The organism is Edaphobacter sp., assembly GCF_028283685.1.
Taxonomy (GTDB): Bacteria; Acidobacteriota; Terriglobia; order Terriglobales; family Acidobacteriaceae; genus Edaphobacter.
On record NZ_JAPWKF010000004.1, the window covers coordinates 340,190 to 455,532 of the forward strand.

101 protein-coding genes and 3 tRNA genes (1 of these 104 cut by a window edge) are annotated in these 115,343 nt (G+C 59.9%); 52 read left to right on the forward strand and 52 right to left on the reverse strand.

What is annotated here, in order from left to right; genetic code table 11:
* Positions 1–162: 162 nt before the first annotated feature.
* Complete coding sequence (locus tag PW789_RS06490; protein WP_299373177.1) at positions 163–381, reverse strand: cold-shock protein; 219 nt, start codon at positions 379–381, stop codon at positions 163–165.
* 277 nt (positions 382–658) lie between these two features.
* Entirely contained in the window at positions 659–1,303 is a 645-nt protein-coding gene (locus tag PW789_RS06495; protein WP_299373180.1) for an NUDIX hydrolase, read from the reverse strand.
* Between the two features lie 194 nt (positions 1,304–1,497).
* Here PW789_RS06495 and bshC point away from each other — a divergent pair, with 194 nt between their 5' ends.
* The 4 genes from bshC (at position 1,498) to PW789_RS06515 (ending at position 6,522) form a co-directional block, all read left to right on the forward strand.
* The gene (gene bshC / locus PW789_RS06500; protein ID WP_299373183.1) at positions 1,498–3,171 is read left to right on the forward strand and encodes a bacillithiol biosynthesis cysteine-adding enzyme BshC; all 1,674 of its coding nucleotides are present in this window, start codon (positions 1,498–1,500) and stop codon (positions 3,169–3,171) included.
* Positions 3,172–3,744: 573 nt separating this feature from the next.
* Entirely contained in the window at positions 3,745–4,302 is a 558-nt protein-coding gene (locus PW789_RS06505) for an RNA polymerase sigma factor (protein ID WP_299373186.1), read from the forward strand.
* Between the two features lie 53 nt (positions 4,303–4,355).
* A complete protein-coding gene (locus PW789_RS06510; RefSeq protein WP_299373189.1) occupies positions 4,356–4,664 on the forward strand; it encodes a hypothetical protein in 309 nt (102 codons plus the stop codon).
* A gap of 43 nt (positions 4,665–4,707) precedes the next feature.
* Entirely contained in the window at positions 4,708–6,522 is a 1,815-nt protein-coding gene (locus tag PW789_RS06515) for an ABC-F family ATP-binding cassette domain-containing protein (RefSeq protein WP_299373192.1), read from the forward strand.
* A 126-nt stretch (positions 6,523–6,648) separates the two neighbouring features.
* On the opposite strand, the gene PW789_RS06520 is transcribed toward PW789_RS06515, so the two are convergent.
* The gene (locus tag PW789_RS06520) at positions 6,649–7,416 is read right to left on the reverse strand and encodes an enoyl-ACP reductase (RefSeq protein ID WP_299373195.1); all 768 of its coding nucleotides are present in this window, start codon (positions 7,414–7,416) and stop codon (positions 6,649–6,651) included.
* Positions 7,417–7,632: 216 nt separating this feature from the next.
* Here PW789_RS06520 and PW789_RS06525 point away from each other — a divergent pair, with 216 nt between their 5' ends.
* The 4 genes from PW789_RS06525 (at position 7,633) to PW789_RS06540 (ending at position 10,998) form a co-directional block, all read left to right on the forward strand.
* On the forward strand, positions 7,633–8,049 hold the full coding sequence (locus PW789_RS06525; protein WP_299373198.1) for a Fur family transcriptional regulator: 417 nt from the start codon (positions 7,633–7,635) through the stop codon (positions 8,047–8,049).
* Positions 8,050–8,092: 43 nt separating this feature from the next.
* On the forward strand, positions 8,093–9,586 hold the full coding sequence (locus PW789_RS06530) for a catalase (RefSeq protein ID WP_299373201.1): 1,494 nt from the start codon (positions 8,093–8,095) through the stop codon (positions 9,584–9,586).
* Positions 9,587–9,814: 228 nt separating this feature from the next.
* A complete protein-coding gene (locus PW789_RS06535; RefSeq protein WP_299373204.1) occupies positions 9,815–10,354 on the forward strand; it encodes a peroxiredoxin in 540 nt (179 codons plus the stop codon).
* A gap of 86 nt (positions 10,355–10,440) precedes the next feature.
* A complete protein-coding gene (locus PW789_RS06540; RefSeq protein WP_299373207.1) occupies positions 10,441–10,998 on the forward strand; it encodes a carboxymuconolactone decarboxylase family protein in 558 nt (185 codons plus the stop codon).
* Between the two features lie 69 nt (positions 10,999–11,067).
* Here the strand turns inward: PW789_RS06540 and PW789_RS06545 are convergent, their stop codons facing one another.
* Complete coding sequence (locus tag PW789_RS06545) at positions 11,068–12,006, reverse strand: M28 family peptidase (protein ID WP_299373210.1); 939 nt, start codon at positions 12,004–12,006, stop codon at positions 11,068–11,070.
* A gap of 242 nt (positions 12,007–12,248) precedes the next feature.
* On the opposite strand from PW789_RS06545, the gene PW789_RS06550 reads away from it, so the two are divergent.
* Together PW789_RS06550 and PW789_RS06555 are read left to right on the forward strand one after the other, a co-directional pair.
* Positions 12,249–13,373 (forward strand): beta-propeller fold lactonase family protein, encoded by a 1,125-nt coding sequence (locus PW789_RS06550; RefSeq protein WP_299373213.1) that lies wholly within the window; start codon positions 12,249–12,251, stop codon positions 13,371–13,373.
* A 161-nt stretch (positions 13,374–13,534) separates the two neighbouring features.
* Positions 13,535–14,752 carry an SH3 domain-containing protein gene (locus PW789_RS06555; RefSeq protein ID WP_299373216.1) on the forward strand — a complete coding sequence of 406 codons (1,218 nt, stop codon included), beginning with the start codon at positions 13,535–13,537 and terminating at the stop codon, positions 14,750–14,752.
* 42 nt (positions 14,753–14,794) lie between these two features.
* On the opposite strand, the gene PW789_RS06560 is transcribed toward PW789_RS06555, so the two are convergent.
* On the reverse strand, positions 14,795–15,922 hold the full coding sequence (locus tag PW789_RS06560) for a DegT/DnrJ/EryC1/StrS aminotransferase family protein (protein WP_299373219.1): 1,128 nt from the start codon (positions 15,920–15,922) through the stop codon (positions 14,795–14,797).
* Between the two features lie 277 nt (positions 15,923–16,199).
* On the opposite strand from PW789_RS06560, the gene hfq reads away from it, so the two are divergent.
* The 8 genes from hfq to atpC all read left to right on the forward strand — a co-directional run bounded on the left by hfq (position 16,200) and on the right by atpC (position 23,492).
* A complete protein-coding gene (gene hfq / locus PW789_RS06565; RefSeq protein ID WP_299373222.1) occupies positions 16,200–16,523 on the forward strand; it encodes an RNA chaperone Hfq in 324 nt (107 codons plus the stop codon).
* Between the two features lie 630 nt (positions 16,524–17,153).
* On the forward strand, positions 17,154–17,621 hold the full coding sequence (locus PW789_RS06570) for a hypothetical protein (RefSeq protein WP_299373225.1): 468 nt from the start codon (positions 17,154–17,156) through the stop codon (positions 17,619–17,621).
* Complete coding sequence (locus tag PW789_RS06575; protein ID WP_299373228.1) at positions 17,618–18,343, forward strand: ATP synthase F0 subunit B; 726 nt, start codon at positions 17,618–17,620, stop codon at positions 18,341–18,343. The genes PW789_RS06570 and PW789_RS06575 overlap by 4 nt, the downstream gene beginning before the upstream one ends.
* Positions 18,344–18,883, forward strand: coding sequence for an ATP synthase F1 subunit delta (gene atpH / locus PW789_RS06580; protein WP_299373232.1), 540 nt, complete (start codon positions 18,344–18,346; stop codon positions 18,881–18,883). It begins immediately after the preceding gene.
* Between the two features lie 58 nt (positions 18,884–18,941).
* A complete protein-coding gene (gene atpA / locus PW789_RS06585; protein ID WP_299373235.1) occupies positions 18,942–20,483 on the forward strand; it encodes a F0F1 ATP synthase subunit alpha in 1,542 nt (513 codons plus the stop codon).
* Positions 20,484–20,486: 3 nt separating this feature from the next.
* Complete coding sequence (locus tag PW789_RS06590; RefSeq protein ID WP_299373238.1) at positions 20,487–21,578, forward strand: F0F1 ATP synthase subunit gamma; 1,092 nt, start codon at positions 20,487–20,489, stop codon at positions 21,576–21,578.
* Positions 21,579–21,610: 32 nt separating this feature from the next.
* Entirely contained in the window at positions 21,611–23,053 is a 1,443-nt protein-coding gene (gene atpD, locus PW789_RS06595; protein ID WP_299373240.1) for a F0F1 ATP synthase subunit beta, read from the forward strand.
* Positions 23,054–23,057: 4 nt separating this feature from the next.
* Positions 23,058–23,492, forward strand: a complete 435-nt coding sequence (gene atpC, locus PW789_RS06600) for an ATP synthase F1 subunit epsilon (RefSeq protein WP_299373242.1) — start codon at positions 23,058–23,060, stop codon at positions 23,490–23,492.
* A gap of 123 nt (positions 23,493–23,615) precedes the next feature.
* On the opposite strand, the gene aroE is transcribed toward atpC, so the two are convergent.
* Positions 23,616–25,238 (reverse strand): shikimate dehydrogenase, encoded by a 1,623-nt coding sequence (aroE, locus tag PW789_RS06605; RefSeq protein ID WP_299373243.1) that lies wholly within the window; start codon positions 25,236–25,238, stop codon positions 23,616–23,618.
* A gap of 180 nt (positions 25,239–25,418) precedes the next feature.
* Here aroE and pgeF point away from each other — a divergent pair, with 180 nt between their 5' ends.
* The 3 genes from pgeF to PW789_RS06620 all read left to right on the forward strand — a co-directional run bounded on the left by pgeF (position 25,419) and on the right by PW789_RS06620 (position 28,627).
* Positions 25,419–26,261 carry a peptidoglycan editing factor PgeF gene (gene pgeF / locus PW789_RS06610; RefSeq protein WP_299373245.1) on the forward strand — a complete coding sequence of 281 codons (843 nt, stop codon included), beginning with the start codon at positions 25,419–25,421 and terminating at the stop codon, positions 26,259–26,261.
* 45 nt (positions 26,262–26,306) lie between these two features.
* On the forward strand, positions 26,307–26,900 hold the full coding sequence (locus tag PW789_RS06615) for a TetR/AcrR family transcriptional regulator (protein WP_299373248.1): 594 nt from the start codon (positions 26,307–26,309) through the stop codon (positions 26,898–26,900).
* Between the two features lie 113 nt (positions 26,901–27,013).
* Positions 27,014–28,627 (forward strand): DHA2 family efflux MFS transporter permease subunit, encoded by a 1,614-nt coding sequence (locus PW789_RS06620; RefSeq protein WP_299373251.1) that lies wholly within the window; start codon positions 27,014–27,016, stop codon positions 28,625–28,627.
* 17 nt (positions 28,628–28,644) lie between these two features.
* Here the strand turns inward: PW789_RS06620 and PW789_RS06625 are convergent, their stop codons facing one another.
* From PW789_RS06625 to sppA, 6 genes are all read right to left on the reverse strand, one after another.
* Positions 28,645–31,728, reverse strand: a complete 3,084-nt coding sequence (locus tag PW789_RS06625; RefSeq protein ID WP_299373254.1) for a CusA/CzcA family heavy metal efflux RND transporter — start codon at positions 31,726–31,728, stop codon at positions 28,645–28,647.
* Between the two features lie 4 nt (positions 31,729–31,732).
* Complete coding sequence (locus PW789_RS06630; protein ID WP_299373256.1) at positions 31,733–32,839, reverse strand: efflux RND transporter periplasmic adaptor subunit; 1,107 nt, start codon at positions 32,837–32,839, stop codon at positions 31,733–31,735.
* 8 nt (positions 32,840–32,847) lie between these two features.
* Complete coding sequence (locus PW789_RS06635) at positions 32,848–34,152, reverse strand: TolC family protein (protein ID WP_299373258.1); 1,305 nt, start codon at positions 34,150–34,152, stop codon at positions 32,848–32,850.
* Positions 34,153–34,220: 68 nt separating this feature from the next.
* The gene (locus PW789_RS06640) at positions 34,221–34,655 is read right to left on the reverse strand and encodes a hypothetical protein (protein WP_299373260.1); all 435 of its coding nucleotides are present in this window, start codon (positions 34,653–34,655) and stop codon (positions 34,221–34,223) included.
* Positions 34,656–34,733: 78 nt separating this feature from the next.
* Positions 34,734–35,078 (reverse strand): HU family DNA-binding protein, encoded by a 345-nt coding sequence (locus tag PW789_RS06645; protein ID WP_299373262.1) that lies wholly within the window; start codon positions 35,076–35,078, stop codon positions 34,734–34,736.
* Positions 35,079–35,319: 241 nt separating this feature from the next.
* Positions 35,320–36,450, reverse strand: a complete 1,131-nt coding sequence (gene sppA, locus PW789_RS06650) for a signal peptide peptidase SppA (protein WP_299373264.1) — start codon at positions 36,448–36,450, stop codon at positions 35,320–35,322.
* 115 nt (positions 36,451–36,565) lie between these two features.
* Here sppA and PW789_RS06655 point away from each other — a divergent pair, with 115 nt between their 5' ends.
* Together PW789_RS06655 and PW789_RS06660 are read left to right on the forward strand one after the other, a co-directional pair.
* Positions 36,566–37,384 (forward strand): dolichyl-phosphate beta-glucosyltransferase, encoded by an 819-nt coding sequence (locus PW789_RS06655; protein WP_299373267.1) that lies wholly within the window; start codon positions 36,566–36,568, stop codon positions 37,382–37,384.
* 134 nt (positions 37,385–37,518) lie between these two features.
* Positions 37,519–38,439 (forward strand): proline dehydrogenase family protein, encoded by a 921-nt coding sequence (locus tag PW789_RS06660; RefSeq protein ID WP_299373269.1) that lies wholly within the window; start codon positions 37,519–37,521, stop codon positions 38,437–38,439.
* 61 nt (positions 38,440–38,500) lie between these two features.
* Here the strand turns inward: PW789_RS06660 and PW789_RS06665 are convergent.
* From PW789_RS06665 to PW789_RS06675, 3 genes are all read right to left on the reverse strand, one after another.
* Positions 38,501–38,576, reverse strand: a tRNA-Lys gene (locus PW789_RS06665).
* A 129-nt stretch (positions 38,577–38,705) separates the two neighbouring features.
* Positions 38,706–39,560 (reverse strand): MqnA/MqnD/SBP family protein, encoded by an 855-nt coding sequence (locus PW789_RS06670; RefSeq protein WP_299373272.1) that lies wholly within the window; start codon positions 39,558–39,560, stop codon positions 38,706–38,708.
* Between the two features lie 143 nt (positions 39,561–39,703).
* Positions 39,704–40,228 (reverse strand): hypothetical protein, encoded by a 525-nt coding sequence (locus PW789_RS06675; protein ID WP_299373274.1) that lies wholly within the window; start codon positions 40,226–40,228, stop codon positions 39,704–39,706.
* Between the two features lie 104 nt (positions 40,229–40,332).
* On the opposite strand from PW789_RS06675, the gene PW789_RS06680 reads away from it, so the two are divergent.
* A complete protein-coding gene (locus PW789_RS06680) occupies positions 40,333–40,716 on the forward strand; it encodes a septum formation initiator family protein (protein ID WP_299373276.1) in 384 nt (127 codons plus the stop codon).
* A gap of 88 nt (positions 40,717–40,804) precedes the next feature.
* The gene (locus PW789_RS06685) at positions 40,805–41,443 is read left to right on the forward strand and encodes a flavin reductase family protein (RefSeq protein ID WP_299373278.1); all 639 of its coding nucleotides are present in this window, start codon (positions 40,805–40,807) and stop codon (positions 41,441–41,443) included.
* Between the two features lie 20 nt (positions 41,444–41,463).
* On the opposite strand, the gene PW789_RS06690 is transcribed toward PW789_RS06685, so the two are convergent.
* Together PW789_RS06690 and PW789_RS06695 are read right to left on the reverse strand one after the other, a co-directional pair.
* On the reverse strand, positions 41,464–42,306 hold the full coding sequence (locus PW789_RS06690; RefSeq protein WP_299373280.1) for an ABC transporter ATP-binding protein: 843 nt from the start codon (positions 42,304–42,306) through the stop codon (positions 41,464–41,466).
* Positions 42,307–42,309: 3 nt separating this feature from the next.
* Positions 42,310–43,089: an ABC transporter permease gene (locus tag PW789_RS06695; RefSeq protein ID WP_299373282.1), complete on the reverse strand. Its 780-nt coding sequence runs from the start codon at positions 43,087–43,089 to the stop codon at positions 42,310–42,312.
* Between the two features lie 116 nt (positions 43,090–43,205).
* On the opposite strand from PW789_RS06695, the gene PW789_RS06700 reads away from it, so the two are divergent.
* From PW789_RS06700 to hpnE, 4 genes are read left to right on the forward strand one after another with little or no spacing between them, the layout of a single operon-like run.
* Positions 43,206–44,273 (forward strand): alcohol dehydrogenase catalytic domain-containing protein, encoded by a 1,068-nt coding sequence (locus PW789_RS06700; protein WP_299373284.1) that lies wholly within the window; start codon positions 43,206–43,208, stop codon positions 44,271–44,273.
* Positions 44,270–45,238, forward strand: a complete 969-nt coding sequence (gene hpnC, locus PW789_RS06705; protein ID WP_299373287.1) for a squalene synthase HpnC — start codon at positions 44,270–44,272, stop codon at positions 45,236–45,238. Before PW789_RS06700 ends, hpnC begins: the two co-directional genes overlap by 4 nt.
* On the forward strand, positions 45,235–46,131 hold the full coding sequence (locus PW789_RS06710) for a phytoene/squalene synthase family protein (RefSeq protein WP_299373290.1): 897 nt from the start codon (positions 45,235–45,237) through the stop codon (positions 46,129–46,131). Before hpnC ends, PW789_RS06710 begins: the two co-directional genes overlap by 4 nt.
* On the forward strand, positions 46,128–47,513 hold the full coding sequence (gene hpnE, locus PW789_RS06715) for a hydroxysqualene dehydroxylase HpnE (RefSeq protein ID WP_299373293.1): 1,386 nt from the start codon (positions 46,128–46,130) through the stop codon (positions 47,511–47,513). The genes PW789_RS06710 and hpnE overlap by 4 nt, the downstream gene beginning before the upstream one ends.
* 46 nt (positions 47,514–47,559) lie before the next feature.
* Here hpnE and PW789_RS06720 read toward each other — a convergent pair whose 3' ends face one another.
* The 10 genes from PW789_RS06720 to PW789_RS06765 all read right to left on the reverse strand — a co-directional run bounded on the left by PW789_RS06720 (position 47,560) and on the right by PW789_RS06765 (position 57,252).
* A complete protein-coding gene (locus PW789_RS06720; protein ID WP_299373296.1) occupies positions 47,560–47,967 on the reverse strand; it encodes an EamA family transporter in 408 nt (135 codons plus the stop codon).
* A complete protein-coding gene (locus PW789_RS06725; RefSeq protein WP_299373299.1) occupies positions 47,964–48,407 on the reverse strand; it encodes an EamA family transporter in 444 nt (147 codons plus the stop codon). The genes PW789_RS06720 and PW789_RS06725 overlap by 4 nt, the downstream gene beginning before the upstream one ends.
* A 103-nt stretch (positions 48,408–48,510) precedes the next feature.
* Positions 48,511–49,221 (reverse strand): hypothetical protein, encoded by a 711-nt coding sequence (locus tag PW789_RS06730; protein ID WP_299373303.1) that lies wholly within the window; start codon positions 49,219–49,221, stop codon positions 48,511–48,513.
* 219 nt (positions 49,222–49,440) lie between these two features.
* Positions 49,441–50,919, reverse strand: a complete 1,479-nt coding sequence (gene hpnJ / locus PW789_RS06735) for a hopanoid biosynthesis associated radical SAM protein HpnJ (RefSeq protein ID WP_299373306.1) — start codon at positions 50,917–50,919, stop codon at positions 49,441–49,443.
* A 60-nt stretch (positions 50,920–50,979) separates the two neighbouring features.
* On the reverse strand, positions 50,980–51,300 hold the full coding sequence (locus PW789_RS06740; protein WP_299373309.1) for a hypothetical protein: 321 nt from the start codon (positions 51,298–51,300) through the stop codon (positions 50,980–50,982).
* Positions 51,297–52,622, reverse strand: coding sequence for a TolC family protein (locus PW789_RS06745; RefSeq protein ID WP_299373312.1), 1,326 nt, complete (start codon positions 52,620–52,622; stop codon positions 51,297–51,299). Before PW789_RS06745 ends, PW789_RS06740 begins: the two co-directional genes overlap by 4 nt.
* A gap of 56 nt (positions 52,623–52,678) precedes the next feature.
* Positions 52,679–53,614, reverse strand: a complete 936-nt coding sequence (locus PW789_RS06750; protein WP_299373315.1) for a tetratricopeptide repeat protein — start codon at positions 53,612–53,614, stop codon at positions 52,679–52,681.
* Between the two features lie 45 nt (positions 53,615–53,659).
* Entirely contained in the window at positions 53,660–54,901 is a 1,242-nt protein-coding gene (locus PW789_RS06755; RefSeq protein WP_299373318.1) for an efflux RND transporter periplasmic adaptor subunit, read from the reverse strand.
* Between the two features lie 94 nt (positions 54,902–54,995).
* Positions 54,996–56,813: a single-stranded-DNA-specific exonuclease RecJ gene (gene recJ / locus PW789_RS06760; protein WP_299373321.1), complete on the reverse strand. Its 1,818-nt coding sequence runs from the start codon at positions 56,811–56,813 to the stop codon at positions 54,996–54,998.
* A 10-nt stretch (positions 56,814–56,823) separates the two neighbouring features.
* A complete protein-coding gene (locus PW789_RS06765; RefSeq protein WP_367182486.1) occupies positions 56,824–57,252 on the reverse strand; it encodes a hypothetical protein in 429 nt (142 codons plus the stop codon).
* A 131-nt stretch (positions 57,253–57,383) separates the two neighbouring features.
* Between PW789_RS06765 and PW789_RS06770 the strand changes: the two genes are divergently transcribed.
* The 7 genes from PW789_RS06770 to PW789_RS06800 all read left to right on the forward strand — a co-directional run bounded on the left by PW789_RS06770 (position 57,384) and on the right by PW789_RS06800 (position 60,659).
* Positions 57,384–57,746 carry a ferredoxin gene (locus PW789_RS06770; RefSeq protein ID WP_299373327.1) on the forward strand — a complete coding sequence of 121 codons (363 nt, stop codon included), beginning with the start codon at positions 57,384–57,386 and terminating at the stop codon, positions 57,744–57,746.
* Positions 57,747–57,819: 73 nt separating this feature from the next.
* Positions 57,820–58,098 carry a DUF507 family protein gene (locus PW789_RS06775; protein WP_299373330.1) on the forward strand — a complete coding sequence of 93 codons (279 nt, stop codon included), beginning with the start codon at positions 57,820–57,822 and terminating at the stop codon, positions 58,096–58,098.
* Positions 58,095–58,370 carry a DUF507 family protein gene (locus PW789_RS06780; RefSeq protein WP_299373333.1) on the forward strand — a complete coding sequence of 92 codons (276 nt, stop codon included), beginning with the start codon at positions 58,095–58,097 and terminating at the stop codon, positions 58,368–58,370. Before PW789_RS06775 ends, PW789_RS06780 begins: the two co-directional genes overlap by 4 nt.
* Before the next feature lie 156 nt (positions 58,371–58,526).
* Positions 58,527–58,603: transfer RNA gene (locus tag PW789_RS06785), tRNA-Glu, on the forward strand.
* Between the two features lie 25 nt (positions 58,604–58,628).
* Positions 58,629–58,705: transfer RNA gene (locus PW789_RS06790), tRNA-Glu, on the forward strand.
* 44 nt (positions 58,706–58,749) lie between these two features.
* Positions 58,750–60,129 (forward strand): tRNA (N6-isopentenyl adenosine(37)-C2)-methylthiotransferase MiaB, encoded by a 1,380-nt coding sequence (miaB, locus tag PW789_RS06795; RefSeq protein ID WP_299373337.1) that lies wholly within the window; start codon positions 58,750–58,752, stop codon positions 60,127–60,129.
* A gap of 2 nt (positions 60,130–60,131) precedes the next feature.
* Positions 60,132–60,659, forward strand: a complete 528-nt coding sequence (locus PW789_RS06800; RefSeq protein WP_299373338.1) for a bifunctional nuclease family protein — start codon at positions 60,132–60,134, stop codon at positions 60,657–60,659.
* A gap of 99 nt (positions 60,660–60,758) precedes the next feature.
* Here the strand turns inward: PW789_RS06800 and aroA are convergent, their stop codons facing one another.
* From aroA to deoC, 3 genes are all read right to left on the reverse strand, one after another.
* A complete protein-coding gene (gene aroA, locus PW789_RS06805; RefSeq protein ID WP_299373340.1) occupies positions 60,759–62,066 on the reverse strand; it encodes a 3-phosphoshikimate 1-carboxyvinyltransferase in 1,308 nt (435 codons plus the stop codon).
* A 63-nt stretch (positions 62,067–62,129) separates the two neighbouring features.
* Positions 62,130–63,887 carry a SpoIIE family protein phosphatase gene (locus tag PW789_RS06810; protein WP_299373553.1) on the reverse strand — a complete coding sequence of 586 codons (1,758 nt, stop codon included), beginning with the start codon at positions 63,885–63,887 and terminating at the stop codon, positions 62,130–62,132.
* 233 nt (positions 63,888–64,120) lie between these two features.
* Entirely contained in the window at positions 64,121–64,894 is a 774-nt protein-coding gene (gene deoC / locus PW789_RS06815; protein WP_299373342.1) for a deoxyribose-phosphate aldolase, read from the reverse strand.
* 108 nt (positions 64,895–65,002) lie between these two features.
* On the opposite strand from deoC, the gene PW789_RS06820 reads away from it, so the two are divergent.
* The 3 genes from PW789_RS06820 (at position 65,003) to PW789_RS06830 (ending at position 66,991) form a co-directional block, all read left to right on the forward strand.
* On the forward strand, positions 65,003–65,302 hold the full coding sequence (locus PW789_RS06820; protein ID WP_299373344.1) for a hypothetical protein: 300 nt from the start codon (positions 65,003–65,005) through the stop codon (positions 65,300–65,302).
* A 77-nt stretch (positions 65,303–65,379) separates the two neighbouring features.
* Positions 65,380–66,420: an LLM class flavin-dependent oxidoreductase gene (locus PW789_RS06825; protein WP_299373346.1), complete on the forward strand. Its 1,041-nt coding sequence runs from the start codon at positions 65,380–65,382 to the stop codon at positions 66,418–66,420.
* A 133-nt stretch (positions 66,421–66,553) separates the two neighbouring features.
* The gene (locus PW789_RS06830; RefSeq protein WP_299373348.1) at positions 66,554–66,991 is read left to right on the forward strand and encodes a RidA family protein; all 438 of its coding nucleotides are present in this window, start codon (positions 66,554–66,556) and stop codon (positions 66,989–66,991) included.
* Positions 66,992–67,086: 95 nt separating this feature from the next.
* On the opposite strand, the gene PW789_RS06835 is transcribed toward PW789_RS06830, so the two are convergent.
* Entirely contained in the window at positions 67,087–67,665 is a 579-nt protein-coding gene (locus PW789_RS06835; RefSeq protein WP_299373350.1) for a hypothetical protein, read from the reverse strand.
* Positions 67,666–67,736: 71 nt separating this feature from the next.
* The gene (gene hpt / locus PW789_RS06840; protein ID WP_299373352.1) at positions 67,737–68,312 is read right to left on the reverse strand and encodes a hypoxanthine phosphoribosyltransferase; all 576 of its coding nucleotides are present in this window, start codon (positions 68,310–68,312) and stop codon (positions 67,737–67,739) included.
* A 70-nt stretch (positions 68,313–68,382) separates the two neighbouring features.
* Between hpt and PW789_RS06845 the strand changes: the two genes are divergently transcribed.
* On the forward strand, positions 68,383–69,234 hold the full coding sequence (locus PW789_RS06845) for a prolipoprotein diacylglyceryl transferase (protein ID WP_299373354.1): 852 nt from the start codon (positions 68,383–68,385) through the stop codon (positions 69,232–69,234).
* Between the two features lie 149 nt (positions 69,235–69,383).
* Here PW789_RS06845 and aqpZ read toward each other — a convergent pair whose 3' ends face one another.
* The 5 genes from aqpZ to PW789_RS06870 all read right to left on the reverse strand — a co-directional run bounded on the left by aqpZ (position 69,384) and on the right by PW789_RS06870 (position 73,708).
* Complete coding sequence (aqpZ, locus tag PW789_RS06850; RefSeq protein WP_299373357.1) at positions 69,384–70,106, reverse strand: aquaporin Z; 723 nt, start codon at positions 70,104–70,106, stop codon at positions 69,384–69,386.
* A 358-nt stretch (positions 70,107–70,464) separates the two neighbouring features.
* Positions 70,465–71,088 carry a M48 family peptidase gene (locus PW789_RS06855; protein ID WP_299373556.1) on the reverse strand — a complete coding sequence of 208 codons (624 nt, stop codon included), beginning with the start codon at positions 71,086–71,088 and terminating at the stop codon, positions 70,465–70,467.
* Positions 71,089–71,208: 120 nt separating this feature from the next.
* On the reverse strand, positions 71,209–71,751 hold the full coding sequence (locus tag PW789_RS06860; protein WP_299373359.1) for a hypothetical protein: 543 nt from the start codon (positions 71,749–71,751) through the stop codon (positions 71,209–71,211).
* A 36-nt stretch (positions 71,752–71,787) separates the two neighbouring features.
* Positions 71,788–72,255 (reverse strand): hypothetical protein, encoded by a 468-nt coding sequence (locus PW789_RS06865; RefSeq protein WP_299373361.1) that lies wholly within the window; start codon positions 72,253–72,255, stop codon positions 71,788–71,790.
* A gap of 112 nt (positions 72,256–72,367) precedes the next feature.
* Entirely contained in the window at positions 72,368–73,708 is a 1,341-nt protein-coding gene (locus PW789_RS06870) for a tetratricopeptide repeat protein (protein ID WP_299373363.1), read from the reverse strand.
* Between the two features lie 128 nt (positions 73,709–73,836).
* Here PW789_RS06870 and PW789_RS06875 point away from each other — a divergent pair, with 128 nt between their 5' ends.
* Positions 73,837–75,609: a mechanosensitive ion channel domain-containing protein gene (locus PW789_RS06875; RefSeq protein WP_299373365.1), complete on the forward strand. Its 1,773-nt coding sequence runs from the start codon at positions 73,837–73,839 to the stop codon at positions 75,607–75,609.
* A 3-nt stretch (positions 75,610–75,612) separates the two neighbouring features.
* Here the strand turns inward: PW789_RS06875 and PW789_RS06880 are convergent, their stop codons facing one another.
* From PW789_RS06880 to ileS, 5 genes are all read right to left on the reverse strand, one after another.
* Entirely contained in the window at positions 75,613–76,734 is a 1,122-nt protein-coding gene (locus tag PW789_RS06880; RefSeq protein WP_299373367.1) for a sensor domain-containing diguanylate cyclase, read from the reverse strand.
* 106 nt (positions 76,735–76,840) lie between these two features.
* Positions 76,841–79,873, reverse strand: coding sequence for an excinuclease ABC subunit UvrA (uvrA, locus tag PW789_RS06885; protein WP_299373369.1), 3,033 nt, complete (start codon positions 79,871–79,873; stop codon positions 76,841–76,843).
* A gap of 42 nt (positions 79,874–79,915) precedes the next feature.
* Positions 79,916–80,779, reverse strand: a complete 864-nt coding sequence (locus PW789_RS06890) for an alpha/beta hydrolase (protein WP_299373371.1) — start codon at positions 80,777–80,779, stop codon at positions 79,916–79,918.
* 15 nt (positions 80,780–80,794) lie between these two features.
* The gene (gene lspA, locus PW789_RS06895) at positions 80,795–81,352 is read right to left on the reverse strand and encodes a signal peptidase II (protein ID WP_299373374.1); all 558 of its coding nucleotides are present in this window, start codon (positions 81,350–81,352) and stop codon (positions 80,795–80,797) included.
* Between the two features lie 3 nt (positions 81,353–81,355).
* Positions 81,356–84,250: an isoleucine--tRNA ligase gene (ileS, locus tag PW789_RS06900; protein ID WP_299373376.1), complete on the reverse strand. Its 2,895-nt coding sequence runs from the start codon at positions 84,248–84,250 to the stop codon at positions 81,356–81,358.
* A 315-nt stretch (positions 84,251–84,565) separates the two neighbouring features.
* Here ileS and PW789_RS06905 point away from each other — a divergent pair, with 315 nt between their 5' ends.
* Positions 84,566–85,642 carry an energy transducer TonB gene (locus PW789_RS06905; RefSeq protein WP_299373380.1) on the forward strand — a complete coding sequence of 359 codons (1,077 nt, stop codon included), beginning with the start codon at positions 84,566–84,568 and terminating at the stop codon, positions 85,640–85,642.
* Between the two features lie 85 nt (positions 85,643–85,727).
* On the opposite strand, the gene PW789_RS06910 is transcribed toward PW789_RS06905, so the two are convergent.
* The 3 genes from PW789_RS06910 to PW789_RS06920 all read right to left on the reverse strand — a co-directional run bounded on the left by PW789_RS06910 (position 85,728) and on the right by PW789_RS06920 (position 88,557).
* Positions 85,728–87,446 (reverse strand): methyl-accepting chemotaxis protein, encoded by a 1,719-nt coding sequence (locus tag PW789_RS06910; protein WP_299373383.1) that lies wholly within the window; start codon positions 87,444–87,446, stop codon positions 85,728–85,730.
* Positions 87,447–87,521: 75 nt separating this feature from the next.
* Positions 87,522–87,848, reverse strand: coding sequence for an energy transducer TonB (locus PW789_RS06915; RefSeq protein WP_299373386.1), 327 nt, complete (start codon positions 87,846–87,848; stop codon positions 87,522–87,524).
* Between the two features lie 88 nt (positions 87,849–87,936).
* Positions 87,937–88,557, reverse strand: a complete 621-nt coding sequence (locus PW789_RS06920; protein WP_299373388.1) for a class IV adenylate cyclase — start codon at positions 88,555–88,557, stop codon at positions 87,937–87,939.
* Positions 88,558–88,606: 49 nt separating this feature from the next.
* Between PW789_RS06920 and PW789_RS06925 the strand changes: the two genes are divergently transcribed.
* Positions 88,607–89,650 carry an L-threonylcarbamoyladenylate synthase gene (locus PW789_RS06925; protein WP_299373391.1) on the forward strand — a complete coding sequence of 348 codons (1,044 nt, stop codon included), beginning with the start codon at positions 88,607–88,609 and terminating at the stop codon, positions 89,648–89,650.
* Between the two features lie 6 nt (positions 89,651–89,656).
* On the opposite strand, the gene PW789_RS06930 is transcribed toward PW789_RS06925, so the two are convergent.
* A complete protein-coding gene (locus PW789_RS06930) occupies positions 89,657–90,139 on the reverse strand; it encodes a hypothetical protein (protein WP_299373394.1) in 483 nt (160 codons plus the stop codon).
* 35 nt (positions 90,140–90,174) lie between these two features.
* The gene (locus PW789_RS06935) at positions 90,175–91,326 is read right to left on the reverse strand and encodes a DNA polymerase III subunit delta' (RefSeq protein ID WP_299373397.1); all 1,152 of its coding nucleotides are present in this window, start codon (positions 91,324–91,326) and stop codon (positions 90,175–90,177) included.
* Positions 91,327–91,619: 293 nt separating this feature from the next.
* Here PW789_RS06935 and PW789_RS06940 point away from each other — a divergent pair, with 293 nt between their 5' ends.
* From PW789_RS06940 to PW789_RS06955, 4 genes are all read left to right on the forward strand, one after another.
* Positions 91,620–92,054 carry a hypothetical protein gene (locus tag PW789_RS06940; protein WP_299373399.1) on the forward strand — a complete coding sequence of 145 codons (435 nt, stop codon included), beginning with the start codon at positions 91,620–91,622 and terminating at the stop codon, positions 92,052–92,054.
* 111 nt (positions 92,055–92,165) lie between these two features.
* The gene (locus PW789_RS06945; protein ID WP_299373402.1) at positions 92,166–92,561 is read left to right on the forward strand and encodes an RNA-binding S4 domain-containing protein; all 396 of its coding nucleotides are present in this window, start codon (positions 92,166–92,168) and stop codon (positions 92,559–92,561) included.
* Between the two features lie 325 nt (positions 92,562–92,886).
* Entirely contained in the window at positions 92,887–93,858 is a 972-nt protein-coding gene (locus tag PW789_RS06950; RefSeq protein WP_299373404.1) for a substrate-binding domain-containing protein, read from the forward strand.
* A complete protein-coding gene (locus tag PW789_RS06955) occupies positions 93,855–95,990 on the forward strand; it encodes an ATP-binding protein (RefSeq protein WP_299373407.1) in 2,136 nt (711 codons plus the stop codon). Before PW789_RS06950 ends, PW789_RS06955 begins: the two co-directional genes overlap by 4 nt.
* 1 nt (position 95,991) lies before the next feature.
* Here PW789_RS06955 and PW789_RS06960 read toward each other — a convergent pair whose 3' ends face one another.
* Complete coding sequence (locus PW789_RS06960; protein WP_299373410.1) at positions 95,992–96,630, reverse strand: response regulator transcription factor; 639 nt, start codon at positions 96,628–96,630, stop codon at positions 95,992–95,994.
* A gap of 396 nt (positions 96,631–97,026) precedes the next feature.
* Between PW789_RS06960 and PW789_RS06965 the strand changes: the two genes are divergently transcribed.
* From PW789_RS06965 to PW789_RS06975, 3 genes are all read left to right on the forward strand, one after another.
* On the forward strand, positions 97,027–100,482 hold the full coding sequence (locus PW789_RS06965; RefSeq protein WP_299373415.1) for a carboxypeptidase regulatory-like domain-containing protein: 3,456 nt from the start codon (positions 97,027–97,029) through the stop codon (positions 100,480–100,482).
* 18 nt (positions 100,483–100,500) lie between these two features.
* On the forward strand, positions 100,501–102,060 hold the full coding sequence (locus tag PW789_RS06970) for a sulfatase-like hydrolase/transferase (RefSeq protein ID WP_299373418.1): 1,560 nt from the start codon (positions 100,501–100,503) through the stop codon (positions 102,058–102,060).
* A gap of 79 nt (positions 102,061–102,139) precedes the next feature.
* Positions 102,140–104,164: a glutaminase family protein gene (locus PW789_RS06975; protein WP_299373559.1), complete on the forward strand. Its 2,025-nt coding sequence runs from the start codon at positions 102,140–102,142 to the stop codon at positions 104,162–104,164.
* 107 nt (positions 104,165–104,271) lie between these two features.
* Here the strand turns inward: PW789_RS06975 and PW789_RS06980 are convergent, their stop codons facing one another.
* The 4 genes from PW789_RS06980 to PW789_RS06995 form a co-directional block, all read right to left on the reverse strand.
* Positions 104,272–105,708, reverse strand: a complete 1,437-nt coding sequence (locus tag PW789_RS06980) for an efflux transporter outer membrane subunit (protein ID WP_299373421.1) — start codon at positions 105,706–105,708, stop codon at positions 104,272–104,274.
* Positions 105,709–105,818: 110 nt separating this feature from the next.
* A complete protein-coding gene (locus tag PW789_RS06985) occupies positions 105,819–108,923 on the reverse strand; it encodes an efflux RND transporter permease subunit (protein ID WP_299373424.1) in 3,105 nt (1,034 codons plus the stop codon).
* Positions 108,920–112,372, reverse strand: a complete 3,453-nt coding sequence (locus PW789_RS06990; protein WP_299373427.1) for an efflux RND transporter permease subunit — start codon at positions 112,370–112,372, stop codon at positions 108,920–108,922. Before PW789_RS06990 ends, PW789_RS06985 begins: the two co-directional genes overlap by 4 nt.
* The gene (locus PW789_RS06995; RefSeq protein WP_299373430.1) at positions 112,369–113,445 is read right to left on the reverse strand and encodes an efflux RND transporter periplasmic adaptor subunit; all 1,077 of its coding nucleotides are present in this window, start codon (positions 113,443–113,445) and stop codon (positions 112,369–112,371) included. Before PW789_RS06995 ends, PW789_RS06990 begins: the two co-directional genes overlap by 4 nt.
* Positions 113,446–113,659: 214 nt before the next feature.
* Between PW789_RS06995 and PW789_RS07000 the strand changes: the two genes are divergently transcribed.
* Together PW789_RS07000 and PW789_RS07005 are read left to right on the forward strand one after the other, a co-directional pair.
* Complete coding sequence (locus PW789_RS07000) at positions 113,660–114,466, forward strand: response regulator transcription factor (RefSeq protein WP_299373433.1); 807 nt, start codon at positions 113,660–113,662, stop codon at positions 114,464–114,466.
* 482 nt (positions 114,467–114,948) lie between these two features.
* Positions 114,949–115,343 carry the 5' portion of an ATP-binding protein gene (locus PW789_RS07005; RefSeq protein WP_367182495.1) on the forward strand. The gene runs 517 nt beyond the window's last position, so 395 of the gene's 912 nt are visible here — the first part of the coding sequence; it begins with the start codon at positions 114,949–114,951; its stop codon lies off the right edge, out of view.

A 115,343-nucleotide genomic window follows, 5' to 3' on the forward strand; every position in this document is an offset into this window, starting at 1 on the left:
GGGCAGGAACCAGCGGCGGACGTGCCGCCTGCTGGTGCAAGTATGCAGCAAGGAGCAGCTGTTGTGCAGCATCCCGAATTGAATGACATTCGTTCGTGGATCGGATTGCGACTCTACCCAGAGTCGCGGAACTTATCGTTCCTGCGACTTCAGGAGGTGAAGTTAGTTAATTTCTTTGACGCGAAAGACTTGATCAGCCTGTGGTCCTTTTGAACCCTGGATGATATCGAACTCGACTTCGTCGCCTTCCTTGAGGCTCTTGTACCCCTCACGCTGAATTGAGGTGTAATGCACAAAAACATCCGCGCCACCGTCACGGCCGAGGAAGCCGTAACCCTTTGCGTTGTTAAACCACTTAACGGTTCCTTTGAACTGTGCCAAGACCCTTGCTCCTTGCAGTTGATTCAATCCGATCCACACCCCTGTTGCGTTGCGGAGAGGTGAAGATCGGGCTCTAGGAGTGTGACGCGAACAACCCGGACTGGGTTTCCTCATCCTGCCTGTTATGAGGGGTATCTAAATGTCGCTCCTGCAAGGGTAACCAGTGCGGCCTGTGAACGGCGCGAGTGCGGCCACGACGATAAGGCGAATGTTTTCAAGAGCCAAAGAAGTAAGCCGCCGATATCGGCGGCCTGGGTATGAAAAATATTGGCGATGGTTATCGCGCGGAGGTCTTGCGCCATTGGTCATAGAGCAAAAGCCCTATGAGGGTCTTGCCATCGTGAATCTTGTTGGCCGCTACCAGGGCAAGAGCCTCGGAGAGAGGCATGCGAATGACCTCAATCTTTTCATCTTCCTCCGGCTGGGCTATGCCCTCGCGAATGTCGCGGGCAAGGTAGATCTGCATCCATTCGCCGAGAAAGCCAGGGCTGGCGAAGTATTTCGTCAGCAGCGTCCACTTTTTTGCACGATAGCCGGTTTCCTCGATCATCTCGCGCTTGGCTGCGGCAAGCGTCTTTTCGCCCGGCTCTACACGGCCTGCGGGCAACTCAAGCAAAAACTGGCCTGCCGCGTGACGGTACTGGCGCTCGAGAATCACGTCGGGATCGGAGGGATTCTTCGACTCGTCGACGGCGAGCACAACGACCGAGCCGTTGTGGCGAATCACTTCGCGAACATTCTTATGGCCGCCCGGCTCGATCACCTCGTCGCGGTTGACGGAGAAGACCATACCCTTGAATACGACCTTTGAGGAGAGCAGCCTGGTCTTCTTCGAGGGCTTCGCTTTGGGGGCGGCGACCGCTTTTTGGGGCTTCGGAGCAGCCTTCGTCTTTTTCGCAGAGCTTTTCGACTTCTGTACCATAGAGCTACGGTATCATCCTGCATCGAGGGCGCTTGTTTCTGCATCCAAGTTTCGGAAGCAGATCAGCAATAAGCGGAACACCGCCGAACTCGATCACGGAGCTAGCCGGGAATTGAAGGATCGATAAACGGCGATCAGTTCGCGGATTCGGCTTCTGAGTCTGCGCAGAAAAGGCTTGAGGACGAAGGACCGCAATGAGCGTTGAGTGTTACCCGATCACGATTTTGCCCCATGTATCGCAGCTGTATCGCGACTACCTGGGGATGGGCGACAGTGCGGCGGACGCTCCTGTGCGCCAGTGGTTCGGTTTCGGAGATTCAGGCGGTCCCTTTGCCGGTGGATGGATGCGGGGCGTCCTTCCTCCTGTAGCGTCGGCTGATCGGCTTGCTGACGAATTGCTGCGGCAGAACCGTCTCTTCGGTGCCGGCGAGCAAGCGCTGGCCAATATTGAAAAGATTCGCGGCGGGGCACGGACGGTCATCACCGGTCAGCAGGTGGTGCTCTTTGGTGGCCCGTTGCTCACTCTGCTGAAGGCGGCGACTGCCATCTCGCGGGCCAGCGAGGCGACTCGCATCAGCGGTGTGACCCATGTCCCCGTCTTCTGGATGGCGACGGAAGATCACGATCTGGCTGAAGTCGACCAGGCTGCCCTGCTGACCAAGACGGACGTGGAGACACTGCGCGCCGGGCTGCGTGTCTCGCATCCTGTCGAGGTAGGTGGCGTGAGGCTGGATGAAGAGTCTGCTCCGCTGCTGGAACAGATAATAGAGCGTGCCACCGAGCTGCTGGAGTATGCGCCGGTCGCAGAATGGATTCGCGAGGCCTATCTCGATCAGGATGCCGACGGTGCACGCCCCACGCTGGCGATGGCATTCGGCAGGCTGATCGCGCGGATCTTCGCTCCCCAGGGATTGATCGTGGTCGATGCCTCCTCGCACGAGTTTCATGCGATGGGCAGCACAACGTTACGCTACGCGATTGAGAACGCCGACATTCTCCACCAGGCGTTGCTTCAACGCAGCGAGGAGCTAACCGCGCGGCAGTATCACGCGCAGGTTCTGGTGGGCGAGGCGTCATCGCTGCTATTCCTGGTCGATGAGACGACAGGAGAGAGGCTTGCACTGCGTCGTGTCGTGGAACCGACGAGCGGGGAGACCCAGTGGCGTGCCGGTTCACGAATCATCTCGACCGACGAATTGCTCGAGATTCTTGAGAAGACCCCGGAGCGGCTGAGCCCTAATGCTCTGCTGCGTCCTGTCTTCCAGGACACCGTGTTTCCTACCGCTGCGTATATCGGGGGCCCTGCGGAGATTGCTTACTTTGCGCAGAGCGCTGTCCTTTACCAGGCGATTCTTGGACGCCTGACTCCGGTTCTGCCGCGACTCTCTGCCACTCTGATCGAACCGGCGATTGCGACGGTGATGGACAAGGACGAGGTGCAGCTGCCGGATGCCATGACGACCGCGGCCGAACTGGGACAGCGTCTGGGCGCACGTGCCATGCCGATCCCGCTCAAGCGGAAGCTGGCTGCGGTGGGCAATGCACTTGAGACCGAGCTGGATGCGCTGACCGAATATCTGCGGGGCATCGATGCTTCGCTGGGAACTACGGCGGAGACCTCTGGATCGAAGATGCGTTACCAGATGAATCGTCTGCGGCGCATGGCGGCGACCTTCGAGTTGCAGAAGGAGACCTCGCTGTCGAAGCACGCTGCAGCGATCACGCTGAACCTGTTTCCCGATGGCCACCCGCAGGAAAGGCTTCTTGCCGGTGTTTGGTTTATGGCTCGTTATGGTGAGGGTTTGATCGAGCGTATTGTTCAGGTTGCAGGTAATCAGTGTCCCGGCCATGTTGTGATTCGTCTCTAACGATCTGCAGAGGCTGATATCCTTCATGCATCGGGTTACGTCTTTACGATTTAGGAAGACGATACGGGATCAGATTTGCGACTCAAGATCACAAAACGGAAGATGCACTGGCTGTTTGCCACGATTCTGATGTTCTTCGGCATCTTCGCGGCTAGTGCGGCCGGTCCGATCCCTTCACATATTCCGCAATGCGTGGGAGCGCGGGCTGTTGGAGCCTGCACGAATCTCGCAATGGTAAAGCGCGAATCCAGCAACAAGCCGCTGGTAGTGAAGATCGCTTTGCCTCTGATAATGATTCTCGCTACAAGGATGCGTGTTGGAGTGCATTGGCGGCGCACGCGTGCCGCGGCACCTTCGATCCTTCTGCTCGTTCGGCACCAAACGGCACGGCCGTCCCTTCTTTTTCGACCACCTCCCACACCCTGCTTCGCTTAGTCGTGTCTTTTGTCCTGCGTTGAGTGGGGCAGAAGGCTGCACTTTGTGGATTCCAACATTTGGAATAGTTCAGGGAGATTGGTTATGTCGTCCTCAGCAGAGTCTTCAGGCTCGGCGTGCTTGCCAGCAGCAACACAGATGACACAGCGTCAAGAACTGACGCAGCTTTTCCTGCAGGAGAAGAGATATTTCCTGCGCGTCGCAGATCGGATTGTCCACAACCTGGATGATGCGGAGGATGCTGTTCAGACAGCCTTCTGCTCTGCATGGAACGCAGTCGATTCGTTTCGTGGAGACTCCGCACTCAAGACCTGGTTCACGCGAATCGTCCAGAATGCGGCTTTGAACATCATCCGCAAGGGAAGGGGTGGCCGGACGGTATCGTTTGAAGAGTATCCGGAGCATCTCGAAGGCTTTGAGCTGCGGTGGAGCGCGTCCGTAGAAGACCCGGAGCGCATCACGGCGCGTCGGGAGGAGTCTCGCATCCTGCATGAGCAGCTTCATGCACTGCCCGAAGAGACCAGGATGGTCTTTAAGCTGCACCTTTCGGGAGACTGCTCGATCGACACGATTGCCAAGATGAGGCATAAATCGCGTCCTTCGGTGGTCGCCCACCTTCAACGCGGCAAGGCGATTCTGCGCAAACAGGTACTTCGTTCTGTACGCGGCAGGGCCGTCGCGCAGACGGCTGTGTAGGTGCTGCCGGAGAGTGGCACGCGATACAATGGCTGGTCGAGGAGCTTGTTCGTATGGGACTCAGCGATCAGCCATTTGAAGTGATGTGCCCCGACTGCGGAGCGATGTTGAAGATTGACCCCGTGAGCCGGGCGATCATCTCACATAAGTCGGCGCCAAAGAAGAAGATGTTTGAAGACTTCGGTGAGGCGGCACGGGCGCTGCGCGAGGCGGATGCCCGCCGCGACTCGCTCTTCCAGCAGTCCGTCGAGGCTCAGAAGAACAAGGACGACGTGTTGGCGAAGAAGTTCGCCGAGGCCGTGAAGAAGGCCAAGGAGACGCCGCTAGGCGATCGTCCGCTGCGCGATTTCGATCTCGATTAGGCGCGATCAGGCACAGGTGTCTCTGTCGGTTTAAACTGGTGTCATGCCTCCGATTCTGAATGCGCAAGGCCTTTCGAAGAGCTTTGGCGCGACCCCGCTGTTTCGTGACATCGCCTTCACCGTCTCAGACGGCGATCGCATCGGCCTGATTGGCCCTAACGGCGCGGGAAAGAGCACGCTGCTGAAGGTGCTCGCTGGTGACGAAGACGCAGATGCAGGTGATGTTGCGATGCGCAAGCGCGCGCGCATCGGCTATGTCCGCCAGGAGTCGCACTTTGCGCCGGGCGTAACCGTGCGGCAGGTGCTGGAGGCGGCTCTGAAGGCCGGACATGTAGCAGAGGCCGAGCGCGAAGGAAAGCTGCGCGAGACCAGCGGACGTATCGGGTTGACTGATCTCGATGCGGAGGCGGCGAAGCTAAGCGGCGGCTGGCGCAAGCGGCTGGCGATTGCAGAGGCAGTGGTTGCGGCACCGGATGTTCTTCTGCTCGACGAGCCGACCAATCATCTTGATCTGGCTGGAATCACGTGGCTGGAGGAGCTTCTCAACACAGGGTCGTTTGCCGCGGTGATCATCACGCACGATCGCTACTTCCTCGAGAATACGGCGACCGTGATCGTTGAATTGAATCGGATCTACGCCGATGGGCTGCTGCGCGTGCAGGGAAGCTATTCGAAGTTCATTGAGGCAAGACAGGCGTATCTGGAGTCGCAGTCTCGCCTGGAGGATTCGCTGCGGAACCGCGTTCGTACCGAGATTGAATGGCTGCGCCGCGGTCCCAAGGCCCGGGCTACGAAGGCCAAGGCGCGCATCGATAATGCACATCAGCTGATCGGTCAGCTTAAAGAGGTCTCCTCGCGTTCGGCTTCATCGACGGCTTCGATCGACTTCGCCTCGACGGAGCGGCAGACCAAGCGTTTGATTGAGCTGGAAAACGTGGGTATCAGGCTGGGTGATCGAAAGATCGTCGAGGACCTGAGCTTTCTCTTTGCTAACGGCACCCGCGTGGGGCTGGTTGGACCGAATGGCAGCGGCAAGACGACGATCCTGCGCCTCCTGCGCGGAGAGCTGGCGCCCTCGCACGGAGAGGTTAAGAAGGCGGGATCCTTGCGCATCGTCTACTTCAGCCAGGCTCGCGAGCTGCCGGAGAAGGTTACGCTGCGCCGCGCGCTGGCGCCGGATTCCGATTCGGTCGTCTATCAGGATCGCGTCATTCATGTCGCCAGCTATGCGCAGAAGTTTCTTTTCAGCAGCGAACAGCTCAATCAGCCGGTGGAGCGCCTGAGCGGAGGGGAACGCGCCCGCGTCCTGATTGCCAGGCTGATGCTGGAGCCTGCCGATCTTCTGTTGCTGGATGAGCCGACCAATGATCTCGACATCGCTACGCTCGAGGTATTGGAGGAGAGCCTGCTGGAGTACAAGGGAGCGCTGGTGCTGGTTACGCACGACCGCTACATGCTCGATCGCGTCTCGACGACTGTGCTCGGCCTCGACGCCAAGGGAAGCGCGGCGACCTTTGCCGACTATGGGCAGTGGGAGCAGTGGTTCCTCGAACAGAACAGCGATCGCCCTGCCCGTGACGTCGAGGAGGCTGCCAAGCCGGTTGAGACTCAGGCAGCTTCCGGTTCGGCGGCGAAGAAGAAGTTGTCTTATCTCGAAGCGCGTGAGTTTGCGGGTATCGAAGAGCGTGTGGAGGTTGCGGACGCAAAGCTGAACGCCGCCAGGGACCGGGTTGATGATCCTGAGGTAGCGGTGGATGCAGCAAAGCTGACCGAGGCCCTGGCCGCGCTCGAGTCCGCACAGCATGAGCTCGATACCCTCTATGCGCGGTGGGCTGAACTGACGGAGAAGGCTGGCTGACGGGCTGCAAGCTGCTCCGAAGCATTCTCTTCTTCTGCCAGAGCTTCTTCGTGCGCGATGCTGCAATTGAGGTTGCTCTACGAGCCCAGAAGAGGAGAGGGCTGCCTGTCGGCAGCCCATCGTTTGTTAGAGGCCGGTGATGTTGTATCCGGCGTCGACGTAGGTGATCTCTCCGGTTATGCCGCTGGCGAGATCGCTGGCGAGGAACAGCGCAGCTCCGCCCACCTCGTTCTGATCGACGTTGCGATGTAGCGGGGCACGCTCTTCCACCGCGGTAAGGATCTTGGTGAAGTCGCCGATGCCGCGTGCGGCGAGAGTCTTGATGGGACCGGCGGAGATGGCGTTGACGCGGATGTTTTTCGATCCGAGCGAGGCGGCAAGGTAACGGACGGCGGCCTCGAGCGATGCCTTGGCCAGACCCATGACGTTGTAGTTCGGGAAGACCTTGGTGGAGCCGTAGTAGGTCAGCGTCATGATGCTGCCGCCCTCGGTCATCAGCGGCACAGCGGCGCGGGAGACGGCGATCAGTGTGTACGAGCTGACGTCGTGGGCGATGCGGAATCCTTCGCGGCTGGTGAGGAGGAAGTCGTTCTTGATCTCATCGGGGGGAGCGAAGGCGACGGCATGGACGAGGATGTTCAGCTTGCCGTAGGTCTCCTTCAGCGTCGCGAACAGGGAATCGATCTGGGAGTCGACGGAGAGGTCGCACTGGAAGGTCTTCGCATTGGGCAGGGAGCCGGCGAGTTCATCGGCGTCGCGCTTCAGGCGCTCGGTCTGGTAGCAGATGGCCAGCGTGGCCCCTGCGTCGGAGAGCTTCTGGGCGATGCCCCAGGCGATGCTGCGCTTGTTGGCCAGTCCGAAGATAACGGCGACTTTGCCTTTGAGATCAATCATGTTTCTGTCTGTTGCTCCTATTCCATTTCCGTTGCTCAGGATAGCAGCGTCCCAAGTGTGATGGCCGCGATCCCGGGACGAAAACAGGGGTTTGGGCCAGGGAATTGATAGGATCTTTGAGAGAAGTCCTCCGATAATAGAATTCTGTGGATAACTAAATTTATCGGACGATAATACTTATCATCTTTAAGGGGTAGACTAAGACTCGTGGAACAGATGCAGGCAGATTTCCGACAACTCTGTGCCGATCACGGTATTGCGATGACGCATCAGCGCCAGGTGCTGTATGAGGTCATGCAGGGCATGGAAGGGCATCCCAGCCCGGAGGAGGTGTACGCCCTCGTCAAGAAGAAGGTTCCTGCCGTCTCCCTGGCTACGGTCTACAAAAACATCCATCTTTTCGTGGAGAGTGGCATCTTTCGCAAGATGAGCATGCATCACGGTTCGGTGCGTGTCGAGATGAACAGCGAGGACCACCATCACATGGTGTGCTCCAAGTGCAAAGCAATCACCGACATTGGGGAGAAGGAGCTTGGCCTGTCGCCGACCCAGCGCAGGCTGTCTGATGGATTCCTGGTGGAGCGGTATTCCGTCGATGTCATTGGTCTCTGTGCCAAGTGCCAGAAGGCCTAGGTTCAACCCTTTCACCCGCAGCACCCCTCGAAGAGGTGAAGTTATGGCAGAAGATCTGAAGAGCAAAGTCATGACGACCGATGCAGGTCGTCCGGTTGGCGATAACCAGAACTCCCTGACGGTCGGCCCACGTGGACCGGTGGTGTTCGAAGACTACCTTCTGTTTGAAAAGATGGCGCATTTCAACCGCGAGCGCATTCCCGAGCGCGTGGTGCATGCCAAGGGATCGGGTGCCTACGGTACGTTCACCGTTACCAGCACGGAGATCAACAAGTACACGACGGCGAAGCTCTTTGAGAAGACCGGCAAGCAGACGCCGACCTTTATCCGCTTCTCGACCGTTGGCGGTGAGAAGGGATCGGCCGACAGCGAGCGCGACCCGCGCGGCTTTGCGCTGAAGTTCTACACCGAAGAAGGCAACTGGGACATGGTGGGAAACAACACGCCAGTCTTCTTCATCCGCGATCCTCTCAAGTTCTCCGACTTCATTCATACGCAGAAGCGTGACCCGGAGACGAACCTGAAGTCGCCGACGATGATGTGGGACTTCTGGAGCCTTTCGCCGGAGAGCCTGCACCAGGTGACGATCCTGTTCTCCGATCGCGGCACTCCGGATGGCTATCGCCACATGGATGGCTTCTCGAGCCACACGTTCTCGCTGATCAATGCCAAGGGTGAGTTGTTCTACTGCAAGTGGCACTTCAAGACCAGGCAGGGCATCAAGAACTTCACCCGCGAAGAGGCCGACCAGATGAAGTCGGTCGATATGGACCATTCGCAGAGCGATCTTTTCGGTGCGATCGAAAAGGGCGACTTCCCGAAGTGGAAGGTCAGCGTGCAGATCATGCCCGAGGCCGAGGCCGAGACCTACCACATCAATCCATTCGATCTGACCAAGGTCTGGCCGCACGGCGACTATCCTCTGATCGAGGTCGGTGAGCTGGAGCTGAACCGCAACCCGGTGAACTACTTTGCCGAGGTGGAGCAGGCAGCCTTCGAACCGCGCAACGTTGTGCCGGGCATGGGCTTCTCGCCGGACAAGATGCTGCAAGGCCGCCTCATCAGCTATCCCGACGCGCATCGCTATCGCCTGGGTGTGAACTACGACACGCTGCCGGTGAATGCGCCGAAGTGTCCGTATCACACGTATCACACCGATGGCACAATGCGTTTCGAGAGTAAGAGCGGACCGAACTACGAGCCCAACAGCTTCGGCGGACCGACGCAGGATAAGAAGTTCAACGAGCGTCCGACGACCTTGCCGAACCCGACGGTCGCTCGCTGGGACCATCGCGAACATGATGGCGACTACTTTACGCAGCCGGGAAATCTCTTCCGCCTGATGGCGCCCGACGCGCAGGAACGGTTATGCGGAAACATCGCAGCTAGCCTGGGTAAGGTGGAGAAGCGTATCCAGGACCTGCAGATCAGCCACTTCTACAAATGCGATCCCAAGTATGGCGAGGGAATCGCGAAGGCAATCGGTCGCGACATCAAAGAGATCGTCAAGGCCGAGGAGCTGGTGGCAGCGAAGTAGCGTACACAGCGGCAGCTGAAATCACCATCCCGAAGGCGTCAGTCAACAGCACATAGCTGGCTGCTGGCTGACGCCTTCTTGTATCTGTAAGTCATTGTGTGTCAATAATTTAACCATTGCCGTCCATGCGCATTCGGTGGTAAAATCAAGCCATGCGCTTCCATCGCGATTGAAGCCGTCGCGAAGCTACGAAATCTGCAACAACTAACCCAAGAGGAGTCATCTGACATGCTGCAAATCGGCGAAAAGTTTCCTGAGTTCGAACTGACCGCAACCGTCTCCACCGAGAAGGACGAGGCCAAGGCCTTCAAGACCATCACCGGCGACACCTACGGCGGCAAGTGGAAGCTGTACTTCTTCTGGCCCAAGGACTTCACGTTTGTGTGCCCGACCGAGATTGCTGCCTTCGGCAAGCTGAACACAGACTTCCTGGATCGTGACTGCCAGATCCTTGGCGCCAGCACCGACAACGAGTACGTCCACGCTGCATGGCGCACGCACCACGCAGATCTGAAGGACCTGCCCTTCCCGATGATCTCGGACATCAAGCGTGACCTGAGTGGCCAGCTCGGCATTCTCGACGAGAAGGCCGGCGTTGCGCAGCGCGCGACCTTCCTGGTGGACCCCGACAACATCATCCGTTTCATCTACGTGACCGACCTTTCGGTGGGCCGCAATCCGCAGGAGGTTCTGCGCGTGCTCGATGCGCTGCAGACCGATGAGCTGTGCCCCTGCAACTGGCAGAAGGGCGAAACGACGCTGAGCTAAGCGTTGATCGCAGTTCTGTAGCAGAACTGGGCGCGGTTGCGATTCGCGGCCGCGCTCCATTCGTTGAGGGAGAGAGGACAAGAGCAATGGCAATGGAAGACCTGATCGGCACTCTGCCGACTTATGCAAAAGATCTGAAGCTGAACTATTCGTCCCTGGTGAAACAGAATACGGAGCTGACCCCGCAGCAGCTCTGGGGCACCGTGGTCGCTGCAGCAATTGCGACCCGCAATCCCGAGCTGACGGCAGCATCGCTTGCCGAAGCGGAGGCCGCGGGCCTGACTGCCGATGCGATTGATGCCATCAAGGCTGCGTCAGCGATCATGGGCATGAATAATATCTACTACCGCTTCCATCACCTGACGACGAATGAGAAGTATGCGACGCTTCCGGCCCGTCTGCGCATGAATGCGTTGCGTGGCCACAAGGTCGATCATGTGGACTTCGAGCTGTGGTGCCTGGTGGTGAGTGCCGTCAACGCCTGTGAGAAGTGCGTGGACTCGCACGAGCGTGTGCTGCGCGATAAGGGCGCAACGGAGGAGCTGATCAACGCTGCCATCCGCGTCACCTCCATCGTGCATGCAATCGGCGTGGTGCTGGATTCTGAAAAGGCAGCTCCGACTGCGGTTGAGGCTGTGGCGTAAGCAACGCAGGTTAAATACAGAAAGCCCGGCGCGGGAGGAATCCGTGCCGGGCTTTTTTCTGCAAGCTCTCTAGTGGCTGGAGGGCGGTGGCGGCGCAGCCTGAAACGTCCCGGCGGGCGCGTTTTGAGGATTCATCCCAGTGTTCCACTGCGGTTTGAAGCTTGTGTCAGCCAGCCAGCGGACTGGGCCGACCATGGACGAGATCGCATTGGTCATGTGTGCGAAGTCGATAGTGCCGATCTCGTCGGAGGGATGGTGATAGTCGGCATGAAGTCCGAAGCTGGAGACGGTGTGGGCAATGATGCCCTTTCGCGCCAAAGCGAAGTTATCGGAGCGCTGGAAGAACATCTCCTTCGGATGCGGATCATTGACGAGATGCGCACCGTGTTTCGCGAGTTCGGGGCCGAGGTTGGAGCGCTCAAAGCCTGTGAACCACAATGTACCTGCAGGGATGACTGGATCGGGACGTCCGATCATCTCGAACTCAAGGTTGGCGATGATCTCGGTGAGAGGGACAGGCGGATGTGTGAGAAAAGCATAATTTCCAAAGCCGCCAATCTCTTCTGATCCGAACAGCGCGAAGACGATGGTGCGCTTTGGCCGTTTGCCGGTGGCCAGCATATGGGCGAGGGTCAATACCGCGGTGGTGCCTGAGGCATCATCGTCGGCGCCGTTGTAGATTGTGTCGCCATTTACTTCCGGGCCGATGCCAAGGTGGTCGAGATGCGCTGTCAGCAGCACGACTTCATGCGGAGCACTCGTTCCACGAAGAATACCGATTGCGTTCCAGGTCTCCTTCCGCGGCGTCTGCTCAAACTTTGAGAGGCGCTGCTGAATCCGGGGCGGCAGGGGATCGGGCAATAAGGCCTTCTGAATGTAGGTTCCACTGTCTCCGCCTGGCTCCAGGCCGAGCGCCTGAAACTGCGATGCGGCGAAGAGAGCGGCAAGGTGCTCATCGCGGGTCGCCGAACCGCGGCCATGCAGTTCATCGGAGGCGAGAAAGTTCATGTCGGCGCGAACTTCCTGCTGCAGTGACGAATGGGTTGATTCTTTTTTTGCGTTTGGGGCGTCGAATGAGTGGGCCGGAATCGGCCTCATCAGACAGAGGAAGCAGATGAGTGCCGCTGTGCCGGTTTGCAACCGGCGTTTGTGTGAAGCCATGCAGCAGATTATATAGATCAGGATAGGCTCAATAGGGCGAGGTGTACGTGGTACAAGACAACCGGATTCATGGATGGCGGCAGAGCAGGATGTATCGATTTGGAGCGACGGGCGCACTCGCGGCGTTGTTCGGTTTATCCGGTTGTGGACAGTTCTTCGTTCCTGAAAACAACGACAGCGGAGGCGGAACGACGGGCACTGCTCGCGTCTACGTGGCGAATTCGACGACCGGAACGCTTGCTGCCTTCACGGTGGGAACGAATGCGTTGTCGGCTGTCTCCGGATCGCCGTTTTCATTGGGCTATGCCCCTCTTGATGCTGTCGTAACGCCGAGCAACAGCTTTGTCTATGTGGCCGGGCCAGACGCGATCTATGCCTACGCCATTGCATCCGATGGGACCATCTCGTCTGCGAGCGGAGGATCCGGAGGAGCTGCGGTTGCTGTCGCCACGGTCGCTTCGCTGGCTGTTTCGCCGGATGGGCAGTGGCTCTTTGGGCTCGACAGTACATCCACGACGCTCGATGAGTATCAGATCAATACCTCGACGGGCGCACTCACCGCTGTGGGTACGATTCCTTACACCGTCAGCAGCGGTACGCCGACACCGCGCATGGTGCGAGTTTCGCCGCTGGGCAATCTGATCTTTGCGGCGGTTGGATCTGGCGGAGATATCGTCTTTACGCTCAATACGTCGTCCGGGGCCGTGGTGAACAGCCAGACGCTGACGCTGAGCTCGACGCAGACCAGTGACAATGCTCTCGCTATTAACAGCACCGGAGCGTATCTCTATATCGCGCGCAGCGGAACCAACGGCGGCGTCGCTGTTTACACCATCGGGACCAACGGCGCGTTGAGCGCCATCTCCGGATCGCCGTTTGCAGCCGGATCACTGCCGTCCGGGTTGGTGATCGATTCCACCGGCAAGTATCTTTATGCGGCGAACCGTACGGACGGAACGATCTCCGGGTACACCATCGGAACCGGATCGGCACTGACCGCGCTTGCAGGTTCTCCATTCACCGCGGGGACAGAGGTACTCTCGCTTGCCCTGGACAGCAGCGGGGACTATCTGCTGGCCGGGTCGTATGGCGGTAGCCCCGATCTTTCCATGTACAGCTTTGACACCACGACGCTCGGCAAGCTCAATCTGGCGACGAGTGCGGCTACGGATACCGATCCTGCCGGTGTCATCGCCGTGGCGGCGACGCACTAAGCGCGGACGCAGTGCTGAGGATGAAGGGTAATCAGCCGGATAACGCTGTTCGAATAAGCCGATGCCCTTGCAATCGTTCCGGTGGATGGCCGCTAATATGAATAGAGGCCTCTTACAGGCCATGGAGTGACGGGACTATTACATCTTCTGGACAGCCCGGCATGCGGCGATGGCGTCAGGGCCTCTCGTCTCCCATGCGCGATCTCCTTCTGGGCTTTTGCCTGATTGCAGCGTTGACCGGCTGCTCGAAACTGCGCCCCAAGCCTTCTACTCAGTATGTTTATGTCACGGCCAAGCAGACCTTCCTGCGCGATCGCGTAGCCGCTGTCTCCAACCGCACCGGAACGGTCACGAACGGCCAGCGTCTGGAGATCCTCGAGCATGGCCGCCGTTTTTACAAGGTCAAAACGGAAAAGAATGAAGAGGGCTGGATCGACGAGAAGGCCGTGGCGACCCAGGAGATCTTCAACCAGTTCGATCAGCTGCGGACACAACATGAGAAAGATTCTGTCGTTGCCAATGCCGTAGTGCGGGACGACGTTTACATGCACGCCACCGCCGGTCGTGACGGGGAGCGGCTCTTTCGGCTGGAGGAGGGCGAAAAGCTGAAGCTCCTGCGCAGGGCGACGCTTCCCAAGCCGCTGCCGCCGGGCCAGCGCGCACCGCAGCGTGTTGCCGTTCCGGCAGATAAATCAGCAAAGGCCGTTCCCGCTCAGCCAGAGGTACCACCCGCCCCGGTGATGGAAGACTGGTGGCTGGTACGCGACTCCAGGAACGAGACAGGTTGGATCTACAGCCGCATGATGGATGTCGATGTTCCGGACGCCATCGGACGCTACTCGGAAGGCCAGCGCATCGTCGGAGCGTACGTGCTGACGATGGTGAACGATCCGGAGGCGCCGCAGGACGACAAGAATATTCCTGTCTACGTGACCGTACTGAGTCCCTACAAGGCTGGCTTGCCGTACGACTTCGACCAGGTACGCGTCTTTACCTGGAACATCAAGAAGCATCGCTACGAGACCGGGTTCCGCGAACGAAATATCGAAGGCTATCTGCCAGTCGAGATCAAGACGGCAACCGATCCCTACAGCAAAGCGCCCACGGGGATGGCGTCTGCACCCACCTTCAGCTACCACGTGCTGGCAGAGGATACGGCCCCAGTGATTCCCGATCCCGTGACGGGTGCGATCGTTCCGGGAAAGACGAATGTAAAGACCTATCGTCTGGAGGGCAACCTGGTGCGACGCGTGACGGACCCAAGCGTGACGGCTCCCGCGGATGCTCATCCTCAGCCTGTGCCGGAAAAGAAAAAGAAGGCAGTGGCAATGAAGGCTGCGGCGAAGAAGAGGCCTGAAGTGAGAAAGAGGCGCCGCTAAGTTCCTTCAGCAGGCACCCTCAATTCTCTCGTTCAGTTTTCTTTATGCGTAGAACTCGCGGATGGCCTCGACCACGGTGTCCTGTTCGTCTTCGCGTAGCTCGGAGTAGATGGGCAGCGAAAGAACCTCGCTGGCTGCCAGCTCGCTCTCCGGGAAATCACCCTTCCGATAGCCCAGACCGCTCAGGCTCTCCTGCAGATGGAGCGGTAGAGGGTAGTAGATCTCGCTGCCGATCTTCAGCGTACTCAGGTGGTCACGCAGGGCATCCCGGCGAGGTGCGCGGACCGTGTACTGGTGGAAGACATGCCTGGCGCGGGTATCGGTGATGGGCAGCACCAGTCCCTGTGCGACATCCTGAGCCGCCAGCCCCGCCGCCTGAAAGAGTGCATCGTAGCGCGCTGCCAGTGTTCGCCTGCGCTCGGTCCATTCTGGGAGATATCGCAGCTTCACCTCAAGGACGGCGGCCTGGATGGCATCCATGCGTGAGTTCCAGCCGACCTCGTCGTGGAAGTAGCGGCGACGCATGCCATGAGCGCGCAGCATCCGCGATCGTTCGTCATAGTCCGGTGAATTGGTGGTGACGAGTCCGGCGTCTCCCATCGCGCTCAGATTCTTGGTGGGATAGAAGCTGAAAGCTGCCAGATCTCCCAGCGCCCCTGCCGGTTTTTTGCGCCATTCGGCGCCGAAGGCCTGGGCGGCATCTTCAATCAGGAGCACGCCGTACTTTTCTTTCAGCTCCGCGAAGGCGTCCCAGTCGACGCACTGGCCATAGAGGTGAACCGGAAGGATGGCCTTGATCTTTGTGCCGCTGTGGCGGCGAATGACCTCTTCGACCGAGGCCGGGGAGAGATTGAAGGTCACCGGGTCGATATCTGCCAGCAGCGGCTGGGCGCCTGTGCGCAGGATGGAGCTGACTGTGGCGAAGAAGCTGAATGGGGTCGTGATGACAGCATCGCCCGGGCCGATTCCGGCGGCGGCGAGCGCGAGCCACAGCGCTTCCGTCCCACTGGAACAGCCAATGGCGAAGCCTACGCCGCAGGCGGTCGCGGCAGCACGTTCGAAGGAGTCGACGGACGGCCCTAGGATGAACTGCTGGGAGTCACAGACCTTGGTGATGGCTGCAAGAATCTCATCGCGAAGACCAGCGTACTGGCGAGCGAAGTCGAGCATTGGAACGGGTCGCTGGTGATTAAGCACAACCTTGATGGTAAATGGGAAAGTTCGCCTTCCTATCTGCTCCTTTTCTGGGGGAACAGCGTCTAAACAAGCATCTGGCTCCAGCGCCCTTTGTGGTGCATGAGTTGAAAATTGGATGGGATGCTCGTATTGTGTACCTCTGGCTCGGACGTAGCGTTGTTGTGTAGTACGGCTCGACTAGGGGCATAGGTCGCGGAAGCATCGTTATCCTATTAGTCGCAACTTTTTTATAAAGAAGGAGATCGGCACCATGGACTCAAAGCCGGCACAGAACATTCAGGACACATTTCTCAACACAGTCCGCAAGGACAAGAGCCCGATCACGATTTATCTGGTGAGCGGCGTCAAGTTGACGGGAAAGATCCGGTCTTTTGACAAGTACTCGGTTCTTCTGGAAAACAACAGTCAGGAACAGCTGATCTTCAAACACGCCATCTCCACCGTCGTCAGTGGCCGCATGGGTCACGAGAAAAGCGACTTTCGGCCCAGCCAAGCAACTTCTGCCCCAAACACCGCCTCTGCACCGGCAGCATCGGCTCATGTTGCCGAAATTGCTTCCGCTCCGGGACGCTAACGATAGCCACTATTTCGTACTCTCGTGCAGGTAGCTTCAAAGATCGCCTCGTGACGACCTCAAAAAGCTTCTAAACGCGCCGGGCCGAGGCTGCTATGTCTCGGCCCGGCGTTTTTACGCCCGAAAGAGGTAGCCTCGGCGCATAAACGTCCGGGTTCAAGTGCGCCGATCACTGCCCCTAAGCCAGACCAGAAGTGCTGAGGCCACGTGAAAATGCGCAGATTCTGCGCCTGCCACCGGCCAGGGGACTGCAGAATTTAGCGGGTATACCCGGTTTGGGAAAGGGAGCTTAACTAAACATAGGTCGCCTGAAGGGGAGCGGAGGTGGTGTCCCCGATCACGCGACCTATGCGACCCAGAAAATAGGGTCCGGGTGGTATCTCCAAGTCTACGACTCCTGAACAGAATGTCAAAGGATTGTGGGCCTCTTGAAGCGTGTTCGAAGATCGCGTAAATTGGCCGAATAGCGCACAACCTTTTCCCTTAATTGACACTCCTCGATGGCTTTGCTACAACAAGATGTACCGCATTCTATAAATAGGCCACCTGGACGCTTTCGAATGAAATCTGGCTGTTGAACCCACACAGTAGAGAGCAACTGGAAGCGCAACCCAAAGGCCAAACCCCTGCATGGATCAGATACTCAGACAACTCGGTGAACTTGTGCTCGGCGCCTTGCCGACCATGGGTCTTTTTATTCTTTTGGTGATTGCCTACGGTGTCTTGGTTCGCCGTCCGCTGAGTTCTGTACTGGCGGATCGCCGTGCCCGGACGACGGGTGCTGTGGAGCAGGCAAAGGGGGCGATTGCCGCCGCCGAGGCAGAGACCAGCGCTTACGAAGAGAAGCTTCGGAAGGCGAAGGCAGAGATCTTTGCTGCACGCGAAGGCAAGCTTCAGCAGTGGGGCGCCGAGCGCGATGCCGCACTCGAGCAGGTCCGCCAGTCCTCGCAGGACCGCATCAAGACGGCCAAACTGGGGATTGAGCAGAGCGTCTCCGAGGCCCGCACTCAGATTGAGAACTCCAGTACAGAGCTAAGCGCACGCATCCTGTCCGCCGTTCTGCCTGCCGGTATGACTTCGACGGAGGTGGCACGATGAGCCGTCTTCGTTTCAGCATCAAGGCTCTTCTCTCCATGACCTTCCTGGCGGCTGTTCTCGCGATTCCGACACCTTGTCTGCATGCGCAGGAGGTGGTTCTTTCGGCCAGCGGTGTGGCAAGCACGCCTGAGGCCCAGGTTCCGGAGAAAGAGAAGCAGGAAGAAGACGAGAACGACGCGTACCGTCATTCCGCCGCGGTCAAGGCGATCGGTGCCAAGTTCGGTTTGAACGCCGAGCAGGCTGCGACGATCTTTACAGTCGGTAACTTCGTCGTGTTGGCACTGCTTGTGGGCTGGTTCATGGCCAAGTCGCTGCCCAAGACCTTCCGTTCGCGCAACGAGGCAATTCAGAAGCATCTGGTTGAGGCTCGCGCCGCATCGCAGGAAGCCAACGCCCGCTTGAGCGGCGTGGAGGCCAGGCTGGGTCAGCTCGATGAGCAGATCGCCGCGATTCGTACGCAGGCGGAGAAGGACTCGGCTCTCGACGAGCAGCGCATCAAGGCTTCGGTGGAGGAGGAGAAGAAGAACATCCTCGCCGCTGCGGAGCAGGAGATTGCCGCTGCCGCAACCAATGCCCGTCGTCAGATTCAGCAGTACGCTGCCGAGCTCGCGATTGATCAGGCTGCGAAGAAGCTGGTTGTGACGGCCGAGACGGATCGTCTTCTGGTTCAGGATTTTGCCCGCCGCCTGGCGGGAGACAATGCAAAGGGGGGGGAGAACTAGATGTCCGTTGTCGCTCTTCGTTATGCCCATGCCTTTGCGGAAGTCGCTTCCTCACAGAAGCTCGATGTCGCCGTGGCTCAGCAGCAGTTGGCTGATTTTCAAGCCACCTTCCATGGCAGCCACGAGCTGCGCGAGGTTCTGATGAACCCTGCAATTTCCGGCGATCAGAAGCTGAAGGTGGTTGACGCGATCGCCTCGAAGATCGGGATGCTGCCCCAGGTTCGCAACTTCATCGCCGTCATCATGGATCGCCAGCGTCTTGGCGAACTGGATGAGATTCTCGGCGAGTATCATGTGATCGCGGACGAGAACGCCGGCTTTACCGAGGCTGAGATCACAAGTGCGCGGCCGCTCGAAGGTCGCGACCGCACCGAGTTGGAAGATCAGGTTGCCAGGATGGTTGGCGGCCGGGTGCGTGCGACCTACAAGGAAGACGCGTCGCTGCTTGGCGGCGCTGTGGTCCGCGTCGGATCGACTGTCTATGACGGGTCGATTCGGGCACAGCTCCAGCAGTTGAAGCAAAAGCTTGTCAGCGCGTAGAACAGACGCCGCGCTGAATCCAGAAAAGATTGAGACGAAGGTAGCGTAGAAGGAAGACATGGCACAGATCAATGCAGGTGAGATAACAGAGCTGCTTCGCCAGCAGATTGAAAATTACGAGCAGAAGATCCAGGTCGACGAGGTCGGCACGATCATCTCCCTCGGTGACGGAATCGCTCGCGTTCACGGCCTCGACAAGGTCATGGCCGGCGAGCTGATCGAGTTCCCCCACAATGTGGCCGGCCTCGCCATGAACCTGGACGAAGACCAGGTGGGCGCTGTGCTTCTGGGCGATTACACCGAACTCAAGGAAGGCGATCAGGTTAAGCGCACCGGCAAGATCATGTCGGTTCCCGTCGGCGAGGCCCTGATTGGTCGTGTGGTCAACGCGCTCGGTCAGCCGATCGACGACAAGGGACCGATCAACACGGACAAGTCCCTGCCGGTCGAGCGTCTTGCTCCCGGAGTTATCGCTCGTCAGGGCGTACGTGAGCCGATGGCCACCGGTATCAAGGCCATCGACACCATGATTCCGATCGGCCGTGGCCAGCGTGAGCTGATCATCGGTGACCGCCAGACGGGTAAGACCGCCATCGCGCTTGACACCATCATCAACTCGGCGAAGAACGACCTGATCTGCATCTATTGCGCCATCGGTCAGAAGCGCTCGTCGGTCGCACAGGTTGTGCAGACGCTCGAGGAGCATGGCGCGCTGGCGTACACCGTTATCGTCGCCGCGACAGCCTCCGAGCCCGCGCCGATGCAGTACCTCGCTCCCTTTGCCGCGACGGCGATCGGCGAGTACTTCCGCGATAACGGCAAGCATGCCCTGGTGATCTACGACGATCTCTCCAAGCACGCTGCCTCGTACCGCGAGATCTCGCTGCTGCTCCGCCGTCCCCCGGGACGTGAGGCATACCCCGGTGATGTGTTCTACCTTCACTCGCGTCTGCTTGAGCGCAGCTCGAAGCTCTCGGCTGAGCTTGGCGGCGGTTCGCTGACCGCTCTCCCGATCATCGAGACGCAGGCAGGCGACGTATCGGCATACATTCCGACCAACGTCATCTCGATCACCGACGGTCAGATCTTCCTCGAGACCGATCTCTTCAACTCGGGCGTTCGTCCCGCCGTCAACGTCGGCCTCTCGGTCTCGCGTGTAGGCTTCTCAGCAGCCGTCAAGGCGACCAAGCAGGTTGGTGCGACGCTGAAGCTCGATCTGGCGCAGTACCGCGAACTCGCGGCCTTCGCACAGTTTGGCTCGGACCTCGACCCCGTGACGCAGCGCCAGCTCAACCGCGGCCAGCGTCTGACCGAGCTGCTCAAGCAGCCCCAGTTCCAGCCGCTTCCGTTTGAGAAGCAGGTGGCGATCATCTTTGCCGGAACCAATGGTCTTCTGGACGATGTTGCCGTCGCCGATCTGCGTGCCTTCGAGGATGGTTTGTATCCCTACCTGGAGTCGTCGACGACCGTGCTGGCCGATATCGTTGCCAAGAAGGCGATCGATGACGACATCAAGGGCCGCATGACGCAGGCGATCAAGGACTACAAGGCCAGTTTCCTCGCATCGCGCAAGGAGAAAGAGGCGGCTGCGGCCAAGTAAACCATGGCAAACGTACTCGATCTACGGCGTCGCATCCGCAGCGTGAAGAACACGCGCCAGATCACCAAGGCCATGAAGATGGTCTCGGCGGCGAGGCTGCGTCGTGCACAGGAACGCGCGCTGCTGGCCCGTCCCTACGCCCAGATGATCTCCAGTGTGCTCGAGTCGCTGGTGCGCCGCACCGATATCTACAACGGCGACTCCGGCAGCCTGATGCACCCGCTTCTTGTGGAGCGCGAGGAGAAGAACGTCCTCGTGGTGGTTATCGCTGGCGACAAGGGGTTTGCCGGTGCATTCAACTCCAACATCACCAAGGCCGCTCAGTCGTTCATCAACGATCGCAGCGCCCTCGGTCAGAACATTGACATTGAGCCTGTTGGCCGCAAGGCGCGTGACCTGGTCGCAAAAAAGTATCCTGCGGCCGTCTACGAAAAGAAGGAAGAGCACTACGACAACGACCTCGCAACGCACTTCGAGGTTATTCGTCATCGTGCCGCTCCCATTGAAGTCACTGGCGACCACGCCTCGCTGCTGGTGAAGGTAGACATCGATGCCGTCAGCGAGATGGCGCACTCGATCATCGAGCGCTACACTCGTGCCGAGATCGATGCCGTCTATCTGGTCTACAACGAGTTCAAGTCGGTCATCTCGCAGCGTGTGGTGGTGGAGAAGCTGCTTCCCATTCGCAAGCTGGGATCGCATGAGATTACGGTTGCTGAAGAGATGAGCGAAGAGCAGAAGGAAGCAGCAGCTCACGCTGCGGCGACCTCCGGTGTAAGCATTATGGAGCCCGAAGAGTCGGCCATCGAGTCGGAGGCCAAGAATTTCGGCACTGCCGACGTCGATTACATCTTCGACCAGCCGCCCAGCCGGATCTTCCGGCACCTGCTGCCGAAGTATGTGACCACGCAGATCTTCCACGCTCTGCTGGAGTCCGTCGCCTCGGAGCACGCTGCGCGTATGACCGCGATGGATGCGGCGACGAATAATGCGGGCGACATGATCGACGCCTACACCCTGCAGATGAACCGCGTGCGTCAGGCAGCCATTACCAAGGAAATTATCGAGATTGTGAGCGGAGCCGCCGCGCTGTAAGTAACAGGCAACCGCGGAACAGAAAGAGACCTATGGCAGAGAACATTGGAAAAGTAATCTCAATCAGCGGCCCGGCCGTCGACATTCAGTTCGAAGAGTCGAAGATGCCGGCCATCTACCAGGCGGTACGCATCGTGAGCGAAGGCTTCGACGTGCCTACTCCCATGGACGTTGTCGTTGAGGTGCAGCAGCACCTTGGCGAAGGTCGTGTACGCTGCATCGCCATGGTTGCCACCGAGGGTATGGTGCGCGGCATGAAGGCCATCGACACCGGCAGCCCAATCATGGTTCCAGTGGGCCGTGAGACCCTGGGTCGCGTGCTGAACGTGCTGGGCGAGCCGGTTGACGAACTAGGCCCGGTCAATGCCAAAAAGCACATGCCCATTCATCGCCAGGCTCCCGCATTCGACGAGCAGTCGACGCACGAAGAGATGTTCGAGACGGGCATCAAGGTCGTCGACCTGATCCTGCCGTTCTTGAAGGGTGGAAAGATCGGCCTCTTCGGCGGAGCCGGAGTCGGCAAGACCGTCGTGATTCAGGAGCTGATCAACAACGTCGCTTCCAAGCACGGTGGCTTCTCGGTGTTCGCCGGTGTCGGTGAGCGTACCCGTGAGGGCAACGACCTCTGGCACGAATTCCAGGAGTCGGGCGTTATCGATCCCAGGGATTACAACAAGTCCAAGGCCGCGCTGATCTACGGCCAGATGACCGAGCCTCCGGGAGCCCGTCTCCGCGTCGCGCTGACCGGCCTCACTGTCGCAGAGCACTTCCGCGACGAGGAAGGCGCCGACACGCTGCTCTTCATCGACAACATCTTCCGCTTCACGCAGGCCGGTTCCGAGGTCTCCACGCTGCTTGGCCGTATGCCATCAGCCGTGGGTTATCAGCCGAACCTCGCTACGGAAATGGGCGAACTGCAGGAGCGTATTACGTCGACCAAGAAGGGATCGGTTACTTCGGTCCAGGCTGTCTACGTTCCCGCCGACGACATCACGGACCCGGCTCCGGCGACCACCTTTGCTCACCTCGATGCGACGATGCTTCTTTCGCGTCCGTTGTCGGAGCTTGGTATCTATCCGGCCGTCGATCCGCTCACGTCGACCTCACGTGTTCTTTCGGCCCGTATCGTTGGCCAGGAGCACTACGATGTTGCCCAGGGTGTGAAGAGAATTCTGCAGCGCTACAAGGATCTGCAGGACATCATCGCCATCCTCGGTATCGACGAGCTTTCGGAAGACGACAAGATCACGGTCGCACGTGCCCGCAAGGTGCAGCGTTTCCTGTCGCAGCCCTTCCACGTAGCCGAGATCTTCACGGGTATCCCCGGTGCTTACGTCAAGGTCGAAGATACTGTCCGCAGCTTCAAGGAGATCATCGAAGGCAAGCACGACGATATCCCGGAGCAGGCCTTCTACCTCAAGGGTGGCATCGAGGACGTTCTCGCAGCTGCTGAGAAGATGAAGCAGAGCGTATAGCGTTATGGCAGAGAATACTTCCAACTCGGGTCTGTTGACGGTACGTCTGGTGACGCCGGATCGCGTCCTGCTGGATTCGACCGCAGAGGCCGTTGAGCTTCCGTCCATGTCAGGCTATCTTGAAGCCCTTTACGGCCACGCGCCGCTGCTCGCTGAGCTCGGCGCTGGTGAGGTTCGCCTGCACGGCGGTGCCTCCGGCGACCAGAAGTTCTTCGTCGCCTGGGGTTTCGTGGAGGTGCTTCCTGAGCGCGTGACCATCCTCGCCGAGACTGCGATGCATCCGGAGGAGATCAAGGTCGACGAGGCTCGTGAAGAGCTGGCCAAGGCTGAGAGGCTCTGGAACGAGGCTGGCGACGACGGTCAGAAGTACGACGAAGCCAACGCGATTACCCGCCAGGCCGAAGAGATGATTGCTTCAGCTGAAGGAAAAAGCCACTAGATTCCCAGCAATTTTATTTACGTGTAGCCGCCATTATGATGGCGGCTACTTTTTTGCTCATGGCATGAAAGACAAAAGAGGTGAGCTCTCGCTCACCTCTTTTGTCTAATGGTTTGCTAACGGCTAGGAAGCCTTCTTCGGCTTGGTTGTAGCCTTTGTCGGTATGGTTGTAGCTTTCGTCGGTACCGGAGCCTCTGCGACTGCGGCCTCTGCTTGCTGGCGCAGGGTGTGCAGGACGACACGTAGCATCTCTTCCTCCGGTGCGGGCTTGCCGGTCCAAATTTCGAACTGGCGCGCTCCCTGCTGGACGAACATCTCCACGCCTGTAATGAAGGGAATACCCTGCTGGCGAGCCAGGCGGATCAGTGGCGTCTCGATTGGGTTATAGACCAGATCAAAGACAAGCTTGGTGTTCAGCTCCTTGGCATCGAGCATGGCCGCACCCTTCATGCCCGCCATGCCGATCGGCGTGGCATTGATGATGACGTCGAACTGCGTCTTGGCAACGGCTTCCTTTTTGATCGTCTTCGCGCCAGCCTGCCGGGCCAGCTTCTGAGCTGTTTCCGCTGTGCGATTGAGGATAAAGACCTCTGCCCCACGGTCACGCAGTCCGAAGACCGCGGCTCGGGCGGCGCCGCCTGCTCCCAGAACGAGCACCTTGGCGCCCTTCAGCGAAATTCGCTTCTCCAGGGGCCCCACGATGCCCGCGACATCCGTATTGAAGCCGTACAGCTTGCCGTCCTGTGTGCGCATGATCGTATTGCAGGCGCCGATCTTCGCAGACAGGGGATCGGTGTTCTCCAGGTGCTGCATGATCTCCTGCTTGTGCGGCATCGTGATGCTGAGTCCCTGGATGGGGAGCTCCTGTACCAGCTTCAGCAGGTCGTTGACCTTGGTCGCCTGCAGCGCAAGGTAGACCGCATTGACGGTCTCGCGGCGGAAGGCGGCGTTCAACATAATCGGCGACAGCGAGCTTTTGATGGGGTTTCCAGCAACACCGTAGACCTTGGTGGCGTTATCGACCTGGTCGATGCGGTAGGTCTCAAGCAACGTGCGGGCTGCGATCTGTCCCGGAGCGGTCTCTTCGCCCTGCGTCGCCGCGGCAAAGGTAAAGCTGGAACCAGCGCGGAGGCCAAGCACGCGCGAGATGATGCCGGCCTCGCCCATACAGACGCCGACGATGTTGGCGCTCTCGGTCATCTTCTCGATAAAGCGCATCAGCGTGACGTTGTCGGTCAGCGTCTTCGCCGTTGGCACAATCTTGAAGAAGTCCGGCTGGAAGGGAACCATGCGGTCATAGACCTTCTCCAGGTCCTTGGTCGCCGAGAAGTCGTGAAAGCTGACGATCAGTGCCACCCCGGTCTCGCGCAGCTTCTCCAACTCACCCTTCTTCAGGGCTTCGGCGGATTCGATCTCAAGGTCGACCAGATGAAATCCAGCACCAGCGGCCTTGCCCAGAACCTCCAGCTCGGCTGCCAGCGTTCCGGAGAACTTACCGCCATTTTCCTTGCGGCGGCAGGTAGCGATGCCGGTGGCTGCGGTGTTCTCTGCGAAGAAGCTCTTGATCTTCGGAAGTGCCGCAAGCGGCTTCTCTAGATAATCTAAGCGGAATTCGAGAAAAGGGCTGTCTTTGACGACAGCTGATGCCCGCTCGATCATTTCAGCGGCTGTCGATCCTGTAATTGCCACGCAAACCTTGCCAATGCGTGAGCGTACGGCCTGTGAGGTGGCAGAGGGTATGGGCACGTTCGTTCTCATGTCTACAATCGGGGTATCTTACAGACCACGCTGTTTAGATGCAAATATTTCGTGAAAGATGAATAACTTACGGGAATGCTTGCAATTAATAGCATGCCACTCCTAAAGAAAGACGCAACGACGCCTGAAAAGATTACCTCTTCTCTCAACTTTTAGAATAGGAAATGTATGTCGACTGCCCAACTTGTCCGCGTAGCCTCCTTTCTCTCCTTTCCCTGGCTTCGGCATGGGTTCAGTACTCGCCAGGGTGGCCGCTCCTCCGTTTACGGGGGATCTTCGCTCAACCTGGGTTGGACGCGTGAAGACGAGCCCGCCAATGTCCACCAGAACCGGTCTGCGTTCGTGCAGGAGGTCTCCGGAAACGGGGCGCCGATGAAGCTGGTTACCGTCCGGCAGATCCATTCAGCCATTGTGCAGACGGCAGGGGCCGAGGCCTTCGACGCCAAGCTTGAGACTGAGGATGGCAAAGCGGTGCTCGAGGGGGATGGCCTGATCACCAACACTCCGGGGGTCCTGATCGCGGCGGGAACTGCGGACTGCGTCCCTGTGCTCGTCGTCGACCCTGTCCTGCGAGCTGTGGGAGCATTTCACGCTGGCTGGCGGGGTACTGTTGCTGGGATCGTCGGGGAAGGAATTGCGCTGATGCGGCAGGAGTATGGCTCGGAGCCGGGGAATCTTGTCGCGGCGATAGGTCCTTCCATCGGTTCGTGCTGCTATACCGTTGGCGAGGAGGTCCGCGAACAGTTCTCCGCAGCCTATCCCTACTCCGCGGATCTCTTTCAAGAAAAAGCCTCATCGGAGGGCGCACCTTCACTCACCGTGGATCTATGGGAGGCAAACCGGCGTCAGCTGCTCGATGCCGGCCTGTCCTTCGGAAATGTCTCCGTTGTAGGAGAATGCACGGCCTGTACCCGCATGGAGAATGGTGAGCGGAGATACTTCTCTCACCGTGATGAGCATGGGCATGCCGGACGGATGCTCAACGCAATCGGCATCGTGGCAATAGCCTGAATCATCTAAAATGAGACCGTACGGTCTTGTAGCGGAGGAAGTGGTATGGGCAAAGGGGAGGATACCCGGCAGAGAATCATCGCTGCAGCCGCACCTCTGTTCAACAAGCAGGGATACGCTGGCTGCGCCTTGAAGGACATTATGGAAGCGACGGGCCTTGAGAAGGGCGGCATCTATCGTCACTTTACTTGCAAGGAAGAGATTGCTGCCGAGGCCTTCGATTATGCCTGGGCTGTGAGCCTCGGCATGCGCCGGAACGGACTCGACGAGATCCCCAATCAGGTTGATCGTCTGAAGCACCACATTGCGGCCTTCGCTCATCGCTCGATCATCCCGGGCGGATGTCCTCTGCTGAACACGGGCGTTGACTCCGATAACGGCAATCCTCTGCTGCGGGAGCGTGTGCAGAAGGCACTGCGTGGCTGGCAGCAGATGCTGCGCAGTACGCTGAATGAAGGACGTGCCGCGGGGACGATCCGTGAAGACGTCGATGTCGATCGCGTGGCGCGACTCATCATCGCTGCCCTGGAAGGTGCCCTGCTCATCAGCCGGATTGAGAAGAATGACACCGCCTTGCGCGACGTGATGGATTATCTCGATCAATATCTTGAGATCCAGGTTCGCGCCACCAGCCGTTGATCGAGGCTGTATTTCATCAAAATTAAGAATCGACTGCTCTCGAACCACTCTCTATTGAAAAGAGACTGATCGGTCTCAAATTGTAAAAACGCTTTAGCGAGGGAGAAGAGGTTATGGGAGCCGTTCAGACGCTGCCGCAGCAGGCTGCTTCGACGAAACCGGCGGTCAATCCCTGGGTGGTGGCCCTGACCGTAACGCTGGCGACGTTCATGGAGCTGCTGGATACCTCCATCGCCAACGTCTCCCTGCCGCACATCGCGGGAGGCCTGGGACGCAGCTTTGATGAGGTCACCTGGATCCTGACAACATACCTCGTCGCGAACGCCGTCGTGTTGCCGATGAGCGCCTGGCTCAGCCGGGTTTTCGGCCGCAAGAACTACTACATGGCGTGCGTGACACTGTTTACGATTACGTCGTTCTTCTGCGGCATCGCACCCAGCCTCGGCATTATGCTTTTCAGCCGCGTCCTGCAGGGAATCGGCGGAGGTGGCCTTGCACCGGTCGAACAGGCCATCCTGATCGATACCTTTCCGCCAGCCAAGCGAGCGTCGGCTTTCGCACTCTATACCGTTGCCATCGTGACAGCGCCGGCCATTGGTCCTGTCCTCGGAGGATGGATTACGGACAACTACAACTGGCGCTGGGTCTTTCTCATCAACATTCCCATCGGCATCCTGTCGCTGTATCTCACCAACCGCTTCGTGCACGATCCGCCGACTTTTGAAGAAGAGCGCAGTAGTGCGCGTCGTGGCGGCCGGTTGAAGATCGACACCGTCGGCATTTCTCTGATTGCGCTGGGATCGGCTGCGCTTGAAATCTTGCTCGATCGTGGCCAGATCGACGACTGGTTTGGCAGTACATTTATCTGCTGGCTTTTTGCCATCGCGCTCGCATGCTTTATCGCTGCGATCTACTGGGAGCTTAAGGTCGATGATCCAATCCTCGAGCTTCGTCTACTGCGCTATCCCAACTTCGCGATCGCTTCGACGTTTTACTTCGTATTCGGATTCGGCCTGTTTGCGACGACTACGATGATTCCGCAGTTACTGCAGTCACTCTATGGCTACCGGGCCATAGATGCCGGTCTCGTTCTCGGGCCTGGCGCATTGGTGATCACACTGTTTGCGCCTGTTGGTGCACAGTTGGTCCAGCGAAAGATCATTTCACCGAAGCTGCTGCTGGGAATAAGTCTGCTTACGCTTTCTGGGGCGCTGATCTATTACAGCAACTTCACATTGCAGACAGACTATCGCCACTATGTTCTGGCGCGTGCGTATCAGGGACTGGGTTATGCGTTTTTCTTTGTGCCGCTCAACGTGATGGCGTACTCGCAGCTTAAGCCGAACGAGAACAATCGTGCCTCAAGCCTGACCAACCTCTTTCGTAACTGGGGAGGCAGCTTCGGAATCTCCTTTGCGACGACGCTCAGCGAACGAAGGCAGAGCTATCATCAGTCGGTGATGTCAGCCAACCTGCCTGCATCGGGAGCGTGGCTGCAGGAGTCTATCCACCGCACGGCGAACTTTCTAATGAGTCAGGGATACTCGAAGGTCGATGCAACGCGCGCTGCGTATCTCAGCTACTATCAGCAGCTCGATGCACAGACGCGTCTGCTCGGTTTTATGGATGTCTTTCGTGCGCTTGGATGGTTCACGCTGGCTGTAGCGCCCCTGGTGTTGCTTGTCCGCAAGTTTCACGTTGCAGGCAAGCCCACCGAGGGGCACTAACTCCGGCGACGGAGGCCTTACTCGGCCTCCTCCTCTCCGATGTTTGCCAGGTTGTTGTTTGGACCGCGCCTCAGCAGCAGGGGCATGATAAACAGGATCGCAATGATCGTCGTTATCATGCCGCCCACCACAACACGCGCCAGCGGCTGTTGAGCCTGTGCACCGATGCCGTTTGAAAGCGCTGCGGGCAACAGGCCGAGACCTGCAGCCATACAGGCCATCACGACTGGACGCATCTCGTCGACGCAGCCGTGTTCAAGGCCTGTGCCATCGATGCTTTCTCGCTGCGCGCGGCGCACGCCGGACATGAAGACCACGGCACCCAGCGTCGCCACGCCAATCAGCGAGGTAAAGCCCACGGCGGCAGAGATGCTGAAGGGTGTATGGCTGACGAATAGCGAGACGGTGCCACCCACAGCGGCAAAAGGAAGTGTTGCGATCACGATGAACGCGTCCTTCCATGTGCCGAACTGCATGAAGAGCAACACGACGATGATGGCCAGTGAGATGGGAATGATGACCGCCAGTCGTGCCTGCTCCTTGCGCAGCGAATCGAACTCGCCCGCCCAGGTGTAGTCGTAACCGGTCGGCATCGATACCTTCTGTTTCAGCTGAGCCTGCAGATCGGTGATGGTTGTGGCGAGGTCGCGTCCGCGCACGCTGAACTTGATCGGAATATACCGGCGTCCAGCTTCGCGGAAGATCTGGAAGCTTCCTTCGCGAATGCTGACGTCGGCAATTTGTGCGAGCGGAATGCGTGAGCCATCGGCCGTAGGAATCAGGATGGCCCTGATCGCCTCTGGCGTCGAGCGGTTTGCCTCGGGATAACGTACCGTCAGATCGAAGCGGCGATCACCTTGAATCACCTGCGTGACGGGAGCGCCGCCGATTGCAGCCTGCACGACGGCATTGATGTCGCCCGACAAAATGCCATAGCGAGCTGCTCGGGCACGATCAATCTGGATGACCAGAGATGGCTGACCACCTACCTTGAACACACCTACGTCCGCGGTGCCTGGAACGGTCTTCATCACCGTCTGAATCTTGCTGGACAGTTCAGTGAGTGTGTCCAGATCGTCTCCAAAGAGCTTCAGTGAGTTTTCGCCCTTCACACCGGACATCGCCTCTTCGACGTTGTCCTGAATGGCCTGCGAGAAGTTCAATTCGATGCCCGGGAAGCGGGAAAGCCTTCGGTTCATCTCATCAATCAGCTTGTCTTTGGTCAGCCCGGGCCGCCAATCTTCCTGTGGCTTCAGAGACACCGCAATCTCGATGTTGTTGAACGTCGAGACGTCGGTACCATCATCCGGCCGTCCCATTTGGGAGACGGTCTGTGTGACCTCGGGTGACTCCGAGATGACAGCACGAATCTGATCCGCCAGGTGTGCCGAGGTGTCGAAGGAGATGTCCTGCGGCAGGGTTGCGCGAATCCATAGATTGCCTTCTTCGAGCGGCGGCATGAATTCACCGCCGACCAGCATGAAGCAGGCGATGCCGACGAGCAGCAGGCCGGCAGCGCCAGCCCACATCAGTCCGGGTACCTTCAACGCCTGGTGTAGCACCTTCTCGTAGTTGTTCTTGAGGGTGCGGCTCAGCCACGTATAGCCATCGCCAACCTTCTGCTCCTTCGGCGCCGTCATGTAACCCAGCACAGGAGCAAAGATCAGAGCGAACAGCAGTGCGCCAAGCAGCGCAAAGCCATACGTTACCGACATCGGCGAAAAGATCTGTCCTGCGACGCCTTCCATCGTGAATAGCGGGATGAAGGCGATCAGGATAATCGCGGTCGAGAACAATACTGGGCGTGCTGCATCGGTGACGCCCTCTACGATGAGGTCGCCGGTCTCTTCACCTGGAACCCGTCGTGAAAGCTTACGGTAGATACTCTCCAGCACAATGATCGACGAGTCGACCAGGATGCCGAAGTCGATTGCGCCGATCGAGATCAGATTGGCCGATTTTCCTGACAACACCATCATGCCGAACGCAAATAAAACTGCGAACGGAATCGTCACTGCGGCGATGAAGGTAATGCGCAGGTCGCCAAGCATCGACAACAGCACCAGCGTCACCAGCACCAGGCCGGTGATGATGACCTCGCGGACGGTATGCGTCGTGCGATTGATCAGTGTAGTCCGGTCATACAGCGTCTTGATCTGCATGCCTGGAGGGAGCAGGCTGCCTGTGTTCAGGTAGTGGATCTTTTCCTTAAGCGCCTGCAGCGCAGGAAGCGACTTCTCTTCTTTCTGCAGCAGCACGATGCCGAGAACGATATCGTTCTCCTTGCCGCGGCCGACCTGGCCCATTCGGGGCTGCGAGCCTTCCTTGACTGTGCCAAGATCGCCTATTGTGATCGGCGCACCGTTCTTTTCGGCGACGACGATGTGCGCGATCTCGTCAGTCGTGTGGACCTGGCCCAGTGCGCGGATGTTGATGTTCTGATTGCCAAGCTGCAGGTAGTTGCCGCCTGCGTTGGCATTCGACGACTGGATCGCGTTCAGTACCTGCGGCAGCGTAACCCCGTAGGCAAGCAGCTTGTTCGGATCCGTTTCCACCTGGTACTGGCGTGTTGTGCCGCCGAAGGTGGTGATGTCGATGATGCCGGGAACTTCCTTGAGCTCACGGCGGACCAGCCAGTCCTGCGTTGCCTTCAGCTCGTTGAGCGTATATCCCGGGCCGACGAGCTGATAGCGGAAGATCTCACCGATAGGCGACCACGGCGAAAGCTGCGGCTGAAGACCGTTCGGCAACTGCAACGTTTGAAGACGGTTCAGAACCTCCTGGCGATCGCGGAAGTAGTCCGAATCGAAGCTGAAGTAGAGCTTCACGTCCGAGAGGCCGAAGATGGAGATCGAACGCACCTCGGAGAGATGCGGCGTTCCGTTCAACGTCGTCTCGACGGGCACGGTCACCTGCTGCTCCATCTCTTCCGCGGACCATGACGGATTCTGCGTAATGATTTCGACCAGCGGTGGCGAGGGATCGGGGTAGGCCTCGATGTCCAGATGCATGAGCGCAAACGAGCCTGCAGCAAGCATCACGATAAAGAGGATCAGGATGATAGCGCGATAACGTATGAAGAGTCGGATCAAAGATTGCACGCGATCAGTCTCCGTTCATGGGACGGAGCAATGCTCCGCCGGCAGTGACGACCTTGTCGCCGTCGTTGATGCCGGTCAGGACTTCCACGTTCTTTACCGCTCCTGACGTAAAGCTACGGCCTACCGTGACTGGACGCTGATCATACTTACCTGAGGCGTTCTGAATGAAGACGGATGTCTTCTCGCCCTCGTGAAGGACCGCGGTATCCGGCACGATGACTGCATCGCGTGGTGCACCCGGAACGCGGATGGTCGCGAACATATCAGCTTTCAGCGTGTGCTTCGGATTTGCCAGTACGACACGCAGCTTCAGTGTGTGCGTATTCGGATCGAGCGCATCGCCGATGTTGGCGATCTTGCCTGTCAGCTGTAGATCGGGATAAGCCGGCACCAGCACCTTCACCTCGCGCCCGGGCTTCAGCGTTGCAAGGTCGCGCTCGAAGACATCGCCGACGATCCACACCGAATCGATATCGGCGATGGTTGCGATCGGCGTGGCGTTATCGAGCGAACGCTGCATCTCTCCGGCAGCCGTGCCGATGTCGAGCACCACGCCCGGGATCGGCGATCGCAGGGCCACCTCATCCGAGGTGCTGTCCTCCGAGAAGCCCAATTCGTGGATGCGCTGACGTGCACGCTCCATCTCGGAGTGAGCTGTCTCGTCGGCGGCCTCCAGTTCGTAGTAATCGGCCTGCGAGAGCACTTCATGCTGTAGCAGAAGCTTGCCGCGGGTCAGTGCGCGGTCGGAACGGAGCACCTCGATCTTTGCCTTCTCGAAGTCAGAGCGGGCTGCGGCGATATCGCTGCTTTGCAGAGTGGCGACCACAGCTCCTTTGCCGACCTCCTGGCCGGGCAGCACACGGAGCCCCAGAACGCGGCCGCTCAGCGGAGGATAGATGTGAACCACGCGTGACGGATCTGCAGTGACACGCGCGGGAATGTCGAGTGAGTCGGTGCTGTGCTGCACATGGGCCACCATGGTTTCAATGCCGGCATTGGCCGTCTGTGCCGGTTCAGCCGACGGGGGCGTTGAGGACTTGCACGCGGTCATCGGTGCGGCGACCGCGGCGATCAAGATCAGAGAATCTATGCGAAAGGGAAGCGTCTTCATGCGGTCCTTCATGGAATGATGTCCGTCGCGGTTGCGAAGCTAAGCTGGTGGAGCGCAAGCCAAACCTGCGCGTTGGCGTTCAGGCTGCTCAGCCTGACGGCGCGATAATCGCGAAGCGCCGAGAGGTAGTCGAGCAGCGTGGAGTTGCCGTTGCGATAGCTGAACTGGAGGTTGTCGCGCACGCGCCCCGCCTCATCGGCGTAGTGGCCGCTGTACCGCTTTGCCAGGCGCTGCGCCGTATCGAGCGCCATCCACGCCTGGTCGACGTCGGAGACGACCTGGTTGCGAGCGGCTGTCACCGTGCTGCGGCTTGAGTCCACCTCGTACTTCGTGCGTTCCTTCTCACCCTGATTGCGGTCGAAGATGCGCAGTGGGACGGCGAGGCTGAGGCCGAATGAGTTATTGATACCGTTGCGGTCGTACTCTCCGCCCACCGTGGGATCAACCTTGCCGCCGGCGATGGCGAGTTTGGCCTCTGCCTCCGACTGAGCCAGGGCCTGACGTGCTGCCTGGTAGTCAGGGCGTGTTGTCAGCGCCTGGTTTTCGGCCTCGGCCTCGGTCAGGTTGAGGGGGGGTGTCTCTAGTGTGCCGGTGACATCGAAGTCCGGCGACGGACGATCCACACCGAGCAGGGTCTGCAACTGCGCCGAGGCCTGCTGTCTGCCGAGCTCCGCATTGTCTGCGTCCGCTTCAAACTGCGCCTGCTGCAGATCGATGCGTTCAAAGTCGGTCCGCGTGATATCCCCCGCATCGAGACGGGACTGACTCAGTTGAACGGTCTTGTGATAGTCCGTCAGGTTTTCCTTGGCGACGGCAAGCGATTCCTTAGCCAGCAGCATATTCGTGAAGGCCTGCCGGACGTTCAGGACCAGCTGCCGTTGTTGGTCGCGGAACTGGCTCTGTATCGAATCGCTGGCGGCGGTTGCTGAATCCAATCTCCAGCGCCGCTTCTGGCCGCGCTCGAACAGGCGCGACACGTTCGCGGAGTAGAAAAAAGGATTGCCGCTGGGGCTGTCGGGTGTCTCCGGCAGACTAATTCCCTGGCCGTAAAGCGTGAGGGTGGGGTTCTGACGTAGCCCGGCGGTGATCTTGTTGGCAGCTATGGCAGAGACATGCTGCTGGGCCGACTGGAGGGTCGGGTTTGCTGCCAGAGCGCGAGCAACGGCCTGCGAGAGAGTCAATGGTCCTGGGGACACCGGTGTCTGCGACGCCGATGATGCCGGAACCGTCTGCTGAGCCTGCGCCGAAGACACCGATACTGTCGAGGACAGAATGGCGCCGACGGCGATGGCACGAAAGAGATTCGTTGTCATGCCTACCTTCAGGTTTTAGTACGGATAAAAATGCCTGCTTCGGGTTTAGTGACCCTTTGCAATGAAACCTAAGCCGCTACGAGCAATTGCACGGGAGGCGGACGGATTCCCGCGGCTCTTCGAAAACCATCCATGAGCCGTTGGGCTTTGGATTGAGAGACGACGCGCGAACGCAAGGCACTCAGAAAGGCAAGATCGACAAATAAAGAGAAGAGGGTAAAGAGGAGTGGAAGCAGGGGGACTGCCGTATCGTGCTGAATGTCCAGCAAAGGCATCTCGCCACGCCGAACAATGTGCTCGGCGTGCTCGCTTTCCAGAACGCCCGTCATCGCTGCAAGATCATCCGTTGCCGAGATGACCGGCAACAAAACCACGATGAGAAGGATCATGGCGACTGCTGCTTTTCCTACCTGACTGGCGCAGGTTGGCTTCGCCACCCGTGCCCAGTGGACAACAAGCACGATAGAGAGCGTCAGCCAAAGGAAATTGAGAAAAAGCTCCACGCTCGGTCAGTATAGTCGAAGCCTGAAAAGGAAAAGGCAGAAGCGGTTTGCTTCTGCCTTTTCCTTTTGTTTCTGCCTTTACATCGCGGGGGGATGATGGGGGTCAACGGAGTGGGAGGACTCTCCGGTAGGGGTCGACTTGACGCCATTTGGGTTGACCAAATCGCGTAGCTCCTTGGATGGCTTGAAGAAGGGGACTCGCTTGGCTGGTACATCTACCTTGGCGCCTGTCTTCGGGTTCCGTCCCGTGCGTGCATTCCGCTGGCGAGTCCGAAAGCTTCCAAAACCGCGAATCTCGATTTTGTCACCGGTTTTCAACGCGCCGATAACGGACTCGAAGAGGGTATCGACGATTACCTCGCCGTCGCGGCGGGTCAGATCGCCGATGGAGGTTACTTTGTCGACAAGATCTGCCTTGGTCATGAGTGGGATCCTTTCGCTATCAAGGGAGGGCCGGTTAATAAATTGTCGTCGCCCAAACAACGCACTGACGCCTGATTGTAATTGGGATGCACATTCCCATTGAAAGGAATGCTCGTAAGTAGCAAATAAGTGAACATCTTGCTCGCATTTGATGCAGGATGCTTGCACGGCGTCACCACGATATGAAAAAAAACGGGAAGCTCGTTCCCCTGAAGACCGCTAAATGCTGAAATTCCCGAAGTTACTTCCAGACGAAGTAAAATCCGGGGGCACGGTTCAGCATCTGACTGGGATTCGGAAACAGGTCTTCACTGTCGTCCGTCAGCAGGGATAGAAGGGTGCGCTTGCTCTTCGACGGGCGCAAAATAGACGGCTCTCCGGAAATCCCCACATCTTTTGCCGTATCCATTAGGGCAGTGCGGAATCCGCCGATCTTGTCGATCAGTCCCAGGCCCAGAGACTGCTGACCGGTCCATACCTGCCCGGTTGCCAGGGGCTTGATCTTCTCGTCTGTTGAATGGCGCCCCACTGCGACGTCGTGAACGAACTGCCCGTACATATTGTCCACCAGCGACTGGAAGTACGCCTGTTCCTTTGGGGTCAGGTCGCGACTAGGGTCGCCGGCGCTCTTCAATTCTCCGGCCGTGATGGTGATGTTCTTCAGTTTGGCCCACTTCAGCAGATCGCCGTAGTTCATCCACTCCATAATCACGCCGATGGAGCCAACCACTGACGCTTCATTGGCATAGATCCGGTCGCAGCCGCTGGCGATGTAGTAGGCGCCGGAGGCTCCGACGCTTTCGACTGAGGCGATGATCTTCTTGTGCTTTTCCTGCCTGATTCGCAGGACCTCGTGATAGATCTCCTGGGATGCGGCAGCCCCGCCGCCGGGGGAGTTGATGCGCAGGATGATCGCCTTTACCGAGGAGTCGTCACCGAACTTGCGCAGCTGCGCATTCACTGCATCGGGCGACATGATCACGCCGTCGATCTCCAGGACCGCGATCTGGCTCCCCAGGCCCAGGCCAGAGTTATTGGAGCCGCCCGCGGACCGCATCGCCAACCAGCCTACTGCCCAAAGGACCAGGCAGATTGCCGCAAATGATCCGCCGATCGTTACAACATAGAACCAGGGGGACCGCTGTGGCCGTGCCGCCGCCTGAGGATAGGCGGGAGGGTACGCCGCCGGGTACTGCGGCCTGGGCACGTAGCCTGCCGAGTATGGAGGCGGAGGTGGGGGAGCCTGTGGGGTCTGGTCGTCGAGCATGTTGTGGAGTGTAGCAGGGAAGCAGATGCAGTTGGCTGTGACGCCTGCGTCTGCCCTGGCGCGATTCCGGTCGTCGGGCCGCTGGAGGTATTCCGGGGGCGACATTTTTTAGACCAAACGCCCTCCTCGAACGTCCAATAATTGCAGTATGATGAACAGCGGCTCTCCGCTCCGCCATGGCATCGTCCTGACAGGTGTTTCGGAAGGTCAGCGAGAAGAAATGGCGCATCCACAACTCAGTATCGTGATTCCGGCGTACAACGAAAGTGCTCGCATTGAGCACGCGTTGGATCGCGTAACGTCCACAGTCGCGGACAAAGGCTGGGACGCGGAGATTCTGGTTGTCGACGATGGCTCCAAAGACGATACCGCCGCCATCGTCAAGCGTTGGATGGCAGTCTATCCCCGTCTGCACCTGGTACAGAACCCTGGAAATCGCGGCAAAGGATATTCGGTTCGCAACGGCCTGCTGCAGGCCGCTGGCGAGATCGTCATGTTTACGGACGCCGATCTTTCGGCCCCGATGGAAGAGGCCGAGCGCCTGATCGCAGCCATTCAGGATGGTGCTGACGTCGCCATCGGCTCGCGCTGGCTCGACCGCACCCGTCAGACGATCCATCAGCCGCTCTATCGCCAGTTCTTTGGCCGCTGCTTCAACTGGATCACCCGTAGCGTCATGGGTTTACCCTTCCGCGATACGCAGTGCGGCTTCAAGGCCTTTCGCCGGGGGCCGGCGCAGATCATCTTTCGGCTGCAGACCATCGAGCGCTGGGGCTTCGATCCTGAGATTCTCTTCATCGCCCGCAAGCTTCGGTACGATATCCGTGAGGTTCCGGTCACCTGGGGTCACGACGAGCGTTCCCGCATCAGCTATCTGAAGGACGGTATGAAGATGCTGGAAGAGATGGCTCGCATTCGCGCCAACTCCGTGGCTGGCCGTTACGACGCCGCCATCGCCGCCATGCGTGATACCAGCACGATGGTGACCCGCCCGGTCGAGGTCAAGCCTGCTGCCGAGGCCACTCTCCCGAGCAAGTAGGTCCAGGCTCAAGAGACGTTTTCTACGGGAAGGGCTGAGGCTCTTCCCGTTCTCATTCTCGGTGCTGGGGTTGCTCCCAATTCCATGCCACAATATCTCTGACCGTCAGGCCGGGCCGCAGGAGTCTCCGCGCATTGCTTCGTTCCTTCTTTATCGCTCTCTCCCAGAACAAATCCCTCCGTTCCTTCTCCGAACGCTCCTCCGTGGGGCGAAAGATGTCTGACCGCTTCGTCGCCGGCATGAGTATCGAAGAGGCATTGACCGCATGCGAGCAGGTCAACCGTGAAGGCATCGCCGTTACGCTCGATGCCCTGGGCGAGAGCGTATCGACGGAGGCCGAGGCGCAGCGCTCCTCCGCGGTATACCACCAGATGCTCGATGCCATCGCCGCGCGGAAGTTGAACGCCAATGTAAGCGTCAAGCTCTCGCAGATGGGCATGGACTTCGATCCCGCGCTGGCAGAATCCATCGTCGGAAAGATGGTCGAACATGCCGCTGCTACCGGCTCCTTCGTCCGCATCGATATGGAGGGAAGCCCATACACGGAGGCGACCATCGGCATGACCGAACGCCTTCACTCGCGCCCCGGCATGCAGGGGCACGTGGGAACCGTCCTGCAGGCCTACCTCTTTCGTACCTCCAGCGATGCCGAACGCCTCCTCGGGCAGGGAATCCGGATCCGCCTTTGCAAGGGAGCTTACAAGGAATCCGCCGAGATCGCATTTCCTCTCAAGGCTGACGTCGATGCCAACTATATTCAGCTCGCTCAGCGCATGATGACCTCCGGCGTCTTCTGCGGCATCGCCACGCACGATGAGGCGATCGTCGAAAGATTGCTCACCTTCGTTCGCGAGCAGGGAGTTCCGAAGTCTAACTTCGAGTTCCAGATGCTCTATGGAATTCGCCGCGATCTGCAGCGTAAGCTGGCGAAGCAGGGATTCGGTGTTCGGGTCTATGTGCCCTTCGGCCCGGAATGGTATCCGTACTTCATGCGCCGCCTGGCGGAACGTCCGGCGAACGTACTCTTCCTGGCCAAGAACTTCCTCAAGAGCTAGCGAAGTTTTGCGGAAATAAAAAGCGAGCATCGAAGGGATGCTCGCTTTTTATTAGAAGTGATGGTGGACGCGGAAGGAATCGAACCTTCAACCTGTCGATTAAGAGTCGAATGCTCTGCCAGTTGAGCTACGCGTCCAGGATGATGACATCCGTTTGTGGAGCGTTGTCGAGAGCCATGTTGCTGTGAGCACGCTGGCTTCAATCGATCAACTTGTTAAGAATAGCACAGCCTGCGGCATTTTTGGAACGCCGCAGGCCATAGTTTTTAGCCGACGAAGTCCACATTCGCCTTGTGCGGGATGATGCCGCGATCGTAGCCCATCTCCAGCAGCTTTTTGATCGCCACGCGGCCGTCATCGCCGTAGTTCAGCGTGCGCTCGTTGACGTACATGCCGACGAAGCGATTCGCCAGGGAGGGGTCCAGGTCACGCGCGAACTGCATCGCGTACTCCAGCGCTTCTTCGCGGTGATCGAGCGCGTGCTGAATGCTGTCACGCAGGGCATTGGTCGCCATCACCATGGTCTCCTGTCCCAGCGAGCGGCGGATTGCGTTGCCGCCGAGCGGCAGCGGCAGGCTTGTCTCCTCGCGCCACCACTGTCCCAGGTCGATCAGCTTGACCAGGCCATCGTTGGCATAAGTGAGCTGTCCTTCGTGGATGATCAGGCCGGCATCGAACTCGCCTGCCGTCACCGCGGGAATGATCTTGTCGAAGGGAACGACCTCGGTCTCGAAGTCGGGATAGTAAAGCTTCAGCGCCAGGTAAGCGGTGGTCAGCGTTCCCGGAATCGCGATGCGGGTCTTCTTGACATCGGCCAGCGACACCTTGGGGCTGGCGACGACCATCGGGCCATAGCCTTCGCCCACGCTGCCGCCGCAGGCCATCAGCGTGTAGCTGTCCTGCAGGTACGGATAGGCGTGGAACGAGATCGCGGTCACATCGTAAAAGGCTTCGTTGATCGCCTTGTGATTCAGCGTCTCGATATCGGTCAGCACATGCGTAAACTTGTACCCCGGCACGCGAACCTTGTTCGTGGCCAGCCCGTAGAACATAAACGCGTCATCGGAGTCTGGGCTGTGGGCAATGCTGATCTCTTGTGTTTCAGTCTGTGAGGCATTCATGATGCAAATTCCTTCGTCTGGTTGAAGCGGATAAGGAAGCCACCGAAGCGTCTGTGGCTCAAAAAAAATCTACGTGCGGCGCCAACGACTCAGCGTATCTGCGACGACGTAAGTGTGGAGTGCATAAAAAAAGTCCTTTCGCATTAGTAGCGTCCTCCTGAAGCGGTTCTGCCGGAGGCGATGCGAAGGGGGCGTGACGGATGAGGGTCTGTCAGATCGCCATAGGCGTTGTCCTCTGCGCTAACTGGCTCATGACGCGGGATGGACTGGCTGCGGCGGCTCTGATGGGTCTGTTTGTCCGCGGGACCCACGCGCGGAGCAATCTCCACGGCCTCCGACGGCTTGTTCCACTGCTTTCGTGATGAGATCGATTCGACCCGCTGATGAGGAACCTGACGCGGCTCTGGGCTCGGAGCATGTTCTCTCGCGGCGTGGAGATGTTGTTCGAAGCTGGGAGCTGGAGGAGCCTGCACCTGTTTGCGGCGCTGTCCGGCACGTACGTGCCTCACCATCGCTACGCCCACGCCAATCAGCGCAACAAGGCAGACCACCGAGATGATGAAGAGAATCAGCACCTCCAGAAGGATATCAAGGCGCAGTCGTTTCCGTGCGTAAATCGCTGCGACGGGCTTCCATATGACGGCAGCCAGCCTGCGCTGCTTTATCACATTTAGCGCAGATTCCTTAGTCGACGGTACCAACCAGGTACATCCTTGCAGCCGGGCAGGATTTCCCCTTGCGCTCCCCGCCCCAAAACTTATCCTCGATAAGGATGGCGAATACAGGCACTCCCGGCGCGATGCAGGCCAAGCCACGGCTTGCCCTTCGTCTTTTGGAGCAAGCCCAGACCAGCTGGCGCAAGGGCGTCACGGTGGGGGCTGCGCTGCTGGTGATCGCCGTCGCATACCACGTCGTCTTCGGCCAGAATGGCCTGACCGCCTACGAGCAGAAGCGCCACGATGCCCGGACACTCGACATGCAGGTGAAAAGCCTGCAGCAGGAGAACGACCTGCTCAAAAACCACGTCGATCGCCTTCAGAGCGATCCCGACGCGATTGAGCATCAGGCCCGCGAAGAGCTGCACTACACCCGCCCCGGCGAGGTTATCTACACGCTGCCAGGCTCTGATTCTGCAAAGACTGCAGCAAAGAACTAACGAAGCTGGAAATAAGCGAAGTTGGGCAGTGCTGCAGCAGACGCTCTTTCCCGCAAGGTCTCCGTTACGCTAGACGGAGGGAGACCGTATGAAGTTCGACATCGAAAAGGCTGCACCGCGCGAGATCTACAACCTGCTTATCGGACTGGTGGCGCCGCGGCCTATCGCCCTTGTCACCAGCATGAACGAAGCCGGCCTGCTGAATGCAGCTCCCTTCAGTGCCTATAACTATCTCTGCACCGATCCTCCGATCGTCGGCATTGGCGTCACCAACCGCCCCGACGAGGCGTTTGTTCCCAAAGACACGGCGCGCAATATCCGTCGCACCGGCGAGTTTGTCGTCAATGTTGTCACCGAGGACCTCGCGCAGCAGATGAATATCTGCGCGACGGACTTTCCGGCCGAGATCTCTGAGATTGAGATGGCAGGCCTTGCGACGACTCCCTCCGCTGTCGTTAAGGTTCCCCGCATCGCCTCCGCCCATGCGGCGCTGGAATGCCGCGAGCACACGACGCTCGAGATCGGCCGCTCGCGGATTATCCTGGGCCGCGTCGTCTCTATCTACATCGAAGATCAGTTCATCGATCCGGCTGGACCCTATGTGCGTTCCGAAGAACTTCACGCCATCGGCCGCATGAATGGTCTCGGCAACTACGTCCGCACGCGCGACAGCTTCCTCACCATTCCCCGCGTTCCGTACTCGGAATGGAAGAAGAGGCAACAGTAGCGAGGAGGTTCAGGGCGTATTTAGGAGAGATATTCCTTTAGCCAGGGATCGGCACTGCGTACCAATTCCATGGTGGTTCCATCGAAGACGATGCGGCCCTCGTTCAGCACCAAAAACTTTGTAGTCTCGTCGGTGCCGTTGTTCGGAAGGCGTTTCATCGTGTTGGTTTCGGAATCGAACCGATTCATCGCCAGCGTGAAGGCATCCTGCAGACGGTGCGTGATCAGCAGGGAGGTCGTGTGGCTGACGTCTCGCTGCTTCATCACCAATTTGATGATGGTGGTCGAAGTGATCGGGTCGAGGCCGCCGGTGGGTGAGTCATACAGGATAAGGTCCGGCTTGGCGATGATTGCCCGCGCAATGGAGACGCGCCGCCGCATACCGCCCGAAAGTTCCGAGGGGAACTTCGCAATCGCCTGCTCCAGTTCGACAAACCGCAAAGCCTCCACTACGCGCTCGTGCGCCTCTGCCTCCGGTACCTGGTTCTCATGCAAACGGTAGGCCACGTTGTCTTCGACGGAGAGGGAATCGAACAGCGCCGACTCCTGGAACACCATGCCCACGCGCTCGCGCATCTTGTACAGCTCGTCCTCTGACATGCGCGTGATGTCTTCTCCGAAGATCAGGATCGTCCCCGAGTCCGGTCGAATCAGTCCATTAGCCAGCTTCATCAGGACCGATTTGCCGCCGCCGGCCGGCCCCAGCAGGATGCAGGTCTCGCCATGGTTGACCCGGAAGGAGATGTTCTGCAGTACCGGCTTCTCGTCAAAGACGATGGAGACGTTCTCGAAGACCACAATGGGTTCGTGAGGTGATGCGACCTTCAGCGTGGCCTCGTCTCGGGGAAGAAGCTCCTGGGACATCGCCTACCTCCCGAAGATGCCGATCATTCCGCGGCTGACGAGGAAGTCGACGATGATGATAAATATCGAGGAGACCACGACGGCCTGTGTGGTGGCACGACCGACGCCCTGGGTTCCTCCCTTGGTGTTCATGCCGAAATAGCACCCCACCGTCGCGATGATGAACGCGGAAAACATTGGCTTGGTCAAACCCTGGACGATATCGGCGTACTCCAGGGAACGGTACGAGGAGTGAAAATAGGTCGAGGCATTCATGCCCAGCATGGTGACGCTGACCAGAGCACCGCCCGCGATTCCCACGGCATCCGCCACGATCGTCAGGAAGAAGAGCATTACGACCGTGGCATACAGCCGCGGCGTAACCAGCTTCCGAACCGGATCAGTGCCGAGGGCACGCATGGCGTCGATCTGCTCGGTCACCTTCATCGAGCCCAGCTCCGAGGCCATGCCCGAGGCGTTGCGGCCGGCGAGCATCAATCCTGTCAGCACCGGTCCCAGCTCCTTCACCATCGAGAGGGCAACCAGGTTTCCGGTCATGCTGGTGGCGCCGAAGGCCTTCAAAGAGGTCGCTGACTGAAGCGCCAGCACCGAACCGGTAAAAAAACCTGTCAGTGCGATCGTCGGGAGGGAGCCCACACCGATCAAATCCATCTGGGTGTAGACATCGGCCATATACCGTGGCCGGGAAAAGAAATTTGCAATCGCCTGCCATGCCAGGATCGAGTAATCCTGCACCGCGCCGATCTTCTGCTTTGCAAAGTCCTCTGGAGAGACGAAGGGCATGTGTCTGTGGCTCAGAGTATCAGATGCGCGTCCAGGCGAGGAGTGTGCATCTTGTTGATGGGCTTTGTCGTAGGAGGATAGGAATTGGCCCCTGAAGGTGAGAAAATAGAAGAGAGATGGAATCCCGGATGAAGGCGGCAGTGCTCTACGGCAGCGAAGACCTGCGATTAGAGTGTATCGACATCCCCAAAGCCCGTGCAGGCGAGATCGTCGTCCAGATCGGGGCGGCCCTGACCTGCGGCACCGACCTTAAGGTCTACCGTCGCGGCTATCACGCCATGATGCTGACACCGCCCATCCCCTTCGGTCACGAATTGGCCGGAACCGTCACAGAGATCGGCGATGGCGTCACCCGCTTTAAGTTGGGCGATCGGGTTGTCGCGCTGAACTCTGCCCCCTGCGATGCCTGCTATTTCTGCCGCCGGGGACAGCAGAATCTCTGCGATGATCTGCTGTTCAACAATGGTGCCTACGCCGAATACATCCGCATTCCTGCCCGCATCGTTGAAAAGAATACGCTTCATATTCCCGATGGCATCCCCTTCGAGCACGCCGCTCTCACTGAGCCGCTGGCCTGCGTCGTCCGCGGCCTCGAAGAGACCGAAGCCCGCCCCGGAGACACGATGGTGGTCATCGGTGCCGGCCCCATCGGCCTGATGTTCATGCATGTCGCCGAGCTTGCCGGCCAGAACGTCATCGCTGTCGTCAAGCGGGACGACCAGGTGGCTACAGCCAGGCTCTTCGGCGCTCGTCAGGTCGTCCAGACCACGGCTACACAAAATGTCGTCGCCGCCACTCGCGCGTTGACTCCCGAAGGTCGCGGCGCCGACTCCGTTATTGAGGCCGTCGCCACGCCCGCTACCTGGGAGTGGGCCGTCGACATGGTTCGCAAAGGCGGTGTGGTCAACTTCTTCGGCGGCCCGCCCTCCGGTACGCAGGTGCAGCTCGATACCAATCGTCTTCACTACGGCGATATCACCCTCAAGGCCAGCTTTCATCACACGCCGGCCACCTGCCGCACCGCCTTTGATCTGATCACCAGTCGCCGCTTTCGGTCGGAAGAGGCCATTACGGGCCGTGTCTCACTCGATCGCGTCCGCGACCTTTTCGCTGGCATGATGAGGCGCAGCGGTGGCTCGCGGGAGATCAAGACAGCCGTTTTTCCTGAGGGAGCGCCGCGTTGAGTGAGTTCAGCACGTCGAGTGAGTTGAGCACGTCCGAATTTGCTCTTCTGGGCGCTCCTCACCAATATCTCACTCCTCTCGAACGGCCATCGCTCGCTGAGGCCCAGGCGTGGTGCGCCCAGCTCACGCGTTCGCACTACGAGAACTTCCATGTCGCCACTTTCTTTCTCCCCGAGAAGGTGAAGCCGCACTTCGAGAGCATCTACGCCTACTGCCGTGTCTCCGACGATCTCGGCGACGAAGTCGAATCGCCTGCTGTCGCCACACGTTTGCTTGAGGCATGGGGTGCCATGCTCGACGAATGCTACGACCAGCCCGAGCGCTCCACGCACCCGGTCTTTGTGGCGCTGCATGAGTCGATCGTTGCCTGCGATATTCCTCGCCAGCTCTTCCACGATCTGCTGCTTGCCTTCCGCATGGATCAGGTCAAGACCCACTACAACACCTGGGAAGAGCTTGTCGAGTACTCGCGCTACTCCGCCAATCCTGTCGGCCGTCTCGTGCTCTGGGTTTGCGGCTATCGTGATGAGGAGCGCGCACTTCTTTCCGATAAGGTCTGCACCGCGCTGCAGCTTGCCAACTTCTGGCAGGACACCGTCGAGGATGCAGAACGTGGCCGCCGTTACATTCCCGCCGAGTCGATGGACCGCTTCCAGATCGACGAGGGGCAGATCCTCGGCCGTGTCTTCACGCCTGATTTTCGCGCCATGATGGAAGATCTCGTGACGCGCACCCGCTCCATGCTGCGTGAAGGCGGAGTCATCGCCAGCCGCGTCGACCGCGAGCTTGCCGTCACCCTCAACCTCTTTCGCAAGGGCGGCGACGCTATCCTCGACGGTATCGTCGCACAGGACTACGACACCCTTCGCGGACGTCCGGTCGTCTCGAAGACCAAAAAGCTGACCCTGCTTGCGGGCTCGGTGTTTGAAAAGCTTCGCTCCGGAATCAAAGGAGCCAAACGGTGACCATACCCGAGGCATACGCCGTCTGCCGCGAGATCGCGAAGCGTGAGGCGAAGAACTTCTACTACGCCTTCCGCGTTCTCCCACGCCACAAGTCCGATGCCATGTGCGCGATCTACGCCTTCATGCGTCGCGCCGACGATCTTGCCGACGATGAGTCCATCTCCATCGAGCAGCGTCGCATCGAGATGGCGCTGTGGGTTGGGTCCTGGCGTGACGCGCGTAACGGTGCACTGACCGACGATGCTGTCTTTATCGCATTGAATGATGCACAGCGCCGCTTTCAGATTTCTGACCAGCTTCTGGAAGAGCTGGTGCAGGGAACGACGATGGACCTCGAACCGCAGGCCACGGCCGTGCAGACCTACGCCACCTTCGACGATCTCTATCGCTACTGCTACCTCGTTGCTTCCGTTGTCGGGCTCGTCTGCATCCGCGTCTTCGGTTACACCGATCCGCGTGCAGAAAAACTCGCCGAGGAGACCGGCGTCGCCTTCCAGCTCACCAACATTCTTCGCGACGTCAAAGAAGACGCCGAGCGTGGCCGCATCTATCTGCCGCTCGACCTGATGGCACAGTTCCAGGTGGCGGAAGAACGTATTCATGCACTCGCCGCCGGGGCTTCCATGGAGTCGCGCGAGCGCGCACTGTTAGGTGAGATCGGCAATCGCGCCGAGCGCTACTACGCCTCCGCCGACAAGCTGCTTCCCATGATTGACGCTGACTCGCGGGCCGCCCTCTGGGTTCTCGTCACCATCTATCACGGCCTGCTCAAGAAGATTGAGCGCAGCGGTTATGAGGTCTTCACAGAGCGCATCAGCGTGGCTACACCGAAGAAGCTCGGCATCCTCGCTCAGGGAGCGGTCATGTCGCTCGGCAACCGGGTGCTTGCATGAGCGACGACGTTCTCGTCGTTGGTGCTGGAATCGCGGGACTCTCTGCTGCAGTGGCTCTCGCTGAATCCGGTGCAAAGGTCACCCTGCTCGAACGCCGCCCCTACATCGGCGGCCGCGCGTACTCCTATCAGCATCCCGCGCTTGCAGAGACCATCGACTCGCAGCACGTCGTCGTCGGCTGCTGCACCAACCTGCTTGATCTCGCGGCGAAGTCGGGCATGTCCGAGAGTATCCGCTGGTACGACGAGCTCGTCTTCATGGAGCCGAACGGCAACCGCAGCCTGCTTAAGCCCAGCGGCCTGCCCGCTCCGGGGCATCAGTCTCTCAGTTTTCTGGCTGCGCCCATGCTTTCTCTCGCAGATAAAACTGCAGTCGCTTCGGGGCTGATGCGGTTCCTGACCGGCTTTCCACAGGACGACCGTGAGAGCTTCGCTTCCTGGCTCAAGCGCACCGGTCAGACAGAGCGTGCCATTAAGCATTTCTGGGAGCCGGTTGTCGTCGGTGCCCTCAACGATGACTTCGAACGCTGCTCTGTTAAGTACGCCGGAAAGGTCTTTCACGAATCGTTCCTGCGTTCGCCACAGGCAGGCCGCCTTGGCGTGCCTGCCGCTCCGCTCACCGAATTCTTCTCGCCCATCGTCACCTACGCACAGCAGTTGGGAGTTGATCTGCGTCTCAAGTCCGGCGTCGACTCCATCGCGCAAAACCCCGATGGGCGTTGGCTCGTTCGCAGTGGCATGGAAGAGCACGTTGCAGAGAGCCTCGTGCTTGCCAGTGACTTCCGCCAGACGCACAATCTTCTCTCGACGCTTCCACAGTCAGAAGCAGAGCAGGCCTCGCGTCAGCAGGCCTACGAGCAATTTGTCCCTGCGCCGATCACGACCATCCATCTCTGGTACGACCGTGATGTCACCGGCCTCGACCACGCCGTGCTGCTCGACACACGTATTCAGTGGGTCTTCACCAAGTCGCGTATCCGTCGCTGGCCGATTGAGCGAGGCTCCTACCAGGAGCTGGTCATCTCCGCATCCTGGCCGGAGCTTGAGATGGGAAGGGAAGAGATCCTTGCCTCCGCGCTGCGCGAGTTCGAGACCTTCTTCCCCCAGGCACGCAACGCCAAGCTCCTCAAAAGTGGAGTACTGAAAGAAGCTCGCGCTACCTTCTCCGTAACGCCCGGCCTCGACCGCTATCGCCCCTCGCAGAAGACATCGTGGCGCGGCCTCTATCTCGCGGGCGACTGGACGCAGACGGAATGGCCTTCGACGATGGAAGGTGCCATCCGCAGCGGACGTCTTGCCGCCGGCGAGGTTGCCGGACAACGCAGTCGCTTCATGGCCGCGGAGCTGCCCGCTTCAGGTCTGATGAAGCTCTTCAGCGCTTGAAGGTCAGTACTTTAGCGTAGGCGCTGCGCAGGGAGTAGAAGCCCGATCAATGGGCGATCAAAATTACGCCGACGCACACAAACAGCACAGCAAGCCAGCGCCGCTGATCGACGTTCTCGCCCAGCACCAGCTTGGCGCAGATGGCATTGCCAATGTAGGTGAGTGATGCAATCGCAGGCGCAGCCAGTGACAGATCCACGATCGACAGCGCCCACAACATGGCGAAGAAGTTGAATGCCATGCAGGAAGCACCGATCAGAAACTTGCCGTTCGAGAGCACAGCCTTCACCGGCCCCAGAAAACCTTTGAGCCCCGGTCCCGTCCGATGATTGTCGAGATCTCCCAGGTCGCGCATCGCGGAGGCGATGAGCACCTCGCCTGCAATCGCGAGAGCTGCCACACCTGTGATTGAGCTCCACTGCCGCAGCAGGTCTCCCGGTTGAGCCGCCATCATCGTCCGGCTCCTGAATCCATGATGTCGAGTTCATGGTGTTCTGACGCCGGATCTTCTGTGCGCGAAGGTCCACCAGCCACAAAGCCTACGGCGCAGACGATCAGAAGAATTCCCGTCCAGCGATAGGCGGAGAGCTGCTCATGGAGCCAGAACCGGCTCAGCAGTGCAATGACGACATAGCCGAACGCTGTCGCTGGCATCAAGAACGTCAGATCGGCCCAGCTCAACGCCGTCATGTAGCTGGCGAAAAATCCGATCAGCAGCACGATGCCCGAGGCGACGAAGGGATTGAACAACGCCTTCCACAGCAGGCCAAGGTGCTGCAGATCGACGGCGCCGACCTCGGCCATGCCGCGTGAAAGGAGTGTGTCTCCCACAGAGGCCGTCAGCATCACGGCGACAAGAATGGCGTACTGCGAAGGCTTGAGAGCGTGCTTCATACAAGAAAGTGGCCACGGTCTCCTGAGAGATGAGCGGCCACTATTAAGGGTATCAAACGGAGCGTCGAGATCGCCGGTAATCGCCTCGAAGGGAAAAGCTTCTCTAGGGCTTCGTCACCTTCAGGTTGCTCACCGTCGCATCGGTATTGTGCGCAAAGCGGATGCCGTAGAGTCCGTCGGTCGACTTCAATTTGCCCGCTGTGATCAGGTCGCTCTTGGGGAAGCTCTTTACTGTTGTGCCATTGATGATGCAGGAGACGGTATCGCCCTTCACCTGCATGGCGATCTCCTGTGTCACTGGCTGTCCCACCCCTGCTGCCTTGTGGACAGCATCGTTTGCCTCACGACGGCCGTTCAGCTGGAATGGCTCCGGCCCAAAGCCGCGCACGATGAAGTTACCGTTGCCGTAGGCTGCGCAATAGATGTAGCTCTGATCTGCCGTCCCCATGCCGTTGCCAGCGATCACGATGCCGTATGGATGCGGATGCGTATTCAGGTTCATGAACTTCGGTTCGGTAAATGTTGCTGACACCTTGTAATCGCCCTTCGCCTTATTCTTCGGACTCCAATAGGTGATCGCCGGCCCGGTGGTTACCTGCAGCACCTTGCCTTCTGCTGTAAGTTTGGCATCGTTCACTGTCTGCCCGGCCTTCTCGGCATCGGCATCAACCTTGCCCTGCCAGCCCTTTACAGTGATGCCGCCACCGGTGACCTTGCGGTTGGTCTCAGGCGTCTCCTGCTGCGCGAACAGTGGTGCAGTGAGTAAAGTGGCGAAGGCGACGATGGCGAAATTCCGATGGAGAGAGGGCATCATGGATTCCTTTCAAGCGGCGATGGAGTGATACAGCTGAATCATCCTGCGGTGAAGGCATTCTATCGCTGCGCGCTGATCTCTGTCGCCGAGGCCTGATAGAGATGGTTTTCACCATTAAGGTATCGGGCAGCGTTATGAGCCGTATTTCATCAATGGATGTTTAAAGAAGAACGGCGACCGGAGATCCGGTCGCCGTTCAGCATCATGCCTTGCAGAGGACTACGCGTTCATGCTGACCGATTCCTGCGCCTTCAGCGCGTTCTCTTCCTTCTTGGCTCGGGCAGCCTTATTGCGCTGTGCGCGGAGCTTCATGAAGCTCTTTGCCTCGACGTAGAGACGCGGTACATCGCGATTGACGATTGCCTTCCAGACCACGCGGAAGGCGGCCTTGGGACGGAAGTAGTATTCGTCGTAGAACTTGTGCACCATCTCCATCACGTACTCGGTCGGAAGGCCGGGGTATTCGATGTGCGCCATCTGATGACCGCCGCCGTCTTCCATGTTCTCGTTAGTGATGAAGTCGTTGCGCTTGGCGAAGTCATAGAACTCCGTGCCCGGGTAGGCGTGCGCGACGGAGACCTGGATGGTTTCGCAGTCGAGCGTCTTGGCGAAGTTGATCGTATTCCAGATCGATTCCTTCGTCTCGCCCGGCAGGCCGAGGATGAAGTCGGCGTGGATGATCAGGCCGAGGTCGTGGCAGTCCTTTACGAAGTCGCGTGCGCGCTCGACGGTTGCGCCCTTCTTGATGTTCTTCAGGATCTGGGGATCGCCCGACTCGAAGCCGACGATCAGCAGGCGGCAGCCTGCTTCCTTCATCGCCTTGAGGGTGTCGCGGTCGGTGGTAACACGCGAGGTGCAGGACCAGGTGATGCCGAGCGGCTTCAGCTTCGCGCACAGCTCGATGGTGCGTGCCTTCTGGATGTTGAAGGTGTCGTCGTCAAAGAAGAATTCCTTTACCTCGGGGAAGTTCTCCTTGGCCCACTTCATCTCGGCGGCAACGTCGTCGGACGAGCGCTTGCGCCAGGCATGGCCGGAGAGCGTCTGCGGCCAGAGGCAGAAGGTGCACTGCGCCGGGCAGCCGCGCGTCGAATAGAGCGAGATGTAGGGGTGCAGCAGGAACGGCACGTTGTAGCGCGTCACATCCATGTCGCGCTTATAGATCTTGGTGGCCCAGGGCATCGCATCCAGATCCTCAACCTGAGGACGGTCGGGGTTGTGCTGGATGACGCCGCTGGCGTCCTTGTAGCTGATGCCGAGGATCTCGTTCAGCGGCTTACCGTTCGCATACTCGACGACGGAGAAGTCGAACTCGCGGCGGCAGACGAAGTCGATCACGTTGCACTCGTTCAGAGCGCGGTCGGGGTCGGTGGTGACCGGCGGTCCGACGAAGGCGATCTTGATGATCGGGTTGGCCTTCTTGATTGCCTGTGCCAGAGCATGGTCGCCGGACCAGCCTACAGTCGAGGTGAACAGCACGAGAAACTCATAGCCCTTCGCAATCTCGATGGTCTCTTCAGCCGAGACGTGATGCGGCGGGGCATCGAGAAGCTTCGAGCCCTCGAGCATGCCGGCGGGATAGGCGAGCCAGACGGGATACCAGTACGACTCGATCTCGCGGGTTGCGGGCCAGCGGGAGCTGGCGCCGCCGTCAAAGTTCTCGAAGGAGGGCGGGTTCAGAAACAGTGTCTTGAGAGGCATGATCACCCTCAATTTTACCATTCGGTAACCCAAAAAGGGACAGGAATCGATGGTTTCCGGCTATGGTTCCATCTGGCCCGACGTGGCCGTAACCTGCTGATTTTTATCGAAAAATACCAGCCAATACTTGGAGCGAAGCGGATAGAAGATTGAACGGTAGATGAAGACGTGGTCGCAACCGGGCATGACGAAGGTGTCATAAGCCGCACACGAGCCCTGAATTGTGGCAGGATTTCCCAGTAACTGCCTTACGGCAGCCTCATCCGACTTGGCTCTGACCGATGGGAAATCAGTGTCGATACGGGAGTCTCGAACAAAGCCTGCCCCTGCAGCGACAAGCAAAACGACGACAATCAGCGTGGCAATCGCCTTCCAGCTCATTGCGGCTTAGATGCGCTGATGCCCTCAGACTGTATCGCTGCATGCAGCCAATTTTCCAGCTGGCCGTTCGCGCGAAGCAGGTTGATCTCTGTCTGATGCAGCTGAAAATCGGTATCCAGAAAGTCGAGGTAACGCGCGCGCTCCTGGATGCGAGCATTCTGCTCTTCCTTCGGCGTCACGGGCTGACCGTTGGGGCTGCCATCGCGCAATTGAATGCGGACGACGTCAATCTGGTTCGACGCCAGCTCGCGCTCCAGCTGCGCCACCTCCAGCTTCGCCTCCAGCTCGCGTACCGCCTGGCTCATCTTGAAGCGTCCCTCTAGAAATTGGTTGCGTGCCGCATCAGCCTCGTATCGGCTGCGCTGTGCCTCAGCCAGCGACTCATGTGCCTTGTCGCGCTTGCTGCGATCGAACAGCGGCAGGTTGAACTGCAGGCCGATCTGGACGTTGTTGTAGTTGTCGAAGTTGTTGTAATAGTTCTTGTAATTGTTGAAGCTCGCCAGACGGCTGTACTGCACGCCCAGGCCGATCTGCGGACGATACAATTTGCGGTCGTCGCCGAATGCCGCCTGCAGCTTCGACTCCGCAGCGGAGTACGCTGCGCGAATGGACTCCGGCAACGCCGTGTCTTTGACGGGAGTAAAGTTCGCGCCTGTGAGCGAGGGAATCGTCTCGTGCTCCGTCCGCAGGTTATCGGAGGGAAGTCCCGTCAGCCGTGCCAGGTGCTCGCGCTGGTTTCCTGCATCGTCCTCCAGCTGAATCTGCCGAAGCCGAAGGTTCGCCGCCGTCAGCTTGGACCTCGTCAACTCCACCGGCGTATCCTGGCCTGCATCCAGCCGCTGCTGCACAATCTTCGTCAGCTCGGCCGCATCGTTCGATTCCTCGACCGCTGCCTTAATGCGCTCGGAATCGGCATCGAGCGTGATGTAGGTGATCGCCGCATCTTCCATCACCTGCTGACGCACGTCTCCCAGGTGGTGATTTGCCGCTTCAAGCCCGGCTCGGGCCGAACGGATATAGTTTGCCTGCGACTGATCGAAGATCAGCGACTGCGACGTGATGTTGAAGAGCGATGGCGCGCCAAAGGGGAAGCCGTAGGTGTAACCGATACCCGATCCCACGCTCAGCGTCGGGATGTAGACATCCTTGGTCTGCTTCAGCTCAAACTTCGCCTTCTCGACCTCGGCCTGCGCCCCGAGCACACGAGGATTATTCTTCAGCGCCAGGTCAATCGCCGTCGTAAAGGAGATCTGCGCCGCCGCGGGAAGGGCAGCAGCCGCGCCAAGAGAGGCCACGGTCAGAAGGCAACGGAGACGGGTCATAGATTGCGTGAGGCTCCTCGAACGTCGGGTCGTGTTTATGGTATCGCCTTTCACGCTCAGGCCCCCTGCTGTGCTTTGATGGCGGGAGCAAATTTTGAGGCCATGGCAAGCGCCGCTGCGTACTCGTGCTTTGCTCCAGGGAGATCGCCGCGCTGCTTCAGCAGATCGCCCAGCTGTAGATGCACCTTGAACGCGGGTGCCAGCTCCGTCTTTGCCGGCGAGGCAAGATAGTCGCGCAGGCACTTCTCGGCGAGATCGGGCCGCTGGTGCAGGTCCGTCAGGATGCTGGCTGCATCCACCAGCGCGGCATTCTTCTGGTGGTTTGCTTCAATGCTCGATTGCAGCGCCACAACGGCCTTATCGGCCTGCCCGTGCGTCTGATAAAAGAGGCCGAGATCGACCCACGCCTCTGGCGTCTTTCCTGCCGCGACCGCTGCTTTGAACTCATTCTCAGCGGTGCTGAGATCGTTCTTCTTCGCTGCAATCTGTCCCAGCAGCCGGTGGCCTCGTGCCGCGGAGCGATCCATCAGTCTGTCCACGAGCCCCCGGGCCCGATCCACACCGCCGCCGACGATGCCCGGCGCAGCAACATAAAACTGTCCAAGATCGCTCATGGCTTCGACATTGGTGGGGTCGATCTCGAGTGCATGCTCAAACGCCGTATGCACCTTCTTCGCAATGCCGAAGGCGCTCAGCATATTGGCCTGTGATGCCTTGAGTCCATAGGCGCGGCCAAGCCAGACCTGGTTGATGGCGTTCGAAGGATCATCCTGCACGGCAAGCTCGCACTCGTGCACGGCGTTATCCCCCTGATCCTGGGCGTACTCCACGCGGCAGAGAAGCTGATGCGCCTGCGCGTTGTTCGGCTGCTTCTCCAGAGTTCCGTTCAGAAGGGAAGAGGCCTCATCCACGCGGCCCTGATTCAGCAGCTGTACCGCCTGCGCATTCTGTGCATAAAGAGCATGGCCGCCGAACAAGAAAAAGGCAGCCACAAGCGCACCGCCAAGCTGCAATCGGTATCGGGTAAAAACCATAGGCTATTCGACGATCTTGACGTTCAATCCGTTGGAAAGATCGCGATTGCTGGTGGCATTCAGGGCGACCGTATCCTTTTCGGTCAGCCCGCTGATGATCTCGATTCGCGACAGATTCTGCGCGCCGACCTGTACAGGCGTACGTACCAGCGTCCCCTGCACTACGCGATACACGAAGTCACTGTTGCCCTCGGTGTGCAGCGCCTCGCGGGGAACGCTCAGCACGTTGAAGCGCTGAGAGGTCGTCACTGTGACGGTCACATTGGTGTTCGGCAGCAGGTCTTCCTGTGCATCGTCCACCGTGATGATGCACTCACCGACGTTTCGTGTGCCGTAGGTGATGATGGTCGAAGGTGCGCGGCTGATATGGCCATGCCAGGTCTGATTGGGCTTCGCATCCCATACGATCTTCACCGCCTGTCCGACTGCCAGCTTACCGATCTCCGGCTCATCGAAGTAAGCGCGCACCTGAATGCGATTCAGGTCGGCGACGTCCATCAGGTCTTCGCCGGCAGGAACATAGTCGTACTGCGAGACGGGGATCGAATACACGGTGCCCGCGAAGGGTGCCCGGATATTGGCGTTCGCGTAGCCTGCTTCGGCTGCGGCGACTGCGGCACGCGCATCCTTGACCTGCGCCTGCACCCGGCCCTTGTCAGTCGAGCTGTAGCGATCGGTCTGGCGCAGCTTAAGGCTGGTCAGCGAAGCGTTGGCTGCGTCCAGACGCTGCTGGGCCGCGGCAACCTCTCCAGCCGAGGCGGCACCCTTCTGCTGTAGCTGTTGCAGGGCAACGAGATTCTTCTCGTCCTGCTGCTTCTGCTGCTGCGCCCGGGCCAGATCGGCATTAAGCGAGAGGCGCTCTTCCTGCGATCCTCCCTGAGCCTGGTCATGCGCCGCTGCCTCAGCGGTGGTTAGGCTGGAGTGCGCCGTCGCAACACGGGAGGAGGCGTCCGCATCTTCCATCCTGACCAGCGGATCACCCTTTTTGACCTTATCGCCCACCTGGACATAAAGCTTGGCGACCACACCGGGAGCAGGCGCATGTGCCTGAAAATAGCTGATCGGCTCGACGCGTCCGTTCGTCGGAACCGTGCTCACCAGGTTCTGATGGGTCACGGCGGCGGCGCGAATCTCCACGACCTCGCGGGTAAACACGCGAATCGCCAGAATGGCGATGGCAACAACTGCTAAAACGATGCCGGTTAGAGCATAGGGGTTGAGGCGTCTTGTCTCGGTCGTCGGCATCGGGTCGAATAGTCAGTATATAAGACGCACCTTATTGCCAAGACGAAGCAAAAGAATTACTTCCACGGGAGAACCTGCCCGCGCACGGCCAGAATCAAGCCTGCGAGTGCCGAATTTCCACCATTTCCAGCTCCAGGCCGGTGAAGTAGGAGTTCGTCTTAAATCGCAGACGATAGACGATATCCAGCCTCGACCCAGGCCCAAGGCTCATCGCTGACGCCCGTTCCGCCCAGTTCAGCCCGCGCCGTGCCCAGCCCATCGCGCTGATGCGGTTGCTGCCGTCACTGATCTCCAGGCAGACGTGCCGCTCCTTGATGACGCGGGGAAACGCGGCCAGCGTTACGCCGCGAGTCAGAAACAGCGGCTCAGGATTGCCGATGCCGAATGGTCCGCAGCGCTCCAGCCAGCCGTGAAAGCCGGTTGTCACCTCCGAAAGCCTCAACTCCACATCGCACTCCAGAGGAGGCGACAGCAGCTCTCCGGCCAGCATCTCCGCGCTGTGGGCCTCCATGCACTCGCGCAGAAGCGCAATCCGGCTGGTGGGCAGCGAAAATCCCACTGCGTGGGCATGGCCGCCGAAGCGGGTAAAGAGTGCCTCCGCCTGCGAGGTGTGGGCCGTGGTCAGTGCATCCAGCAGGTGATAGCCGTCGATGGAGCGGCCAGAGCCATGGGCGTGGCCGTCCTCATGCGTCAGCACCAGCGCCGGACGACCGGTACGGTCGACGATGCGCGACGCGAGGATGCCGATGACGCCGCGATGCCACTCCGCGTCATCCATCACCAGGCACAGGGCAGGGAAGCCTCCATGAGTGCCTTCCATCTCCGCCAGCCGGGCGTCGATCGCTTCTAACGCCTGTGCCTCCGTCGCCTTCCGCTCATCGTTCAGCCGATTCAGCTTCGCCGCAAGCTCGCGGGCGCGGTCCTGATCCCGCGTCAGGAACAACTCCACCACGTCGCTGGCGACGTCCATGCGCCCCGCAGCATTGATGCGCGGCCCGATGCGGAAGCCAACCTCCATCGCCGTTGGCGCACGGTCCGTGGGAATCTCCGCGACCTCCATCAACGCACGCAGGCCCGGTTGCACCGGGTTGGCCAGTTCGCGCAGTCCCAGCATCGCGAGTACGCGGTTCTCGCCCTCCAGCGGCACCGAATCCGCAATCGTCGCGATCGCCACCAGCTTCAGAAATGATGGAATCAGCCGCGTCTCCAGCAGACGCCGTGCGGCATTATCGTCGCAGGCCGCATCGAGGAGCGCATGTGCCAGTTTGAAGGCGACCGCCGCTCCGCATAGCGACTTGAAGGGATAAGGGCATCCAGGCTGCGCCGGGTTGATCACCGACAACGCATCCGGTACACCTGCCGCGTCGTCAGGAAGATGATGGTCGGTGACGATCAGGTCCAGGCCGAGCGTCTTGGCCTCGGCCGCCGCAGCGAAGGCGCGTATGCCCGTATCGACGCTGATGACCAGCCTGACGCCAGCGGCTGCAGCATCGGCCAGCACGCCCGTCTGCATGCCGTAGCCCTCGCGAATGCGATGCGGCACGTGGTAGCGCACGATCGCCGGGGTCTCCTTCGGTGCGCATCGTTCAATGGCTGTCTTCAGAAGTACGGTCGCTGTCGTGCCGTCGACGTCGTAGTCGCCGTAGATCAGGATGGGTTCGCTTGCTGCGATGGCTCGCCGTATGCGCTCCACTGCCTGGGGCATGCCGAGCATCAGCATAGGGCTGTGCAGGTCGCTTAGTGAAGGGGAGAAGAACGCTGCAACCGAATCGCTGGTCACAAATCCCCGCGTTACCAGCAGGCGCGCTATACCCTCCGGGCAGCCTGCTGCAGCAATCACGTCAGCGACGGCCGCGGCGGGTGCATCCAGTGTGATCCAGTCGCGTTGGTTCCCGGTCTGCGCTCCGACCACTGGTTCTGCCTTATTCGTCTGTATCGCGGTCTTCGACCACAATACCGCCCAGATCGGTCACTGTATCCAGCAGGTCCTGGAAGCTGTCGTACCAGTCCGTGGCGACCTCGAAGAGGAACATCACGCCCTGGTGAGCGAAGCCCAGCTGCAGGTAGCCGATCTTGCCGACGTGGCGTACCAGGCGCTCGGCGTCGTCGATCTCCGGCGCGTCATCGTCCGGGTAGACCTGGTCGCGGATGCGCTCGATCAACGCCGCGATATCGTCCTTCTCGAGCACGACCTCGCTCATCGTTACGAATGGTGCTCCGGCAGCCTTCGCCAGTTCGACGAAGTCCTTCCATCCATCAGGGTTCTCTTCTTCAAACAGGACGGTGGGAACTTCTTCGGAGACATAACCGCTCATGCGTCGCATGCCGTGGCCGGCAACGAAAGCAATCATGTCATCCTTCAGCGAAATGAGGTTTTCTGGCTGCATCGAACTTCTATTGTCTCAAAAAGACGCTGCCGTCGCATCTCTGGAATGATGAAGGAGAGCGCCGGTCGTTCCGGGGCTTGAAAAGGAGTTCTGCCGTGCCGCTCTTCGAACACCATGTTTTTATCTGCACCAATGAGCGTGATGAATCCGCAGCCCGCCCCAGCTGTGCCCTTGAAGGCTCCAAGAAGCTGAAATCGGCCTTCAAGGACGCGATCAAAGATGCCGGCCTCAAGCACAAGATCCGCGCAAACGACTCCGGTTGCCTTGACCAGTGCGAACATGGTCCGGTCGTCGTGGTCTACCCGGAGGCCGTCTGGTACGGCAATGTGCACCCGGGCGACGTCGAAGAGATCGTGACCGAGCACCTGGTCGGCGGCCGGCCTGTCGAGCGGCTGCGGCTGGCCGACAGCTGCCTGAACACCGATCACTGCCCGCACCGCAAGTCAAAAGGGAAGTAGCAAGCCTAGCTGATCCATGCAGATGGGCAGCCTTTCCACGCTGGCGGGCGTGATATATTCGAGGTAATTTCTCATGATCTTCTCTAAAGATTACGTAGGGTATCTGGCCCGCCAGACCGTCAAGCATCTCATCGCGCAGAAGATGATCGAATCCGGCAAACCGGCTCTCCTCGACGAGCGCGTCGCGGCAGCGATGGTCGACGAGCTCTCGCTCGAAGACCGCATCAACGACGAAGTTCGCGTCATCCTTGAAGCTTTTCAGGACGACATGCGCAAGACCGGTGCCAGCTATCCGGAGATGTTCAAAAAAGTGAAAAACGAGCTGGCCCGCAAGTACAAGGCGGTGCTGTGAGAATCTCCCGCGACAAACTGAATAAGCTTGCCCACACCGTGGCCGATACCCTGGCCGAGATCCCCGAGTGCGACTTCCTTGAAGATCGCAACACCATCCGCCAGGAGGCCCGCAAGGCTCTCGAAAAGCTGCTGATGGAAGAGACCAGGATCGACGCGGCGGCACGACTGAAGATCGCCTCGCAGCGCAAGATCATTCTCGAAGGCTCCCAGGAGTGGGAGATCCTCTATCGCAAGTACTACAACGACGAGGTCAAGAAACTGGGGCTCTAGCCGTCTGCCGAAGCCCCTTTTCTGTTCAGCCGGCTCCGGATTCTCTCGTTGCGGGATACATAAGAAACCGTGTCCCGGTACTTGGAGTTCCGGCAGTAATCCTGCTATACTGACCAAGTTGCTGGAGAGAACATCCTCCTGAATCAAGCTGGATCTGGCGTTATGGTGTAACTGGTTAACACGTCGCCCTCTCAAGGCGAAGAGTCCGGGTTCGAGCCCCGGTAACGCTACCAAATCCTTCAGTCGTACGAAGCCTTTGGCGCCATGGTGTAACTGGTTAACACGCGGCCCTTTCAAGGCTGAGAGTACGGGTTCGATCCCCGTTGGCGCTACCACCCTCCAAACTGAAGTCTTCCGCCCGAGAGATATACTTGTGCCTGTGAGCAAGACGTTTTACATCGAAACCTTCGGCTGCCAGATGAACGCCCATGACTCCGAAAAAGTCATCGGCACACTGGAGCATGAGGGCTATACGCAGGTCAGCGACGAGACCGAAGCCGGGTTGATCCTCTACAACACCTGTTCCATCCGCGATAAGGCGGAGCAGAAGGTCTTTCACCGGCTGAACGAGTACAAGCGCATGCAGGGCGAGGGCAAGAAGTTCGCCGTCATCGGCTGCGTTGCGCAGCAAGAAGGCGAACGCATCTTTGAGCGCGCCCCCTATGTCTCCATCGTCGCGGGCTCTGCCTCGTACCGCAATCTGCCCTCGATGCTCTCACGCCTTGAAGCGGGAGAGAGCCGTATCACCGGCCTCGACGATCGCCAGACCGACGAGACCTTCGACACCGAGTTCACCGCCCGCTCCAACCCGCACCGCGGCTACATTACCATCATCGAGGGCTGCGACAAGTTCTGCGCCTACTGCGTGGTGCCGTACACCCGCGGCAAGGAGCGCTCCCGCACCTCGGCCTCCGTGCTGGTGGAAGCGCGCCGCATGGCCGACCAGGGCTTTACCGACATCCAGCTGCTGGGACAGAACGTCAATTCCTGGCGCGATCCCTCGGGCAAACTCAGCTTCGCCGAGCTGCTCTCCGCCGTCGGCAACATCACGGGCATCAAGCGCGTGCGCTTTACTACCTCGCACCCACGCGACTTTACGCGCGACATCGTCGAGGCCATCGACGCTACGCCAGCGCTTTGTGACCACATCCATCTTCCGGTGCAGTCAGGCTCCAGCGCCGTCCTCGCAGCCATGTCGCGCGAGTACACCCGCGACTGGTACCTGGAACGCATGAGCTGGATTCACGGAGCCAAGCGCGACATCTCCATTACCAGCGACATGATCGTCGGCTTTCCCGGCGAGACTGACGCCGACTTCGAAGAGACGATCACGCTGCTCGGCGCCGTGCGCTACGACGCTGTCTTCGCCTTTAAGTTCTCACCTCGTCCCAATACGCCTGCCGTCACCATGATCGACAGCATCCCCGAAGAACTGAAGACGGAGCGGCTGCGCATCCTTAACGACCGCCAGCGCGAGATCCAGCGCGAACACTACGCTCGTCATCTCGGTCAGCAGGTCGAGGTGATGGTCGAGAGCTACAACTCCGCGCGCGGCCAGGTCGTCGGCCGCTCCTCGCAGAACAAGACCGTCAACTTCACCATCACGCCGGGTGAGATTCAGCCTCCGATCGGAAGCTATCTGCCGGTCCACATTACCCGCACGATGCCCAATTGCCTGGTCGGCGAAGCTGTTGAAGGCGCTGTACCGTTCCTCGCAACAGCATCGATGCAACCGCAGCCTTTCGTAGTATTGAACTGAAGATGACGACGCAGAGCCAGCACGTTGCAGCAGCGCACACCCCCGACGAGGTCGAAATGCAGATTCGCGGCCTCATGATGGATCCTGTCACGAACATGCCCATTATCGTGCTCAAGGACGTCGCCGGCGATGCCGTGCTCCCGATCTGGGTGGGGATCTTCGAGGCCAACGCCATCGCGCTCGAACTCGAGAAGACAGCGACACCGCGCCCGATGACGCACGATCTGATGCAGAACATGGCGCGCAACCTGAACGCCGAGGTGCGCAAGGTCGTCGTCTCCGAGCTGCGCGACGATACCTTCTACGCCGTCATCTGGCTTGACCATGCAGGAGAGACGGTAGCCATGGATGCACGTCCCTCCGACGCCATCGCGCTGGCTCTTCGCTGGGATTGCCCGATTTACGTCAACCGCGAAGTGCTCGAGAGCTCGCGGCAGTCGGCTACAGGAGCGCAGACCATCAACGCCGAAGAGATGCGCCGCTGGCTCGAAAATCTGAATGATGACGAGATGGGCCGCTACAAGATGTAGCAGCGTCAACTGCAGAGCCGCACGACCTCTGCCGCCCAGGAATCTTCATGCGGAAGAGCATCCATTCGCACGAGTCTGCACGAATGGACGTCCATTCGCTTACCGCTGCGCCAGCTCGTCGAGAAAGTTGAAGAACTCAGGGAACGAGATTGCCGCGGCCTCTGCGCCGTGGATGATGTTCTCGCTCGAAGCGCGCAGCGCGGCAACAGAGAAGGCCATCGCAATGCGATGATCGCTGCCCGAGTCGATCTCGGCGCCGTGAAGCTTCTGGTTGCCGGGAATGGCGAGTCCGTCTTCGTACTCGGTAAACTCCGCACCCATTGCTTTCAGATTCTTCGCGACAAGCGCGATGCGGTCGGACTCCTTCACACGCAGTTCCTTGGCGTCGCGAATGATGACGCCATTGTTCGTGTAAGGAGCAATGGCGGCGATCACGGGCAGCTCATCGATGATCTGCGCCGAAAGCGCGCCGGAGATCTCGGCTCCCTTTAGGCCACTGGCGTCGCGGTTTACCTGGATCGTGCCAATCGTCTCGCCGTGGTGTTCCTCGACCATCAGCACCTTGATTCTGCCGCCCAGCATGGTGATGACATCCAGCAGCGACGCGCGCGTGGGATTCATGCCGAGCGAATCGAGCACCAGGTTCGAATCGGGGAAGAGCAGCGCGGCGCAGAGAAAGAACGCAGCCGAGGAGATATCGCCCGGTACAACCGCGTCGATCGCCTTCAGCTTCTGTCCGCCGGCGATGCTCAGCCGCTCACCGTTGCGTTCCAGCTTTGCGCCAAACGCGCGAAGCGCGTGCTCGGAGTGATCGCGAGTGCGTACAGCCTCCGACAGGCTGGTGACGCCTTCGGCCTGTAGACCGGCGAAGAGAACAGCCGTTTTGACCTGCGCCGAAGGAATCGGCGTGTCGAAATCGATCGCCTTCAGCGGACCGCCGTGGATCGTCATCGGCGCATGGCCGTCGACCAGGTCAATCTTCGCGCCCATTGCGCTAAGGGGCTTGCGGATGCGCTCCATCGGACGACCGCTCAGTGAGGCATCGCCGATCATGGTGAAGGTGTGCGGATGCGAAGCAACGAGGCCGGCCAGCATGCGCATCGTGCTGCCCGAGTTGCCGCAATCCAGGTCGCCTGCAGGCTGCCGGAAGGCGCCCGCAGTGCCGGTCACTTCGACCGATGTTCCGGGACCCTTGGTGACTGTTGCGCCCAGCGCCTCCATGCAGCCCAGCGTCGAATGCGGGTCGGCGCCCGTGGAGAAGTTCTGCAGTTTGCTGGTGCCTTCAGCGATGCCAGCCAGCATGCCATAACGGTGCGAGATGGACTTGTCGCCGGGAACAGTAACGGAGCCCTGGAAGCTGCGGGCGGGACGAACAATACGCGTGGTCGATTCGGTCGAGGAAGACATTCCTCTCTATCCTAAACGGTTGCAGTATCGAGCGTAACTACGATCATGCCATCCGCGGCGACGCTACTGGACATGGAGAACGACGACCGTCTCATCGTCGAAGTGCTCCGTGCCGGACTGAAACTTGGTGACCGCATCAAGGATGGAGTCCGCTGCGGAAGCTGCCGTGGGCATCCGCAGCGACTTCAGTACCTTGGCGAGGCGGTCGGTTCCAAACATGTCGCCGGTTGCGTTCTCCGCGTCGGGGATGCCGTCGGAGAAGAAGACGATGAGGTCCCCCGGCCGCGTCGAGAGGGTGAACTCCTCGTATTGCACGTCAGGGAAGAGCCCCAGCGGGAAGCCCTCGGCCTGGATGGTCTTGACGTCGACTGTCGTGCGCGAGGCAGTGGCGTTGAGCGAGACGAAGACGGGCTGCACCGAACCTGCGTTGGCGATCTGGATCGTCTGGTTGGAGTCGTCCCAGAGCGCGATCAGCATGGTCACATACTGCGAGTCGAGCTTGCGCTCCTGCAGCTGATCGTTAAGAGCGGCGAGCAGTGCAGCGGGCGACAGATGCTGTGATGCCAGCGAGCGCAGGATGCCACTCACCAGCGCGGCGTAGAGAGCCGCCGGTGCTGCCTTGCCGCTGACGTCGCCTACGGCGAGTGCAACGCGTCCAGGGCCATAATCGAGAAAGTCGTAGACGTCGCCACCGATGGAGCGCGCGGCGTAGAAGCGGGCGGCGAGTTCGGCATGCTCCAGCTGCGGAGGATACGGTGGCATCAGTCGCAGCTGAACGCGGCGGGCCATGTCGAGGTCACGCTCCAGCCGCTGTTCTTCCTCGTGGATGCGCTGGTAGAGCCGCGCATTTGCAATCGAGATGGCGACCTGCGCCGCCAGAGTGCTGAGCGTGCGCTGATGATCTTCGTTGAAGTAGTTCAGGCGCGTGTGTTCAAGGTCAATCACGCCGATGACGTTGCCTTTGTAGATGAGCGGCACGGCAAGCTCGGAGCGCGTCTCCGGGTTGGCGTTGACGTAGCGCGGGTCTTTGCGGACATCGGGCGCGAGAACAGGTTCGCGCAGCTGCGCTGCGCTGCCGATGATGCCCTCGCCGAGCGTGACGTTGCGCTCGCGCGGAACGCGCTCGCCGTAGCGGGAGCTGAAGCGATGCTCGAACTGCTGCGTGCGCTCGTTCCAGAGAAGGATGGTGAACATCTGGAAGTCGATGACGCGCTTGAGCAGCTGGCCGATGCGTTCCAGCAGGTCATCAAGATCAAGGATGCTGGTGAACTCGCGCGAGATCTCGTTGAGCACGGTCAGCGTCTGTGCCTGGCGCGAGACCCGCGTGTAGAGGCGCGCATTTTCGACCGCCGAGGCCATGCGCGATGCCACCAGCTCCAGCAGTCGCTGGTGCTCGGTGCTGAAGAAGCCGGGAAGCTCTGATTCGAGATCGATGACGCCGATGACGCGGTTCTTCACGATCAGCGGCACGGACAGCTCGGAGCGAACGTTAGGGTTCGCTGAGATGTAGTGCTCGTTGCCGGTGACGTCAGAGACGAGGATGGAACGCTTCTGCAGAGCGGCCTGCCCGATGATGCCGGAGCCGATCTTGATGCGGGTGCGCTCGATATCCTGCGCGTGACCGATCTGGAAGCGCATCCACAGCTCCTGCGTGCGGTCGTTGAGCAGCAGGATAGCGAAGATGCGGTAATCGATGACGGCGCGGACGAGGTCGGCGACGCGGTGCATCAGCGTGTTCAGGTCGAGCGTGGTGTTCAGCGCATCGGCCAGCGAATGCAGAAAATCAACCTGGTGGACAGGGTCGACGCGGATGTTGGTCATCGGCTGCGAGGACTCGTCGGAGCTGGGGCGATAGTCGCCCTCAAAGACCTCCTCGGAGCTCTGCGGCACGTTGTCCTGGGCCTGATCCGGCGCGGCAGCAGGCGTTGCGCGTCGTTGTTTGTTGGCCTTAGACATACGAATAGTCGATGGTACTACTGGTGAGGCTCTGTGATGCTCAGGTTTTCTAGTTGAACAATGTCAGTTCAGGTTCCTCCGCAACAGGCAACGTTCGATCAGTAGCCTGTCGTGGCGGGAGCTGCCTCTGCGGTTCCTGCGAGCTCGTTGACGATGCGGATGCTGGCGCTGGCGCCGATGCGGCTGGCACCGGCCTTGAGCATGGCGGTGGTGTCGGCCAGCGAACGGATGCCGCCCGATGCTTTCACTCCTGCCTGCGAACCGGCGATGCCTCGCATCAGTGCGATGTCATCGACGGTGGCTCCGCCGGTGGAGAAGCCGGTCGAGGTCTTGAGAAAGTCGGCCCCTGCGGCCAGTGAGAGCTCGCAGGCACGCAGCTTCTCTTCGTAGGTGAGCAGGCAGGTTTCAAGGATGACCTTGACGATAGCTCCGGCTCCGTGTGCCAGCTCGACGACGCCGCGGATGTCCTGCTTGACGGCCTCGTAGTCGGCGACGGTGGCAGACTTCAGCAGGCCGACGTTGAGCACCATGTCGACGTCGTGCGCGCCGTGCTTGAGGACGCGGGCGGTTTCGTCGCGCTTGGAGGCCGAGAGGGTGGCGCCGAGCGGGAAGCCGATGACAACGCCTACGGGAACGCCGGTTCCTTTGAGAACTTCGGCGGCGACCTGCACCCAGGTGGGGTTCACCATGGCGCAGGCGAACTTGTGTTCGGCGGCTTCGTGGCAGATCTGGATGACCTGGCTGCGCGTGGCGTCGGGCTTGAGCAGCGTGTGGTCGAGGACGGCTGCCAGATTCTGCGGAGAGGAGAGCGCGTGAGCGGCAAAGGTTGTGGAATCAAAACTCTGTTCGTTTGCGTGCAACGGGCTGCTCATGACACTCCTCTGTCGGGCAATTGTTCGTTCGCCGTCTCTTCTATCATACGGTGGTCATGGCTGGCAGGAGGGAGGCACCCTCCCCCCCGGTATGTTTTGCGCAAAATCTTGATTGCAGGCGGTTTATTTTTTGATCCTGCGCAAAATCTTGATTCCATGCTATTTACGGTCAAAATCTTGATTTCATTGCACTTGCGGTGCTTCCTCAGCTTTGCTTCTGGTGGGTTGACTTTAATTTTAGTGGTTTGGGCAGGGAGGATCGGCAGCTGGAGTGTGTCGAATATCTCTTTTATATTCAATTATTTGCGTGGTTTTTTGAGGTTGTTGCCGCTTGACAGAGATCCGGGGACGGCGGGCCGGGCGGCCTGCTCAGGTAAATGGACGGAGATGGACTGGTTACTCTTTTGATCTTTGATCTTTGCGATTGATCGCAGAGACCGAGATGATTCGAAGTTCGTCGAAGGGTACTCGCGCATCAGATTGCTATGGCCAACGAAAAGAGGCAGTTGAGGCTTTCGGTTCTGGATCAGTCGCCGGTTCCGGCAGGGTTTGAGCCTGCGGTGGCGCTGCAGAACTCGATCAGCCTGGCGCGGCGGGTGGATGAGCTGGGATTTACGCGGTTCTGGATGTCGGAGCACCATGCGATGGATACGCTGGCGTGCACGGCGCCGGAGATCGTGCTGGCCCGGATCGGGGCGGAGACGAAGCGCATCCGCGTGGGATCGGGCGGCATCATGCTGCCGCACTACACGCCGTTGAAGGTCGCGGAGGTCTTTCGCACGCTGTACGCGTTGTACCCGGACCGGGTTGATCTCGGGATCGGCCGTGCGCCCGGGGGCGGACCGACGGAGATGCTGGCGCTGCGCCGCAGCCGCAAGGCGCCGATGGAGGACGACTTTCCCGACCAGGTGAACGAGCTGCTGGCGTTCCTGGAGGATGAGTTTCCGGCGGGGCATCCGTTTGGGCGGGTGAAGGCGATGCCCGCGCCTGCGCTGCATGAGGGATACAGGGGGCCTGCGGTGTGGATGCTGGGCTCGAGCATGTGGAGCTCGGCGGCGGCGGTGGAGTTTGGCCTGCCGTATGCGTTCGCGCACTTTTTCTCGCCGGTGAAGACGCGGGATGCGATCGAGGCGTACACGCGGGCGTTCCGTCCGGGGATACGACTGGCTCATCCGGAGGCGACGGTGGCGGTGGGTGCGATCTGCGCGGAGACCGAGGAGGAGGCCGAGTATCTTACGTCGAGCGTGAAGCTGTTGCAGGCGCGAATTCGTCTGGGCGATCGCAGGCCGATTTCGGCTCCTGAGGATGCGCTGCGGGAGCTAAAAGCGATGGGTCCGGTGGTGATGGAAGAGGGCGAGTTTCCGCGCTACTTTGCTGGCACACCGGCGAAGGTGCGCGAGCAGCTGGAGCATATGGCGGGAGAGCTGGGAATCGGCGAGATGATCGTGAATACGATCGTCTGGGATCATGCGAAGCGGCTGAAGAGCTATGAGCTGCTGGCGGGGGAGTTTGGGCTGAAGGGGTGAAGGGATCGCGCTTCGCACGATTGCCCACCTTAGCCTGCTACGCGGTCGAAGGTGGGGCACCCTGTATAGGCGGGCTGAGACTGAGGCTAAGATAGGAAGCATTCCAAAACTTCCTATTGTGTGAGGTCGTTCCATGACTCGTCGCTGGTTTGCCGCCTTTGGTGGCTCTGCCTTGTTTGCTCCGATGGCCCGTGCTGCTGTGAAGGCAACGAAGAAGATCTTCGCGGCGAATCCGAATGCCACGCCGAAGCCGCCTTACTCGCCTGCTGTGGGGTATGGGGGGGTGATCTATGTTTCGGGTAAGGCGTCGTATGCTGCTCCTGACCCGAAGGACATCAAGTCGTGCGTGAACTATGCGTTCGATCAGGTTGAGGCGGAGTTGAAGAATGCGGGCTCGTCGATGGAGAAGGTGCTGAAGGTGCAGGTGTTTCTGCGCGACATCGGCGACTATGCGGCGATGAATGCGATCTTTGCGGAGCGGTTTGCGAAGGAGCCTCCGGCGCGGACGACGGTAGCGGCGATCATTCCGCGGGAGAGTCTGGTGGAGATTGATGTGGTGGCGTTTGTGTAGAGGATGATCGTTTGAGAGGGGATCGCGCTTTGCGCGATTTCCCACTCATGTCGCGATGAAGCTGCGCCATGAATGGGGCACCCGGCAGCTGCCACTCATGTAGTTTCCGATGGCTCGATTGACCTTAAATCGTCTTTCCGATATTTGAAGCCGATATATCCGAACCCTGCAATTGCAGCACCGATAGGGATTGCAAGCCATATTCCAAGTGGGCGTGCATCTAGCGAATCATGCCATCCAGCATTGTCGCCGCTCAGGATTTCAATCTCGACCGCCTCATTGCTTACGCGTCTAGATGTGTCATTTATGTATGTAATTTGCAATGTGCGCCCATTGAATATTTCAGTATTGCCCCAATGGGGCATGATAATTTGCGTTTCAATGTTCGTTGGATTTCCATCTTCCGGAACGAAGCCAAATGCGAACTTGAGGCTCCTGCCGAACCTCCGTTCAACACAATCAGATGCCTTGCCAACTGCTGTAACCCGATGAGAAAAAGATGGCGCCGTCGAATGTGAAAGCCCATACAGGCATGTAACGGACCCCACGATTATGGAAAAAGACCAAACAAATGAGGGGATGTATGTACGGCGTTTACGACCAAGTACATGGAGAACGCCTAGTGCTACACCTATTCCAAGCAAACACCACAACATAAAAATCGAGCGATCCATCTAGTTGCCTACCACTTTCGTCATCTTTTAGGAGACACTTCTGAGGTCGTTCAGGCGTTTTTCACGACGGCTTAGTGCGCGGCGTCTTCGGGGAAGAGGCGGATGTCGTCGACTCCGCGATAGCGTTCGGCGTAGTCCATGCCGTAGCCGATGACGAAGCGGTTGGGAATTTTGAAGGCGACGTAGTCGGCCTCGATGGGGACGAGGCGGCGCTCGGGCTTGTCGAGGCAGGTGGCGATCTTGAGCGAGGCGGGCTTGTGCTGCAGCATGAGGCCGCGCAGGTAGTTCAGGGTGAGGCCGGTGTCGAGGATGTCTTCGACGATGATGACGTGTTTGCCTTCGATGGGGTTGTCGATGTCCTTGATGAGCTTGACGGCGCCGGAGGAGACGCGGGCGCGGCCGTAGCTGGAGACGGCGACGAAGTCGAAGGTGTTATCGACCTTGATGGCGCGGGCGAGGTCGGCGAGGAAGATGGCGGCGCCTTTGAGGACGCCGATCAGCACGATGGACTGGCCTTCATAGTCGGCCGAGATCTGCGCGCCGATTTCGGCGGTGCGCTGGGCGATCTGCTCTTTGGAGAAGAGAACGTCCATGGTATCGGGGGCGGGGAAGAAGGCGGTGGGTGCGGGCGTCGAACTGGAAGGCATAGGGACAGGTTAATGCGAATACGGCCCGGAGGCCAAGCCTCGCCTATACTTTTATAGGTAAGCGAGGATTATGTATCCCTATATCAATTTGGGCCCGGTGCACCTGGGGACGTTCGGGTTGCTGCTGTGGCTGGCCGCGGTGGTGGGAACCATCGTGTTGCATAAGAACTTTGTTCGTAATGGCGTGGACGCCGATGCGTTGAGCGTCGTGGCGATGGTGGTCATTGCCGGAGTGGTGGGCGCCAAGGCATGGCACGAGCTGCAGAGCCCGGCCGATCTCTGGGCCGCGCTGCGGAAGATCGCCGCTCCGGGATGGAAGCATCCGCTGGATATGATGGTCGACTTCCTGCACTGGTTCCAGGCGGGATTTGCGTGGTTTGGCGGGATGCTGGCCGGTATTGCCATGTTGATGTGGCAGGGCAGGGCGGCGCGATTCAAGGGTGCGCTGGGCGAGCGCGTGGGCGGTATGCGGATGCTGGACCTGGCGGCTCCGGCGGCGGCGATCGGCTACGGCGTGGGGCGCATTGGGTGCCTGCTCTCGGGCGATGGCGACTACGGCATCAAGACGACGCTGCCGTGGGGCGTGCATATGCGGGCGGATGCGCTGGTGCCGACTCCCGACCTGGTGCAGCCGACGCCGGTGTACGAGCTGCTGTTTTCGGCCGTGCTGGCATGGTGGCTGTGGCAGCGGGGGAAGAAGCATCTCTCCGTCGGCCAGCTGACGGGCGAGTACCTGGTGGTCAGTGGCATCGGGCGGTTCCTGGTGGAGTTTGTCCGCGTGAATCCGAGGCTGTACTTCGGCATGAGCAACGCACAGGTGGCGGCGCTGGGTTCGGTGGTGGCTGGCGCGGTGCTGATTGCGCTGTCGCGTGCGAGGAATGCGCAATGGGCTCCTAAGCTGGCGGATGATCCGCGGACGTAGGTTGAGGCTTCCTCGGGCATCTGAGGCTACATGGGCGAAATGCGGAGGTTCCTCGGCTTCGCTCGGAATGACAAATTTGCGGAGAGCGTAGAAGAAAGGCCCGTTCGCCAGTGTGTGCGAACGGGCCTATCTTGCCTTCGATGAGGCGTTTAGCGGGAGAGTTCTTCGCGGACTGAGGGTTGCGGTGCGGCGAAGAACATGTTGGAGATGATGCCGCCGAGGATGGCTCCCACGATGGGGGCGACCCAGAAGAGCCAGAGCTGCTGCAGCGCATATCCTCCGACGAAGAGAGCCGGGCCGGTGGAGCGTGCGGGATTGACGGAGGTGTTGGTCACCGGGATGGAGATGAGGTGGATGAGAGTGAGGCCGAGGCCGATGGCGATGGGCGCGAAGCCCTTGGGGGCGCGCTCGTCGGTAGAGCCGAGGATGATGAGAAGGAAGAAGGCGGTGAGGACGACCTCGGCGACGAAGCAGGCGACGAGGGAGTAGCCGCCGGGAGAGTGCGCGGCGTAGCCGTTGGAGGCGAAGCCTCCGAGCTCGAAGCCGGGCTTGCCGCTGGCGATGACGTAGAGGACGCCTGAGGCAGCGATGGCTCCCACGACCTGCGCGACGATGTAGGCGGGAAGTTCGGAGGCGGGGAAGCGCTTGCCGGCGACGAGGCCTATGGAGACGGCAGGGTTCAGGTGGCAACCAGAGATGTGCCCGATGGCATAGGCCATGGTGAGTACGGTGAGTCCGAAGGCCAGGGCGACGCCAGCGAAGCCAATGCCGAGTTGCGGAAAGGCTGCGGCGAGGACTGCGGAACCACAGCCTCCGAAGACGAGCCAAAAGGTGCCAAAGAACTCGGCGAGAGCGCGTTTAGCGAGCGGCATAGAGTACTTCCTCCTCTACTGCTTGTTTTTTTGAAATCAAGGGCCGGAGCACGACGGCCGGAGAGGCTATCGTGCGTCCGGGCTGCGAGAGCCCAGACGGGAGGATGGTAGCACGGGAGGGTTTCTGGCCAGTGTGATGGGATGCGTACCGCTTTGGTTTGGCTGCCGGTGATGGGACGCATACCGCTTTGGTTAGGCTGCCGGAGATGGGACGCGTACCGCTTTGGTTTGGCTGCGGGTGGTGTGAGCCGCTGTACCGCTGCGCTCTTCGGCCGGTAAGACACTTCTCTCCTCAAAGGAGCAAAAAAAGGTAAGGATTGGAATATGTCTTACGAGGTAAGGATTGGGCGCAAGTTGCCTAGAGGCGGCGGAGGTAGGCCTTGGCCTCGTCAAGATGGGGGAAGAGGCGCTCTTCGGCCTGAAACTCGCGGGAGTGGACGCAGCGGCGTCCGGCTTTGACGCGCACGGGATGCTTGAGGTGGAGCATCTCGTGGTAGACGAGGTATTCGACGGCGGCTCGCGGCGTGTCGGGGCGGTCGAAGACGCGGCTGACGACGATGGTGTTGTGAGCGGCGTCGTAGTGGCCGAGCATGCGACGGGCGTGATGAGCGCTCCAGGTGAGGACGGGGCGACCGAGCAGGCCGTGGAAGAAGCGCGTGTTCAGCGTGTCGAAGACCTCGTTGAGGTCGTAGTAGTGGCCCTCGTGGGTGAGGATGCGTTTGCGGCCGCGGGTCTGGCGGATGTGCTCGGCCTGGCGCGAGACGGCCTCGGAGGAGACGTGGCGGCGGTAGCGGTCGGCGTGGAAGGGAGCGATGGGTTTCTTGTAGATCTTCGCGATGAGGATATGCGCGATGGCGTGGTGCACGCTCTCGGGCGCCTGTTCCAGCAGATCGGAGAGACGGACGTGGAGGCGGCCTTCGCGCAGCCGGATGGTGGTGTTGAGCGAGGTGAAGCGGCGGAACCGTACGTCGAACGGAGGCATGGGAGCGCGCGGACGAAGGGCGCGATACTGCTCCTCAAAGATTGCTACGAGGGGAGACACTGTATCTCAATTTTACATTCTGCGAGGGCATTCGTTTCCGATGCTGCAGCGCAATGCCGATCAGTGCGGCTGGCTCTCTTCGGTGTACTTGTCTTCCTTCTCGACAGGATGCGTGGCGAACCAGGCCTTTTGTTCGTCGATCAATTGTTTGGCGGCATCGTTCAGGTCTTGGATGGACTCGAGGGCAATCCTGCGCGAGAGACTGTAGATTGTATTTTCCGGAGGCGTTCGCGAGACGGTGGCCCAACGCTCGGTGGCTTCCACCAGCTTGGGCAGCGATTTACGCAGGTCGCGATGGCGCGGGCCATAGTCATCGAGATTGTCGTTGAGTTCGTCGGCGAGCGCAGCCAGCTGCTCGAAGAGATCATGGGTGTCCTGCTCGCGGCCGGGACGGCGCGGCCTGGCGTAGAGGTCTTCGAGCGCCTTCACGCGGACGTCGATCAGCTTGATGAAGACGGTGACGCGATCGTTGGCGATGTAGGCGGAGTCGCGCACCTGTTCCACCTCAGCATCGCTGAGGTCGGCCTGTCCGCGCTGGGCATGCGCCGGAGCGACGAACGATGCCAGTGCGAGAGCGATCAGAAACAGGGAGAGACGGCGCATGGTGGTGATTGTAGGCGAGCCGGCGTGAAGAGCGCGCTAGTGGTTGAAGACCTGTGTGAGCAGCTCGGTCTGCACCTGCGTGAGCTGTTTGAGCGTCTCCTTCAAGGTGGGCTTGTCCTCGGTGGAGGCGCTGTGCAGGTACTCGTTCAGCCGGTAGGTGGTGTGGTGCATCAGCATCTCGGCGTTCTTCAGCCGCTTGGTGTCGCGCGCGAGATTCATGTGGATGAGCTGCGCGTACTCGGCGACCTTCTTCAACGTCACGCTGGCGTCGTCGGCGTCACCGTCGAGCATCTGCTTTCCGGCCATCTCGGTCATAGCAGAGACGAGCTCGGTGTAGAGAAAGCATTGTTCGCGGGGACTTGCCTGCTCGGCGCGTAGAACCAGCTGCTGAATCGCCTGCTGATCGAGGAGGACGGATTTATCGATGCCGCCCCCGGCGGCGTGCAGGGGCGTAGAGAGGGAAAGAAGAAGACAAACCGGCAAGAAGCTATGGGAGAACCGCATAACGCACCTCGTCTCGGAGCGTCGGGCTTCATAACGTCATGGAGTCGACCGTTCGGTATTTCTGTTCTTGTTCTACTCCCGCGGGTGCTGGCTGGCCATACACCTTTGGGCCTTAGTGCATGTGTTCAAGGGCGGAGAGCCTGTGCTTCGCCTCCCACTCCTCGTCTGGGAACTGTCCCTTCGCCACCGAAAGAAACTGTTTGTACAGGTCGGATGCCTCTTTGACCTGGTGAAGTTTGTCGTGCGCCGTGGCTGCGAGGAACAGCGACGACGGTGTTTGAGCCAGCACTGTATCACGCGCCGCTAACGCGCGCAAGACGGTTGCCGGGTCGTTGTTGCTGGAGGCGGCGAAGGCGAGATGACTGGCGGCGACGCCGTAAGCCTGCGTGCTGGGAAAGGCCTTAGGATCAGCGATCGCACGCTGGAGGACGGCCTCGGCATCGGCCGGGCGGCGCATGCGGATGAGCACATCGCCCTGGTCGTCGAGCAGGGTGGGATCGTGGGGCGAGGCGGCGGCGAGCGCGGTGAGCAGCGGCAGGGCCTTTTCGTACTGGCCGTTGCGGCTGTAGAGACGCGCCAGCAGGCGGGTGACGGCGGGGTCCTGCGGATTGGCGGCGTGGAGTTTTTCGACCAGGGGCAGGGCCTTGGCGACGCGGGCGGGATCGTCGGCGCGTTCGTAGATGGAGGCCAGCTCGGCGTTCAGGCTGGGGTCATCGGGATGCTTGGCCAGAGCTGCGGTGAGCATGGGTTCGGCCTGTTCGAGCTTGTTCTGGGTGACGAGCAGGTGCGCGAGCGCGGCCACGGCCTGGACGTTGTCGGGGTCGGCGGCGAGCAGGCGGCGGAAGGCGGACTCGGCGCCGGCGGCATCACCGGTGGCCATGGCGAGCTCGCCGGTGAGCAGGGTGTCGTCGGGGGTCTCGGGGGAGAGCTTCAGGGCGGCGAGCAGCTCTTCGCTGGCGCCGGCGGGGTTGGTTTCCTGGTCAAGCCGGGCCATGGCGCGGTAGGCATGGCCGCGGAGGGCTGGGTCGCCGTTGGGGATGGCGGCTGCTGCGGCCAGCTCGGAGTGGGCCTCGCCGGGTTTGCCGTTGCGGGCGAGCAGGAGGCCGAGCGCGATGTGCGGCTCGATCATGTTGGGCGCAGCGGCGATGGCGCGGCGGTAGGCGTTGTCGGCCTGGCCGGGCTGATCGAGCGCGTCGTGCGCGGAGCCGAGATTGTAGAGCACCTGCGCATCCCTGGGGTTCTTCTCGGCGAGGCTGGTCAGCGATTTGACCGCGGCGGCGTAGTCGCCCTTCTGCATGGCGGCGGCTGCCTGGGTACGCAGAGGGTCCTGGTGGCTCTCGGAGCTGGCGTCGCGGGTGCCGGCGGGGAGCTGGGCGAAGGCCGGAGGCAGGATGAGGCAAAACGAGAGGGCAGCCAGTACGCAGCCGGAATTCCTTGGGTGCTTCGACGTCATATCTCCTCAGTTTAAAGGAATAAGTGGTGCTCGACCGGGTTTGTCCCGGTTTCCCGCAGAATGCGGGTGACCGGACGGGGATAGCTGCCATCTGAGAGAGCAGGAAGAGACTGCGTTCCGGGAGGCGGATGAATCGAAGACGCAAGCTGATGTTGTTTCTGCTGCTTGGCGTGTTTGCGCTGACGCTGGCGGGCACTTTTCTCACCCGGGGCGTGATGGCGTACCTGCCGTTCCTGGAGGCGAAGAAGAACGGCTGGACGGGGGACTATGTCTCGCACGGTCTTGTCGATCAGCGACCGTGGCAGACGGCGGCGACGCTCGCGGCGCTGGCTCACTCGGCCGAGGAGAAGGAGCTGGCACGCGAGTCGGAGCGGCTGGCGGACCATGAGGTGGACCAGGCGTTCTCGCAGTCGCTGCGGCAGGCGAGTCTCGATAAGCCGCCGCTGACGGGCCGGGCGCTGACGATTCAGCAGAGGATCGTGCAGCTGCAGCAGACGATCAAGGCCGACGAGTCGCAGATCGCGGAGCTGAAGACGGCGGCTGCGGGAGGCGCGAGCAATGATCTCGACGTGGCGAAGGCGCAGCTGGAGCTGGATCAGAACGAGCTGACGGATGCGACGGAAGACCTGGCGCGGGTCAGCTCGGACCAGACGGTAAAGCTCCAGCAGGAGCTGGCTGCGCGCAAGGCGGCGATGACGAAGTATGTGGCCCAGGCCTCGAAGAACGAGGGCCAGAGTGCGGTGACGGCGGCGGAGCAGTATAAGACGCTGGCGCAGCAGGTGTCGGCGTGGTGGTCGCACCGCAGCCGCAGGGATCTGATTGCTCAGGCGGGTCAGCTGGCACGCTCCGATGCCGCCGCTCTTAGCGGAGACCAGGTGCGGCTGCACGCGCAGGCCGATGCGCTGGCCAAAGTTCCGGATGCGGGGGAGAGCAGGACGGAGCGAGTGGATCGGCTGCAGCGCATGACGGCGATGCAGAACATTCTGAGCATCCTCAGTGACCGCCTGGACGCGCAGCAGCAGCTGGTGTCGTTGTACGACCGCTGGGGGCAGCAGGTCGAGATCCAGGACAAGATCGTGATTCACCTGATTCTGCGTTCGCTGGCGGTGATTGCGGCGATCTGCGTGCTGACGCTGCTGGTTGGATGGGGACTGCAGGTGCTGCTGGAACGGATGCTGCGCGAGGTGCGTCAGAAGCAGACGATGAAGACCATCCTCAACCTCGGGGTGCAGGTGGTCGGGCTGGTGATGGTGCTGCTGGTGATCCTTGGCGTGCCGCAGCAGATGCCGACCATTCTTGGCCTGGCGACGGCGGGACTCACGGTGGTCTTCCAGGACTTCATCCTCGCTTTCTGCGGCTGGTTTGTGCTGATGGGGCCGAACGGGATTCGCGTGCGCGACTGGGTGGAGATCGATGGTGTCGGCGGCGAGGTGGTGGAGCTGGGACTGTTTCGCACGTGGCTGCTGGAGACGGGAAACTGGACGGCGAATGGGCATCCGACGGGCAGGCGCGTCTCGTTTCTGAATGGCTATGCGATTCGCGGGCGGTACTTCAACTTCTCGACCGTGGGGCAATGGATGTGGGACGAGATCAAGGTGAGCATTCCGGCCGGAACGCGGATTCATCCCCTGGTGGAGCGGGTCTACGAGGCTTCGGTGGAGGCGACGGAGGCCGACGCGAAGATGGCGGAGGCGGAGTGGAAGCGTGTGACGCACGAAGAAGGCTCGCCGCAGTTCAGCGCGATGCCTTCTGTGAATCTGAGGCCGGCCGGGTCGGGCGTGGATCTGGTGATCCGCTACATCACGCGTGCGGGGGTAAGGCTGCATACACGGAATGAGCTGTTCGAGACGATCGTCGAACTGATGCAGGCGCCGCAGGCGGAGGGGAAAGAAGAAGCTTAGCCTTCAGTTGATGTCGATGGATGATGCGTCGGAGCTGCGGAAGGGACGGAAGCCGTTGCGGCCTTCTCCCTTGACCGAGTACATGGCGGCGTCGGCGTTCTTGAGCAGCTCGGCCGGATCGAGGCCGGCGTCGGGATAGATGCAGAAGCCGGTGCTGATGGTGACGCTGATCTTGTTTCCGTCGATGGTGATGGGACGGTGGACGGCGCGAACGATCTTCTCGCCGCAGCATTCGATGTCCTCCAGGTCCTTGAACGAGGGAATGACGATGACGAACTCATCGCCGCCAAGGCGCGCCACGGTATCGTTCTCGCGAACCGAACCCAGCAGCCTGCGGCCGATGATGTTGAGCAGCTTGTCGCCGATCATGTGGCCGAGAGAATCATTAATCGCCTTGAAGTTGTCGACGTCGATCATGAAGACGGCGATCTTTTGCTGGCTCTCCCTGGCGTTTTGGATGGCCGCGCTTAATCGTGCCTGCAGCAGCGTCCGGTTGGCGAGGCCGGTGAGCTGATCGTGGTGGGCGAGAAAGCTGGCTTGTTCGCTGGCCCGTTTGCGGTCCGTGATATCGCGGCTGGTGACGGCGAGTCCATCGCCGAGCTTGATGGCGTGAACGTGCAGCCAGGTGGCGGCGATGCGGTCGTCGTCGATATAGTGCTCGCCGGAGTAGGGGGTTCCGGTATGGACGATCTCCCGGTAACGCGCCAGGATTCCGGAGGTGACGGCGGAGGGGCGAACCTTCGAGAGGGAGAGGCCGATCAGATCGTCGCGACGGAGGCCCAGGCGGCGTTCGGCGATGGGATTGATGTAGGTAAAGCGGAAGTCGACGAGCTGGCCGTCGGCGTCTCGAATGGATTGAAAGATGTAGAAGTCGTCGATGCCATTTTCCATGGCGGTACGAAAGAGGGTTCCGTCCGACCAGAAGGGAAGGATGCGTTGGAGGCGCGGGCCGATCACGATGGCAAGGAGCGCCACGGCGGCGGCGCTGATCAGCTGAAGCGAGGTGCGCTGCAGGCGCGGAACCAGGTAGCTGAGGATCAGCTCGATCGCGAAGAACATCGCGAAACCAAGAACGAGAACAGCGACTCCCAGAACAGGCGAGGAGAAAGTTCGCAGTTTTGCCATGCTGACGATTCCCTGATGAATATGATCAGAGGGAAAGCCTCATCATCAGAGATATCACGGAAGCGTGTGTTGGATCTGGAAATGTCCAACTTCTCGTGGAGAGCTATCAGGAGATTGTCTGCAGCTCCGGCCTGGGGGCCGATGGCTTCAGGACGGGGGCGAGCCAGTGGCCGGTGTGGGAGGCCGGGTTGGCGGCGATCTCCTCCGGTGTTCCGATGGCGACGACCTGGCCGCCGCGGGATCCTCCGTCGGGCCCCATGTCGATGATCCAGTCGGCGGATTTGATGACGTCGAGGTTGTGCTCGATCACCAGCAGGGAGCCGCCGCCTTCGATGAGCTTGCGGAATGCGGCGAGCAGCTTGGCGACGTCGTCGAAGTGCAGGCCGGTGGTGGGTTCGTCGAGGATGTACAGCGTGCGCGAGCGTGCCTTGGATGCGGCATCGTTGTTGGCGGCGCGCGAGGAGACGGAGCGTGCCGTGGCAAGGTGCGAGGCGAGCTTGACGCGCTGCGCCTCGCCGCCGGAGAGCGTGGTGGCGGACTGGCCGAGCCGGACGTAGCCGAGGCCGACCTCGTCGAGGACGTAGAGCTTGTCGACGATCTTCGGATGCCCGGCGAAGTAGACCAGCGCCTCTTTGACGGTCATGTTGAGCACGTCGTAGATGTTCTTGCCCTTGTAGCGAATCTCGAGGATGGCGTTCTTGTAGCGCGTTCCATTGCACTCTTCGCAGGGAAGCTCGACGTCGGCGAGGAACTGCATCTCAACCGTGACGGTGCCGTCGCCCTCGCAGACATCGCAGCGCCCGCCGGGGACGTTGAAGGAGAAGTGTCCGGCGGTGAGGCCGCGGCGCTTGGAGTCAGGCTGCGAGGCGAACAGCGCGCGGATGTCGTCGAAGGCCTTGATGTAGGTGACGGGGTTGGAGCGCGGGGTGCGTCCGATGGGCGACTGGTCGACGAGGATGACGTCGTTGAGATGCTGCACGCCGGAGAGCTCGCGATAGAGACCGGCGATCTCGGTGCCGTCGGTGGAGGGCGTGTCCTGCCCGAGCGATTGCACGAGGGCGCGATAGAGCACCTGGTGCACGAGCGTCGATTTGCCGGAGCCGGAGACGCCGGTCACGCAGACCAGCATGTTGAGCGGTATGTCGATATCGACGCCGCGCAGGTTGTGGATGCGCGCGCCGAAGAGCTTGAGGTGTTCGCGGCCTGGCTCGCGGCGGTGCCTGGGCACGGCGATGCTGGCGCGGCCGGAGAGATACTTGCCGGTGATGGAGTTGGGATTTGCCGTTACTTCTGCGACGGTGCCGCTGGCGAGGAGCTGGCCGCCGAGTTCGCCTGCGCCGGGGCCGAGGTCGAGGAGGTGGTCGGCGGCGCGGATGACGTCGGGATCGTGCTCGACGACGAGGATGGTGTTGCCGAGGTCGCGAAGCTCTTCCATGATGTGGATGAGGCGTGCCGTGTCGCGGGTGTGCAGGCCGATGGAGGGTTCGTCGAGCACGTAGAGCGCGCCGACGAGGCGCGAGCCGAGCGACGTTGCAAGCTGGATGCGCTGCGATTCACCGCCGGAGAGCGTGGAGGAGAGGCGGTCGAGGGTGAGGTAGTCGAGGCCGACCTGATCGAGGAAGTTGATGCGCTGTCGCACCTCTTCGAAGATCTTTCCGGCGATCTCGGTCTGCGAGGGGGTGAGATCGAGCGAGTCGAAGAAGTCGCGTGCGGCGATGACGGTGAGGGCCGCGACCTCGCAGATGTTCCTGTTGTTGAGCAGGACGGCGCGGGCCTCGGCGCGCAGGCGCTGGCCACGGCAGTCGGGACAGGTGGCGTAGCCGCGGTACTTCGAGAGGAAGACGCGGACGTGCAGCTTGTACTTCTTTTGTTCCAGCGCGGCGAAGAAGCCGCGGATGCCTGGGAATCCGGAGCGTCCTTCCTGGATGAACTCCTGCTGCTCGGGTGTGAGGTCGTACCAGGGCACGTCGGTAGGAACACCTGCGGCCTTGGCGGCGCGCAGCATCTCGCCGTGATGCGGGCGGTACTTGGTGGTGGTCCACGGAGCGACTGCACCTTGCGCGAGGGTCTTCGACTTGTCGGGGATGATGAGGTTGGGATCGAAGTCGATGGTGTTGCCGAAGCCCTGGCAGCGCGGGCAGGCTCCATAAGGATTGTTGAACGAGAAGAGTCGCGGCTCCGGCTCGCGATAGGCGCGATGGCAGGTGGTGCACTCGAAGGCGGCGGAGTAGCGCAACATCCTGGGCTCGCCTTCGCCCTCGCGGGGAACCGTCAGGAAACGGATCTCGCCGGACTCGCGAAAGCCGGTCTCGATGGCGTCGACGAGGCGTGAGCGGATGTCGGAAGAGAGCGCGAGCCGATCGACGAGGACGAAGATGGGCTGCGTGAAGTCGAGTTCGAGCAGCGACTCGGGCGTGGAGAACTCGACCGTGCTTCCATTCTGGTAGAGACGGTTGTAGCCGCGGCGGCGCAGTTCGCCGAGACGCTCCTTGAGCGTGTCGGTGAGGTCGAGGACAGGCTCGGGCTTTGCGGCCTTGGTCGTCTTCCTGACTGCAGCCTTCTTTGGCTTGGCGGGCTCTGCTGCGGGCGCATCGGTGGAGGCGGCCTGCATGGGTTCGAGCTTGAGCTCGGCGCGGGTGATGGGGAAGAGCGCGTAGACGCGGGTTCCTTCCGGCTGGGCGAAGATTGAGGTGACGATCTCGTCGACGGTGTCGGTCTTGACGATGCCGCCGCAGTGCAGGCAGGTGACGGTGCCACAGCGCGCGTAGAGCAGGCGCAGGTAGTCGTAGATCTCGGTCGCGGTGGCGACGGTGGAGCGCGGGTTGCGCGTCTGGTTCTTCTGCTTGATGGCGATGGCGGGAGCGAGGCCGTCGATGTGATCGACGTCGGGCTTCTCGATGCGCTCAAGGAACTGGCGCGCGTAGGCGGAGAGCGACTCGACGTAGCGGCGCTGGCCCTCGGCGTAGACGGTATCGAAGGCGAGCGAGGATTTTCCCGAACCGGAGACGCCGCTGACGACGGTCAGTGCGTTGTGCGGGATATCGACATCGACGCCCTTGAGGTTGTGCGTGCGGGCGCCGCGGATCGTGATCTGATTGAGGCTGTGCTCGGGCTTCGGGTCGGGCTGTCGATTGCTCATGGCCAAACTTCTATTTTCAAGCATTCCGGCGAGAAGCGCGAATTAATTGCCAGCAGGTTGGGAGAGGCCGGGTATCGGGTTCAGGGGCAACACTTTGTCGAGGAATCCGAGGACCGTGCGGTTGAACTCCATCGGCCTTTGCAGGGGAGCGAAGTGGCTGACTCCGGGCAGAGAGAGGAACTCCGCCCCAGGGATGTTCTGAGCCAGATATTCTGCGTGCTCGCGCCGGATGAATTCATCGTGCTCGCTTTGCACGATGGCGACGGGGACCGCGATGGTGGCGAGGTCTGCCGGGGTGAAGTCGGGCTGCGTACGCTGCATCAGGCTCACGGCTTCGACAAACTCCCTGAACTGACCGGGTGTCGCGGACAAGGCAATGTAGTCTTTCGTGTGGCGGCTGAAGCAGCGATCGACGACCGGGGTCGATTCGAATGGCTTCACGCCGCTGGGGTCCATGTTGCAGGCAAAGAAGAAGACGCCGGCGACGCGGGACGGGGTCTGCCGGGCAAGGATCAGAGCGGTGCAGGCGCCATCGCTCCAGCCGAGGAGTGCCGCCTTTTCCAGCCGCAGCGCATCCATGACGGCCAGAACATCGGAGGCCATCAACTCGTAGGAGTATGGGCGGCTATCGCGTGTGCTGCGTCCGTGGCCGCGGCTGTCGATGAGAACGGCGCTGTATCCAGCTGCGACGAGTGCAGGGACCTGATGGCCCCAGTTTCCGCTGTGACCGAGGCCGCCATGCAGCAGGATGACGGGCAGGCCGGAACCATAGGTCGAGTACCAGATGCGCGCGTTATCGTGTTCAACGAAGCCGGACTTTTCGGCGGCGGCTAATTCGGGGGCGCCATCTGCTTCGAAGACGATGAGATTGTCATCGCGAAATGGGCCTTTGCTCTCGACGGCCATCGTTTGATTCCTGGATCAGCTCTCGGGCTGGGGGCGGAAGATCTCGATCATCAGAAGGACTGCACCGATGGTGATGGCCGAATCGGCGATGTTGAAGTCCGGCCAGTGGTAGGCGCCCACGTGAACGTCGATGAAGTCGATGACGTAGTGGTAGACCACACGATCGTACAGATTGCCGACGGCTCCGCCGAGGATCAGAGCAAGCGCGACCGAGGTCGGCGTGATGGTGTTGCAGGAGCGGATCAGCAGGATGCCGACGATGACGACGGCGGCGAGGGAGAAGAAGATCAGCGCCTTCAACACGAGGTCCGGCGATGCCGTGTCGGCGAGGAAGCTGAAGGCCGCGCCGGTGTTCAGCACGTGCGTGATGCGCAGCAGGCCGGGAATGACCGTGTGTGCGCGTCCCGTGGGCAGGCGATGCACGATGAACTTCTTCGAGACGTGATCGAGGATGGCGACGAAGGCGGACAGCGCCAGCAGGATGGCGAAGTAGAAGCCGCGACCCGACCTGGCCTTCGCAGGCTTCTTCTGTTCGTCGAATTCGGTTGCAGGATACTCGTAGCGCTCGGACATCAATTACTCCGTCGGGGTTGAGGCAGCGTATGGCGGGTAACCGATGGCGTCGAGCGCCTCGGCGCAGCGCAGGCAGACGGTGGGGAAGCGCGCGTCCTGACCCACATCGGTGGTGTAGTTCCAGCAGCGCTCGCACTTCACGCCTTCAGCGGCAATGGTTTCGACCCTGGTCTCGCTGTTGGGGTGCTCGATGTGCGTGAGTGCCACCTGCGAGACGTTGAAGAGCTCCTTGAGGCTGGACTGGTAGCGCTGCAGCAGAGAGAGTGTTGGCTCGCTGGCCTCGATGGCAACGCGGGCGTCGAGGCCCTTGCCGACGAGCTTGGCCTGGCGCGCGGCCTCGAGCGAGAGCAGCACCTGGTCGCGAACCGCCAGCAGCTGCTCCCAATCCTCTTCGATCGGCTTGACGTTGCCGGGGACGATCTCCGCGATGTTGGGGAAGAGTGCGACGTGCACGCTGGTCTCGCGGCCTGCGACTGTGGGCAGCGACTGCCAGACCTCGTCGGCGGTGAAGCTGAGGATCGGAGCGACGAGCCGCGTCAGCGCCTCGGCGATGCGCCACATCGCGGTCTGCGCCGAGCGGCGTGCCGGGTGGTTGGGCGCGAAGGTGTAGAGGCGATCCTTGAGCACATCGAGGTAGAGCGCGCTGAGGTCGGAGTTAATGTACTCGTTCAGCGCGTGATAGGCGCGGTGGAACTCGATGTCGTCGTAGGCGGCGCGAATCCTGGCGTCCAGCTCTGCGGTCCGCGCGAGGATGTACTGGTCGAGAGGCTCCATCTGCGCGAAGAGGACGGAGTGCTCGGCGGGGTTGAAGTCGTGCAGGTTGCCGAGCAGGAAGCGGAAGGTGTTACGCAGCTTGCGATAGTTGTCGCTGACGCGCTGCATCAGGTTTTCGCTGGCCGCGACGTCTTCGCGGAAGTCGACCGAGGCGACCCAGAGGCGAACGATCTCGCCGCCGAGGCGCTTGGCGATGTCGACCGGATCGACACCGTTGCCGAGCGACTTCGAGAACGCGCGTCCCTGTTCGTCGAGGGTCCAGCCGGAGGTGGCGACCATCTTGTAGGGCGCCTTACCGCGCACCGCGACGGAGGTCAGAATCGAGGAGTGGAACCAGCCGCGATGCTGATCGCCACCCTCGGTGTAGAGGTCGGCGGGCCACTGCAGCTCGGGCTCGACGTCGAGCACGGCGTGCCAGCTGGCGCCGGACTCAAACCATACGTCGAGGATGTCCATCTCCTTGCGGAACTCGGTGCCGCCGCAGGAGGCGCAGGCCGTGCCTTTGGGCAGCAGCGTGTCGACGCCGTGCGCGTACCAGGCGTCGGCACCTTCCTTGTGGAAGAGATCGACGATGCTCTTGTTGATCTTCTTATCGTTCAGCGGCGTGTGGCACTTCTCGCACATGAAGACCGCGATCGGCACGCCCCAGATGCGCTGGCGCGAGATGGTCCAGTCGGGCCGGGTAGCGATCATGTTGGAGATGCGCTCCTGCCCCCAGGACGGGTCCCAGACGACGTTCGCAATTTCATCTAGCGTGCGCTGGCGGAAGGTAGTGGGAGTGCCGTCGGGCGCGGTCATCGGCGTCTCCATGGAGATGAACCACTGCTCGGTGGCGCGGAAGATGACCGGATTGTGGCAGCGCCAGCAGTGCGGATAGGAGTGATGGATATCGCTGCGCCCCATCAGCGCGCCGCGCGCGGCGACCAGGTCGATGATGACCGGGTTGGCCTTGAAGATCTGCATGCCGTCGTATTCAGGCAGGCCGTTGCGCAGGCGACCGGCGGCGTCGACGTTGCAGACCTGCGAGAGGCCATACTTCGTGCCGGTGTTGAAGTCGTCCGCGCCGTGCGAGGGGGCCGTGTGGACGGCGCCGGTGCCCTGCTCGATGGTGACGTAGTCGGCGAGGACGCCGAGGATCTCGCGGTCGAGGAAGGGGTGCTGGAAGGTGATGCGGTCGAGCACCTCGCCTTTGAAGCGGGCGATCTCGGTGGCCTCGGGAAGATTGCAGGCCTTGCGCGTCGCGTCGGCCAGGGCATCGGCGACGATGTAGACGTTCCCGTCCGAGTTTTTCAGCGCGACGTAGTCCAGCTCCGGGTTGAAGGCGACGGCGAGCGATGCCGGAAGCGTCCACGGCGTCGTCGTCCAGATGATGGTGTAGACCGGAAGACCGGCGAGCGCGGGATCGATGGCTTCGGGAGCGCTGGTGAGCTTGTAGCGCACGTAGATCGAGGGCGAGGTGTGCATCTCGTACTCGATCTCGGCCTCGGCGAGGGCAGTCTTGTCGTGGATGCACCAGTAGACGGCCTTCAGGCCCTTGTAGACAAAGCCCTTCTCGAAGAAGTCGTAGAAGGTCTCGACGATGGAGGCCTCGTAGGGCAGCGACATCGTCAGGTAAGGATTTTTCCAGCGGCCGAAGACGCCGATGCGCTCGAACTGCGAGCGTTGCAGGTCGACGTACTTCTGGGCGTACTCGCGGCAGGCCTTGCGGACGGCGAGCGGGTCCATCTCCAGCTTTTTACGGCCGAGCTGCTCGTCGACCTTGATCTCGATGGGCAGGCCGTGGCAGTCCCAGCCGGGGACGTAGGGGGCGTCGAAGCCCGCCATGGTCTTGGTTTTGACGACGAAGTCCTTGATGCACTTATTCAGAGCGTGGCCGAGGTGGATGGCCCCGTTGGCGTAGGGCGGTCCATCGTGGAGGATGTACTTGGGTGCTCCGGCGCGGGAGGCGCGGATCTGGCCGTAGATGTCCTGTTGCTGCCACGCGGCCAGACGAATGGGCTCGTTGACCGGGAGGTTGGCCTTCATGGCGAAGGCGGTCTGGGGCAGGTTCAGGGTCGACTTCAGGGGCTTGGCGTCTGCGGCGGCCTGGGTCGCCTGCGGCTTGGTCTCGGTTACTTCCGGCATCTCTTCCTCTGGCTTCAGGGTGGCACGGGGGCCAAAGTTCCATTGTATCCGGCTGGGCAAAGCCGTGCAGGGGGCGTGGAGGCGCCGCCATGGAAATCCATGGGGTTAGCGAGAGACATTCCGGCCAGGCTTTGCGTCCAATGCACAAGCAGGTATCGGGGAATCTTTGTAGAATGTTTTCTGGAGCCAGGATGCCCTGCATCGGGGTAAAACATTGAGGGAGCCGGCGAAGACCGGAGCAGATCAAAGAAGCGCCCGATAACTCGAGGAAGCAGGCGGCAAGCGAACACGCCGTCGCCGAGGCAAAGCAGCTGAATGGCAAATACATGGTTGACTGATAACGAACCCAGGAACGACGAAGGCCCTGTGCTGCTTCCGGGCGGTGAGGCTCCCAAGTTGAGCGAAGAGACCGAAGGCTCAATGTGGTCTTCGCTCGTCTCGAATCTGCGCGATGCCTTCAATCCGGTCAAGCAGACTCCGCTGCATCTGGAGTCGCGGCCGGTGGAGAACGACCTGATCATCGAAGAGCAGGGCATCTTCAAGTCCCTGTGGTCGAGCGTCGAAGACGTCTTCTTCCCCAAAAAGCTTCCTCCGCTGCAGCTGGAGTCGACGCCGATCGCGGTCCCCGACCTGCTGAAGTCGAAGCAGGACCCCAAGGCGACCGGCACGGCCATCGCGATCTACGCTCTGCTGTTTCTGCTCTTTGCGTGGCTGCTGCACAAGAAGGTTCCGTTTGCCGCGCCGGTGAAGCAGACGCAGATCACCGAAGTGACGGTGCCCCCGATTGCGCCGATGCGCGCCAAGGCGATGGGCGGCGGCGGCGGACAACGCGGACCGACGCCGGTGACCAAGGGCACGCCGCCGAAGTTCGCCGAGCAGCAGATCGTTCCGCCGAAGGCTCCTCCGCTGCAGGACCCGAAGATCAAGATTGAGCCGACGGTCGAAGTCCAGAAGGACGTCCACATGGCGTCGAGCATTCCGCAGATCGGCGTGGCCAACTCGCCGCTGGTGGGCATGTCGATGGGCAACGGATCGGGCACCGGACTCGGTTCGGGTAACGGATCGGGCATCGGGCCTGGATCGGGCGGCAACACGGGTGGCGGACCGAGGCGTATCGGTGGAGGCGTCTCGGCGCCGCAGCTGATCTTCTCGGTCGAGCCGGAGTTCTCGGAAGAGGCTCGCAAGGCCAAGGTCGCGGGCAACGTGCTGGTGAACCTGTGGGTCGACACCAACGGCAATCCCAGTCACGTTCGCGTGATCCGCGGCGTCGGCATGGGACTGGACGAGAAGGCTGTCGAAGCGGTGAAGCAGTACAAGTTCAAGCCTGCGATGGAGAACGGCAAGCCTGTGCTGGTCGAGCTGAACGTCGAGGTTAACTTCCAGATCTTCTAAACGAAGCCTGAGATAAACGAAGTCTGAAACAAAGACGAAGGGCCTGCCGCGATGGCAGGCCCTTCGTGGTTACGGCGTTGCGGTCTCAGGCGGCCCGCGTCACCGGCTTGATGCCGCCCGGTGTTGCTGCGGCGATCCTGCGTGTCATCTTCACGCTCGAGTCCTCGCTGAGGCGGAAGCGGTCGATCTGCTCCTCGAGGGTGACGACGGTGGAGCGCAGCGTCTCGATGCCGGTGGCGGTGGTCGCCATCTCCATGAGGTTGTCGTGGCTCAGGGAGTGGATGGAATCCAGGCTGGCGGAAGACTGATCGGCCGCCGCAGCCTGCTGCGAGGCGGCGATGGCGATCTGCGCGATCATCTTGTCGACGCGTTCGGCCATGCCGATGATGCGCTCCAGCGCCTCGCCTGCCTGGTTGGTGGTGACGACGCCCTGCTCGACGGTGCCGGTGCCGCTCTCCATCGAAGCGATGGCGACGCGGGTGCGGTCCTGGATCTCCTGGATCATGGTGGCGATCTCTCCCGTGGCCTGTGCGGTGGATTCGGCGAGGCGGCGAACCTCACCGGCGACGACGGCGAAGCCTCGGCCGTGATCGCCGGCGCGGGCCGCTTCGATGGCTGCGTTGAGCGCCAGCAGGTTGGTCTTGCGGGCGATCTCGTCGATGACGGTGACGATCTGCGAGATGCGCTTGGAGTCCTCACCCAGCAGGCCGACGGTCGAGGAGGTCTCGCTGACGGCAGTGGCGATGGAGTGCATGGAGCCGAGCACCTGCTTGACGATGTCGCCGCCCTCGCGAGCGGTCTGCGCGGCAGAGCGAGCGGTCTCGGCGGCCGACTGGGTGTGGCGCGAGACCTCGGCGATGGAGGCCGACATCTCCTGCATCGCCGTGGCAGCCTGCTGCGTCTGCTGACTCTGCAGGTCGATGCGCTTGTGGATCTGGTCGGAGGCCGAACGCATGGAGACGGCGTTGCCGGTCAGCGAGCCTGCGGTGTCGACGACGGTGCCGATGATGTTGGCGAGATTGCCCTGCATCTTTTGCATGGCCTGCGCCAGCGTGCCGATCTGATCGCTGCTGTAGAGATGCTCAAGGCGGGTGCCGGTCAGGTCACCCTCGGCGATGGCGTCGGCGCGCTCGGCGACTTCGTCGATGGAGCGGGTGATGCGGCGCGAGAGCATGAAGGAGAAGGTGCCACCAAGGAGGGCGCCGATAATCGTGGCGATCCAGAGCGTCCACAGTGTGGCGGTGTTGGCGCGCTGCAGCTGCTCGATCTCGAGGTTGGCCTGATGCATCTGCGAGTCGCCCAGATCGCCCGACATGGAGAAGAGCGAGCGCTCGAGCGGCAGGATCTGGTTCTGGAAGGTGTCGTAGGCCTGCGCGGTGCCCTGCGAGCTCTTCGACTCGTTGAGCTGCTCGACCTTCTCTTCGAGGGCCTTTAACTGGGTCATGTCCGCATCGAGCTGGCGGATGCGCGTGGCATCGTAGCCCAGGTCGGCCTGCTCGGAGTACTGGCGAAGGCGCGAGACGGACTGGTCGGCCTGGCTCAGGTACTGCTGCCGCGCATGGCGATAGGCCGCGGCGGTGGCAGGGTCGATGCCGAAGAGCATGTACGACTCCAGCGAATGGATGCTGTAGAGCATGTGCATGCGCAGGTCGCGGGTGGTGGAGTTGATGGGGATGTGCTGCGTGGTGGCGCTGGTCGCAAGCCGCGTGGCCTGCTGAATGCGCATGGTGGCGGTGAAGGCGCTGAGCAGCATGGCAAGGATCAGCGCGCCCGAGGCAAAGCCGAGCTTCGATTCAAGTTTCATAGTTATTCCCGTCACTGAGTTCAGTTGAAAGAAAGTGAATGCGTCTGCCGCAGTCCGATGGACGGTCTTCGCGGCTTAGTGGTCGTCGCCGAAGTTCACATCGACGGTGGCGTCGGTGGTTACGGCGGCAGGCTCAAACTTCCACTGCTTGACGGCGTTCTGGGCGGCGGTGGCGAGGAGAGCGTGGCCGGACTCGACCTTGGCGTCGGAGACCGAGCCGTCGGGCTGAATGGTGAGGTGCATGACGACGACTCCGCTGACGTGCATGCGGCGGGCAAGCTCCGGGTAGATGGGGGCGACCTTGGAGACGGCGCGGCGTGCGGCTGCGTGCGCGAACCCGGTACCGAAGATGAGAGTGGCTAAAAGAAGCAGATGGGGCGAGCGACGGCGGATGACGGACATGGATGAGCCTCCTGAGGATTCAGAGGGTTCATCGGCGGGGGTTGAGACGGGCGTTAGGGGTGTTGCAAAAGGGAACCGGAGTGCCGGTTCAGGAGACGGGCTCGAGGACGCGGGAGCCGGCGACTTCAGTAAAGGTCAGGTTCTCGGCGGCGCTGGCGGTGCGCTGCTTCCAGTCGAGGAAGAGCTTGCCGTAGCTGTCGGTGAGGCATGTATTCACGTCGATGCCGAGTTCGACCAGCATGCGGTCGATCCACGAGGTGGGCCCTTCAAGCTCGGCGTAGTTGCCGATGGGGGTTTCGTCGATGACCAGGTGCGGATGCGATCCGGTTGCGGGATCGAAGGCGGACCACTCGGTGCGGTACTTCTCGTAGGTAAAGACGGGCTGGTAGCCGAGCTGCTCGAAGACCAGGCCGAGGGCGACGGGGTCGGAGACGGTGGTCTCGGTCTCGATGCGGACTTTATAGCGCGAGGGGTGTTCGGGGTCTTCGGGCGCGGCGGTGCGCTTGTGCGTGAGCGTGTGCACCTCGCCATACTGGCGGATGCGCAGCAGCTGTTTCTGGGCACGAAGGTCGCGCGATGGCGTGTCGTAGAGGATGTTCGATTCGAAGGTGCGCGGCGTGTCGAGATGGAAGCCGAGCTGGGGGAGGAGGTCTTGAAGAGCGGCGGGATCGGAGAGGGGGAACTTAAGTTCGATCTCTGCGTTCTGCATGGGCTGAGTATAGGCCTGTTTTACGCTGCAGTAACGATAGGATTGAGATATGTCCGGTGGAAAAACGGAGCGTTTGAGCGGAACGGAGGGAGTGGCCCGCGCGGCGGAGATTCTTCGCAGCGGCGGCACGGTCGCCTTCCCGACTGAGACGGTGTATGGCCTGGGCGCGAATGCCCTTGATTCCGAAGCAGTTGCGAAGATCTTTGCGGCCAAGGAGCGTCCCGGCTGGGACCCGGTGATCGCGCATGTCGCGGACCGGGAGATGGTTTCGCGCGTGGCGGAGGTTCCCGCTGCGGCGGAACTCCTGATGGAGAGATTCTGGCCCGGGCCGTTGACGCTGCTGCTGCCGCGAACGGTGGAGGTGCCGGATTCGGTGACGGCGGGACGGCCTCTGGTCGGCGTCCGCATGCCTCGGCATGAGATGGCGCTGGCGCTGATCCGCGAGGCCGGTGTGCCGTTGGCGGCTCCCAGCGCGAATCGCTTCGGCAGGACGAGCCCGACGACGGCGGAACATGTTCTTGAGGATCTGGATGGGCGCATCGATGCGATTCTGGATGGAGGACCGACGAGCGTTGGTGTCGAGTCGACTGTGATTGGGCCTTCTGAGGATGGTGAAGGCTGGGTGATGTATCGGCCGGGCGGCGTCTCGCTGGAGGAGCTGCAGGCTGTTGTGGGAGTGGGCAACGTCGATGTCTTCCGGCCGGCCGAGTTTGTACGGCCGCCGGAGAGCCTGCCTTCGCCGGGCGTCGGGATCAGGCACTATGCGCCGCGGGCACGGCTGGTGCTGGTGTTTGAGCCGTCGCGGAAGAAGGTCGCTGCGCGGTTGAGTCTTGTGGAGACCATCGGGGCCCTGACAGAGCAGACCGATGAGATCGGCGTGATGCTGCCGGAGGGATGGGAGGCGTCGCGCGCGGCGTTGGTCTATCGCTGGGGCGCATGGGGCGATGCCGAGGCGCTGGCGCGGCGGTTGTTTGCCGGACTGCGCGAGCTGGATGAGCGCGGCGCGAAGGTGATTATCTGTCCGGTGCCGGAGATGGATGGTATCGGTGAAGCGATGCGTGATCGGCTGCGGAAGGCGGCGCGGGAGAAGTAACGTCGGTCAGGTCGTCGCGGGTTCGGTTGCGGCGGTCTGTGTATGAATTCCGGACACACTTGCCAGATTTTTACGCATGGTCGCGAGGCGGGTGCGGCCGGCTTCGGAGCCTTCGATCAGATGCTGGATGCTGATCATCCACTCGGGCAGATTCATCTGCCTGCGGAATTCGGCGAGGTAGGGCTGAATCTTGGCGTACTGAAAGTACATCTCCTGGCAGGTGTCGTAGACCAGCCTGGATTCGAGCGCTCCGCTGGCCACGAACGCTGCGACCATGTCCCAGTAGCCGTAGACCTGGAGGACGAAGGCTCCGTTTTTGCCTCCGTTGGTGACGATGCTGAAGAGCTCGTCGGCGGAGGCTGGCAGGAAGTCGCCGCCGATGTAGGAGCGGGCCTCACGCATGGTGGATTCGCGGCGCAGATCGTAGAGCTTCAGGATCAGTTCGGCCTGCCGGATGGAGAGATCGGAGATGGGACGTTCGTTCAGCATGGACGGCCTCGTGACGACCATCATAGTCGCAGGGGCTAGCGGGAGGAGGTCATGAGCTGTCCTGCGAAGGCGTCGAGCGAGAGGGAGCGGAGCAGGTTGCGTCGCATACCGCTCCAGACCTGGTCGATGGCGCGGCTGGTCTGTTCGATCCACTGGAAGCTGACGGCCTGGGACATGCGCTCGAGATCGGCGCGGATGTCGGTGTTGCGGACGAGCTCCGGGGTGCCGGATTGCAGCAGGAGAAGGTCTTCGAGCAGCAGGGAGAGGGTGCGCAGCAGCTGGGTGGTCTTCTGCTGGCCTTCGGCTCCGGCGCGGTAGGTCTCGGTCATCTTGAAGAGCGCGGTGTGGTCGGGTTCGGCGATGGCCTGGCGGAGGAGAAGGAGAGCGTCGCCGCGGGCGGAGATGTAGCCGGTGAGATCGAAGTTGAGTGCCTTGCCTGCGGCGCCCTGCGCGAGGCGGGCGATCAGCGTGCGTTGTTTGGCGGGCACGTCACTGCGGCGGTCGGCGAGCAGCATTTCAATCTCTTCGACGGGCAAGGCGCCGAGGCGGACGATGGCGCAGCGCGAGCGGATGGTGGGCAGCAGCTCGCCGGGGTTTTCGGAGAGCAGGATGATGTGGACCGTTGGCGGCGGCTCTTCGAGGACCTTGAGCAGCGAATTGGCGGCTTCCTTCATGAAGCTGGAGGCGGTGATGATGAAGATCTTCTTTGGCGCCTCGGCGGGAAGGTAGTTGGAGGACTGGATGAGGGTGCGGACCTGGCCGAGCTTGATGAGCAGCTGCGGCGGGTCGGGCGGAATGATGAGGACGTCGGGGTGCGGCTGGACGAGGACGCGGGTCTCTTTCTTGTCGGTCTCGCGGAGGTCGTCGCGGGCGGCGACGGCCTTGTCGATGGCATCGTCGAGGTCGGTGGCCTGGGCGATGCGGGTGCAGTTGCGGCAGACGCCGCAGAAGTTGGCCAGAGACTGTCCGTTGGACCAGAGATCGCGGGGCTGACGCTCGCACTCGACGGCCATGGCCAGCATGAGGGCGAGGGTGTACTTTCCGGCACCGGAAGGGCCGGAGAGGATCAGCGAGTGGGGAAGGCGTCCGTGGGCGATGGAGGTGCGGAGATGCTCGACTGCGGCGGAGTTGCCGAGGAAGTCATTGAAGGTCGCCGGTGCAGTTGCGGTCTGTTCGATCTCGGCCATGGCTTGCCCTCCCTCTCCCGGTGATTTTACGCAAAGTCTTCGGAAGAAAGGGGATATTGGCGCGGTGCCCAAAGTTATCCGTTGCGGATGGCTCCTGTCCGAAGAAAGCCCAATTTCATTTTAGAGGATCGCACAGGGCAGATCGGCACTTTCTGCGCGAGCGGGCGGGGCGCCGGAAGTGCCGGTGTACGAGGGATTAGTTGTTGGGAACCGGATTTTGCGGGCGGGAGGGTGTGTTGACATGACTCGGAGGTGGGATGGTGGCGGGGAGCGGGGCAGGACAGGATGAGGCGATGCGATTTCTTCGGCCCCGTCTTCGGTCCCTGATGCTGCTGCCTGCCATGCTCTGCCTGTGCTCGGCCGGGTCATGGGGCGTGGTGAGCACGTCGTGGCAGCAGCCGGAGGTGCGCCGCGTGGTTCCGGGAAAGATGACGCTGGGGAAGATGGCGTTGAGCAGGGCTCACAGGCGAGTGCACAGAGGAGATGGCGATATCTCCGAGAGCCTGCGGGAGGATGTCGCCCGGCATCCGAAGGACTTCGTGATCTTTCCGTCGCGCATGGCGGCGGGGCATTTTCTGCGCGAGCACGTCTCGGAGACGACCCGGGAGACAGAGCCGCGGATGATTCGCAGCGGAGTGGTGGGTTACTGGCAGGGAAAGACGGTGGTGGTGGTGCCGACGATTTCGAGCATGCTGGATGCGGATGATCCTTCACGGGACAGGAACTAGCGCAGACAGGAATTAGCAGGACAGGAGCCGTGGCGCTGCGGCGTTTTTCTTCTCAGATCAGAGAAATGATTCGAGCCGTCTTCGACTGCGCCGTTGCGTCACAATAGTGGGATGGATTCGGTTCGTGCAGATAAGTGGCTGTGGGCGGCGCGGTTCTTCAAGACGCGGGCGCTGGCGTCGAAGGCGTGCGATTTGGGAAGGATTGACTGGCGCAAGGGCGAGATCGCGTGGCAACCGGTGAAGGCCTCGCGCGACGTGCATGCGGGGGAGATGCTGAAGATCCGCAACGCCGGCGGGGAGTTTGTGATTGAGGTGCTGGCGCTGAGCGAGGTGCGAGGATCGGCTTCGGTGGCGCAGACGCTGTATCGCGAGACGGATGAGAGCAAGGCGGCGCGCGCGGCGGTGGTCGAGGCGAAGAAGGCGATTCCGATCTACGAGAGCACGTGGGAGGCAGGTCGGCCTACGAAGCGGGATCGCCGGGTGATCGATAAATTTCGCGGTCGTTGAGGAATGTGGCGGCTCGATGGGTGGACGGACAGACGTGGTCGGAAAACAGGTCCGTCCACGGCGCTTTCGTTCCTTCGGCACGCCCCAACAACTGGCGGCGGGGAGCCACTTCTTTCTCAAGGCTAGCAGCCACTTTCGTAACAAGATAATCAGCTGCGCTCGTTCAGCCGTGGTCAAATCTGCGATCAGGCTGTTCTCGTTCTCAAAATGTTCGGGGAATGAGAACCTCTAAGAGCTTTCATTCAAGCAAATCGCTAGAGTGGATTTCCGGCTGTATAGCAAAACGGAGAAGCCGGCACTTCGAGAAGCCGTCTATGATTCCTGGATGAGCTGCAAGGCCTGGATTCCACCTGCAATCCTTTTGACTGCACTTGTGCTCATGGTTGGGTGCAGGCACAAGGATTTCGACAATGTTATCTATGCGATTCCGCGCGATGCGTCGGGGTCGTTGTACGTCATGGAGCATGCCGGCATGACTCACGCGGCCGAGCGTGCGGGCATGAAGATCTATTGGAACGGCCCACGCGGCAGCGATGATACGGAGCAGGAGATTGAACTGGTGGAGCGCGCGATCGGGCAGCGTAATGCCGGCATCGTGCTTACACCGACGGCCGCATTCGCACTGGACACAGCAATCCAGCGCGCACTGACTGAAAAGATCCCAGTCGTCATCCTGGGGGCGCCGATCCCCTTTCCTCCCGACCCAAATCTCACGTTTGTGCTGACCGATCTGGATATGTCGGCACGGCTTACGGCAGAGCATCTATGCAACATGGGAGAGACCGTGGGCGAGGTGGCCGTGACCGGCATCGATCCTGTCACGCCGGGAAGCACGACGTTGGTGTCTTCGTTCGAGAAGCATCTTGCGCAGTGTGCTCCAGCTCTCCGTATCGTCAGCAAGGTGGGAGGAGCAGGGACAATTGGACAGGCGGAGATGACGACCGCGAAGATATTACGCGAGCATCCAAAGCTAGTTGCCCTCTTTGCTCTCAACAGCACGGGAACGATCGGCGGAGCTACGGCGCTGCGAAGTATGCATCGCGGCGGAGTGCATCTGGTTAGCACGGATTACACGCAGGAACAGTTGAACCTGTTGCGGCGGGGTATTGTCGATGGGTTGATTGTGTCCAATATGCGGGCGATGGGAGAGAGGGCCGTCGAAAATATTGCGGCGTTGCGGAGAGGTCAGCCGGCCCCAGCAGTCTCTGTCTTCGAGCCAGTATTGATTACACAAAAGAACATGGATAGTGAGCCGATAAAAACTCTACTGAAGATGGACTGGAGAGCCTTGCCATGAAGAAGCATCTCGTGGCGGGGGCGCTGGTGGTGTTTGTCGGTGCGGCTTTTATTGTTTTCGCCTGGCTCCGCTATCAACGCGTCAAGCTGCCATACAAAGATCGTTTCACGCAGCATCAGGGGGCGGAGTGGTCTGCGATGGGCGGCAACTGGCAGATTGCAGGCGACTCGGTGGTGAATCGTTCCGACGAACACGGGGCCAAGCTCGTCACTGGCGATGCGAGGTGGAAAGACATCGTCCTGGATGCGGATCTGAAGCTGATTGGTCACGCGGGAGACGTTGGATTAATCGTCCGCGTCAATGACGCAGAGCCGGGCGTCGATTCTTATAGTGGCTACTATGTCGGTCTGCGCTCGGGCGATCAGGCGCTCGTGATGGGAAGGGCCGATCACGGGTGGATGGAGGGGACACCGACAGAGGTGGCTGGCGGTGTCAATGCGGCGAAGTGGTATCACCTGCGCGTGGTGGCGCAGGGATGTTTCATTGGTGCGCGAGCGACCGATTCGGCGACAGGGCACGATACCTGGAGCCTGATGGAGGAGAAAAGCTGCGTGAGGCAAGGCAAGATCGGTCTTCGTTCCATGGCAACCGGCGGCGCGTGGCGGAACATCGAGGTGCATCAGGCGCGACCGGCTGATCTCGCAGCCATTCGCGAGCATGTCAGCCAGATACAGACACCGAAGTTCCACTTTCGTGAAGCAGATCTCTCCTATATTGATGCGGTGATGCGACGCGACAGCTCTGAATTAGAACCGACGGACATCCATGTCAATGACACACAGTCCCCTGTAACGATTGAAGCGATCAAGATGCAGGGAAGCGGAACGCAGAATGCTACGGTCATCCGCGGTTTTGTCACCCTCTTATCGCCTTTGTACGTGCAGGATGCGACAGGCGGTATTGCTGTGATCTCTCCTGTTGCGAATGCGCTGAATATGGGAGACGAGGTTGAGATCAACGGGCAGGTCGAAAATATCAGCGAGCGTGTAAGTCTTATTCCTGACAGTATCCGACTCACAGGAGATCGTACTCTCCTGCCTCCCGCTTCGGTGACGTCGACACAAGCGGCGGAGGTTCCTTTTGACGGAAAGCTGACGGAGCTGCGCGCGCGGTTGTTGAGCAAGAGAGTGGAAGCGAACGATCGCGTGACTTTGCTGCTGGAGGACTCGGCGCAGACCTTCCGCGCGGAGAGCCCACGCGGGCTCTCCGATGAGCAATTCGACAAACTCGTTCCAGGAAGCGAACTCCGCATCCGCGGTGTATGTCGCGTGGGGCCGTGGCAGGGCAAGGAGGGTGGGGCGTTTGCTATTTTGATGCGATCCATGGAGGATGCTGAGGTGATTAACGGGCCTCCGTGGTGGTCGACTCGTCAGCTGGCGCGATATATCACTCTCCTGGCGTTGCTGATTGGATTGGGAGTCTACATCTACCTGAGGGTGCAGCGTTCCAAGATGCTGGCGATCCTGCACGAGCGGGAGCGGCTCGCTCACCAGATGCACGATACCCTGGCACAGAGCTTTGCCGGGGTAGGCTTCCATCTACAGGGCGTGCGCAACTCTGCGCGTACCGGCGCAATGACGATGCCGACCATTGTGGACAAGCTAACCCTCGCCTGCGATCTCGTCACCAGGACACACCGGGAGGCGAGTGCGGAGATCGCAGCGTTACACCCGGGGGCAGAGGACGGTGCGGATCTGCTCACGCTTCTGGAGCGAAGCGCCTACGCGATGATGGAAGGGAATCAGTTGCCGGTACGGCTTTCTCGCGAAGGAAACGCGCATGATGTCTCCCTTGTAGTTCGTGATGCGCTCTTTCATATCGGTCGCGAAGCGATCGCAAATATTCTTCGTCACGCCGATGCAAGCGAGATTGCGATGCATGTTCGCTATGACTATCGCATGGTGACGCTGGAGATATGGGATGACGGCCAAGGATTCAACTATGCAGCGAACGCCAATGGTTTCGGCTTCCGCGGCATGAGGCGGCGAGCCGTGAGTATCGGGGCACAACTCGCCGTGATATCAACGGAGAGGAAGGGGAGCTGTATCCGGGTGCGAGCTCCTTATACGACTCAGCGGACGCTTTGGCAGAAGATCCGGTTGCGATATAGCAGCGGATCGAAGGCCGTTTAGCCTAATTCTGTTCGAGCCGCACGAGGCCCCGCTTGATTGCAACCGCGGTAGCTTCGGTGCGATCGCGTGTGCCGAGTTTCTCCAACAGATTAATGACGTGATTGCGGGCGGTGAACTCGCTGATGTATAGCAGGTCGGCGATCTCTCGATTCTTCATGCCTTGAGCGACGAGCTGAAGTATCTCTCGTTCGCGCACGCTGAGCTCGATGCGTGCAACACGCTCTGCAAGCTGTTGCGCGATGTGTGGAGGAATGGAACGGCCCCCCTCGTGGACAGTGCGAATCGCGGTGACGACATGCTCCATGCTCGCCGTCTTTAAGATGTAGGCCATCGCACCAGCTTTGACCGCACTAAAGACGTCTTCATCGGAGTGATAGTTCGTCAGCACTGCGCAACGAAGCTCCGGATGAACCTGGTGCAGACGTCGAATCATCTCTTCGCCGTTCATCTCCGCCATCCGAAGGTCCGTCAGAACAACATCCACATCCACGGGAGAGACCTTCTCGATGACCTCCAGTGGCGAGGCCGATGTCCCGACCACCGCGATGTCGGGTACGCTCTCAAGCATTGTTTTCAGCCCCATGCGCACGACCTGATGATCGTCGACGACGAAGACGCGAATTGGGGTGGAGGCAGGCATCGTTCTGGAGGAATCATTCTAAAACGTTGCGATCCTGTTTGGTGGCCTATTCGAGCCGTAATTTTGACAGACCAGGTTGCTTCGATTACGTTGAGGGAAGTGCTGACCAACCACATCACAACTTGTCGCCAGTGTCCTCTTCGGAGTGACGCCGCTTGTTGTGTTGGTTGTTGTCTGTAACACGCGAACACACTCACTCATCTTCCCCGGAGACGCTGGTTCGGTCTGACCATAGTGCTACAGCACTGCCTGTTTTTGGTGTTGCCAATCTATTGACCGAATTTCTCAAACATTACTAGGATTGTCGCGCTTCCAAAAGTGCACAAAGTGTTTGTTCCGAGGCCATCCTGCACCACCTTGGCATTTTTCGATTCATCGCAAGTTTTGAGGCTCGACATGAAACTGCAGCGTCACTTTATTCGCTTTATTCTCCCAGTTCTGCTTCTTGGTTTTTCCATTGCATCGTCCGCTCAGCAGCAGTCAGCTTCGTTGACGGGTTCGATCACAGACACCACCGGCGCCGTCATCCCCGAGGCCACGATTACCGTCACAGATGTCGAGCATGGCACGAAAACCACTGCAACGACGAATGAGCGCGGCGAATATGTCTTTCCGCAGCTGCCGCCCGGAGACAACTATCAGATCGCGGTCACGAAGATGGGGTTCAAAGAGACGGTGCAGAAGGGCGTCGTCCTGCAGGTCGCTCAGGCGGCAAAGATCGATCTGCACATCTCCACCGGAAGCACGACAGACAGCATTACGATTACCTCTGATCCGCCACAACTCGAGACGCAGACCTCATCGCTTGGACAGGTCATCTCCGGGCAGACGGTACAGAATCTACCTCTCAACGGCCGGAGCACGTTTCGCCTGATTGCACTGACTCCGGGCGTCACGTTCTCTCAGTCAGCGTATGGGCAGTTCGGCGACGTCGCGGTGAACACGACGTGGGACACAAACTTCACCATCAACGGCGGCCGCGCGCAGTCGAACGAGATTCTGATTGATGGCGTACCGAGCTCGGCCGGGTTTTTCGATCAGATCACGACCCTGCCGACGGTGGATGATACGCAGGAGTTCAAGGTTGAATCGAACAATCTCTCCGCGGAGTATGGCCGCTATGCAGGCGGTGCCATCAACGTGACGACAAAGGGAGGCACGAATCAATTTCATGGATCGGCCTATGAATTCTTGCGGAACTCCTACTTCGATGCGAACGACTGGTTCAACAAACGCGCCGGTAATCCACGCGCTCCGTTCCGCATGAATCAGTTTGGCGGCGTGATCGGAGGTCCGCTGTCGATTCCTGGTCTTTATGACGGAAAAGATCGTACTTTCTTCTTCTTCTCCTACCAGGGAACGCGGCGCACAAAGGGTGCAACCTTTATTGGCACCGTGCCGACGGCAGCGCAGCGTGCTGGTGATTTCAGTGCTATCGCCGCAACCATCTATAACCCATACACGACGGATCCTGCCACGAAGGTGCGTACTGCTTTCGCAGGCAACAAAATCGATCCCTCGTTGCTCGATCCTGTTGCGGTGAAGATGGCGGCTTACTATCCGCTGCCTAACACCGGAGGCCCACTGGCCATTGCGAACAACTTTCTGAGCAACGAGCCTGTGCGTCTCTCGCAGGATGTTTACAGCCTGCGCATCGATCAGAATGTGACGCAGAAGTATCACATGAGCGGCCGCTATGCCTATAGCCGCACACCCCTGACGCAGCCCGACTATTTTCACAATGTCGCGTCGTCAGGTACAGGTGCGGTCGGCACGACGACGTTCGTCAACCAATCGTTCTCGTTCAATAACCTATACCAGTTTTCGCCTACGTTGCTGATGAACGCCAACTATGGCTTTGCCCGATGGTTTCAGGCCCGGCAGACGCGGAGTTATGGCTTCGATAACAGCCTTCTTGGATTTCCGCCTTCGCTGGTCAGCGCGATTACGATACCGATGTTTCCTGCGGTAAACATCACTGGCTACACAGGGCTTGCGAACCAGAGCTACCTTTCCAACGGCAACGATACGCATGCGGTTCTGATCAACCTTACGAAGATCCTCTCGAGGCAGACGCTCTCGGTTGGCGTAGACGGCCGTCTTCGTCGCATCAACTTCTTCAATGTCAACAACAGCGCCGGCACGTACAGCTTCGCAACGGCGCAGACCCAGGGCCCGGTTGCAAGCAGCGCAACGGGCGGTAATGCCTTCGCAAGCTTCATGCTCGGCTTCGGCAACTCGGGCACTATCCCGGTTGGATCCGGCGTCGAGTTGCAAAACTTTTATGGCGCCGTATACGTACAGGACGACATTCGTCTTACCAACAACTTCACGGTGAACCTCGGTCTTCGTTACGACGGAGAGACGGGCTTTACCGATCGCCACAACGAGCTCAACTACTTCGACCCGACGATCGCGAGCCCGGCGGCTAATTCAAGCTTCCCCAATCTGACGGGCGGCCTGGTCTTCGCTGCTGCGGGGAATTCCCCTCGTACGGTCTACACACGGCAGCACAACAACGTTGCTCCCCGCGCGGGCTTCGCGTTCAGCCCCGATGCTTCGACGTCGATTCGCGGTGGATTCGGGCTCTCCTACGCTCCGCTTGAGGTTGCGAACAACGCGGTGGGTTTCTCGCCCAGCCTGGGTTATGCATCGTCTACCGCGTGGAACACCTCGCTCGATGGCGGCTTTACACCGCAGAATCTGCTTCGTAATCCTTTCCCCCAGGGGCTTGTGCAGCCGACGGGTGCTTCGCTTGGGGCAGGCACGCAGTTGGGGCAAACGCTTACCGTGTGGAATCACAACCCGTCGACGCCGTATTCGATGCAGTGGAACTTCGACGTTCAGCGTCAGTTCCCGCATTCCGTACTCTTCGATCTTGGCTACTCCGCTTCGCGAGGAGTCCATCTCACGAGCACGTTTGAACGCAACGCGCTGGATCCCAAGTATCTCTCGCTGGGAACGGGGCTCACCACGCAGGTTGCGAATCCGTTCCAGCCGTTTGTCGGTATCGGCACTTTGTCGAATGCGACGGTGGCGCGCCGTCAGCTGCTGCTGCCCTATCCGCAGTTTCTGAGTGTGCAGGAGGTGAACAATCCATACGGATCGTCGACGTATCATTCGCTGCAGACGAAGCTCGTGAAGCGAATGTCGGGCGGAGTCAGTTTGCTGGCGTCGTACACATGGAGCAAGCTGATCTCCAATGTGAACGCGCAGAATGCTCCAATCGGTACGACCGACAACACCGGCGTACAGAACTATTACGACCTGCGGGCAGAGCGTTCGGTCTCCGAGCTGGACCAGCCTCATAACCTGATTGTGAATACGGTGTATGAGCTTCCGTTCGGCAACGGGAAATACATCTTTCGCAATGCTGGAGCGCTCACGAACAAGTTCATCGGCGGCTGGAAGCTGACGGGCATCTTCACGGAGCAGAGCGGATTTCCTCTCACGCTGAGCGCAGCCGGTACCGGGGCGGGCACGAGGCCGAATTTTGTGGCAGGACAGAACCCGCGCATCAGTGGCGATCGCTCGAACCAGCAACGCGTCTTAGCTTATTTCAATACATCGGCGTTCATTACTCCGCCGGCTTATACGTTTGGAAACGTGGGACGCACCTATGCCGGGGTCCGCGGCCCTGGGGTTCAAAACCTGGATGCCTCGATCCAAAAAGATACAACGTTCGAGAAACTGCAGGCCGAACTGCGCCTTGAGATGTTCAATGTCACCAACACGCCTCACTTTGCCATGCCTGACATGGGCCGGCAGAGCGCTACGTTCGGCGTGATCAACAGCGTATTGCCATCGCCGCCGCAGCGACAGATGCAGGTTGCGCTTAAGCTATCGTTCTAGGGGAGTATTGGGATGAGTATGAATCGCCGAGATGTCATCAAGAATGCTTTGCTCTCCGCGGGAGCAATCTCCGCGGGGAGTGCTATGGCGCAGGAGGTGAGCGCGCAGGCAGCACAGAAGCGGGTTCCGCACGAGAGTTATCCTTCACCTCCTCGCAAGACCAATGGCGAACGCATGCCGAATGTTCTGTGGGTCTGCACGGACCAGCAGCGATTCGACACGCTGGCGGGGCTCAGCAATTCGCTTATCAAAACGCCGAATCTTCAGAAGTTCATGTCTGAGTCAGTGACGTTCACGAACACGTTCTGTCAGACGCCCATCTGTTCGCCATCGCGCGGCAGCTTTCTCAGCGGTCGTTATCCCCACGTGACGGGTCTTCGCGCAAACGGGCAGCGCATTCGCCCGACAGAACGATTAGTGACGCGTATCCTTGCCGACAATCAGTACACCTGCGGTCTCGTCGGAAAACTGCATCTTTCGCCTTGTCTCGGCGGGCGTGTTGAAGATCGCATCGACGATGGATATGAGGTCTTCAAGTGGAGCCACGATATCAGCGACCAGTGGCCACTAAAGAATGAGTGGTATAACTGGCTGGCAAAAGAGGGCGTGAAGATACCGAAGGCGCCTCCGGGACATGTGTGGGGCATGCCGATTGATCCGAAGTATACGCAGACAGCGTGGTGTGCAGACTCGGCGATCGATTTCATGCGTCAGCAGAGAGATTTCAATCCGTGGCTCATGTCAGTGAACATCTTCCAGCCGCATCATCCGTTTTATCCGACGGAGGAGTATCTGCATCGCTATAACCCGAAGGATATGCCCACACCGGCGTATCGCGAGGGTGAACTCGCGAACAAACCTGTCTTCCAGACGACCGACCACCGCGGCGCGTATGGCGGCGGTGGGATCTCTTTTGAAAAGACGTCACCGCAGGAGCACCTGGAGATTACCGCGGCCTATTACGCGATGATCGAGCAGGTCGATACCGATATGGGCCGCATGATGCATGCCCTTGAGGAGAGCGGCCAGGCCGATAACACCATCGTGATCTTTATGAGTGACCACGGGGAGATGCTGGGCGATCACGGTATGTATCTCAAGGGGCCGTATTTCTACGACTGCCTTACGCGGGTTCCGCTTATCGTTCGTTGGCCGGGCCACTTCAAGCAGGGGCTCAAGGTCGATGCGTTGGTGGAGTTGGTGGATATAGCTCCAACGCTTGTCGAGGCGGCTGGGATTCCTGTTCCTTCCGGTATGCAGGGACGCTCGCTGATGCCCCTGCTCACAGGGCAGACGACACAACATCGTGACTCGGTGTACATGGAGTACTTCGATGCGAACGCAACCTATGAGATTCCGCCGATGCTCACAAGTGTGCGCACAGACAAATGGAAGTTGAACTACTGCGACAAGCCCCGAACGGGCGAGTTATATGACCTGGAGAAGGACCCCGGTGAGTTCAATAACCTGTGGGACGATGCGCATGCTCGCGATGCCCGCGAAAGGATGATGCACCTGCTGGTGGGACGCATGATTGAGACGACGGATCCGCTGCCGGAACGGCACACCTCCTGGTAACGATGTCGAGAAAGGGAATGAACAAACGATGCGTATGAGATGGGTGGCTGGCGTTGTGCCTGCCGTTTTGTGTCTTTCGATGGCAGGACAAGAGCATCGCGCGCCTGCAGTGCCACTGGTGGCAAACGATCCGTTCTTCAGCCTGTGGTCGATGGGGGACAGACTGACGGACGTTCCAGTGAAGCACTGGAGCGAGGCGGCACAGCCGTTGCTGGGCCTGATTCGCATTGATGGGAAGACATACCGTTGGATGGGGTCGATGCCGCGCGGTTACTTTGGCATGGAGCCGGTCGAGGCGATGAAGCAGAGCTCGGTGGAATTGACGCCGCTGCAGTCGAAGTATGCGTTCGAGATGGCAGGGCTGGAACTGAGAGTGACGTTCTTCACGCCGCTCTTTCCTAAAGACCTCGATGTCATGTCGCGGCCCGTAACCTATCTGAGCTGGAGCGCCCGGTCCACCGATGGCAGGCAACACGCAGTCGATCTTATGCTCGACGTTGACCCGCTTGTCGCCGTCGATCAACCGGCGCAGCCGGTGACGTGGTCGCGTCTGCATGCAAAAGGACTTACGTTGTTGAATGTCGGTTCCCGCGATCAGCAGACGCTTCATCAATCGGGTGATCGCGTTCGCGAGGACTGGGGCTATTTTCATCTTGTTGTACCTGATGCGGCAAATGCTTCAACCGCGTTGTCGCTCGATGGAGTCCCCTCATTCGTCAAGTCGGGCGAGTTGCCCGATACGGATGAGGTTGCAATGCCTGCACCTGCTGGCCGCCGAGGGCATGCGGCGCATCTAGCGGCGAAGTTGCCTTTGGGATCTGTGGGAGGAACCGCTGTCGAGCGGCATGTCGAGCTGGCATACACTGACGGCTATTCGATCGAATATCTGGGGCGCAAACTACGTGCCTACTGGCAGCGTAATGGCATGAAAGAGTCGGAGATGCTTGCCCTGGCGGATGAACAATACCCAGAGTTGAAGCAACGCGGAGATCGATTCGACGCGGACACGATGGCTGAGATGGAGCGTGCCGGCGGCGCAGACTACAGTTATTTGACGTCGTTGCTGTTTCGTCAAACCATCGCAGCGCACAAGCTGGTGGCCGACCTCGATGGCACGCCGATGTTCTTTTCCAAGGAGAATGACAGTAATGGATGTATCGATACTGTAGATGTAACGTATCCTTCGTCACCATTCTTCCTCTTGTTCAATCCCAAGTTGTTAGAAGCACAGCTTGAACCATTGATGCGTTATGCGGCGTTACCGCGCTGGCGGTTTCCATTCGCGCCGCACGATCTCGGCACCTATCCGCTCGCTAACGGGCAGGTGTATGGAGGAGGGGAGGAGAACGAAGAGAATCAGATGCCGGTGGAAGAGAGTGGCAACCTGATCCTCATGATCGACGCGCTGGAGCGTCGCGAAGGGAACTGGAGCTTTGCGAAGAAATACATGCCGCAGCTCACGCTGTGGGCAAAGTATCTTGAAGAGAAAGGATTGGATCCTGAAAATCAGTTGAGCACCGACGATTTCGCGGGCCACCTGGCACATAATACCAATCTGTCTATCAAGGCGATCGAAGCGCTCGGAGCTTTCGTACAGATCGCACGAGGCGTAGGGGAGACTAAGCTGGCAGATCACTACGAAGGCGTCGTTCGCAAGATGCCAGCGCAGTGGGAGAAGATGGCTCTCGACGGGGATCACTACAGGCTGGCCTTCGATCAGCCCGGTACGTGGAGTCAGAAATACAACCTTGTGTGGGACGACATCCTGGATCTCCATCTCTTTCCGAAGCAGGTTATGGAGACGGAGTGGAGGTTCTATATGACGCAGCTTAAGCCGTACGGTCTGCCACTGGACAATCGTAAGACGATTACAAAGCTGGACTGGGAGGTCTGGACTGCGAGTCTGTCGGCAAAGCCGGAGCAGTTCCAGGATCTCATTCATCGATTAGTGGTGTGGTCGGACAGCACCTCTTCTCGTGTTCCCACAACGGATTATTACGATGCGGTGAACGGAAAGCAGATAAGCTTTCAGGCGCGTTCCGTTGTTGGTGGCGTCTTCATCCGAGCCCTGATGAAACGCCCAGAGGTGGTCGGATCCAAATAAAAGCCGCGCGATACCTTCAATATCTGCATAAGCTTTGCTGAAGCCATCGGCGATGGCTTCAGCCGCATCGGAAACATGACAACGTTAGGGCCGCAGCACGAAGTCATTCACGGTTTACGCTCAACCTGTTTCTCCGTGGGCAGTTCTGCTGCGTCCCAACCACCACCAAGCGCCGCAATCAGCTGCACGGCAGACGTCATCTGGCTTGTCTGGAGGGAGACAAGCGTCTGACGATTGCTGAGAAGGCTGGTCTGCGCCGTCACGACGTTCAGGTACGTATCAACGCCCGTCCTATATCGAGTATTCGCCAGCGCTTCGTAGCGAGCGGAGGAATCCACTGCTTGTTTCTGCCGCTGTGTCTGCTCGGTGAGTTGGCGGGTGGATACAAGATAATCCTCCACCTCCTTGAACGCGTTCAGTACTGTTTGGCGGTAGGCCGCCACATCAGCACGATACTGGGCTTCGTACTGTTGCACGGTGGCGCGACGTGCCCCGAAGTCCCATGCAGTTTCCGTGATCGTACCTCCTACGGACCAGAAGTAGGCGCTCAGGGTGGCCAACTTACCAATGTCGGAGGTCTGTGTTCCTCCGCTTCCAGTGAGCGAGATGGTTGGATAGTATGCGGCTTTGCCGACTCCGATCAGAGCATTCGCTTCAGCCATCGTCCGTTCCGATGCAGCGATATCCGGCCGGCGTTCCAGCAGTTGCGAGGGCAGACCGGTAGGAATAGACGGGACGTTGACGTCCAGGGGCATCGCTTGGAGTGAGAAGTTGCCTGCCGCCTCGCCGAGCAGAAGCGCGATGGCATGCTCATACTGGGCACGGGTTGTGGCCACGGCTGTCGCATTGGCCTCGGCAGTGTGGAGAGTGGTCTCTGCCTGGACCACGTCCTGCTCGGAGTCGATTCCTGTCCGGAAGAGAACTCTGGTAAGGCGCAGCGACTCTCCATAGTTCTTGATGGTGTCGTCATACAACACCTGCAGCGCGTCCTGACCACGCAGCTCGAAATAATACTCGGCCAGGCTTGCCTGTTCGCTCAAAGTCTCGTTGGCCAGGTTTGCAGCACTCACCTGAGCCGCGTTGGCCTGTTCTCGAATGGTGTTCCGGATCGAGCCGAAGAGGTCCGGTTCCCATGAGACAGACAGTGGGAGTTCATAACTTTGAGTGGAGCTGCTGGTGGAAAGCCTGGCAGTGCTGGATTCACCCGTTCCCTGGACATTCACCGAAGGTGCGATCGAGAAACTTGGATACAGAGATGCCTTGGCGTTGCGCACCACGGCGCGTGCCGCCATATAGTTTTCGAAGTACTGCTTGATATTTTGATTGTTGATATTGAGACGCTCTTCGAGCACATTGAGTTCCGGATCTCCGAAGACCTCCCACCATTTGCCCCGGATCATCGCATCGCTCGGCTTTGCGGGCCTCCATCCACCTGCCTGAGAATCTCGGCTTCCAGCGGTGTTTTCTTTATAGGCGGCCGGTGGCGCAGTGGGCAGAGCAGGCCGCACGTACCGGGGTCCGACTCGGCAGCCTGTTATCGGCATGACCAAGAGGAGCAGCACTGTGCCACAAAATAAGGAAGAATATCGTCCGCAGAGTCCATCCCTTCCTGAAAACTGCCGCTGCCATTGTGTCGGTTGCAGACTTTGGATCTTCACGGTGCCTCCTGCGGGTGTGCGAAGGATGGAGTTCTCTCAGCCCCACCGCTCAATCGTTTCCGGAGCCGGTCGAGCACAAGATAGACCACCGGTGTGGTGTAGAGAGTCAGAACCTGGCTGACCACTAACCCACCAAGAATTGTGAGGCCGAGTGGCCGCCGTAGCTCGGAACCTATGCCGGTACCGAACGCAAGCGGCACCGCACCGAAGAAGGCGGCGGCTGTGGTCATCAGGATGGGCCGAAAGCGCAGGATACAGGCTTGGGAGATTGCGTCTTCGGTTCCCATCCCATGTTCGCGCTCCATCTGCAACGCGAAGTCGATCATCATAATGGCGTTCTTCTTCACGATGCCGATCAACAAAATGATTCCGATGATCGAGATGACATTCAGGTCGGAGTCAAACAGAACGAGGGTGATGACAGCTCCGAGTGAGGCAGACGGCAATGTGGTCAGAATCGTGATCGGATGTACGAAGCTCTCGTACAGGATTCCGAGGACGATGTAGACGGCCAGGATGGCGGTGGCGATCAGAAGCGGCTCAGACTTAAGTGAGTCCTCGTATTGCTGCGCCGTACCGGTGAAGGTGCCATGCACGGTTTTCGGTATGTGCAGACGGTCTTCGAGAGCATTTACCTGTGCGGTAGCCTCGCTGAGAGAGATACCTGGAGCCAGGTTGAATGAGATGGTGGAAGATGGATACAGCCCGCTGTGATTGACGGACAGCGGTCCCGTGCGGGCCTGATAGCTGCTGATCGCCGAGATCGGAACCGACCCGCTCGAGGTCTGCACGTAGGTGTCTTTCAATGTGTCCGGGCCCAGCGTGAATTGGGGCTGGGCCTCGAGGACAACGTGATATTGATTCAGCGTCTTATAAATCGTCGAAGTCTGCGCCTGCGAGAACGAGTAGTTCAGGACGTTGTCGATGTCGGAAGGTGTGATGCCGAGCCTCGCTGCGGTGAGCCGATCGTAGCTCAGATACGCCTGCAGGCCTCCGGACAGAAGATCGGAATTGACATCGGTCAGAGCAGGCAACTTCTTCATCTCCAGTGCGAGCTTTGGAACATATGTCTTCAGGTCTGCGGTCGTGTCCGCCTGCAGCGTGTACTGGTACTGCGAGTTCGACTGCCGCCCGCCCACACGCAGGTCCTGCGCGGCCATGAGAAAGGTCTGCGCTTCCCGGATCGACATCAGCTTTGGGCGAAGACGATTGACGATGTCCGTGGCACTGGCGTGACGCTCTTCCAGAGGCTTCAATGCTATGAACATGAAGGCACTGTTCGAAGATCCCTGACCGCCGGTAAAACCTACCACGTTCTTAATCCCGGGGTCGGCACGAACGATGGCGACAGCTCGTTTCAACGCGGCGTCCATCTTCGCGAAGGAGGCGTCCTGCGAACCCTGCAAGCCGCCCATGATGGCGCCCGTGTCCTGTTGCGGGAAGAACCCTTTTGAAATGCGGGTGAGATAAAGAATATTCAGTGCCATGGTGACGAAGAAGAGCAGCAGTACGAGATAAGCATGGTCCCGAATGACCCAGCGAAGACTTCGCTCATAGCCCCGCAAGAGAGCGTTGAACATGTTCTCCGTAAATTGATACAGTCGCCCGTGTCCTTCCTTCTTTTCCGGTTTCAACAGCAGAGAGCAAAGCATGGGCGTGGTCGTCAGCGACAACACCATAGAGATGAGGATGGCGATTGCGAGGGTGACGGCAAACTCGCGGAAGAGCCGGCCGACGATCCCGCCCATCATCAGGATCGGAATAAAAACCGCGATCAAGGAGATCGTGATCGAGAGAACGGTGAAGCCGATCTCCTGTGCTCCTTTGAATGCTGCCTGGAGCGGCTGCATCCCCTCTTCGAGATAGCGTGTAATGTTCTCCATCACCACGATGGCATCGTCGATCACAAAGCCTGTCGAGATGGTGAGGGCCATCAGCGAAAGATTGTCGAGCGAATAGCCGAGAAGATACATCACGGCAAAGGTCCCGATCAGGGAGACGGGGACCGCGACGCCGGGAATGATGGTGGCGCGCCAGTTGCGAAGAAAGACAAAGACGACAAGGATGACAAGCACAATGGAGATGACGAGTGTTCGCTCCACATCATGCAAAGAGGCCCGAATCGTTGTCGTCTGGTCAAGGATCAGAGTGATTTTCTGACCTGCAGGGATGGCCGCCTGCATCGCCGGAAGCTCCCCTTTGATTCGGTCGACAGTCTCAATAATATTCGCGCCGGGCTGTTTGAATACGATGATGCTGACGGAGTCCTGACCATTCACGTAGCCGCCGGAACGGACGCTTTCGGTCGAATTGACAACATCTGCAATATCTTCCAGTCTCACCGCAGAGCCGTTCTTCGTGCCGACAATCAGCGGCCTGTAATCGATGGCCTTCGAAATCTGATCGTTAACCGTGATGTAGCTCGTGGTCTGCGCGTCAGCAATACTTCCCGTCGGGGAATGGGCGTTCTGGTTCTGCAGAAACGTCGCAACATCCGGCAGTTTAAGTCCATAGTGTTCCAGTTGCAGTGGATTGATCTCGACACGTACTGCCGGGAGAGAGGAGCCACCTACGGTGACCTGTCCGACTCCCTGGATTTGCGAGAGCTTCTGGACAAGAATGGTCGAAGCCGAATCATAGAGGCTGCCTTTGTCGGAGGATTCGGACGTGATCCCGAGAATGGCGATCGGCGCATCCGCTGAGTTCACCTTCCGGTAGGTGGGGTTCGAAGGCAGATTCGTCGGCAGGTAGGTGCGTGCGGCGCTGATTGCGGCCTGGACCTCACGCGCTGCGGCATTGATGTCTCGATTCAAGTCAAACTGGAGCGAGATGCTGGCTGACCCGGTGGAACTTTGCGACGTCATCTCGGTCACGCCCGCGATATGGCCGAATTGCCGCTCCAGCGGTGTGGCGACAGCGGCCGCCATCACCTCAGGGCTGGCTCCCGGTAGACTCGCGTTCACGGAGATGGTGGGCGAGTCGATCTGTGGCAACGGCGAAACGGGTAGCACGTTGAAGGCGATACCGCCTGCAATCGCTATGGCAGCGGTGAGAAGAATGGTGGCGATCGGGCGTCGAATCGCTGGTGCCGAAAGATTCATGCTCCGCCCTCCATCGGGAGGTCAAGCTGTTTCGCTGTCTTCCTGCTGCGCAGTTTTTCGCTGATGCGATCAAACCAGAGGTAGATCACGGGCGTGGTATAGAGCGTGAGCACCTGGCTGACCAGAAGACCACCCACCATCGCGATGCCGAGCGGACGGCGTAATTCCGCTCCAATCCCTCGACCGAGAGCGAGCGGAAGGCCACCGAAAAGCGCAGCCAGCGTGGTCATCAGGATTGGCCTGAAACGCAGCAGGCTCGCTGAGTAGATGGCTTCCTCGGGACTCTTTCCTTCTTCCCGCTCTGCCTGCAGGGCGAAGTCCACCATCATGATGCCGTTCTTCTTCACAATGCCGATCAGCAGGACGATTCCGATGATTCCTACAATGCCAAGGTCCTGACCGCAGATCATCAACGCGAGCAGCGCGCCGACACCGGCAGAAGGCAGCGTGGAGAGGATCGTGAGCGGATGGATGAAGCTCTCATAGAGGACGCCCAGAACGATGTAGACCGTAACAAGAGCGGCGAGCACCAGGAGTCCCTCGTTGGTGAGCGAGTTTTCGAACGAGGCTGCCGTGCCCTGAAACAGCGGCTGCACATTGATCGGCAAATGGAGGTCTGCCTCCGCCTGATGAATAGCATCCACCGCCTGGCTGAGATGGACGCCAGGTGCGAGGTTGAAGGAGATGGTCACAACGGGGAACTGTGCCTGGTGATTAATTGTGAGAGGCGTCAATGTGTGCTCGAACTTCGTAAAGGCCGAGAGTGGCACGGGATTCCGCGTACTACCGGATGAAGTACTCGTGCTACCGCCACCGCCTGATGAAGAAGAAGATGTGCTGCCCGTGGACGAACCGGTGCTGGCGCTCGAAGCGCTCGTGCTAGTGGTGTTGGTTCCTGAGATTGTCGTCGCCGCTGATGTCGATGCGGTCTGAAGCACCGTATTACCGGTCCCACTGCTCAACGAGTTGCTTTGCGACGTGCTGCTGAGCTGGGAAGACGAGGAGGTCGTGGTCAGGCCCGAACTGTTCGAGGTTATGGCGCTGATTCCACTCGTGGACGTCGCTGTAAGCTGGGACGTACCGCTGCTGCCAGAGCTGGCGGCGCTTGTGCTTGTGCTCGAGGACGAGCCCTGAAGATAGATATCGCCCAGTGCGTTGGGAGAGGTTTGAAACTGTGGCTGCACTTCGAGAATGACGTGATACTGATTGGTCTGCGTGTAGAGCGTCGTGACCTGACGCTGCCCGAACGCATCGTAGAGCGTGTCATCGAGCGCTTGTGGTGTGATGCCCAATCGCGATGCGGTAGGCCGGTCGATCGTGAGGGCCAAAGCATTCCCCTTGGGCGCTTGGTCGGTCACAACATCCTGCAATTGAGGGAGTGTCCGCAGCTTTGCCACCAGCTTGGCTGTCCATGTCCCGAGCTCGGCGGAATCCGGGTCTTCAACGGTGTATTGATATTGGGTACGGCTTACACGGTCTTCGACGGTGAGGTCCTGGATTGGCTGCAGATAGGTCTTCATGCCTGTCACTCTGTTCATCTTTTCGCGAAGACGCTGGATGACTTCGCTTGCGCCGGAACGATCTGCCAGAGGCTTCAGATTGATCTGCATCTGGCCGCTGTTCAAGGTTGCATTCGTCCCATCGATTCCGACGAAGGAAGACAAAGACGCGACGGCAGGGTCCTGTAGCGCAATACGCGCCGCTGCCTGCTGCCGTGACGTCATCGCGGCGAAGCTGGTCGCCTCGGGTGCCTGCGTGATGGCCTGGATGATGCCGGTGTCCTGTGTGGGAAAGAACCCCTTCGGGATGACGTAGTAGAGCAATACCGTGCCAGCAATGGTCAGGAATGCGACGAGCAGAGCGATTCCAGAGTGTCGAAGCACCCAGGTGAGCGTCTGTCCGTAGAACTGGATAATGCGATCGAAGATCGACTCCGACCAGCGGTAAAAACGTCCCTCCTGCTCAGGTGGCGTATGGCGAAGGAGCCGCGACGACATCATGGGGGTGAGTGTGAGCGAGACCACGGCCGAGATGATGATCGTGACTGCCAGCGTGACCGCGAACTCGCGGAAGAGGCGGCCAGTGATGTCGCCCATAAAGAGTAGAGGGATCAGGACCGCGATCAGGGAGACAGTGAGAGAGAGGATGGTGAAGCCGATCTCCGAGGCGCCCTTGAGAGCGGCTTCGAGTGGGGCCATGCCCTCTTCGAGATAGCGGCTGATGTTTTCGATCATGACGATTGCATCATCGACCACGAATCCCGTCGAGATCGTCAAAGCCATGAGAGTCAGGTTATTCAGGCTGTAGTCAAGGGCATACATCACGGCGAAGGTGCCGATCAGCGACAGCGGTACAGCCACCGCCGGAATAATGGTCGCCCTCCAGGACCGCAGGAACGCAAAGATGACGGCGACAACGAGTCCAATGGTGAGCATCAACTCGAACTCAACGTCCTCGACGGAAGCTCGCACCGTCGTCGTGCGGTCCGTAAGCGTATGTACTTCGACCGAGGCCGGGAGGGCTGTCTGCAGTTGTGGCAGCAGAGCTTTGATGGAATCGACTACCTTGATTGTGTTGGCATCCGATTGACGTTTGATGTTGACGATGATTGCCGGTGTCTCGTTCATCCACGCGGCGAGTTTCGAGTTCTCGACTCCATTCGCAATCGTGGCAACATCGCTGAGCAGAATGGCAGACCCGTTCTTGTAGGCAACTACGATGTTGCGGTATTGGCCGGCGGATGTGAGTTGGTCGTTAGCATCGATGGTGTAGGCCTGTTGCGGCCCATTGAACGTGCCCTTGGCTCCGTTCAGGCTGGTATTGGAGATCACGGTCCGCACATCTTCAAGCGTCAGTCCATACGAGGCGAGCGCCGTTGGGTTGGCCTGGATCCGGACCGCCGGCTTCTGCCCTCCCTGGATCGTTACAAGCCCTACCCCGCTGAGTTGCGAGATCTTGGGAGCCAGTCTCGTGTCTGCCAGGTCCTGCACCTCCGACAGAGAGAGGCTTTTTGAAGTGAGCGCCAGAGTAAGCACCGGGGCATCCGCGGGATTTGTCTTGCTGTAGGTCGGCGGAATCGGAAGATCGCTGGGCAGATAGCTGTTCGCGGCGTTAATAGCCGCCTGCACTTCCTGCTCCGCAACATCGATGTCCTCGCTCAGGGAGAACTGAAGCACAATGATCGACGCGCCGCCGGAAGACGTAGACGTCATTTGAGAGAGCCCCTGAATCTGCCCGAACTGCTTCTCCAAGGGGCCTGTCACCGTGGAGGACATGACCTCAGGACTGGCGCCTGGATAGAGCGTCTGCACCTCAATGATTGGATAGTTCACCTCAGGCAACGCCGAAATCGGCAGTTGCAGGTAGGCAACAACCCCGACCAGAAGGATCGCGACCATCAGGAGAATGGTCGCGACGGGACGAATGATGAAGGGGCGGGAAAGATTCATCGAGCAGGTCCCGCGTTGGTCGCTGGCGTTGCCGGTGCCGTCCCGGCAACAGTGACCTTGGCTCCGTCCTGAACCCGATCGAAGTTGCTGGTAATGACCGTATCACCGACGTTCAACCCTTCGATGGCAGATTTACTTTGCTCGGAATTGGTTACGGCGATATTTGTGAGCTTGACGGTGCTGTCCGGTTGGACGACATAGACGAAGGCCTGCTGCCCGTTGTACTGAATGGCTGCGGTCGAGATCAGCTTCGCGTTCTTCAGGCGATTGACCTGCAGTCGAGCATTCACAAACTGGTTAGGAAAGAGCGTATTACTCGCGTTATCGAACTTGGCCCGGAGGCGAACGGTACCGGTCGAGGTATCGACCTGGTTGTCGAATGTGAGGAGTTGGCCCGTCGCGAGTTTCGTCTCCTGGGAACGATCGTAAAGATCGACAGGAAGGCTCTGCTTTTGGGCGATGATCTGCTTCTGTACTTGTGGCATGTGATCTTCCGCAATGGAAAATACTGCGGTGATCGGATTCAACTGGGTGATCGTCGCGATCGTGCTGGAACTGCCGGAAAAGATCGTATTGCCGGGGTCGATCAGGCGCAGGCCGATGCGCCCCGTGATCGGGGCGACGATATGACAGTAGCTGAGTTGAACTTTGTAGTACTGAACGGAGCCTTCATCGTTCTGCACGGTCCCTTCCGCCTGACGGACGGCCGCCTGTTGGTCAAAGACGGTCTGCTCTGAGACTGCCTTCTCGGCGTACGCATCCTGGTAACGTTTGAGATTGATCCGGTCCTGCTCAAGGGCGGCACGGTCGCGTGCCAGGGATCCCTCCGACTGCTGGAGTTGCGCCTGTAGCGGTCGCGGGTCGACCTCCACGAGGGATTGGCCCTTCTGGATAATCTGCCCCTCCCGATAGTTGACCGCTAACACGCGTCCACTCACCTGGCTATAAACATTCACCGTCTGCAGAGGGGTGACCGTCCCCAAGGCATCGAGGTAGATGTCCATCGTTCCGCTCTGAATCTTCTCCGTCGTCACGGAAGTGCCAGAGGCGCCGCCAGGGCCGCCCGGCCCCATAGGGCCTGCGGACTTTGACTTGTGAAGCAGAGGCAGCAGCAAGGCACCACATACCAGGAGGACAAGAAGCCAGGCGAGCCAATGCCGTTTATGGCGTGGAGGTACAGTTTCCCGGGGAGGAGCAATGGCTGAATCGGTCATGGTCACCTGCGTAAAAGAATCGCTCTTCTAGGAGACGATAGATCGAAGCTTTCGAATGTCACATCGTGTAACGATGCGTAACAAGTGGTTCCAATTCAAGGAACAAGGGGGCAAACTTGGAGTGCGCCTGCATAAAAGCGGGCTGAGGTGCTTGATGTCACAGAACCGGGAACATGTTCTGCTTATCGATGATGATGTCAAGCTGTGCGAGATGCTGCGCGGCTATCTATCGCGAAATGGATGGAGTGTCTCCGTGGCGCACACCGGCGAAGGGGGTATCCGCGCATTGCGCGGCCAGGCCACCGATCTCATCGTGCTCGATATGATGCTGCCCGATATCGACGGTTTTGAGGTCATGCGCCGAGTCCATCGCGATAGCGATGTGAAGGTTCTTCTGCTTACCGCCCGCGGGGAAGAGATCGACCGCATCATCGGTCTGGAGATGGGCGCCGACGATTATCTCGGTAAGCCGTTCAACCCGCGCGAGCTGATGGCACGTATGAGGGCTGTGCTGCGCCGGTCTTCGCCGCGGGAAACCCCAAAGGGCGGCTCGCTGGTGGTCGGAGACTTTGCCGCCGACACCATCAAACGGGAGATCGCATTTCAGGACCGTCCCATTGCCCTGACGGATGGAGAGTACATTTTGTTATTAGTGCTGCTTCAGCACGCCGAAGAGGTGGTTGATCGGAATGAGCTCTTCGACCGGACCCTGGGAAGAAAACCCAGGGCCTTTGATCGCAGTCTGGACATGCTGATGTTGCGCCTTCGTCGGAAGCTGGATGGACTTCGAGGCTTTACCGGCGAGATCAAGACGGTACGAAGCAGCGGGTATATCTTCCTGCTCCAGAGATCCAATAGCTCGGAAGGAGACTCCGAATGAGGACCTTCTTTCTGCAGATTTTCTTATCGTTCTGGATCGCGACGATTGGAATCTTTATTGGAGCCACGGTTTTCTTCCCCAATCGAGAACCTGGATCTCCTGAGAATGTACGCGTCGTCCTCGCTTCAGCCGCAAGGACCATCGCAACCACGACTCTGTCCCAGTATCACGAAAAGGGGTGTGCGGCGTTTGCATCTCTACAGCATGATTTCGTGCTCCTGAACTCTGAGAGGAAGTCGCTCTGTGGACAAACTATTTTCTCTGAGGAGCAGCGGCTAGTTGATGAGGCGTTCGATTCGAACAAGGCTGTCGGCCAGAAGATCCACAATCAATGGGTCCAGGTAAGGCCTGTGACGCTTGACGGAGGAGAGCGCTGGTTCGTTCTTCAACGAGTCACCTATACCAGACCTCCCTTCTTTCCACCGCTTCCCAACACGGCACTCCCCATCTCCATCGCCGTTACCTTTCTCTTTGCGTATGTCGTGACCCGGCCTGTACGAGCACTCTCCCAGGCCTTTCGAAGGTTTTCCGGCGGAGATCTTTCCGTGCGCCTGCCGGTTTCACCCAACCGATGGAGCGAGATTGGCGGAACGGATGTCCGGACCCTGATGCTGGACTTCAATTACATGGCCGACCGCGTCAATGAGTTGGTCGATGCGCAAAAGCTTCTGATCCGCGACGTCTCCCACGAACTTCGCTCGCCTCTCGCGCGGCTTCGCATGGCCCTGGAGATCGCGAGAGACGACAAAGACGAAATCCTCCCCTCTTTAGATCGCATGGAAGCAGAAGCGGACCGTGTGAATGAGTTGATTGGTCAAATGCTGACCCTCTCCCTGATGGAGAGCACGGGACACCTCACACGGCTTGAGGAGTTCTC

Bases quoted from the DNA above. Each gene is read 5' to 3' on its own strand.
- PW789_RS06645 (WP_299373262.1), bottom strand. From the start codon at position 35,078: ATGACCAAGGCAGATCTTGTCGACAAAGTAACCTCCATCGGCGATCTG.
- deoC (WP_299373342.1), bottom strand. From the start codon at position 64,894: ATGAGCAGCCCGTTGCACGCAAACGAACAGAGTTTTGATTCCACAACC.
- PW789_RS06800 (WP_299373338.1), top strand. From the start codon at position 60,132: ATGACGACGCAGAGCCAGCACGTTGCAGCAGCGCACACCCCCGACGAG.
- PW789_RS06915 (WP_299373386.1), bottom strand. From the start codon at position 87,848: ATGTCCGTCATCCGCCGTCGCTCGCCCCATCTGCTTCTTTTAGCCACT.
- PW789_RS06765 (WP_367182486.1), bottom strand. From the start codon at position 57,252: ATGATTGCTTTCGTTGCCGGCCACGGCATGCGACGCATGAGCGGTTAT.
- PW789_RS06825 (WP_299373346.1), top strand. From the start codon at position 65,380: ATGGCCAACGAAAAGAGGCAGTTGAGGCTTTCGGTTCTGGATCAGTCG.
- PW789_RS06570 (WP_299373225.1), top strand. From the start codon at position 17,154: ATGGATCAGATACTCAGACAACTCGGTGAACTTGTGCTCGGCGCCTTG.
- bshC (WP_299373183.1), top strand. From the start codon at position 1,498: ATGAGCGTTGAGTGTTACCCGATCACGATTTTGCCCCATGTATCGCAG.
- PW789_RS06940 (WP_299373399.1), top strand. From the start codon at position 91,620: ATGCGATTTCTTCGGCCCCGTCTTCGGTCCCTGATGCTGCTGCCTGCC.
- uvrA (WP_299373369.1), bottom strand. From the start codon at position 79,873: ATGAGCAATCGACAGCCCGACCCGAAGCCCGAGCACAGCCTCAATCAG.
- PW789_RS06890 (WP_299373371.1), bottom strand. From the start codon at position 80,779: ATGGCCGTCGAGAGCAAAGGCCCATTTCGCGATGACAATCTCATCGTC.
- PW789_RS06615 (WP_299373248.1), top strand. From the start codon at position 26,307: ATGGGCAAAGGGGAGGATACCCGGCAGAGAATCATCGCTGCAGCCGCA.
- PW789_RS06975 (WP_299373559.1), top strand. From the start codon at position 102,140: ATGGCAGGACAAGAGCATCGCGCGCCTGCAGTGCCACTGGTGGCAAAC.
- PW789_RS06880 (WP_299373367.1), bottom strand. From the start codon at position 76,734: ATGGCAAAACTGCGAACTTTCTCCTCGCCTGTTCTGGGAGTCGCTGTT.
- PW789_RS06740 (WP_299373309.1), bottom strand. From the start codon at position 51,300: ATGAGCTGGAAGGCGATTGCCACGCTGATTGTCGTCGTTTTGCTTGTC.
- PW789_RS06865 (WP_299373361.1), bottom strand. From the start codon at position 72,255: ATGCGGTTCTCCCATAGCTTCTTGCCGGTTTGTCTTCTTCTTTCCCTC.
- PW789_RS06655 (WP_299373267.1), top strand. From the start codon at position 36,566: ATGGCGCATCCACAACTCAGTATCGTGATTCCGGCGTACAACGAAAGT.
- PW789_RS06905 (WP_299373380.1), top strand. From the start codon at position 84,566: ATGGCAAATACATGGTTGACTGATAACGAACCCAGGAACGACGAAGGC.
- PW789_RS06590 (WP_299373238.1), top strand. From the start codon at position 20,487: ATGGCAAACGTACTCGATCTACGGCGTCGCATCCGCAGCGTGAAGAAC.
- PW789_RS06950 (WP_299373404.1), top strand. From the start codon at position 92,887: ATGAGCTGCAAGGCCTGGATTCCACCTGCAATCCTTTTGACTGCACTT.
- PW789_RS06775 (WP_299373330.1), top strand. From the start codon at position 57,820: ATGATCTTCTCTAAAGATTACGTAGGGTATCTGGCCCGCCAGACCGTC.
- sppA (WP_299373264.1), bottom strand. From the start codon at position 36,450: ATGTCGCCCCCGGAATACCTCCAGCGGCCCGACGACCGGAATCGCGCC.
- atpC (WP_299373242.1), top strand. From the start codon at position 23,058: ATGGCAGAGAATACTTCCAACTCGGGTCTGTTGACGGTACGTCTGGTG.
- PW789_RS06730 (WP_299373303.1), bottom strand. From the start codon at position 49,221: ATGATGCCCTCTCTCCATCGGAATTTCGCCATCGTCGCCTTCGCCACT.
- PW789_RS06695 (WP_299373282.1), bottom strand. From the start codon at position 43,089: ATGCCCTTCGTCTCTCCAGAGGACTTTGCAAAGCAGAAGATCGGCGCG.
- PW789_RS06635 (WP_299373258.1), bottom strand. From the start codon at position 34,152: ATGACAACGAATCTCTTTCGTGCCATCGCCGTCGGCGCCATTCTGTCC.
- PW789_RS06995 (WP_299373430.1), bottom strand. From the start codon at position 113,445: ATGGGGCCGGGCGGCCCTGGCGGCGCCTCTGGCACTTCCGTGACGACG.
- PW789_RS06935 (WP_299373397.1), bottom strand. From the start codon at position 91,326: ATGGCCGAGATCGAACAGACCGCAACTGCACCGGCGACCTTCAATGAC.
- PW789_RS06910 (WP_299373383.1), bottom strand. From the start codon at position 87,446: ATGAAACTTGAATCGAAGCTCGGCTTTGCCTCGGGCGCGCTGATCCTT.
- PW789_RS06960 (WP_299373410.1), bottom strand. From the start codon at position 96,630: ATGCCTGCCTCCACCCCAATTCGCGTCTTCGTCGTCGACGATCATCAG.
- PW789_RS06955 (WP_299373407.1), top strand. From the start codon at position 93,855: ATGAAGAAGCATCTCGTGGCGGGGGCGCTGGTGGTGTTTGTCGGTGCG.
- PW789_RS06745 (WP_299373312.1), bottom strand. From the start codon at position 52,622: ATGACCCGTCTCCGTTGCCTTCTGACCGTGGCCTCTCTTGGCGCGGCT.
- hfq (WP_299373222.1), top strand. From the start codon at position 16,200: ATGGACTCAAAGCCGGCACAGAACATTCAGGACACATTTCTCAACACA.
- PW789_RS06620 (WP_299373251.1), top strand. From the start codon at position 27,014: ATGGGAGCCGTTCAGACGCTGCCGCAGCAGGCTGCTTCGACGAAACCG.
- hpt (WP_299373352.1), bottom strand. From the start codon at position 68,312: ATGCCTTCCAGTTCGACGCCCGCACCCACCGCCTTCTTCCCCGCCCCC.
- PW789_RS06685 (WP_299373278.1), top strand. From the start codon at position 40,805: ATGAAGTTCGACATCGAAAAGGCTGCACCGCGCGAGATCTACAACCTG.
- PW789_RS06535 (WP_299373204.1), top strand. From the start codon at position 9,815: ATGCTGCAAATCGGCGAAAAGTTTCCTGAGTTCGAACTGACCGCAACC.
- PW789_RS06965 (WP_299373415.1), top strand. From the start codon at position 97,027: ATGAAACTGCAGCGTCACTTTATTCGCTTTATTCTCCCAGTTCTGCTT.
- PW789_RS06845 (WP_299373354.1), top strand. From the start codon at position 68,383: ATGTATCCCTATATCAATTTGGGCCCGGTGCACCTGGGGACGTTCGGG.
- PW789_RS06920 (WP_299373388.1), bottom strand. From the start codon at position 88,557: ATGCAGAACGCAGAGATCGAACTTAAGTTCCCCCTCTCCGATCCCGCC.
- PW789_RS06510 (WP_299373189.1), top strand. From the start codon at position 4,356: ATGGGACTCAGCGATCAGCCATTTGAAGTGATGTGCCCCGACTGCGGA.
- PW789_RS06560 (WP_299373219.1), bottom strand. From the start codon at position 15,922: ATGCTCGACTTCGCTCGCCAGTACGCTGGTCTTCGCGATGAGATTCTT.
- PW789_RS06630 (WP_299373256.1), bottom strand. From the start codon at position 32,839: ATGAAGACGCTTCCCTTTCGCATAGATTCTCTGATCTTGATCGCCGCG.
- PW789_RS06835 (WP_299373350.1), bottom strand. From the start codon at position 67,665: ATGGATCGCTCGATTTTTATGTTGTGGTGTTTGCTTGGAATAGGTGTA.
- hpnE (WP_299373293.1), top strand. From the start codon at position 46,128: ATGAGCGACGACGTTCTCGTCGTTGGTGCTGGAATCGCGGGACTCTCT.
- PW789_RS06870 (WP_299373363.1), bottom strand. From the start codon at position 73,708: ATGACGTCGAAGCACCCAAGGAATTCCGGCTGCGTACTGGCTGCCCTC.
- pgeF (WP_299373245.1), top strand. From the start codon at position 25,419: ATGTCGACTGCCCAACTTGTCCGCGTAGCCTCCTTTCTCTCCTTTCCC.
- PW789_RS06720 (WP_299373296.1), bottom strand. From the start codon at position 47,967: ATGATGGCGGCTCAACCGGGAGACCTGCTGCGGCAGTGGAGCTCAATC.
- PW789_RS06810 (WP_299373553.1), bottom strand. From the start codon at position 63,887: ATGACCAACATCCGCGTCGACCCTGTCCACCAGGTTGATTTTCTGCAT.
- ileS (WP_299373376.1), bottom strand. From the start codon at position 84,250: ATGCCGGAAGTAACCGAGACCAAGCCGCAGGCGACCCAGGCCGCCGCA.
- PW789_RS06680 (WP_299373276.1), top strand. From the start codon at position 40,333: ATGGCGAATACAGGCACTCCCGGCGCGATGCAGGCCAAGCCACGGCTT.
- PW789_RS06700 (WP_299373284.1), top strand. From the start codon at position 43,206: ATGGAATCCCGGATGAAGGCGGCAGTGCTCTACGGCAGCGAAGACCTG.
- atpA (WP_299373235.1), top strand. From the start codon at position 18,942: ATGGCACAGATCAATGCAGGTGAGATAACAGAGCTGCTTCGCCAGCAG.
- PW789_RS06690 (WP_299373280.1), bottom strand. From the start codon at position 42,306: ATGTCCCAGGAGCTTCTTCCCCGAGACGAGGCCACGCTGAAGGTCGCA.
- PW789_RS06855 (WP_299373556.1), bottom strand. From the start codon at position 71,088: ATGCCTCCGTTCGACGTACGGTTCCGCCGCTTCACCTCGCTCAACACC.
- PW789_RS06980 (WP_299373421.1), bottom strand. From the start codon at position 105,708: ATGCCGATAACAGGCTGCCGAGTCGGACCCCGGTACGTGCGGCCTGCT.
- PW789_RS06670 (WP_299373272.1), bottom strand. From the start codon at position 39,560: ATGAATGCCTCACAGACTGAAACACAAGAGATCAGCATTGCCCACAGC.
- PW789_RS06530 (WP_299373201.1), top strand. From the start codon at position 8,093: ATGGCAGAAGATCTGAAGAGCAAAGTCATGACGACCGATGCAGGTCGT.
- PW789_RS06925 (WP_299373391.1), top strand. From the start codon at position 88,607: ATGTCCGGTGGAAAAACGGAGCGTTTGAGCGGAACGGAGGGAGTGGCC.
- PW789_RS06755 (WP_299373318.1), bottom strand. From the start codon at position 54,901: ATGCCGACGACCGAGACAAGACGCCTCAACCCCTATGCTCTAACCGGC.
- PW789_RS06945 (WP_299373402.1), top strand. From the start codon at position 92,166: ATGGATTCGGTTCGTGCAGATAAGTGGCTGTGGGCGGCGCGGTTCTTC.
- PW789_RS06550 (WP_299373213.1), top strand. From the start codon at position 12,249: ATGTATCGATTTGGAGCGACGGGCGCACTCGCGGCGTTGTTCGGTTTA.
- PW789_RS06505 (WP_299373186.1), top strand. From the start codon at position 3,745: ATGACACAGCGTCAAGAACTGACGCAGCTTTTCCTGCAGGAGAAGAGA.
- lspA (WP_299373374.1), bottom strand. From the start codon at position 81,352: ATGTCCGAGCGCTACGAGTATCCTGCAACCGAATTCGACGAACAGAAG.
- PW789_RS06860 (WP_299373359.1), bottom strand. From the start codon at position 71,751: ATGCGCCGTCTCTCCCTGTTTCTGATCGCTCTCGCACTGGCATCGTTC.
- PW789_RS06540 (WP_299373207.1), top strand. From the start codon at position 10,441: ATGGCAATGGAAGACCTGATCGGCACTCTGCCGACTTATGCAAAAGAT.
- atpD (WP_299373240.1), top strand. From the start codon at position 21,611: ATGGCAGAGAACATTGGAAAAGTAATCTCAATCAGCGGCCCGGCCGTC.
- PW789_RS06970 (WP_299373418.1), top strand. From the start codon at position 100,501: ATGAATCGCCGAGATGTCATCAAGAATGCTTTGCTCTCCGCGGGAGCA.
- hpnJ (WP_299373306.1), bottom strand. From the start codon at position 50,919: ATGCCTCTCAAGACACTGTTTCTGAACCCGCCCTCCTTCGAGAACTTT.
- PW789_RS06875 (WP_299373365.1), top strand. From the start codon at position 73,837: ATGAATCGAAGACGCAAGCTGATGTTGTTTCTGCTGCTTGGCGTGTTT.
- atpH (WP_299373232.1), top strand. From the start codon at position 18,344: ATGTCCGTTGTCGCTCTTCGTTATGCCCATGCCTTTGCGGAAGTCGCT.
- PW789_RS06930 (WP_299373394.1), bottom strand. From the start codon at position 90,139: ATGCTGAACGAACGTCCCATCTCCGATCTCTCCATCCGGCAGGCCGAA.
- PW789_RS06725 (WP_299373299.1), bottom strand. From the start codon at position 48,407: ATGAAGCACGCTCTCAAGCCTTCGCAGTACGCCATTCTTGTCGCCGTG.
- aqpZ (WP_299373357.1), bottom strand. From the start codon at position 70,106: ATGCCGCTCGCTAAACGCGCTCTCGCCGAGTTCTTTGGCACCTTTTGG.
- PW789_RS06555 (WP_299373216.1), top strand. From the start codon at position 13,535: ATGCGGCGATGGCGTCAGGGCCTCTCGTCTCCCATGCGCGATCTCCTT.
- PW789_RS06575 (WP_299373228.1), top strand. From the start codon at position 17,618: ATGAGCCGTCTTCGTTTCAGCATCAAGGCTCTTCTCTCCATGACCTTC.
- PW789_RS06985 (WP_299373424.1), bottom strand. From the start codon at position 108,923: ATGAATCTTTCGGCACCAGCGATTCGACGCCCGATCGCCACCATTCTT.
- PW789_RS06830 (WP_299373348.1), top strand. From the start codon at position 66,554: ATGACTCGTCGCTGGTTTGCCGCCTTTGGTGGCTCTGCCTTGTTTGCT.
- aroA (WP_299373340.1), bottom strand. From the start codon at position 62,066: ATGTCTTCCTCGACCGAATCGACCACGCGTATTGTTCGTCCCGCCCGC.
- PW789_RS06990 (WP_299373427.1), bottom strand. From the start codon at position 112,372: ATGAATCTTTCCCGCCCCTTCATCATTCGTCCCGTCGCGACCATTCTC.
- PW789_RS06520 (WP_299373195.1), bottom strand. From the start codon at position 7,416: ATGATTGATCTCAAAGGCAAAGTCGCCGTTATCTTCGGACTGGCCAAC.
- PW789_RS06545 (WP_299373210.1), bottom strand. From the start codon at position 12,006: ATGAACTTTCTCGCCTCCGATGAACTGCATGGCCGCGGTTCGGCGACC.
- PW789_RS06495 (WP_299373180.1), bottom strand. From the start codon at position 1,303: ATGGTACAGAAGTCGAAAAGCTCTGCGAAAAAGACGAAGGCTGCTCCG.
- PW789_RS06525 (WP_299373198.1), top strand. From the start codon at position 7,633: ATGCAGGCAGATTTCCGACAACTCTGTGCCGATCACGGTATTGCGATG.
- PW789_RS06515 (WP_299373192.1), top strand. From the start codon at position 4,708: ATGCCTCCGATTCTGAATGCGCAAGGCCTTTCGAAGAGCTTTGGCGCG.
- PW789_RS07000 (WP_299373433.1), top strand. From the start codon at position 113,660: ATGCGTAACAAGTGGTTCCAATTCAAGGAACAAGGGGGCAAACTTGGA.